The organism is Arthrobacter sp. Y3222053 (assembly GCF_059092805.1).
This window is the reverse complement of record NZ_JBNHIA010000007.1, coordinates 1-115,343: the sequence shown is the minus strand read 5'-3', so window position 1 is coordinate 115,343 and position 115,343 is coordinate 1. Positions and strand designations below refer to the sequence as shown.

Below are 115,343 nucleotides of genomic sequence, written 5' to 3'. Positions count from 1 at the left end.
ACGGTTCCGCGTGGATGCCGCGGGTGGTCCCTGCCGTCTCGTTGAAGGAAATGTTGTTCTGCACCGGGCCGAAATCCGGCAGGCCGGCGTCGAGCATCTTGTCCCGCTGCCAGTTCTCCTTGAACCAGCCCCGATTGTCGCCGTGCACCGGAAGGTCAAACAGCAGCAGTCCCGGGATCGGCGTGGTGCGCACGGTCAGCGGCTTGGCGAACTCCATGCCTTACTGTCCCTGCTCCCGGTACTTGGCCTCGGTGGCGGCCTTGCGGGGCCGCCACCAGGACTCGTTCTCCCGGTACCAGTCGATAGTCGCCTCCAGGCCCTGCTCGAAGTCCGGGAAGCCCGGCGCCCAGCCCAGCTCGGTGCGCAGCAGGGTGGAGTCAATGGCGTAGCGCAGGTCGTGCCCGGGCCGGTCGATCACTTGGTCGTAGGCGTCGGCGGGCTGGCCCATCAGCTTCAGGATCAGCTCGACGACGTCTTTGTTGTTCCGCTCGCCGTCGGCACCGATGAGGTAGGTCTGCCCGATCCGCCCGGCCTCAATGATCCGCAGCACCGCGGAGGAATGGTCATCGGCGTGGATCCAGTCCCGTACGTTGGCCCCGGCGCCGTAGAGCTTGGGCCGGACGCCGTCGAGCACGTTGGTGATCTGGCGCGGAATGAACTTTTCCACGTGCTGATAAGGCCCGTAATTGTTGGAGCAGTTGCTGAGCGTCGCGCGCAGGCCGAAGGAGCGCACCCAGGCGCGCACCAAAAGGTCCGAGCCGGCCTTCGTCGAAGAGTACGGGCTGGACGGGTTGTATGGCGTGGACTCAGTGAACCGCTCCGGATCGTCGAGTTCCAGGTCCCCGTACACCTCGTCGGTGGAGATGTGGTGGAATCGGGTGTCGTGCTTCCGGGCGGCCTCGATCAGCGTGTAGGTGCCGATGATGTTGGTGTCCAGGAACGGCCGCGGATCGTGCAGCGAGTTGTCGTTGTGGGACTCCGCGGCGAAGTGCACCACGACGTCGGCCGCAGCCACCAGCGGATCCACCACCGCGGCGTCGCAGATGTCCCCCTGCACGAAGGTCAGCCGGTCCTGCGGCAGCCCCGTCAGCGAGTCTAGGTTCCCTGCGTAGGTGAGCTTGTCGAGCACCGTGACGCGGGCTTCGGTGGTACGCACCAGGTAGCGGACGAAGTTCGAACCGATGAACCCGGCGCCACCGGTGACCAAGAAATTCTGCATGACACCAGCCTAACCCGGGCCGTCGGAACGTTCGGAAACCGTGTAATTGGGCTCGGATCCTGGGGCCCGGGAGCGGCGGCAGCAGCTGCCTTACAGTCCGTTCGGTCCATCCTGACACGCCGGTCCGTCGATTTGGTTGGAATTTCCCGGGCAGGGATACTTCTAGGCATGCGCGGCATCATCCTGGCCGGAGGAACCGGCTCCAGACTGCACCCAATCACCTTTGGCATCAGCAAGCAGCTGGTCCCGGTGTACGACAAGCCGATGATCTACTACCCTCTGTCCACGCTGATCCTGGCCGGGATCCGCGACATCCTGATCATCACCACGCCGCACGACCGGCCCCAGTTCGAGCGGCTGCTCGGCGACGGTTCCCAGTTCGGCATCAGCCTCAGCTATATGGAGCAGCCCTCCCCCGACGGGCTGGCCCAGGCTTTCGTGCTCGGTGCGGAGCACATCGGCAGTGACCGGGTGGCTCTGGTACTGGGCGACAACATCTTCTACGGCCAGAGCATGGGCACGCAGCTGCGCCGGTTCGCCGAAGTCGACGGCGGCGCGGTCTTCGGGTACTGGGTCTCGGACCCGCGGGCGTACGGCGTCGTCGAGTTTGACGCCGAGAACCGGGCGCTGTCGCTGGAGGAAAAGCCGGAGCATCCCAAGAGCAACTACGCCGTCCCGGGCCTCTACTTCTACGACAACGACGTCGTGGAGATCGCCCGGAACCTCAGGCCCTCCCCCCGCGGTGAGCTCGAGATCACCGACGTGAACCGGGTCTACCTGGAGCAGGGCCGCCTGCACGTGGAGATCCTGCGCCGCGGCAGCGCCTGGCTGGACACCGGTACCTTCGATTCGCTCAACGACGCCTCGAACTTCATCCGCACGGTCGAGAACCGCCAGGGCCTGAAAATCGGTTCGCCCGAGGAAGTGGCCTGGCGTGTCGGTTTCCTCTCCGACGACGAACTGCGTGAACGCGGCGAAAAGCTGGTCAAGAGCGGCTACGGCCAGTACCTCCTGAACCTGCTGGACCAGCGCCTGCCCATCCCCGCTGCCGACTAGGCCCGCGGCGCCGCGTAGACTTGCATGCGGCCGTTTCCCGGACGGCCCGTCCCGTCACACTGTCCCAGCGGAGGTCCCTTTTGTCCTGGTTATCCACGTTGCCGGTTATAGCTGCCACGGCCGGTATGGTCTTGGTGCCAGGACTCCTCGTGGCCCTGGGCCTGCGCTTTCGCGGGTTCGCGGCGCTCGCCCTCGCTCCGGCGTTTTCAGCGGCAATCGTCGGTTTCTTCGGTGTCCTGACCGGCACGGCCGGCATCTCCTGGAACCCGCTGACCTACGCTGTGTCCTCGGCGGTGACCATCCTCGCCGCGCTGCTGCTTACCTTCCTGCTGCGCCGCCGGAAGGCCGCATACGAGGCGGGGCAGCGTCCCGGTCCCGTCTGGCGTGAAGCGCTGGTACCCCTCGCTGCCGCGGCACTTGGCGGTGCCATGGTCCTTCGCCGGCTTTTCCAGCTGGTGGGCGCCCCCGATCACTTTGCCCAGAACTTCGACAACGTCTTCCACCTCAACGCCATCCGCTACGTCATGGAGACCGGGAACGCCTCGTCGCTGACGCTGGGCCTGCTCCAGGGCGAGGGCGACGGCGTCGTTTCGATCTATCCCGCGGTCTGGCACACCTTCGGCGCCATGACCGTCCAGCTCACGGGCGCGGACGTTCCCCTTGCCGAGAACGTCGTCAACATGGTCGGCGCCGCTGCTATCTGGCCGCTGGCCTGCGTCTTCCTGGCACGGACCATCTTCGGGAACAAGGCGGCTATCACCCTCGCGGCCGGTGTCCTCTCGGCAGTGCAGGTGGCCTTCCCGTACCTCATCCTGGTCTGGGGCCCGCTGTTCCCCAATGCCTTCTCCCTGAGCATGCTGCCGCTGGCGATCGCCGTCGTCGTCCGGCTCTGCCGCAACGCCCGCGACGCCGAGCAGGACGCGCCGCTCATGTGGTGGGCGGCGCTGCTGCTCACACTGGCGGGAATGTCCACGGCGCATATGGGGTCGGTCAACGCGCTGCTCTTCCTGGTGCTCCCCCTGCTGGCCACCGTCTGGTACCAGCGCCTGCGCGCACTGCGGCAGCGCCGCGTCCCGCGCGCCACGATGATCGGCTTTGGTGTCTTCACCGTGGCGGCGGCCGCTGCACTGGCCGCCTGCTGGATGCTGCTGCGGCCGGGCTTTTACGATTCGTGGGGGCCCACCGCCACCCCAGGCGCGGCGATCGGCGAGGCGCTGACCAACGCGCCCATGGGGACGCCCGTGAACTGGATCGTCACCATCCTCACGGTCACCGGCATCATCGCGGTCTTCCACCAACGCCGGCACCGCTGGGTGGCTGTTGCCTACGGCTTCTCCGTCTGGCTGTATGTCGTGGATGCCTCCGTGGAGCGGGGGTTCTGGCGGAACTTCCTGACCGGCACCTGGTACCAGGACACGTATCGGCTGGCCGCCCTGCTGCCGGTGCTGGCCACTGCCCTGGGCGCCTTCGGAGCCTGGGTGATTGCCAACTGGCTGTGGTGCCGCCTGACCGCCCTCACCCCCTCCCTGGCGCCCGGAACCACCGCCCGTACCGTCACCGCAACGGTGCTCCTGGCCGGCTCCACGCTGGGACTGGCCGGGGCGACCTACTTCGGGCCAGTTAAGGCGTATATCGCGTTTGCGATGCCGCTGTACAGCTTTGACGAGACCTCGCCACTGCTGACGCCCCAGGAGGTGGACCTAATTGAGCAGCTCGACGAATACGTGCCCGAGGGCGCCGTCATTGCCAATAACCCTTGGAACGGCAGCTCAATGGCCTACGCCCTGGGCGGGCATGATGTCCTGACACCGCACCTGTTCGCCTCCGCGGATCCGGAGCGGCTGCTGCTCTCCCAGGAGCTGAAGACCGGTGCCGCCACACCCGAGGTCTGTGCGGCCGCGGAGGAGAAGAATGTTGACTACATCCTCGACTTCGGGGACCGCTACCTGATGGAGAACCCCGGCAGCGGCGATTACCCGGGCGTCACCGACGTCGAGCCCGGGCCGGGGCTGGAGCTTGTCGCCAGCACCGGTCCAGACGCCAAACTCTACGAAGTGACCGGCTGCGACTGACCCTTCGGGCGGCCGGAGCGGCAGGTTGTTCGCTTCCGGCCACCGAAGGGAAATGGGAGGCAGTGCCCATGCGGGCACAGCCTCCCATTTTCCTGCGCGTTTCCGGTCGGAAGGTCTCCGCCGGATCGGGGAAACCCGGGGCGGCGAGTTGTACTGAGTCAGTAGGTTGTTGACACCGGTTGATGGGTGCTTTGCCTCCGAGGCTGCTGTGCGGGCGTGGGTGGTTGTAGAAGTCTAGCCATGGTTGCAGGGCGTCGGTTCGGGGCTAGCTGGTGATGAAGACCTGCCGGTAGGCCCAGCCTTCCTGCAGGGTGCGGTTGATGCGTTCGGCTTTGCCGTTCTGCCAGGGGTGGCGGGGCTTGATCAGCACGTGTTTCGCGTTCAGGGCGGTGAGCGCGGCCTGGAAATCCTTCGAGAGCCGGTAGGCGAAGGCGTTATCCGTCATGACCCGTTTGACCGGGGCGCCGTGGGCGGCCATGAACGCTGCGGCGCGGGTGAGGAACCCGGCGCATGTCGGTCCTTTCTCATCTGGGTGGATTTCAACGAACGCGAGCCGTAAGTGATCATCCACGGCCACGTGCACGTAGTCGAAACCGACCCGGTTGTGGCCGGTGGTGTGGTTGCGGGCGGACTGGCTCGGGTCCGCCCGCCACCCGACCCCGTCCGGGATACGGCCGAGTTTCTTCACGTCGATGTGGATCATGTCCCCGGGCGCTGCGTTCATAGCGGCGGTCCGTGGCCCGTGCGGCCCTGAGCCTGACCCCGGTCAACGGGTCCAGCTCCCACAGGTGCGCCATGCCGGCACGGGCAAGGATCCGGGACACTGTCCTGGCCTTGACTCCCGTGCGGGCAGCCAGATCGGCAGGGCCGGTGCGGTGCTCAATCCTGGCTTAAATGACCTCCCCCGTCTTCTCCGGGCTGGTCGCGTGCGGACAGTTCTCCGGACGCGAGGACCTATCCAGCAAACCCGCCGGACCCTCGTCCCGAAACCGGTTCACCCACTTGTAGGCCGTGGTGCGGGAGATACCCATTTCCTTGGCCACATGCGCCGCAGGACGACCGGAGGCAACGCGCTGGATCAGGATCATTCTTCCGGCCGGAGCCAGACGGGCATTACGGTGGGACATGAAGACCCCTTAGGCTCGGCTTGTTTTCGCAGACACCAACCTAAGAGGTCTCCACCTATTCATGTGCAAACAACGTCCTGACTCAGTACAGCTAGTTCCGCCCCCGCAGGTGGCCGACGACGTCGTCCACCGGCCCGTCCTGGATAACGCGTCCGTGCTCGAGCAGCACACCGCGCTCACAGATCTTGGAGACCAGGTCCAGGTCGTGGCTGACCACGACCAGCGTCTTGCCTTCCGCAGCCAGCTCCTTAATTTTGGCGATGCACTTGCGCTGAAACGGCTCATCGCCGACGGCAAGGATCTCGTCCACCAGGAACACCTCGGGATCAGTGTGGACGGCGACGGAGAACGCCAGCCGCAGGTACATGCCCGAGGAGTAGAACTTCACTTCCGTGTCGATGAATTGGCCGATCTCGGAGAACTCGACAATGGAGTCGAATTTCTCGTTGATTTCCTCCTCGCTCATGCCGAGGATGGCGCCGTTCAGGTACACGTTGTCCCGGCCGCTCAGGTCGTGGTGGAAGCCCGCCCCCACCTCGATCAGTCCCGCCACCCTGCCGCGGGTGCGGACCGTGCCCGAATCGGGGCGCATGACCCCGGAGATGTGCTTGAGAAGCGTCGACTTCCCGGAACCGTTCAGTCCCAGCAGCGCCACGGTCTCGCCCTCGTTAATATCCAGCGACACGGAGTCCAGCGCGTGGAACTTCTCGGACAGGTCGCCCTTGCGGCCCTTGATCAGCCAGACGAAGGCTTCCTTCATGGAGCGGGTATGGCGCAGCACGAACTGCTTGCTGACGTTGTTGACTTCAATGGCGACGGCCACGGTTCAGAGCTCCTGGGCGAAACGGCCTTCGAGGCGGCGGAATACGGTCTGGCCGAGGAGAAGGACCAGCGCGGATACCGCCAGACCCACCGGAAGCCAGAGACTGAGCAGATGGGGCGGTATGGCTTCGGCCCCGTCTGTGGTCGGCAACCAGAAGGCGTAGTGAAAGGTCTCCACTCCCACGGTGAGCGGGTTCAGCTGGTATGCCGCGAAGAACGTGTCGCCGAGCTGCTTGCGGACCATCGTCCACGAGTACAGGACCGGCGAGGCCCAGGTCGCGATCATCAGCAGCATGTCAACGAGGTTCTCCGCATCACGGAAGTACACGTTGACCGCTCCGAAGAGCAGCCCCAGTCCGGTGGCCAACATCGCCACGATGACGAATCCGCCCGCCGCGGCGGCAAGCTGCAGCGGGCTCGGCGACCAGCCGGTGAACAGGCAGGCGACCACGAGGATGAGGATCTGCGGCACGAAATGCACGCCCGAGACCCAGACCGAGGCGACCGGGAACAGCTGCCGGGGCAGGTAAATCTTCTTGATCAGTCCGCCGTTGACGACAATCGAGCGCGAGGCGTTGCTCAGTGCTTCAGTGAAGAAGTTGATCAGCACAATGCCCGAGAACAGGTAAATCGCGTAGTTCGGCAGCCCGTCAGGATTGCGGTCGCTCTTCTCCAGGCCCAGGAACACGCCCAGGGCAATGTAGAAGACGACGAACTGGACGCCGGGCTTGACGTAGGACCACAGCAGGCCGAGGACGGATCCGCGGTAGCGGACCTTGAGTTCCTTGGCGACCAGGAGCTTGAGGAGGTACCTGGAGCGAACAACGTCGCCCAGGCCCCTCCCCCGCCCCGGGATGGTCAATTCTCCGGTGGACAACCTACCGGCCCGCTTCCGAGTGCTTCTCGAAGGTCTTCTTCCAGGCTTCCATGGAGGTGATCTCCGGCAGGGCCGCCCGGTAGGTCTGGCTCAGTTCCTGCCAGTCCTTCAGGATCTGCGCGTTCAGGCGTGTGCCTTCCGCCAGCAGGGCCCGGAGTTTCTTCGGGTCCCGGCGGTACCACGAGGCAGCCGTCCCGTCGGCGTTGGTGACAACGGCGCTGTCGTACTGCGACATGTGCCACCACTTGTTGTCGATGTGCGCGACCTGCGCCTCGGGCCGCTCCACGCTTTCCGTGGACACCGGCTTCACAAGCTGGCGGGTGATCGTCTTGGCTGCCCACGGCACCAGGGTCAAGTAGGAGGGCGCCTTGAAGCCCTGCCCGTGCCGCGGCGGCTTCCGGATCCCCGGACGCGGGAAGGCCTCGGGATCGGTCTGGAACTGCGCCTCGGAGTATTCCCTGCGCATGGCCTGGATCTCCGGGAGGCGGTCCGGAAGGATGTCATGCAGCTGTCCCGGTCCCCGGAGCAGGTCCTGGAGCGCCATCACCCGGCCCTTGGCGGTGAAGTACTGCATGGAGATCAGGTGCTTCACGTCGATGAAGCTGCCCTCGCGCACGACCCGGCCGCCGTGGGGGTAGGGGCTGTGCAGCAGGGCCGTGATGATCCGGTTCCGGCTGTGGAAGTAGGCCTGCCAGTCCACGGCGTCGTCCTTGTCGGCCCAGGTGATGTGCCAGACGGCCGATCCGGGCAGCGACACGGTGTTGTAGCCGGCGGCCTTGGCGCGCAGGCCGTACTCGGCGTCGTCCCACTTGATGAAGACCGGCAGGGACAGGCCGATGTTGCGGATGACTTCGGTGGGGATCAGACACATCCACCAGCCGTTGTAGTCCACGTCCACACGGCGGTGCATCCAGGCCGTGGTCCGCAGGTTGGTGCGGGCCAGGTCGTGGCCGAGGACCTGTTCCTTGAAGGGCTGCGCTGGCTGGAAGCGGTACAGGTTGACCGTCTCACCGAAGGTATGGAGCACCGAGCGGTTGTACAAGTCGAACATGTGCGCGCCCACGATGGTGGGCTTGCGGCAGTGATCCGCGAAGGTGAGCATGCGGGTGATGCTCTCCGGCTCCATGACAATGTCGTCATCGAGCAGCAGCGCGTAGTCGCTGCCGTTCTCCACTGCCTCGTACATGCCGCGCGCGAAGCCACCCGAGCCACCGAGGTTGCCCTGGTTGATGACCCGCAGCTTGCCGCCTAGCCGGGCCGCGGCTTCCGCAAACCCTTCAGCCTCGGTGAGCTTCTGCGTGCCCTGGTCCACGATCAGCACCTCGCTGACGTGTTCCAACGCTTCGGGATTGTCCCCGAGGATGCGCAGGTTGTTCAGGCAGAATTCGTTCTTGTTGAGCGTGGTGATCTCCAGGGTCACCGTGCCCGGCTTCCGGCCTTCGCCGGCGGCCAGCCAGTCTGCCCGGAGCAACGCCATCGGCTCGCTGCCCGCGACGATGTCGAACCAGTACCAGCCGCCGTCGCCGAAAGGCTTCAGGGGCAGGTCGAAGGCCAGCTCCGCTTCACCCTGAACCCGCCGGGTCTCCACGTGCTGGAGAGCTCCGCGGGCGTTGGATTTGTACACGCTGACCGCACCGGCACCGCTGGTGGAGACGCTCAGGCGCACCGATTCGAGGTTGGTCCACCGGCGCCAATAGCTGGCCGGGAAGGCGTTGAAGTAGGTGCCCAGAGACAGGCGCTGTCCCGGGCGGGCGATGGTCGAACGCCGGGAGAGAAAGTCCTCCACATGGACTTCGGCGCCCGAGGACGCCGCGGCGACCGTGGCGCTGCCTTTCGCCGACTTGGGGGTGGAGCCGTCCATGGTGTTGAACTGCGCACCCATGGCCGCGCCCGTGTCCACGTACAGCAGCGCGGTGTCCATCTGGCTCTGGTCAGGGAAGATCACCCGCTGAAGGGTGTGCCAGCCCTCCGGGGCATCCTGCGCCTTAACGTCAGCGTTCAGCGTGCTCACGCGTCCACTCCTCCGCTCTGCAGCTTTGCCCCGCCGGTGAAGTGGGGCTTGATCTTGTTGTCGAACATGGACAGCGCTGAGCCAATGGCCATGTGCATGTCCAGGTACTTGTAGGTGCCCAGGCGGCCGCCGAACAGGACGGACTTCTCGCCCTTGGCCAGGTCCCGGTAGGCAAGCAGCTTGCGACGGTCCTCCGCGGTGTTCACCGGGTAGTAGGGCTCGTCGCCCTTCTCGGCGAAACGGGAGAACTCCCGCATGATGACCGTGGCGTCCTTGGTGTAATCCCGCTCCGGGTGGAAGTGGCGGAACTCGTGGATGCGCGTGTAGGGAACGTCCTCATCCGGGTAGTTCATCACCGCGCAACCCTGGAAGTCCTCCATCGGCAGGACCTCCTCATCGAGGTCGATGGTGCGCCAGGACAGGTCGCCTTCGGCGTAGTCGAAGTACCGGTCCACCGGTCCGGTGTAGATGACGGGCACCTGGCCCAGGACCTTGCTTCGGGAAAATTCGTGGCCCTCGTCGAAGAAGTCGGTCTTCAGGTGCACCTGGATGTTCGGGTGGTCCGCCATCCGTTCGATCCATGCCGTGTAGCCGTCCACCGGCAGGCCTTCGTACTTGTCGTTGAAGTACCGGTTGTCGTAGGTGTAGCGCACGGGCAGGCGGGAGATGATCTCGGCGGGCAGGTCCTTGGGATCGGTCTGCCACTGCTTGCCGGTGTAGTACTTGATGAAGGCCTCGTACAGGGGGCGGCCGATCAGCTGGATGCCCTTGTCATTGAGGTTCGCCGGATCCGTGCCGGCCAGCTCGCCTGCCTGCTCCTGGATCAGGGCGCGTGCCTCGGCCGGGCCCATGGAGGACCGGAAGAACTGGTTGATGGTGCCCAGGTTGATGGGCATGGGGTACACCTCGCCCTTGTGGGAGGTGTACACCTTGTGCACGTAGCTGGTGAAGTCGGTGAAGCGGTTGACGTACTCCCAGACCCGCTCGTTGGAGGTGTGGAACAGGTGCGCACCGTATCGGTGGACCTCGATTCCGGTCTGCGCCTCCTTCTCGCTGTAGGCGTTTCCGCCGATGTGATGCCGGCGGTCCAGGACGGCCACCTTGAGGTCCAGCTCCTTAGCGGCGCGCTCAGCGACGGTCAGGCCAAAGAAGCCCGATCCGACGACGACGAGGTCAACGTTCACATTTTCTCCTGTTAGTTCCATACTGCCGAATCCAGTACCTACCGACTGTCAAGGTTATCGGACATCCTCCGATGCCCCTGGTGCCTGCTTGCTACCAATGGATCTCATCCTTGAAGCGACGTTCAAACTCCGGGGTCATGGTCCGCACATACTCAGCAGTGAGGTGATCGTCGTCGAGATAGATAAGAACATTCCCGATCGCCGGAGGGCATCTTCCTCCCGGACAGAGGAGATCGCTCATGTCAACATAACCCATCTGAATGTCAGCAACCCCGGCAGGGGACGCAGCGACCAAAGTCTCCTGCTGTGTCTGTGTGCACTCAGGCGCATCTGGTCCAGCTTCGTACGCACAGACACTTGGCTCGAAGGTGAACCGTGGAGTATCACGCACACCTATCAGGTCGATACCGCTATCACGCAGTACGTCAGCCGTCCGAGCGAGGCCATCAACGACCACATCGCGAGGGTCGTCCGCAAAGGAGTAAGTGGCTACCGTGAATAGTGCGTCCGGGCTTAGCTCCAGGGCATAGGCGAGTGCCTCAGTGTTGAAACGGTTGCAGTCCTCACTCTGATGCGGATGCTCCTCGCCGCTGAAAGTGCATCCGGACAACAAAATGCTGATGACCCGATAGTTGTTGCGATCGGCCATGGCGTTAACTGCCGGCAGCCAGTGTTCGGCGTGCGAACTGCCGACGACCAATATAGTCCGGTCGTAGTCCCCTTCGGGCAGCGAAGAGCTGCATTGATCGGCCAGCAGAGCGTCTGCAGGCCCGTCGGCCAGTCCCTCGCAGGAAGGTGTCTTCATAGAAGCACCTCCCCAAGTAGCCTCTCCAGGAAGCGGCAACAGGGGCGCAGCTTCGTCTGCTACGTCCTCATATCCGGGCAGCAGGGCGGCGGCGCCGGGGTTGTTGCGGTCCGCCTCCGCGGCCAGCCGCTCCGCCTGCAGCCGCAGGCCCTCCTGCCACAGGGCGACCGGCCCGGTGACCAGCGCGACGCAGACGGCGATGACCAGGGCGGACCGGCGCCGGCTCGACTCGAGCCAGCGGCTGGCGCGGAGCGGGTTTTCCACGAGCTTGGTGGTCAGCCAGGCCAGCAGGAGGGACAGTGCGATGATGGCGCTGCCGCCGACCAGGCCCACCTCCGTCCGGCCGCGCCAGATGAGGTAGATCACGAGAATCGGCCAGTGCCACAGGTACAGCGCGTAGGAGATGTCGCCGAGCCGGATCAGGGGCTGCCAGGACAGCAGGCGGTCCGCTCCGAAGCGGCTGCCGGTCTGGCCGGCAGCGATGACGAGAGCGGCGGCCAGCAGGGGCCAGAGCGCCACGAAGCCGGGGAACGCGCCCTGCACATCGATCAGGAAGCCGCACGAGAGCATCGCTGCGAGGCCGAGCCACCCCGCCGCGATCCGCACGCTCCGCGGGAGCTTCAGGAACGGCAGGGCCAGGGCCAGCAGCGTGCCGAAAGCGAACTCCCAGAGCCGGGTGCGCGTATCAAAGTACGCGTAGGACTGGTTCGAATAGGTCTCCGCGACCGAGAAGGCCAGCGAAGCCACGAACACCGAGCCGAACAGCACCAGCACCACCCGCCGGAACGGTATGTGGCCGTATTTCGCCAGCAGCGCGGCCGCGGCGAAGAGCAGCGGCCACAGGATAAACACCTGGCCCTGGACCGACAGGGACCAGAAGTGCTGCAGGGGGCTCGCTGCGCTGTTGTCCGATGCGTAGTAGTCCACGCTGAGCTCGGCGAGGGCCCAGTTCTGGTAGTAGAGGAGGGACGACCAGGCCTGGCTGAGGATCTCGGTCCACCGGTAGCGCGGGACCACCAACGCGGTTGCGGCGAGAGTGCCCAGAAGGACCACGACGACGGCGGGCAGGAGCCGCTTGAACCGGTGCAGCCAGTGCCGCCCCAGTTCCAGGGGCCGCCCCGCCTCCACCTTGCGCATGAAGGACAGGCTGAGCAGGAAGGCCGAAATCAGCAGGAAGATGTCGACGCCGCCGGACACCCGGTTGAACCAGATGTGGTAGGTCACGACCATCAGGACCGCGAGGGCGCGCAGGCCCTGGACTTCCGGACGGAAGCGGGTGCCCGAGATGGCTCCTGCCGCGGATTCAGACTGCGGCAGGGCCTGCGTTTGTTGCTGTGACACGGAGACCTTTCGACGGGAACGCGTTCTTCCCCGTTTGAAGTCTACCTGCGGCCGGGCACCCGCCCTGATCCGGCCGGTGGCGTCCGATGTCCACAGGAGGCTCGGGCATCTGTTCCCCGGCACGGGCTGCACCTACCTTGTTCCTGACGGAAAGCGGGCCGCTGACGAGGAGGAGCATGGAAATCCACGCGACGCTGGTCTGCGCTCCCGGGTGGCCGCCCCGCCCTGACGGCGGCCCTCGGAGCCTGCCGGGTCCGCGGGACATCGTGATCAACGGCTCAGGTTCCGGAGCCGAGGTGGCCGCCGCCCTGGCACGGCGCTGGGGAAAGGGACGCTTCACCGTGGGCGGCCTCCCCCTCGAGGAGCTTCGGCCAGGGCGCCCGCCGCTGGTCTCCGGTTCGGTGATCGTCGGCTCCCCGTACCGGCACCGGACTGCGGAACCGGTACCGGTCCGCCGTTGGCCTGAGCTGCCCCCGCTGTTCCTGGTCGTCGAAGAGGGCCCGGCCGCCGGCGATCTGTGGCCGCTGGTGCGGGGACGCTACCGCATCGGTCGGGCGCCGTCGGGGTTCCGCCGGCTGACGGTGGCCGACCCGGCTGTGTCCCGTGAGCATGCGGAGCTGTCCGTGGCCACGGACAGCGTCCGGGTCAGCGCGCCCCGCTCCGCCGCCGGGCCCGTCGGTCCGCACGCCCGCCTGCTGGCCTCCGGAACCGCTCTTAATGCGGGTGATTCCGTGCTGCGGCTGCTGTCCTCCGCCGACCTTCCCGAACCGGCCGCTGCGGATGACGCCGAGACGCCCCTCACGGTTCCCTTCTCCGGCAACGGTGCCGGGCCCATGGTTCTGGTCGGAGCCACGCTGGCCCTGGCGGCGGGCGTCGTCCTGGCCTCGGTAACGGGCAGCTGGCTCTTTCTGGTGTTCAGCGCCCTTTCTGCTGTGACCGCGGTCGTGGGAATTGTCCACGGCCGGCTCAAGCGGAGGCGTACCCGACGCCTGCTGCAGGACGCGGCGGCCCGGGACCTGCGCCGCCGGCAGCAGGCCTGGCCCGGGCCGGGCGCCCTGGTGCTGCGCTGCCTCGCCGAAGCCGCCCGGGCCGAGCTGCCCGGGGGCCGTCCCCCACCCGGCGGAGCGCTCCGGCCCGACGCCGCCCGCCCGGCACCGGGCCTGCCGTCCCCCGGTCCGCGGGTGCGGATCGGCCGCGGCGCCCAGCCGGCGCGGGTTGCGCTGTCCCCTGCCCCGCCGGAGCCACCGGTACAGCTGGTCGCTGATGCCCCCGTCGTCCTGGACCTTGCTCCCGGCCGCGTGGGCGTCCGCGGTGCCCGAGGCGAAGTCACTGCGTTGCTGCGCAGCATCTTGCTCCAGCTGGCGGCCGGCCCCGTTCCGGCTGCGGTCACAGCGCTCGGCCTGCCTGCGGAGACGGCGACCTCGGCACGGTTCCTCCCGGGGGTCCGGCTGCCCCCGTCCCGTTCCGGAAGCAGCCCGGCAGCGTCGCGGGACACAGCCCCCGTCCCGGACACGACGGCACCCCAGGTGCTGATCCTGGGGCCGGAGTGCCCTCCCGACGCGGCAGGACTGCCCGGACCCGTGGCCGCGGACGCCTGCGTGCTGGATTGTCGGCCGGAGGTGCAGGGGGCCAGGGTCGAGCTGGGCGCTGACGGCGCGCGCTTCCGTGACGGCCGGCAGTGGCTGTCCCTGCGGGCCGACGGACTGGGGGCCACTGCCTTCGACCGGGCCTGCCGGGCCCTCGCCGCCCGCGGCAGCCGCGCCGGCGGCAGGGCCTCGGCCGCCCTGCCCGGGGCGGTGCCGCTCGGCAGCCTGTACCGTACGGACCAGGCGGCCCTCGAGGAGGCGTGGGCCGCACCGCCGGACGGCCTGCCCGTACGCCTGGGCGTAGGTGAACACGGGCCGGTGGACCTCGATCTGGTCCACGACGGCCCGCACCTGCTGGTGGCGGGAACCACCGGGGCCGGCAAGTCCGACCTGCTGCGCGCCCTCATCACAGGGCTGGCGGCACATTCCTCCCCCGCCCGGGTGAATTTCCTGCTCGTCGATTTCAAGGGCGGCGCGGGCCTGGCCCCGCTGGCTGGCCTGCCCCATACCGTCGGGTTCCTCACGAGCCTGGGGGTAGGCAACGCCACCCGTACCCTCGTCTCCCTCCAAGCGGAGCTGCGACGCCGCGAAGCCCTCTTTGCAGCGGCCGGCTGCCCTGACCTGCCTGCCTTCAACGCGGCCGGGCACGACCGCGAGCTGCCGCGGCTGGTCGTGGTAGTGGACGAGTTCCGCGTGCTCAGCGAGGAGGTCCCGGACGCCCTCGGCGAACTGATGCGGATCGCTTCCCTCGGCCGGTCCCTGGGGCTTCACCTGGTCCTGGCGACCCAGCGCCCCCAGGGCGCCGTCTCCGCGGAGATCAGGGCCAACGTCTCCGCCGCGGTCTGCCTGCGCGTCCAGTCCGAGGCGGAATCCCGGGATGTCCTCGGCACGCCGGCCGCGGCCGGCATACCGGCTTCGGCACCGGGGCGGGGGTACCTGCGGCGGGGGGCCTCCCCACCCGAGCTCTTCCAGGCGGGATGTTTCGCGCTGCCGCAGGACCCGCCGTCCTCCGTTGCGACCTTTGCGGAATACCTGGCCGGCAGCAGGCCGCCGGCGCCCCGGGACACGGCTCCCGCCGGTGACCAGCTGGTGGCGGCCGCGGCGTCGGCGGCGGCGGCGCTCTCCCTGCCACCTGCCCGCCGTCCGGTCGCCGATCCGCTTCCGGAGCGCTGTCCCGCCGTCGTGGCAGCTGAGCCGGGCCAGGTGGCCCTGGGCGTACTTGACCTTCCCCGCCTGCAGGCGAGGGCTGAACTGCGCTGGCGTCCGGGCGACGGACACGTGGCCATGCTCGGGCTGCCCGGCAGCGGAGCCGACGAGGCTCTGGCCGCGCTGCTGGCGGGGCACCTGCACGCGTTCCCGGGCCGGCCTGCCTACCTGCTGGACGGCGACGGGTCCCTCGCCTGGGCCGCGCAGGCGCCACAGGTGGGCGCCTGGGTACGCCCGGACGATCCGGCACGTGCGGTCCGGGTGCTGCACCGGCTGGCCGGGCTGGATGCCACGCTCCTGATTTCGGGCTGGGGCGCCTGGCTGTCCCCCCTGCGCGGACTGCGCGGGGCCGACGCGGAAGAGCTGCTGGCGGATCTTGCCCGCGGAACCCGCTCGGGTCAAACGGTCCTCGCCGTTGCCGGCGGCCGCGAGCTGCCCTCCTCACGTTTCTTCGGCTTCCTGCCGAACAGGTTCTTCCTACCCGCCGGCGCCGGGCCGGAGACCCTGCTGTCCTGGCCGCCCATGCCCGGAACCGACCCGCTTCCCGGGCGGGCCTACTGCCTGGGACCGGTGGTGCGGCGCGCACAGGCTCCACTGGCCGCCGGGTTTCCGGACCGTCCGGCCTCCGGGCCGGGCCGGGCGCGGCCGGGCACGGGACGGGATCCGGACGGCGCCGTGGCCCAGCTGGCCGTGACGGATGAAGATTCTCCGCTCCCTGCTCCCCCTCCGCTGCCGCAGAATTCGGCACGGCCGGCGCGCGTTGACCCGCTGCCCCGCAGGGTGGCGGCCACGTCCCTTCCGGACGCCGGCCGCGGGAGCGACGGGACCTTGTATGTGCCGGTGGGCGTCGCCGGCGACGAGCTGGAACCGGCGGTGGTCCGGCTGCGTGCCGGAGATGCCTTCCTGGTCCTGGGTCGCGCAGGCACCGGACGCAGCAGCCTGCTGGAGCACATGCGGGTCTCGGTCGGGCAGCTGTCCGGCTGCCACGTGGCGGATGCCGCGGAGCCGCTCACCGCAGCGGCGTCGGCAGCCGAGGCGGGGCGGGAGGTGCTGATCATTGCCGACGACGCCGACAGGCTTCCTCCCGCGCGCCTGCAGCAGGTGTCGGCGCTCCTCGCAGCGGGGGCACGGGTGGTCCTGTCCGCCGCGCCGGGACCGGGACTGCCCACACGGGTTCCGCCGGCCGCCGCCGTCCGGGCCCGGCCGCTGGGTGCGCTGCTGGCGGGAACCGGCGCGCTGGAGCAGGATCTCTTCGGGTTTCGCCCCGATGCCTCCCCGGAGCCCCGGCCCGGCCGGGGGTGGCTGATCACCCCCTCGGCCGCGGTGCAGGCGCAGTTCGCGCTGCCCGGCTCTCCGGTGCCATCCCGCCGGAGGGCGGACCGGGCCCGCATTGCCTGAAGCGGGACCGGCGCTAGGGCGCCTTGGTGTCCCCGCCGCGGCGGACCGTGTAGTTCAGCACGGGCGTGCTGAAAACGAGCAGCATCACTGCGGCTGCGGGCAGCAGCATCAGCAGCCCCGGCAGGAGCAGGCCGGCCTGGAGCACCGTGACCGCCAGGACCACCATGAACAGCTGCCAGGCCAGGGCGGCGGCGCGGGTCCAGCGGTAGCCGCGGAAGAAAAAGTGGCCTACGGCCAGCAGCCAGATACCGGCCGCCGTCAGCAGCACGGTGGTGAAAATGGCTCCGCCCATGGACAGCGGAGCACTGGTCAGCAGGTTGTGGATGTACCAGCCGGCGGCCGCGAGGAGGGCCAGCGCTTCAAGCACCAGCACCGCGCTGACGAACAGGACTGCGGCAGGCCGCCGCGCCGCGGGGGCTTCTTCGGGTCTTGACACATTCGCACACTACCGGAGATAGTCGGAATGCATCGACAGTCAGGAGGCTTACAAGTTGACCGCTGTGATGCATCCCTCATGCCCAGGGGCTGATTAACGCCTCATTACCTCTTGTTTGCGTTCTTGTTACGTGACAGTCTTGAAGAGGGGAAGGGGCCGCAACCGGCCCCTTTAATTTGCAGTTGCTCGTGAATGTTTTCACAAACACTAGGAGCCAACTTTTCAGAGGAGAAAGTGATACCCATGGATTGGCGGAGCCGTGCAGCATGCCTGGACAAGGATCCCGAGCTGTTCTTCCCCGTGGGCAACACCGGTCCGGCCCTTCTTCAGATTGAGGAAGCCAAGAGCGTCTGCCGCCGTTGCCCCGTGATCGACACCTGCCTGCAGTGGGCGATTGAAACCGGACAGGACGCCGGTGTCTGGGGCGGCATGAGCGAAGATGAGCGCCGCGCGCTGAAGCGTCGCGCAGCCCGCGCCCGGCGCGCGTCCTGATACGCACCACAGACCTGCGGGCCCCGGCCCGATAAAGCATCAACGGCACGGACCGCTGCGCGCAGCGGTCCGTGCCGTTGGCGTTTGCCCGTTGGCATTTGCGTGGGTCAGTGCCGCTGGCCGGTGGGATCGATGAGCATTTCAATCCGGACTTCGGTGCCGCCGCCGCGCCGGCCGAGCCACTCGATGGTGCCGTCCAGCTCGCTCTGCACCAGGGTCCGGACGATCTGCAGGCCCAGGCCCTCGCGCCGCGGCTCCGGCGGCAGCCCCGCACCGTCGTCGGAAATGGTGACGGTAAGCCGGTCCCGGCCGCTGCCGGCCTGGTCACGGTGCGCACTCAGCCTCACCGTCCCGTTCCGCCGTCCGGCAAGTCCGTGTTCGACGGCGTTGGTCACCAGTTCGTTGATGACCAGCGCCAGCGGAGTCGCCAGCTCGCTGGGGAGGTTGCCGAAGCTGCCTTCGCGCTCGGTCCGCACCTCCTGGCCCGGCGAAGCCACTTCGGCCGCCAGCCGGAACTGCCGGTCGATGAGTTCGTCGAAGTCCACGTTCTGGGTCAGCCCCTGCGAGAGGGTTTCATGGACCAGGGCGATGGTCGAGACCCGCCGCATGGCCTGGGCCAGGCCCTGCCGGCCCTCCTCGCTCTCCATCCGCCGCGACTGCATGCGAAGCAGCGCCGCAACCGTCTGCAGGTTGTTCTTCACCCGATGGTGGATCTCCCGGATGGTGGCATCCTTGGACACCAGTTCCATCTCCCGCCGACGCAGCTCGGAGACATCCCGGCACAGCACCAGCGCGCCGAACCGCTCCTTCTCGTTGCGCAGCGGGATGGCCCGCAGGGACAGGCTGACGCCGCGCGACTCGATCTCGGTGCGCCAGGGCATCCGGCCGGTCACCACCAAGGGCAGCGTCTCGTCCACCATGCGGCGGTCCTTGAGCAGGGCCGTGGTGATTTCGGCAAGCGGCCGGCCCTCCAGAGATTCGACCTCACCGAGCCGGCGGAAGGCCGAGACGCCGTTAGGGCTGGCGTACTGGACCACACCGTCGACGTCGAGCCGGATCAGCCCGTCGCCCACCCGCGGCGCGCCGCGGCGCGAGCCGGTGGGGGTGGCGAAGTCCGGCCACAGCCCGAGCGTGCCCATCCGCAGCAGGTCGTAGGCACACTGCCGGTAGGTCAGCTCCAGCCGGGACGGCATGCGCGAACTGGACAGGTCCATGTGGGAGGTGACGACGGCGAGCGTCCGTCCGTTCCGGACGAACGGCACCGCCTCCACCCGCATGGCCGTGTCGGCGGTCCAGCTGGTCTCGCTGGAGCGCTCGATGGTCTGGCTGCGCCAGGCCTTGTCCACCAGCGGCTGCAGGTCCGACCGGATCCGCTCGCCCACGAAGTCGCTGTGGAACACCGTGTGCGAGGTCGACGGCCGGGCATGGGCCAGCGCCACGTAGCTGCCGTCCGGCAGCGGGAACCACAGGGCCAGGTCCGCGAACGCCAGGTCTGCGACCAGCTGCCAGTCCCCGACCAGCAGGTGCAGCCACTCGGCGTCTCCGGGACCGAAGTCCGCGTGGTCCTTGATCGGATCGGTAAAGATCGCCACCGGCTACCGCCGCACGATCGAGCGCAGCAGGCGAAGGGCCACCGACAGGGAGGCCATGTCGTCGCGTTCGAGGCTGTTGACCTCTTCGAACATCCGGATGGCCCGCTGCAGCCGGTCGGCGTTGCGCTCCTCCCACGCCGCGAGCCGTTCGCCCGGGTCAGTGAACCCGCCGTCCCGGCTGGCCTCGAGCGCCGCCACGGTGATGTCCGCGACGGTGGAGTACAGATCGTCGCGCAGCGCCGCCCGGGCCAAGGCCTGCCACCGGTCGCCCCGGGGCAGCTTGGTGATGCGCTCCAGCAGGTCGTCGACGCCGTAGCGGTCGTACACGGCGTAGTAGAGGGCGGCAAGCTCCCCCACCGGCGCATCGACCTGTCGACTCGCGAGGGCGATGTCCAGCAGGCTGAAGCTCTCGAACTGCTCCGCCCAGTACCGGGCCAGCCCCTCTGGCAGGTCCCATTCCCCGGCCTGCTTGCGGGCCTGCTGCACCCGCTCCAGGTCATGCCCGTGCAGGTAGTCCGCCAGGTTGGCGCGCAGCGGATCGATGAGCGGCTTGAAAGCCTGGATGTCCTCGGTGATCGAGGTGCCCCGGCTGACGTGGTTCACGAACCAGCGGACCGAACGGTCCAGCAGCCGGCGCATGTCCAGGTGGATGCGGGACCAGGTTTCGGTGGGGAAACCCGGCGGGAGGGCGGCCAGCGCATCGAGCACTTCGTCGAGTTCGTAGATCTCCCGCAGCGCCACGAAGGCCCGGGCGATCACCGATTCCTCGGCGGAGGTCTCCTCCATGACCCGGAAGGCGAAGGTGATGCCGCCGATGTTGATCATGTCGTTGGCCACCATGGTGGCGATGATTTCCCGGCGCAGCGGATGCGTATCGAGCTGGTCGCCGAAGCGTTCCACCAGCTGCCGCGGGAAGTACCGGCGCAGCGCTGACGTGAACCACGGATCGTCGGCGAGGTCCGAGGCGGTCAGAGCCCGGGTCAGCTCGATCTTGGCGTAGGCCGCCAGCACGGCCAGCTCCGGGGAGGTCAGGCCCTGGCCGCGTGAGAGCCGCTCCTGCAGCTCCTCGTCGGTGGGCAGCGCCTCCAGGCTGCGGTCGAGGTCCGCCTTCTCCTCGAGCCAGGCCATCAGCCGGCCCAGGCTGGGCGCCCACTCCACCACGCGCTGGCGGTCGTTGAGCAGCAGCATGTTCTGGTCGATGTTGTCCTGCAGGACCAGGCGGGCCACTTCGTCGGTCATCGAGTGCAGGAACCCGGCGCGTTCGGCGGGATCAAGCCGTCCGGCAGCGACCATGCGGTCCACGAAGATCTTGATGTTGACCTCATGGTCGGAGCAGTCCACACCGGCGGAGTTGTCGATGGCGTCGGTGTTGAGGATGACGCCGGCCTGCGCGGCTTCAATGCGCCCGCGCTGGGTCATGCCCAGGTTTCCGCCCTCACCGACCACCTTGACCCGCAGGTCTCGTCCGTCCACGCGGATCGCGTCGTTGGCCTTGTCTCCGACGTCGGCATGGGACTCGGTGGAGGCCTTGACGTAGGTGCCGATGCCGCCGTTGTAGAGCAGGTCGGCGTCGGCGGTCAGGATCGCCCGGAGCATTTCCGGCGGGCTGAGCCGGGTGGTGCCCTCGGGCAGGCCCAGGGCGCGGCGCACCTGCGGGGAGACCGGGATGCTCTTGGCGGTGCGCGGGTACACGCCTCCGCCCTCGCTGATCAGGGACGAGTCGTAGTCGGCCCAGGATGAACGGGGCAGCTCGAACAGCCGGCGTCGTTCAGCGTAGGAGGCCGCGGCGTCGGGATCCGGGTCCAGGAAGATGTGCCGGTGGTCGAACGCCGCGAGCAGGCGGATGTGTTCGGAGAGCAGCATGCCGTTGCCGAACACGTCGCCGCTCATGTCGCCCACGCCGACGACGGTGAAGTCCTCGGCCTGGGTGTCGACGCCGAGTTCGCTGAAGTGCTTCTTCACCGATTCCCAGGCGCCGCGGGCGGTGATGCCCATGGCCTTGTGGTCGTAGCCGACCGAGCCGCCGGAGGCGAAGGCGTCACCGAGCCAGAAGCCGTACTCGGCTGCCAGCCCGTTGGCGATGTCGGAGAACGACGCCGTGCCCTTGTCCGCGGCGACCACCAGGTAGCTGTCGTCGCCGTCGCGCCGGACAACCCGGTCCGGCACCACGACTGCCTCGCCGCCGTCGTCCGTCACGACCAGGTTGTCGGTGATGTCGAGCAGGCCGCGGATGAAGGTGCGGTAGCTGGCCTTGCCCTCCTCCATCCAGGCTGCACGGTCCTCCGCCGGGTCCGGCAGCGCCTTGGCGTAGAAACCGCCCTTGGCGCCGGTCGGGACGATCACGGCGTTCTTCACCGTCTGCGCCTTCACCAGGCCCAGGATCTCGGTGCGGAAGTCCTCCCTGCGGTCCGACCAGCGCAGGCCCCCGCGGGCGACTTCGCCGAACCGCAGGTGCACGCCCTCGACCCGCGGGGAGTAGACCCAGATCTCGTACTTGGGCCGGGGGAAGGGCGCGGCGTCGATCGCGGTGGTATTGAGCTTGAAAGAGACGTAATCGCGGTCCTGGTAGAAGTTGGTGCGCAGGGTCGCCTCGATCAGGTTCCGGAACGTGCGCAGCACCCGGTCGGCGTCGAGGGTGGGCACCTGTTCCAGGGCGGCGTCCAGCTCGGCGCGGACCCGTTCCACATGTTCGGGGCGGTCGGCCTCGGCGAGGTCGGGATTGAAGTGCGCATCGAACAGGGCCACCAGGCCGCGGGCGACGTCCGGATTGGCCAGCAGTGTGTCGGCGGTGAAGCCGTAGGAGTTGGTGGCGCCCATCTGGCGCATGTACTTGGCGTAGCTGCGCAGGATCACCACCTGCCGCCACGGCATGCCCACCCGCAGGATGAGCCGGTCAAACGAGTCCGACTCGCTGCGGCCCTGCAGCCCGGCCGCGAAGGCCTCGGCCAGCAGGCTGCCGGTGGCCCGCGGATCGATGCCGGCAGGATAGGCCAGGCCCAGATCGGAGAGGAAGAAACGGGTGCCGTCCGCCCGCTCGATCTCAAAGGGCCGCTCGTCCAGCACCTCCAGTCCCAGGTGCTCCAGGAACGGCAGGATCCTGGTCAGCGACCGCGGCTCCAGCAGATACAGCTTGACGCGGGCATCGGCGCCGGGCGCGCCGTCCTCACCGGGCTCGGGCACGTAGACGGACAGTTCCGGCCCGTCGCCGGCCGCACGGGCCTCCAGCCGGCCCAGGTCCTCCAGCGCGTCCTCGACCGTGTACGCCACCCGGTAGCTCATCGGGAAGGCTTCGGCCCACTGGGCGGCGAGCCGTGCGGCCTCCTGGGGTTCATGGTGGGCCGCCAGCACCTCCTCGATGCCTTCGGCCCACGAACGGGCGGCGACCACCAGGCGGCGCTCCAGCGCCGCGGCGTCGACCTGCGGAACTTCGGAGCCGCGGGGCAGCCGGATCCGGAAGAACAGCCGGGCAAGCGCGGATTCGGTCAGCCGCGCCTCGAATTCGATCGCCTCGGCGTTGAAGGTGGACTTCAGCTCGTCCTGGATGCGCAGCCGGACGCCGGTGTTGTAGCGGTCCCGCGGCAGGAACACCAGGGCCGACATGAACCGTCCGTAGACGTCGGGGCGCAGGAACAGCCGGGTGCGGCGGCGTTCCTGCAGGCGCAGGATGCCGCGGGCCGTTTCCAGCAGCGTGTCGACGTCGATCTGGAACAGCTCGTCACGCGGATAGGTCTCCAGGATGGAGAGCATGTCCTTGCCCGAGTGGGAATCCGCCGGGAAGCCGCAGCGGGCCATGACGGCACGGACCTTGTCCCGCACGATCGGCACGTTGCGCACCGAGCCGGTGTAGGCGCCGGTGGCGAAGAGGCCGATGAAGCGGCGCTCGCCGTTGACGTTGCCCTGGGCGTCGAAGCGCTTGATGCCGATGTAGTCGAGGTAGGCGGCTCGGTGGACGGTGGACCGGGAGTTGGCCTTGGTGATGACCAGGGCGCGGCGCTCGCGGGCCTTGGCCCGGCCCGCTTCGGTCAGTTCCTGGACCCGCTTGTCCGACTGCGCCCGCCGCAGCAGGCCCAGCCCGGTCCCGGACGCCGGCCGCAGGGCGTCCTGTCCGTCAATGTCGACCAGGTCGTATTCGCGGTAACCGAGGAAGGTGAAATTGCCGTTGTCGAGCCAGGCCAGCAGTTCCTGCGCCTGCTGCAGGTCCTCGATGCCGTGGGGATCCGCGACGGTCTTCAGGGACGCCGCCACCTCGTGGACCTTGGCACGCATGGCGCTCCAGTCCCCCACGGCGGCCCGGACGTCGTTCAGCACCTTCTGCAGTCCGTCCAGGAGTTCGGCGCGGGCGTCGTCGCTGAGCTGGGCCACCTCGACGGCGATCCAGGACTCGATCCGCGCGGCCTCGCCGACGCCTCCGAGCAGGCCGGCGATGTTCGGCAGGGCAGCGGTGTCCCCGCTCGAGACGGCGGTGGCCGCCGGAACCCGGCGGACGGCTTCGAGGCGTCCGCTCTCCCGGTCCCGCGAGGTCAGGAAGGTGGGATGGACCACCAGCTGGATGGCGGCGTTGCGCCGGACCAGCTCCGCGGTGACCGAATCCACCAGGAAAGGCATGTCGTCGGTGACGATCATGACGATGCTGGCCCCGCCCTGGTCCCAGATGTCCACGCAGGCGGTTGCCTCGGGACGGACTGCGGCCAGCTCGCGGTGGCGAAGTGCTCTTTCCTCCAGCGCCCTGGGCGGATAACCCTCGGCGTCTTCGCGGGCAAGATGCTCGTAGTAATGCCCGATGAATTCGTTCCCTGATGCGTCCGAACTGGTGAGATCCGTGGTGTGGGACCCAGTCGACATGTAAACAGCCTCCGCGATTGTCTTTCGTCCGGCCCGCTCCGTTGCGGACCGCTCCCACAGAGCCTAGCCCGCCGTGATCAAAACTTCACTTTGCCGCCGAACGCCGTCGGAACCGGCTGCGCGATCCGGCGGCGGCGCCCGCCAGCGACGCCACCGCAGTGCGCAGCTGCGAGCTTGGGGCAGCTTCAAGCAGCGTAGACCCGGCGAGCAGCGCGGCGTCGGCGGCGGCCTGATCCCAGGGCAGGAAAGCGTGGATGTTCCCGGGCGCGAAGCGTTCCCACGTCCGGCGGAGCTGGGCTTCGGGCGAGCGCCCGACGGCGGCGGCCCGGACCTTGTTCAGGACGATGAGCGGCGCCGCGGTGGGCACGGCCTCGGCAAGGTCCTCCAGTCCGCGCACCAGCCGGGGCACCCCGACGGAGTCCGCCGCGCCGACGGCAATGACCCTGTCGGCCAGTTCCAGGACCCGCAGCGTCGCGCCGTTGCGGCGGGGGGCCATCATGTCGAAGCTGGCCTCTTCGTCGGCCTCAAGGGAGAACCCGACGTCGACGACCACTTCGTCCACCATGCTCCGGGCCCTGGCCAGCAGCGCGGCCAGGGCCGCCGGGCGCACCTCGGTCCAGCGGTCGGCGCGCGGTATTCCGGTGAGCACGAGCAGCCGCCCGGTCCGTCCAAGGACCACCTCCGCGGCGATGCGCTGCAGCGCCTCGGCGTCGAGCATCCCCTGGTCGGCAAGCCGGCAGCCCTGGGCGGTTCCCGCCGCTTCGTCCAGCAGGCCCAGATGCACCGCGATGCTGCCGCCGTAGGTGTCGGCGTCAATCAGCAGCACCCGCGCGCCTGCCGCGGCCGCTTCCGCAGCGAGGTTCACGGCCACGGTGGTCCGGCCCGGCGCCCCGGCCGGCCCCCACACCGCCGTCGTCCTGGCCGGGCGCTGCTCCGGTTCGTCGGCCGCCGCCGCCGGCGCCTGCGGTCCCGAGCCGGGCCCGCCGAAGGCCGCCGCCGGGTCGGACAGCGAGCGCCCGGGGTGGGCAACGGTCTCGCTGACCGCCGCCTGTACCGCAGCGGCGAGCGCGGCGGCACCTGCGGCAGCGGAAACATGCCGCACCCCGAGGGCGTCAAGCCGCCGCTGGGCCGCCGGCGTGTCGGCCAGAACCACGAGCGCGACGCCGGACGCAGCCACCCGCTCGGCAAGGGCCGCGGTCAGGTCGGCCCCGTCGTCGGTGATCACGGCGGCCCGGGCCAGGCCCGCCTGGCAGGCGGCGATCAGCTCGGGAAGTTCCTCGCAGTGGCGGATCAGCGACAGCGATCCGTCCAGGCGTACCAGGTCGGCGACGGGCGCGGCCGCTCCGCCGCCGGCGGTGAGGACGGGGATGCTCATCAGCTGCCTGCGGGGTTCATGACGACGGTCAGCCTGGCCTGGTTCGCCATGGCCCCCAGCAGCCGGGCCATGCGGCTGTCCTCCACAAGCACGAGGAGGCGGGTCTCTCCGCCGGCGCCCAGCATGCCGGCGTCCGCTTCGGTTTCGAAGACCTCCGCCGCGACGAGCAGCTGCTCCGGCGCCAGGTAACCGTTGCGCCCATCCGGCGCCGATGCCCAGACATCCACCCGCGAGCCCGGTCCGAGGCCGGCCGGAAGGGGGTCGGTAACGGTCAGCCCCACCGGCTTGCGGTCCAGTGCCTGCGCTTTTCCGAGCGAGGCCCGGGACACCAGTTCGCCTTCGCGCAGCAGCACGCCGGCCACCGCGTCCTGAGGCACCCCCTCGGTGACGGGTAGGTAGTGCTGCTGGAGGTCGCCCAGCCGCACCGGGACGGCACGGAGGTCCTCTGCCCGTACCGGGCTTCCCGCCGGCAGGTCCGATCCCGCCGCATAGACCTCCACGGTGTTGTCGGCGGCCTCCACCAGGGCGGTCACCCCTGCGACGCTCGCGCAGACCAGCAGCAGCCCCAGCAGCAGCCTCGGGTCCTTCCACGAGGGCTTCTGCAGCCTGGACGTTCCGGCCGCGGGCGCTGCTGTCTGCACACTCATGGTTCCCCCTGTTTCCCTCCTGCGTGGTCCGCACCCGGCGCCGGCCGGTGCGGCCTGCGAGACACGCCCGGGGCGCTGGACCCCACGACGGGGTCATTGTGCGGCACGGCGGCCGGGATGGAAACGGTAGAAACACCTGCATCGTTTTCTGTGGATAACGCCCGACGGCGGACCGGGGGTGCCAGACTGGGTCTGCGAAGCGGACCCTGGCGGCCGCGGCCCTTCGGGCCCCCGGCGCCCGGCCGGAGGCATGCCCGGGCCGCAAAGGGAAAGGCACCATGGTGGCGGAAAAGCGGTTTCTCACACTCGCCGATGTCGGCGAGATCCTGAATATCTCGTCCTCCCAGACCTATGCCCTCGTCCGGTCCGGAGAGCTGCCCGCCATCCAAATCGGCGGCAGGGGCCAGTGGCGGGTGGAATCGAGCAAGCTGGAGGAGTTCATAGAGCAGGCATACCGCCGTTCCGGCGCTCCGGTCCGGGAGGCCGCCGGCCAAGATGCCTGACCGGGCGGCGGCTTAGCGCGCCCGGACCGCCGCCACGGCGGCCATGCGGACCACCAGTCCGCTCCGGCGCCCGTCGCCTCCGGCGGTGGACAGTTCGAAGAAGTCCCCGCCGACCCGTTCGAGCCGGCCGCGAAGAACCTGGCCTGCATCCGCCGCACCGTCGAGGTGGACGGCGACCTCGGCCCGCTCCCGGGACAAGCCCCGCAGGGCGGAGCCCAGGCCGAGCTCCGCGCGGCGGGCTCCACCGCTCAGCGCGTATCGGTCCAGGCCGCCGATCCAGCCCACGCACGCAAGACTGATCAGGGCCTGCCCCGCCTCCTCCTCCAGCAGGATCCAGCCGCGGCCGATGTGCCGCAGGACCCCTGAGAAACCGACGCCGGCGGCCCGGACGTCCAGGGTCCTGCCCAGCTGGCCGCCAAGCCGCCCGACGAGGTTGAGGTCAGCGTATTCATTGCGGGTCCGCTCAGCTGCCTCCGCTTCGATGCCCGCCTGCCCGGCAGCCGCCAGCTGTGATTCCAGGTCCGCAAACAAGGCACTCCAGCGCATCGGGCAAGGCTATCTTCCACATACCCGGCCCACCACCCTAGACGGACCCGGCCTGCCCCTGTAGACACCCACCAAAGCACATCAAACGACATCAAACGGCAACACACGCACCGTATGGAACTGCCCACCCCGGGTTCGGCCACGAACCGGCTCGGATCACTGACCAGAGGAGCGTCATGGGACGGCACACTCCCCCGCCCGGCCCGGGCATCCGCCCCGCGGACCCGGCGCTCGCCGCAGCCCTCGCCGCCCTGGGCACGCTGCTCTTCCTGGCCGGCCGGTTCCTTGCCCCTGCCGCCGGTGCGGCGCTGCGGAGCGGCTCTCCGGGCTCACTGGAGGCCCTGGCAGGCACCGCGGCCGCCGCCGTGGGACTGGGCCTGCTGACCTGGCTGGCTGCGGGCTTCGCGCTCGGGCTCCTGGGCGCCCTTCTGATGCGCGCCGGCCGGACCGCGGGTGCCTACACAGCATCCCGGTTCAGCCCCGCCTTCCTGCGCCGGCTGGCCGCCGGCGTCGTCGGCGTACAGCTGCTTGCCGGGGCGGCCCCTTCGGCTGCCCTGCCTGCGCCCGCGGTCTCCTCGGCCGCTGCGCCGGCAACCGCGGGCCTCGACCGCCGGGACGGGCAAGGCCCCGACGAGGCGAGCGTCAACCCTGTGCAGGAGCCGCCCACTCTGCTGTGGCAGCCCGGCCGCCCGGTCGACTCGCCGGGCCTGCTGGCCCGTCCCGGGTCCGGCACCGGCGAAACCGGCGAGACCGGCACGGTGGCGGTCCGGTCCGGGGACAGTCTGTGGACCCTCGCGGCGGATCAGCTGGGGCCGCTGGCCACCGACGTCGAAATCGCCCGCCAGTGGCCCCGCTGGTACGACCTCAACCGGCATGTCATCGGGCCGGACCCGGACCTGCTGCTGCCGGGCCAGCTGCTCACCGTTCCACCGCCGGACCCCGGGCCCTGAGGAACGGACTGCAGACCTGCTTCGCCGCTCCGGCCCCACTCCACGGGTGCCGGCCGCGCATCTTCGACCGCAACCGACCGGCAGCTGACCAAGCCGCAGCGCCCCCAGGAAAGGACCGGGAATCCCATGGCCATCGTCATCACCCTTCCCCAGCCCGGAGACAGGCAGCAACTGGCCCAGGCCAGCGGTGCTCCCCGCCCCCTGCCTCCGGCGCTCTCCGAGGCGGTACCGGCGGGTGCGGCGGCCCTGCCTCCCCTGCAGCTGCTGCCGCCGTATCCCGCGCCGGCGCCTGCGCCGGAACCCCCGGTCCCCGGCGGGGACGGCGCCGCCGGAAACGGGAACTGGAGGAGCGACCCGGACGACGACGAACGCGTATCCGTCATCGCCCGCAGCGTCGCACAGGCAGCCCTGGAAGTGCTCGCCGGCACCCGCCCGCTCCAGCAGATGGCGCGCTGGCTGGGCCCCGAAAACTACGAGCGGATGCAGCTGCGCACCTCCATGACGCTGCGGCGCCGCGCTGCGGAGGACCGCCGACGCGCGGCTGCCGGAACCGGGGACCGGGCCCGGCGCGGGGTCTGCATCCGATCGTTCCGGATCTGCCCCGTCGCTGAAGGCAAGTATGAGGCCTGCGTGGTCGCGTTCGAACAGTCCGGAGGCACTGCAGGACCTGCAGGCCGAACGGAAGCCAGAGGCCGCGCCATCGCCCTGAGGATCGAGCTGCGGCGCGGCCTCTGGAAGGTCACGGAACTGGAGATCGGCTGAAGCGCTACTTCCGGCGCTTGGATTTCCGGCCGGCTGCCCCGGGCTTGCCGCTGCGCCGGCCGGGCGCAGCCGGGGCCGTCCCTTCGGCAGGAGCCTGCCGCTCCACCCGGGTCTGCACGCCGCCCTGGCTGTCTGGGGCGGTGAACTGCAGGCTGGCGGGCCGTGCGGGTTCCTCCAGGCCGGCGGCCTTGATGGTCGGGGCGCCGACGATGCCGCGGGCGTCCTTGACACCGTCCAGCGACGGCGCCGGTTCGGCCACCTGTACCTCGACGTTGAAGAGCGTGGTGATGGTCTCCTCGCGGATGGCCTCCATCATGGCCTGGAACATCACGAAGCCCTCCCGCTGGTATTCGACCAGCGGATCGCGCTGGGCCATCGCCCGCAGGCCGATGCCCTCCTTGAGGTAGTCCATCTCGTAGAGGTGTTCCTGCCACTTGCGCCCGATGACGGACAGCACGACCCGGCGTTCGAGTTCGCGCATCGTCGCGGCGCCGAGAGTGTCCTCGCGGTTCTGGTAGGCCAGCCGCGCATCGGACAGCAGCTCCTCCTTCAGGAACTCGCGTGTCAGGCTGGAGATGCCGCCGGCCTCTTCGATGATCTCGTCGGCCTCCAGGCCCACCGGGTAGATGCTCCGCAGGTTCTTCCAGAGCAGTTCGAAGTCCCAGTCGTCCGCGTGGCCCTCGGCGGTGGCGGCGTCGATCACGGAGGTGATCACGTCTTCGAGGAAGAAGCCGATCTTCTCCTGCAGGTCGTCGCCCTCCAGGATGCGGCGGCGGTCACCGTAGATGGCCTCGCGCTGGCGGTTGAGGACGTCGTCGTACTTCAGCACGTTCTTGCGCTGCTCGGCGTTGCGGGACTCCACCTGGCCCTGGGCGTTCTGGATCGCCTTCGAGACCATCTTGGATTCCAGCGCCACGTCGTCGGGCATGGAGGAGCTGTTCATGATCCGCTCGGCCGCACCGGAGTTGAACAGGCGCATCAGGTCGTCCGTCAGCGAGAGGTAGAACCGGGACTCGCCGGGATCGCCCTGGCGGCCGGAACGGCCGCGCAGCTGGTTGTCGATCCGGCGGGACTCATGGCGCTCGGTGCCCAGCACGTACAGGCCGCCGAGCTCGATGACCTCCTGCTGCTCGGCGGCGACCGCCTGGCGGGCCTTCTCCAGCGCCTCGGGCCACGCCGCCTCATAGGACTCCGGATCCTGCGCCGGGTCCAGGCCGCGCCGCTCCAGCTCGGCCACCGCGTTGAACTCGGCGTTGCCGCCGAGCATGATGTCGGTGCCGCGGCCGGCCATGTTGGTGGCCACGGTGACCGCGCCCCTGCGGCCGGCCTGCGCGACGATGGCGGCCTCACGGGCATGGTTCTTCGCGTTGAGGACCTCGTGGCGGATGCCGGCCTTGGCCAGCTGCTTGGAGAGGTATTCGCTCTTCTCGACGCTGGTCGTGCCCACCAGCACCGGCTGCCCCGCCGCGTGCCGTTCGGCGATGTCCTTGACCACGGCGTCGAACTTGGCGACTTCGTTCTTGTAGATCAGGTCCGGCTGGTCGATACGCGCCATCGGCCGGTTGGTCGGAATGGGCACCACGCCGAGCTTGTAGGTGCCCATGAACTCGGCGGCCTCGGTTTCGGCGGTGCCGGTCATGCCGGCGAGCTTTTCGTAGAGCCGGAAGTAGTTCTGCAGCGTGACCGTCGCCAGTGTCTGGTTCTCGGCCTTGATCTGCACCCCTTCCTTGGCTTCGATCGCCTGGTGCATGCCTTCGTTGTACCGCCGGCCGGCCAGGATGCGGCCGGTGTGTTCGTCGACGATCATGACTTCGCCGTTGAGCACGACGTAGTCCTTGTCCCGCTTGAACAGTTCCTTGGCCTTGATCGCGTTGTTCAGGAACCCGATCAGCGGAGTGTTCGAGGACTCGTACAGGTTGCTGATGCCGAGGTAGTCCTCGACCTTTTCGATGCCCGGCTCCAGCACGCCCACGGTGCGCTTCTTCTCGTCGACCTCGTAGTCACGGTCGCGTTCGAGGCGCTGGACCACCTTGGAGAACTCGGTGTACCACCGGTTGACGTCTCCGCCCGCGGCTCCGGAGATGATCAGCGGGGTACGGGCCTCGTCGATCAGGATGGAGTCGACCTCGTCGACGATCGCGAAGTTGTGCCCGCGCTGAACCAGCTCCTTGGCGCTCCAGGCCATGTTGTCGCGCAGGTAGTCAAAGCCGAACTCGTTGTTCGTGCCGTAGGTGATGTCGGCGGCGTACTGCTCGCGCCGGACGGCCGGATCCTGGTTCGAGAGGATGCAGCCGCAGCTCATGCCCAGGAAGCGGTAGACACGCCCCATCAGGTCGGACTGGTACTCGGCCAGGTAGTCGTTGACGGTCACCACATGCACGCCCTTGCCGGTCAGGGCGTTCAGGTAGGCGGGGGCGGTGGCGACCAGGGTCTTGCCTTCACCTGTCTTCATCTCGGCGATGTTGCCCAGGTGCAGGGCTGCGCCGCCCATGAGCTGGACGTCGAAGTGCCGCAGGCCGAGGGTGCGGGAGGCGGCCTCACGGACGGCGGCGAACGCTTCAGGCAGCAGGTCGTCGAGCGACTCACCCTCCTGGTACCGGGCGCGCAGGCGGTCGGTCTCGCCGCGCAGCTCCTCGTCGCTCATTGCCTTGAACTCGTCCTCGAGCAGGTTGATCGCGTCGGCGTAGTTGCGCAGGGTCTTCAGTGTCTTCTTGTCGCCGGTGCGAAGAACTCGTTCGAGTAGTGATGCCACCTGATCTGCTCCCAATGTCTTGTTGCCCGTGCTGGCGAACCCCAGTCTACGTGAGGGACGCACAGCGGCCCGCCGGTGTTCCCGAGGTCGTTTTATTCCCGGTCAACTGCCAGCTTGAGGGGGTCGGCGAGGTTTCCCGCCGGTCTTACCATAACCCCCGCCAGGCCCAGCCAGTCCGCCATCCGGGCCAGTTCCCCGGCCAGCTCGACGGCGGTGCCGGCCGGGGCGTCCGGCTCGGCGTGGGCGGCCTGCACCAGCAGCACACCGGCGGCCCGGTCGGCCTTAAGGTCCACGCGGGCCGCGAACTGTTCGCCGAGCAGGAACGGCAGCACGTAGTAGCCGTAGCGGCGTGCCGCGGGCGGGGTGTAGACCTCCAGGCGGTAGCGGAAGCCGAACAGCGCTTCGAGCCGCCTGCGTTCGAACACCATGGAGTCGAAGGGACTGAGCAGGGCCTGCCCGACGGCGCGGCGGGGCCGGGGCGAGCCCGGATGCAGGAAGACCGTGTCCGCCCATCCCGGCACCCGGACCTTCTCGAGTTCTCCGCTGCGGACGAGCCGCTCGGCGGCGGCGGCCGTGTCCCGGACCGGGAGCCGGAAGTAATCGGCCAGGCCCGTGGCGGTGGCAACGCCGAGCGCCTCGGCGGCGTGGGCGGTGAGCCGCTGCAGGGCCTCGGCGGGGTCGGCCTCGGCGTGGGCAGCCTCGCCCAGGGGGTGCACGGCCGCGGTCGGAGCGTACAGCCGTTCGAACTGGAGGGTGCGGCCTGCCGCACCCAGCTGCCCGGAGGCAAACAAGTCCTCCAGCACGCGTTTGACGAGGTTCCAGTTCCAGCCCCACCCGGCGGGCTCCGACGTCGGGCCGTATCCCAGTTCGGCGCTGACCTGCCGGGAGGTCAGGGGCGGGCCCGATTCGAGCAGCGCCGTGATCTTGCCGGCGACCTCCTCGACCAGTCCCGGATCGAGCCGGGCGGCGGTGGGCCAGGTCCGCCGCTGCCAGGCGCGCAGGTCCGCGAAGAGGTCGGGCCGGACGTAGCTGGCTTCATGCGCCCAGTACTCGACCATGCGCCGCGGCCCATGGGAGGCCATCCGGTCCAGGATCGAGGTGTCGTACGGGCCCAGCCGGGAGAACAGGGGCAGGTAGTGGCTGCGGGCCAGCACGTTCATGGAGTCGATCTGCAGCAGCCGAAGCTGCTCAAAGGTACGGCCCGCCCGCCCGGCGGTAACCGGGCGGGCGGGCCGCTGCCGCGCCAGTCCCTGTGCTCCGAGGGCTATCCTGCGGGCCTGCCGGAGGTTCAGGGCTGGAATCATTGGACCATCGTAGTGCCGGCGTCGCTGCCGGCGCCGGATCAGCCCTCAGCGGCGGGAGCGGTCACCTGCTCCCGGTAGCCGCGCATCTCCTCCTTCAGCTCCTCGACGCCCTCGGCGCACTTGGAATCAAGGGTGATGACGCCGTAGGTCCAGCCGCGGCGGCGGTAGACCACCGACGGTGCACCGGTGGCGGAATCGACGAAGAGGTAGAAGTCGTGGCCGACCAGCTCCATGTTGTCCACGGCGTCGTCAAGGCTCATGGGGGCACCCGGGAAGACCTTGCGGCGGATGAGGACGGGGCAGTCGCCGGCGGCCGACTCGGTGTCACCTTCCGGCTGGGCGGCCTCCGCCTCCTCGGATGAGCGGGCCGCGGTCTCGTACAGCGGGGCAGTGGTGTCCGCTGCTTCAAGGGAAGCGGTGGCGGCGTACACGGGTACCGGCGTCTGCCGGCCGTAGTGGACCTTCCGCCGGTCGGCGGCGCGGCGGAGGCGTTCCATCAGCTTGCCGTAGGCAATGTCGAAGGCCGCGAACTTGTCCGCAGAGTGCGCTTCGGCGCGGACCACCGGGCCGCGCCCGATGACGGTGAGCTCGACGGTGAGGGCCCTGTCGGCCTCGCGGGCGTTGGGATCCTTGGTCACCCGCGCATCAACGCGCTGGACCTTGTCCCCGAGCTGCTCCACTTTTCCGATTTTCTCTTCGGCGTACTCGCGGAACCGCTCCGATACGGCAACATTGCGGCCGCTGATCATGAATTCCATGGTGCCCTCCAATGGTTTCGGTGACACAACAACGGCCGCTGCCAGTTTCCTACGCGGCCGCTGCCGCAGGATGGCTCCTCTGCTTGAAGCCCTCCATACCCAACACGTTAGTTGAGATTCGCCCGTTATTCACGTTCCCGGGAAACCACCCTCCGCCGTAGGCGCAGGGGCCGGTTCCGGGCCACCCGCCGCCCCTGCCGCCGCCAGCACCACGGCCGCGCGGACGTCGACACCGGCTGCCCGCAGCGCCCGGACCGCTTCGGCCACGGTGGCTCCCGTTGTCAGGACATCGTCAACGACGAGGGCGCAGCCGCCGGCGGGCACGGCTCCGGGCGGTACCGACATGCGGCCGTGCAGGTTGCGGCGGCGGGCGGCTGCGCCCAGCCGCTTCTGGGACTGCAGGCCCGAACCCCGGGACATCTTCAGCACCGGCGCATAGCGGCAGCCGGCGGGCAGGCGCCGCTGCCGGGCCAGGCCGCGCAGCAGCCGGTCCAGCGGAAGGAACCCGCGCCTGCGGTACGAGCCCGGGGCAGGCGGCACCGGCACCAGCAGCAGAGGCCCCGGCGGGTGCGCGCCGGCCGCATCCGGCCCCCGGTCCCGTCCGCCGAACGTGTCGGAGGCCTGGTGCAGCGCGCCTGCCAGGGCCGCGGCCAGCACCGGACCGAGCGCCGTCAGGCCCCGCTGCTTGTAACCGAGCAGGACGGCGGCCAGCAGCCCGGCGTAGCGGCCGGCCGCCAGCACCGGCAGGACCCCGCCCTCACCCGGCCGGTCCGGGAGGGACGCCGCTGAGCCCTCGGCGCGGAACGGCCGCGCGGTGACGCGCCGCAGCCGGGCCCGGCACGGCGGGCAGAGCGGACCCTCCGGGCCGGCGCAGCCGACGCAGGGTGAGGGCAGCAGCACCGCCAGCAGCTCGCCGGCCGCCTGCGCGGCGTTTCTTCCAGCGGGTGTCAGCGCCAGCGCATCGAGGCGCTTGGGGATGCTCCGGGCGTCGGGTCCGGCGGGACCGCGGGAGTGCTCACGCATGGGCCCAGCTTTGCTGCCGGCCGGACGTGGCGACAGGGAACGCCGGGTGGCTGTGGATGGCTAGCCGGAGAACGAGGGGTCGTACACCAGTGTGGTGGAGGCCCATCCGGCCGGCGGTTCCACCATGGTGCACATGCCGACGGTGCCCTCGCCGCCGTCGTCGGACCGGCACGCCGGATCCGAGGCCACCACGAAAAGCTGGTTGATCCCGTTGCCGACGCTGAAACCGCTGATTCCGGTCAGCGTGCTGAGCCCGTCCTCGCCTTCCTCCTGCCGCCATCCGGTGCTCAGGACCAGCGGCGTGGAGCGGGCTCCGGTGTCGTTGAGCGCGACGTAGGTGTCCTCGCCCGCCCACTTGGCGGCCGTGACCGGGTCGTCGCTGCGCAGCAGCACCGGTTCGGTGAGCGCGGAGGGCACGCCCTCGGAGGAGCGGACGACGCCGGCCAGGTAGATCCGGGTCGTCTCGCCGGTGCGGGTGACCAGCAGGGCCCGGGCGCCCTCGCGTGAGATGCGCAGAGACGTCACGGTCTGCCCGGCCAGCCAGTCCGCGGTGATCCGGGTGCTGCCTGCTCCGTCGGTGGGGGCGGCCAGCACCTCCGATCCGCCGGGCACGGTGCCGGCGGTCCAGGCCCAGCCATGGGGGTCGATGCCGGGCGCCGTGAACGACTCGCCGCGTCCGGCCTCGCGGACGGGCTGGTTCGGGGCTCCCACCAGCAGGGTGGAGCGGGCGCCGTCGAGGAACGCGAAGGCATCCAGGCCGCGCGAGACGGCCGGATCCTGCGGCCCGAAGCCGGCGGCGGAGAAGCCCTCGATCGAGCGCGGCTGTTCGTTTTCGTAGAACACCACTTCCCCGTCCAGCACGGCCACCTGCGTGGCCGGAACGGTCTGGCCGTCTTCGGGCTGGATCAGCTGGGAGCTTTCGCTGCCGAGGTCCACCGGCCGCTGGTTGGCCGTCATCTCCACCGAGTTGATGTTGTTCAGCTTCAGGTTCCGCTGCAGCTGCATCGCCATCTGCTGTCGGTTCAGGTCGGTCGCGTTTTCCAGCACATCCGCGCTGAGGTCCACGGTCGCCACCCCGTTGGCCTGCGGGACGGCGTCGCGGGCCAGGGTGGTGCCGGACGGGAAAGCGCTGGTGACGGCGCCCTGCAGGTACGGCGCCGGGCCCTTGAGCAGGGCCTTGACGATGGCGGTGGCCATGCCGGAGCGCTGGACGAACCAGCGGGTGTCCGGCACCCAGTACTCATAGGTGCTGCTGTAGAAGTACAGGTTGTGGGAGGTGAAGATGAGGTTGAAGTTCACCTGGCTGAGCATGATCCCGTTCGGCACGTCCGCGATGCGCCAGCCGTCTCCGGTGTCGGTCACGCGCACGGTGAAGCTCTCGATGTGGCCCGGTTCGGCCGCCGTACGGATGCCGTCGGCGTCGATGCTGAAGGCCAGGCCCATCCGCACCTGGTAGGTGTTCTCCTCCGGCAGCGGCATGATCTGCGGCTGGTCTCCCCCGTAGACCAGCACCCGGTCCGTCGCGGACCAGCTGTCCGACAGATTCCCGGCCAGGTACTCGCGCGCGACGCTGTAGTCCTCGCTGGTCCCGGCCCCGGCGTTGATGAAGCCCTCGATGATGTCCTGCGGGCTGGCCCCGTCCTCCGGGCCGGCCGGGGTGATGCGCACCCCTTCGCTGCCGTTGCCTCCGCCGGCCCCCACGGTCTGGGTGCCCACGGGGCCGACGGTCGGTATCGAGGAACAGCTCTGGACGAACAGCAGCAGGGGCACCAGCAGCACCAGCAGCAGGCGGCCGCGCGGACGGCGTGCAGGGCTCATGACGGTTCCTCCTCGTCGCGGACCGGACCGCCGGCCAGCAGCTGGCGGTGCCCGGCCCGCAGACTGTCATACGGGGACAGGGGCACGGGCGAGGTTTCGAAGGTGCCGCCCTCGCGCCGGGGCAGGGTCAACCGGAAGCAGGATCCTTCGCCGGGCCGGCCCCAGGCCTGCAGCCAGCCGCCGTGCAGGCGGGCGTCCTCCAGTGCGATGGACAGACCCAGGCCGCTGCCGCCGGTGGTGCGGGCCCGGGCCGGGTCGGCACGCCAGAACCGGTCGAAGACGTGTCCGGCATCCTCTTCGCTCATGCCGATGCCGTGATCGCGCACGGCCACGGCCACGGCGTCGGCGTTGGCGCCGATGGCGATGTTGATCGGCCGGCCTTCCCCGTGCTCGGCGGCGTTCACCACCAGATTGCGGATGATGCGTTCGATGCGGCGCGGGTCGGCGTCCACCACGCAGCGTTCCTCTCGGGTCACCACCGACACCTCCGAGCCGGCCTTGAGCAGCAGGGGCTCGGTGGCCTCGATGACGTCCCGCACCACGCCCACGATGTCGGTGGGCTCCATGTCGGGGGCGGCGGCGCCGGCGTCGAACCGGGAGATTTCCAGCAGGTCGGCCAGCAGCGCCTGGAAGCGCTCGACCTGGTTGTACAGCAGCTCGGCGGACCGCCGGCTGATCGGATCGAAATCGGCGCGGGCGTCGTAGAGGACCTCGGCGGCCATCCGTACGGTGGTCAGCGGGGTGCGCAGCTCATGGGAGACGTCGGAGACGAAGACCTGCTGCATGCGGGAGAGCTGCGCGAGCTGGGTGATCTGGTCCTGCAGCGTGGCCGCCATGTGGTTGAACGAGGCCGCGAGGCGGGCCACCTCGTTCTCCCCCCGCACGTCCATGCGTTCCTGCAGCTCGCCGGCGGCGAGCTTTTCCGAGACGACGGCGGCATCACTGACCGCGCCGACGCCGGCCTTGGTCACGATCCAGGCGATGGTCCCGATGATCACCAGCAGCAGCCCGCCGGCGATCCACAGGATGCCGTGGATGCCGTCCAGGGTGTCCTGCATTGAGGACAGGTCGTAGATCAGGTACAGGGCGTACTCCGACCGGTCCGGCGGGAGCGTCACCTTGGTGCCGAACGCCAGGCCGGGCCCGCCGCTGGGCAGTTCCAGGGCCGACCAGTACACGCGGTCGGCATCGCTGACGGCGTCGGAGGCGTCGACCGCGTCCGCGAGGGCCACGGGGATCTGGCTGGCGGTGAAGTTCAGGCCCTGCGGCGAGACGTACGGATCCCGGTGCAGCGGCTGGAGCAGGTAGCTGCGGGGCTCATCAATACCTTCGCCTTCGAGCAGCGACCGGGTGTCGGAGACCAGCCGGTCGGTCTCCTCCCGATCGGTCGCCGTGGTGGTCCGGAAGACCTCCTTGACCTTCATGAGGTCGGTTGAGGACTCCGCAAGGTACTGATCGAAGCGTTCCTCATAGAGGGCGCCGGCGATCTGGTGCGAGAGGAACGCTCCGACCCCGCCGCAGGCGAGGGCCACCAACAGCAGCGTGGAGGTGACGGTCTTGAACAGCAGCGAGCGCCGCCAGCGGTTGGCCACGCGCTGGAGCAGGTGCCGCTGCAGGAACCGGCCGCCGCGGCGGACCCGGTCCAGCATCGCCGCGTGCAGGGCGCGTGCCCGGGACGGCGGAGCAGCGGTGGCCTCCAACTAGCTTTGGCCGGCCTTGTAGCCGACGCCGCGGACGGTCAGCACGACCTCCGGGGCCTCCGGGTCACGTTCAATCTTCGAGCGCAGGCGCTGCACGTGCACGTTCACGAGCCTGGTGTCCGCGGCGTGGCGGTATCCCCAGACCTGTTCCAGGAGCATCTCGCGGGTGAAGACCTGCCAGGGCTTGCGGGCGAGGGCGACCAGCAGGTCGAATTCCAGCGGGGTCAGCGCCACCGACTGCCCGGCCCGGGAGACCGCATGGCCGGCGACGTCGATCTCCACGTCTCCGATCCTCAGGGTTTCCGGGGAGCGCTGGTCCACGGGGCGCAGCCGGGCCCGGACCCGGGCCACCAGTTCGGCGGGCTTGAACGGCTTGGGCACGTAGTCGTCGGCACCGGATTCGAGGCCGCGCACGACGTCGGCGGTGTCGGACTTCGCGGTCAGCATCACGATGGGTACGTCGGACTCGCCGCGGATGCGCCGGCACACCTCGATGCCGTCGATGCCGGGCAGCATCAGGTCCAGCAGGACCAGGTCGGGCCGGGAGCTGCGGAATATCTCCAGCGCCCTGGAGCCGTCCGCGCAGAAAATGGGGTCGAAGCCGTCGTTCCGCAGGACGATGCCGATCATCTCGGCCAGCGCCTCGTCATCGTCCACGACCAGAATGCGTGCCTTCATTGCTCCCTGTTCCGTTGGTCTGCCCTCCCGCACCGCGGCGGAAGCGCCCGCGTCCGGACTCGCGGGCAGCTGGACCCGGACCCGGGCGGGCCATGTCATCCCTATCATCCTAAGGGAAGGTTGCCCTCCGCCCGGTTTGGGGGGTGCCGCGTCGGCGGCAGGAACTATAGTCGGTTCAGGACCAACACGGCGTTTCTTGGGGGACAGATGGGTCAGGACAATCACAACGGCGGGGAGGAACCGCAGCGGAGCGGACCGGCGGACCCGCAACAGCCGACGGAGCCGCATCAGCCCGTGCCCCCGCGGCAGGGGCCGCCCCGGGACACTCCCCCGCCCGGCGCTCCCTGGCACCAGCAGCCTGCGCAGCAGGGTTCCCCGCAGTGGCAGCCCCCGCAGCAGCACTCCTCCGGCTCCGGTCCGTCAGCGCCGTGGGCTCCGCCGCCGGCGTGGGGTGCCCCGCCGTCAGGTGCCGTCCCGCCGCAGTGGGGCCAGCCGCCGTCGGGCGCCGTCCCGCCGCAGTGGAACCAGCCGCCGGGAGCCGTCCCGCCGGTGTGGGGCGCTCCCCCTCCCGGGCCGATGCCGCAGCCCTGGGGCCAGGCGATGCCCGCGTACGTCCCCCCGCCGCGTCCCGGGATCATTCCGCTGCGGCCGCTTGGCCTCGGCGAAATGCTGGACGGCGCCTTCCAGGCCTGCCGCCGCAACCCGGGGGCCACGTTCGGATCCGCCGTCATCATCATGGCCGTGGTCTCCCTGCTGTCCTGGGTAGTCACCAGCGCCACCTATGACTTCGATGTCCTGCTCAATCCCGCGCCCAGCGATGAGCAGGTCTTCTCGTCCCTCGGCGGCTACCTGGGCGGCAGCCTCCTGATCAGTCTGGTCACCGCCGCAGGCATCTTCCTGCTCCAGGGGCTGCTGGTGCTGGTGGTGGCCCGGGCAACGCTGGACCGGCGCACGGCGTTCGCCCAGCTGTGGCGCCTTGGTGCCCCCCGGCTGCCCCGCCTCCTTCTGCTCCTGCTGCTGTGGTGCGGGGCGGGGGCGGCGGCGACGCTGCTGGTCGGCGGCCTGACGGCGTTGAGCGTTCCCGCGCTGGGCTGGGGCGCGGTGCTCGTCGGAATGGTGCTGGCCGCGGGTGCCGGGGTCGCCGCGCTCTGGGCCGGCACCAAGCTCTGCCTGGCTCCGGCCGTTCTGGTACTGGAGGACGGCGGCGTCCTGGCCTCGCTGCGCCGCTCCTGGCGGCTGACCGCCGCCAACTGGTGGCGTACGTTCGGCATCCTGCTGTTGACCTCCCTCATTGCCGGCGTCATCACGTCGGTGGTGGCGACGCCGGTCAGCCTGCTGGCGGGGCTGCTGGCCGGTTCGGTGGCCGGTGATGACCCCTCCGCCTATCTGAACCTGGTGCTGCCGGCCACCCTCCTGGTCACGAATGTCTTCGCCGCTGTCGCCTACGCCTTCCAGTCCTCGGTCACCTCCCTCCTCTACGTGGACCTGAGGATCCGCCGCGAGGGCTTCGACGTGGCGCTGCTCCGCGAGCAGGAAAACCCCCGGCCGGATCCCGATGCCGTGCCGGGTGCGGGCCCGGTGTCCGCCGGCCCCGGTCCCGGTCCCCGTCCGCAGCCGCCGTCGGCGCCATGGAGCTGACCGGGGCATTCCTCCGCGGGGTGCCGGTGCTTCCCGATGAGGAAGAGGCCCGGCGCTGGATCGAGGAGGAGCTGTCCCGACCGGTGTACGAGGAGGCCGAGCCGGGCCTGACCGAGCGCGCCCTTGCGGCGCTCGCCGAATGGCTGGACACGGTGCTGGCCGGGCTGGGGGCTGCCGACCCGGTCACCGGGGTGCTGGTCCTCGCGGGCATCGCAGCGGTGGTCCTCCTGCTGGTGGTCCTGGTGATCCGGCCCCGGCTGAACGCCTCGCCCGCCGGAACCCGCCCGGTCTTCGACGACGAGGCGCCGTCGACCGCGGTGGACCACCGCCGCCTGGCCCGTGAAGCGGCCGGCCGCAGCGACTGGAATGAGGCGCTGACGCAGCTCCTGCGCGCGGTGATCCGCTCCGCCGAGGAACGGGTGGTCCTGGAGCCCGTGCCCGGGCAGACGGCCACCGAAGCGGCCTCCCGGCTCTGCGCGGCCTACCCCGCGGACGCCGCCGGCATCAGATGGCTGGCCGAGCGCTTCAACGAGGTCAGGTACGGAGCCGGCGCTGCGACGGCGGCGGATGCCGCCCGGGCGGAGGACCTGGACGCCCGGCTCCTGGCGGCTGCGCCCGCCGCTGCACCCGCGGCCGGCCCGTCTCCGGCGGTTCCGCGATGACCGAGCTGCAGACCGGCGTCTCCCGCCCGGCCGGGGCCGAAGGCTCCACGAAGGCGACCCGTCGGCGCGGACGGCTGCTTTGGACCGCGCTCGGGCTCCTGCTGGTCATCGTGGCCGTCATCGGCTCGCTCGGCCGAAGCGGCAGCAGCGGGGAACCGCTGGGGCCCGGCAACCCGTCGCCGGAGGGGGCGATGGCTGTGGCCGAGGTGCTCGGTTCCCGCGGCGTCGACGTCCGCGTTCCTGCCGGCTACGAGCAGGCCCTGGATGCCTTGGGCCCGGACACGACGCTTCTGCTGCATGATCCCAACGGGTGGATCGACGCCGAGCGGCTGCAGGCGCTGGCCGAGCGCAGCAGCCGGGTGGTGCTGCTGCGCCCCGACCTTGCCCAGCTCTCGGCTGCCGCCCCGCAGATCAGCGCAGCGGGGCTGGTGCCGGAAAGCCTTGCCACCGGGGACGGCGACGGACCTCAGGAGCTGCGCGCCGACTGCCCGGCCGCCGATCCGTCCGCCGCCCGGAGCATTGACGCCGGCGGGCAGCTCTACCGCGGACCCGTGACCTGTTTCCCGGTGCCGGACGGTCCGGCCGACGCCGGCAGCTACGCCGCCACCGCCGACGGCACCGCCGTGGTGCTGGGCAACCCCGATCTGTTGGCCAACAGCACGGTTGCCTCACGCGGCAACGCCGCCCTGGTGCTGCGGACCCTCGGCTCGGAGCCGACCCTCGTCTGGTTCTCCCCCACGCCCGCCGACGTCCTCCCCGCGGAGGACGCCGCTCAGGCCCCGCCCCTGCCGGACTGGGTCGGACCGGTCGCGGTCTGGCTGCTCATCGTTGCCGCCTTCGCCGCCTTCGCCGCCGGACGCCGGCTGGGACCGCTGGCCGTTGAACCGCTCCCGGTGCTGGTGCGCTCCTCCGAAACCGCCGAAGGCCGGGCCCGCCTGTACCAGGACGGCCGCGCCGCCGACCGCGCCGCCCAGGTGCTGCGCTCCGGCACCAAGGTGCGGCTGGCCCGGTTCCTGCGCCTGCACCCGACCACCGGTCCGCAACAGCTGGCCGCCGCCGTCGCCACCGCCGCGAACCGCCCGGTCCACGAGGTGCAGCAGCTGCTTTACGGGCCCCTGCCGGCCGGCGACGCCGACCTGGTCCGCTGGGCACAGTCCATCCAACACCTAGAGGAAGAGGTCCTCGGATCATGAACCAGCCGCATCAGTCCTGGCCTGCCCGGCAGCCCGGCGGCCCGCCGCCCGCTGCGCCGCCCGGCGCAGGCTGGTCCGCCGGGTCGGCGCCGCAGCCTGCGGCGGCTGCCCCCGCCCAGACTGCCCCGGCAGCCGCCCCGCCCACGGAGGCGCCGCAGGACCAGGCTCCCGTCCAGTCCCCCGCCGACCCGATCCGGCAGGCCCTGATGCAGGTGCGGGCCGAGGTGGCCAAGGCCGTGGTGGGCCAGGACGCCGCCGTGACGGGACTGATCATCGCGCTGCTCGCGCGGGGGCACGTCCTGCTGGAAGGTGTGCCGGGCGTCGCCAAGACGCTGCTGGTCCGCAGCCTCTCCGCGGCCCTGTCCCTGGACACCCGCCGGGTGCAGTTCACCCCTGACCTGATGCCCGGCGATGTCACCGGTTCCCTGATTTACGACGGCCGCACCTCGGAGTTCAGCTTCCGCGAGGGCCCGGTCTTCACCAACATCCTGCTGGCGGACGAAATCAACCGCACCCCGCCCAAGACGCAGGCCTCGCTCCTCGAAGCCATGGAGGAGCGCCAGGTCACGGTGGACGGGGTGTCCCGCCCGCTGCCGGAGCCCTTCATCGTCGCGGCGACGCAGAACCCGGTCGAGTACGAGGGCACCTATCCGCTGCCGGAGGCCCAGCTGGACCGGTTCCTGCTCAAGCTCACCCTCGACCTGCCCCCGCGCGAGGACGAAATCGAAGTGATCCGCCGGCACAGCCTCGGCTTCGACCCGCGGGACCTGGGCGCGGCCGGCGTGCGCGCGGTGGCCTCCGCCGACGATCTGGCCCGCGCGCGGGAGGCCGTGGCCGGCGTCGGCGTCGCGCCTGAGGTGCTGGGCTACATCGTGGACCTGGCCCGGGCTACCCGTACCGCCCCCTCCTTCCAGCTGGGCGTCTCCCCCCGCGGCGCCACCGCCCTGCTGAACACCGCCCGGGCCTGGGCCTGGCTGTCCGGGCGCGGCTTCGTCACTCCCGACGACGTGAAGGCGCTGACCCTGCCCACCCTGCGCCACCGGGTGGCGCTCAGTCCCGAAGCACAGATGGACGGCGTACGGGCGGACGACGTGCTGGCCGGGATCCTGGCCACCGTGCCCGTGCCGAGGTAAACGGTGGCGGTATCCGCGCGTTTCGTCCTCCTTGCCGCCGCCGGGACGCCGGCCGTGTTCCTGTGGCCGAGGGCTGTGACCATCTGGCTCTGGGTGCTGTTCCTGGCCGCAGCGGCGGCCCTGGACCTGCTGCTGGCCGTCTCCCCCCGTGTGCTGGCGGTCACCCGGGACCCGCTGGACCGGGTTCGCCTGGGCGGGCAGGCCCGCGCCGGGCTGGTGGTCCGCAACCCGACGGCGCGGACCCTGCACGCAGTGCTCCGGGACGGCTGGCAGCCCTCCGCCGGCGCCCGCAATCCCGTGCACCGGCTCACGGTGCCCGCCGCGGAGGCCCGCCGGGCGGCCACGCTGCTGGTGCCGGAGCGGCGCGGTGACCTGCACGCCGCGACGGTCACCGTGCGCAGCTTCGGTCCGCTGGGCCTGGCCGCGCGGCAGCGGGCCCTGCCGGTTCCGGGCCTGCTGCGGGTGCTGCCCCCGTTTGCCTCCCGCCGCCACCTGCCCAGCCGGCTTCGCCGGCTGCGGGAGCTGGACGGCAACGCCACGGTGCAGCTGCGCGGCGCCGGCACCGAGTTCGACTCGCTGCGCGACTATGTGCGGGGCGACGACGTGCGCTCCATTGACTGGCGGGCGACGGCGCGGCGCCGCGACACCGTGGTGCGCACCTGGCGTCCCGAGCGGGACCGCCGGGTGGTGATCGTGCTGGACACCTCCCGCACCGCCGCCGCCCGGATCCAGGACGAGCCGCGGCTGGACACCGGCATCGAAGCTGCGCTGCTGCTGGGCGCACTCGCCGGCGGTGCGGGAGACCGGGTGGACCTGCTGGCCTTTGACCGGCGCACCCGGGCCCGGGTGGATTCCGCGGCGAAGGGCAACCTGCTGAACCGGATGGTCGAGGCGCTGGCCCCCGTGGAGCCGGAACTGATCGAGGCGGACTTCTCGCTGCTGCCCTCCGCCGTGCACGGGATCTCACCGCGGCGCGCCCTGGTGGTGCTGTTGACCACCCTGGACTCCGGTGCGGTGGAGGACGGCCTGCTGCCGTTCCTGCCACAGCTGCTGGAGCGTCATCTGGTGGTGGTGGCTTCGGTGCGCGATCCTGAACTGGACGCGATGCGCGCCCGCCGGGGCACGGCCGCCGAGGCCTACCGGGCCGCCGCCGCGGAACGAGCCCTGCTGGACCGGGCCTCGGTCACCGCCCAGCTGCGGTCCATGGGTGTGGAGGTGGTCGATGAGACCCCGCAGGAGCTCCCGCCGAAACTCGCCGACATGTACATCCAGCTCAAGGCCGCCGGCAGGCTGTAGCCGCGGCCGCGGTGCGGGGTGGCAGGAGAGGAGCCCGCGTGACCGGCATCTACCGTCAGGTCCTCGGTGCCGCCTTCGACCGGCTGCAGCCGGAGCTTCGTGACTACTTCTCGCTGCCCGTCGGCGGCGTCGGCAGGGGGAACGGTATGTTCACACAGGCGGGCTGCCCGCGGCCGGCCCTGCGGCCGCTCATGCGCGCGGTGCCCCTGCGCGGAGCCTTCTTCGGGGACTACGGCGAGCAGGTGCCGTTCAGCATCGAGAACCGCGCGCACCACGACGCCGCCGGCCGCCCAGCCCTGACTGCGGTGCGGACCTTCCGGTTTCCCACGGCCGCGCGCATCTTCGAGGACACCACCACCCTCGTGGCGCCGGGCCGGCTGCAGGATGCGCTGGGGACCGGGCGCCGCCTGGTCACCGGACTTGCCCTGTCGCCGGGGGCGGACGGGTCGCTGGTGATGGATTCCTTCGACGCGGCCCTGATGCTCGGGCAGGCCCGGGTGCCGCTGCCGGGACCCGTGGGAGCGTCGGCGCGCGTCGTCCAGTGGTGGGACACGGAGTCCGGCCGGTTCCGGATCAGCGCCGAGGTCCGCCAGCGGCAGCTGGGCACCGTCTTCGTCTACGACGGCGCGTTCGACTACGCGGTGGGCTGAGCCGCGGGCACTCAGGCGTCGGCGGCGACCTGTTCGAGGGCTGACGCCGCCTGGGTCAGCCGGGCCAGCACGGCCCGGGCGACGGCCGGCGGGGCCGCGGCGAGCTCCGCGGCCGGTACCGGGGCCAGCGCCGGCAGCTGCCGCAGCGGCAGGCCGACGTCCCGCCAGGGCCGGAGCACGGAGTCCACCAGGGCGGTCACCTGCCGGACCTGCGTGCCCGGGGCAGGAAGCGGAACCAGCCCGAGTTCGATCCGCCGCCCCTCCTCCACGGTCCGGGCAACGGTCTCCCAGTCCCGCGCCTTGAGCCCGGCGGCGGGAAGCCCGACGCCGTCGTACCCGGCGGCCAACGCCAGGTCGGCGGTGGACGCCGCGGCGCGGTCCGCGGGACGGCCGACACCGGGCAGCACCAGCACGGTGCGCGCCCCCGCCTCGGCGGCGGCATCGCGGATGAGCTGCCAGGTGCGGCGGGCCTCGGCGTCCGGCACTGCGCGGAGCGTGCGGTAGCCGCTGGCGGTGGGAATGCGTCCGCGAAGCACCCGTTCGGCGTCAGGTTCCTCCACGGCCAGGACCAGTCGGGCGCCGGGCACCGCTTCGGCGGCACGGTGCAGGTATGCACCCAGGCCGGCGGCCAGTGACTCGGCCAGTTCCCGACGGGCGCCGGCGTCGACGAGGGCCCGCTCGCCGTTGTGCAGGTGCAGGCCGGCCGCCAGGCTCAACGGCCCGACCAGGGACAGCCGCAGCCCGGTGGACGGCCGCTCTTCCTCTCCGGCCAGGTCCGCGAGCGTGTTCAGGTCGCGGGACAGCAGCGCCTGGGCGCGGGCCAGATCGCGGCCGGGCCGGTCGACCAAGCGCCACCCGTGCGGCTGCAGGTCCACGGGAAGGTCCACCAGCAGGGAGGCCGTGCGGCCCACCGCGTCCGCTCCGATCCCGCGGTCCGGCAGCTGGGGCAGGAACGGCAGGTGCGGCTCGCCCAGTTCCCCCCGGCTGATCCGGATCGCCTCGGCGACGTCCGTCCCGGGCCAGCCGGGCCCCGCGGTCGCGGCGACCGTGGTGGGCGCAGGTTCAGGAACTGCAGGGTCAGCTGTCGGCGCGGCCATTTCCGTTTCCGTTCCGGGTCTCCGAGATCGCCTGGTGGTGCCGGATGACCTCGCTGATGATGAAGTTGAGGAACTTTTCCGCGAAGGCCGGGTCCAGATGGGCGTCCGCCGCCAGCCTGCGGAGCCGGGCGATCTGCGCGGCTTCCCGGCCGGGATCGCCCGGGGGCAGCCGGTGCTCGGCCTTGAGGTGGCCCACCCGCTGGGTGGCCTTGAAGCGCTCGGCCAGCAGATACACCAGGGTGGCATCGATGTTGTCGATGCTGCCGCGCATGGCGAGCAGTTCCGCCATGACTTCGTCGGGGACATGGCCGGTCAGCGAACTGGCAGCCGGGTCGAACTCATCCTCGGGTGTATCAGTCATTGTTCCAGTCTAGGGTTTGGTCTCCGGCGCCGCGGACCAGGTTACGGCCCGCGGGTGCCGGCCGGGGCTTGCGGTTGCCGCTGCGGCAAGGTGAACAATGGCGGGCATGAGCGAAAACTTCGACGCCTTCTCTGTCAGTCCGGTTCCTCCGCCCGGCCCCGGAGCCACGGCTCCGGAGATCTACCGCGGCATCTACGGCATGCCCATGTTTGTCACCCTGCCCACCGCCGATCTGGCCGCGTCCGTCGATTTCTGGACCCGCGGCCTGGGGTTCATCGACCTGTTCACCATTCCTGGACAGCTCACCCACGTGCGCCGCTGGGCCTTCCAGGATGCCCTCCTGGTGCCGGGCGTACCTGCGGCCGAGGCGCCCGCCGCCACCGTGAGCTACGCCTGCGTGCTGGATGAGATCGAGGCCGTCGCGGCGGCCTGCAGCGAGCTGGTTCCCGGCTGCACCGCCGGCCCCCGGCCCACCGCCTGGAACACCGTGGACCTGGAGATCCGGACGCCGGAGAACGCCCGGGTCGTCTTCACCGCCGGCCGGGCCCTGGAGCCGGGCAGCGGGCAGGCCAGGTGGCTGCAGGAGGCAGGCTTCGACGTCCCGGGCTGACCGCACGACAGAGCGTTGAGGGACGCCCTGCAGCAGTGGTGTGGCAGAGTATGGGCCATCCACGCGGGAGGCGCCGGACGGCGCCGGGTCCCGCTCGGCGGAAGGAGCACGGCATGGGAAGCGGCGCCAATCCCCTGATCCCCTCGCTGTGGGAGGTGCTGGTCGGCGGCGTCGGGTTCCTGATCATGGCCCTGCTGATCTGGGCGGTGATCGCCCTGGCGTACAGCCGGCTCGTGAGCGGTCCTGAACGGCTGGGCCTGCTTGCCGTCTGCCTCCTGCTTCCGGTGATCGGGCCCGCCGCGACGCTGCTGCTCCTGCAGCGGCTCAAGCGCCATCCGCCAGCTGCGCACATGACGCGTCGTTGATCGGCCGCCGTCGAGCCGGGCCCCATGACCTCAGGATCCGCGGCAGGTGGGAGTCACTGTTCTCCGCGCCTGCCGGGCCGGGGACGCCCGGGTCAGGAAACGGCCGCGGGGTCCCACTCGAGCGAGCGGGCCGAGTCGATGGTCGCCTGCCCGAGCACCCGGGTGCCCTGGTAGAGCACCATGGTCTGGCCCGGCGCGACGCCGCGCATCGGTTCGGTCAGCCGCACCACCAGCTCCGCCGGTGCCTCCGGATCCGTGGACGGCTCCATCCAGGCCACGGCGGCCTCCGGATCCCCGTGCGCGCGGACCTGGACCATGCAGTCGAACCGTTCGCCGGCGTCGACGGCGGGAATCGGAAGGCCGGCCCAGGAGACCTTGATGCCGCGCATCTGGTCGATGTTCAGCAGCTGCTCGGGACCGACCACCACCTTGTTCTCCTTGGGCCGGATCTCCAGCACGAAGCGGGGCTTGCCGTCAGCGGCCGGGCGGCCGAGCTTCAGGCCGCGGCGCTGGCCGACGGTGAAGGCGTTCGCGCCGGGGTGGGTGCCCAGCTTCTCGCCGTCGGGCCCCACGATCTCGCCCTCGCTCATCTCGATGCGTTCCTCGAGCCAGCCGCGCGTGTCACCGTCGGGAATGAAGCAGATGTCGTGGGAGTCGGGCTTGTTCGCCACCGACAGGCCGCGCCGCTCGGCTTCGGCACGGACCTCGGCCTTGGAGGGGGTCTCGGCCAGCGGGAACATGGCGTGCCGCAGCTGCTCATGGGTGAGCACACCGAGCACGTAGGACTGGTCCTTGGCCCAGTCCGCGGCGCGGTGCAGCTCGGGGTTGCCGTCGGCGTCGGTGATGACCTTGGCGTAGTGGCCGGTGCACACGGCGTCGAACCCCAGGGCGAGGGCCTTTTCCAGCAGGGCGGCGAACTTGATCCGCTCATTGCAGCGCATGCAGGGGTTGGGGGTGCGCCCCGCCGCGTATTCGGCCACGAAGTCGTCCACGACGTCTTCCTTGAACCGTTCGGAGAAGTCCCAGACGTAGTAGGGGATGCCCAGGATGTCGCAGGCGCGCCAGGCGTCCCTGGAGTCCTCGATGGTGCAGCAGCCGCGGCTGCCGGTGCGCAGGGTTCCCGGCATGCGGGAGAGCGCCAGGTGCACCCCGACGACGTCGTGCCCGGCGTCGACCGCCCGGGCGGCGGCGACGGCGGAGTCCACCCCGCCGCTCATTGCTGCCAATACCTTCATGCCGTAAAACCTGTCCCTGCCGTTTGGATGCTGCTTGCATGGCCGGAAAGTCCGGCCTTCTTCGCCCGCCCGTGCGCTTCGGGCAGGGCGGCCACCAGTGCGTCAACGTCGCCCGGCCCGGATGTATGCCCGAGGCTGAACCGCTGCGCGCCGCGGGCCTCGGTTTCGCTCAGCCCCATGGCCAGCAGGACGTGCGACGGGCGCGGCACGCCGGCCGTGCAGGCCGAACCGGTGGAGGATTCAATGCCGGCGGCGTCGAGCAGGAAGAGCAGCGAGTCGCCCTCGCAGCCGGGGAAGGTGAAGTGGGCGTTGCCGGGCAGCCTGGTACCGGCGCCGTCGGCGTCCCGCGGGCCCCGCAGCACGGCGTCCGGCGCGGCGCGTTCGACGCCGGCGATCAGCGCGTCGCGGAGCGCCCGCAGCCGGGCCCCTTCCTCGGGCAGGCGCGCGACGGCCTCCCGGGCCGCGGCGGCGAACGCGGCGGTGCCCGGAGTGTCCAGGGTGCCGGAGCGGATGTCGCGCTCCTGACCGCCGCCGTGCAGCACCGGGGTGAGCTTCACGGCGCGGCCGACCACGAGCGCCCCGATGCCCACCGGCGCGCCGATCTTGTGGCCGCTGACCGCCATGGTCGCCAGCCCGGAGCCGCGGAAGGAAACGGGCACGGCGCCGAACGCCTGCACGGCGTCCGAGTGCATCGGCACGCCGTACCCGGCGGCGATCCCGGCGAGGGCGGCGATGTCCTGGACGGTGCCCACCTCGTTGTTGGCCCACATCGCCGTGAGCAGCGCCGTGCTGTCGGCGTGCTCGGCCAGCTCCCGGCGGACGGCCTCGAGATCGACGAATCCCTCGCCGTCCACGGGAAGCCAGACGACCTCGGCGCCTTCGTGCTTCTGCAGCCACTCGACCGTGTCCAGGACGGCGTGGTGCTCGATTCCAGCGCACAGGATCCGGGTGCGCCACGGGTCCTCGGCCCGCCGGGCCCAGTAGAGGCCCTTGACCGCGAGGTTGTCCGCCTCGGTGCCGCCGGAGGTGAAGATGACCTCGGACGGGTGGCAGTCCAGTGCGGCGGCGAGGATCTCACGGGACTCCTCCACCACCATCCGGGCACGCCGGCCGGAGCCGTGCAGCGAGGACGGATTGCCGCTGCGGCTCAGTTCGTGGGTGAGGGCGGCGAGGGCCGAGGCCGAGATCGGCGTGGTCGCCGCGTGGTCAAGGTACACGGGCACCCGATAATTCTAGCCGCAGTCCATGGCCGCCTGTCCCCCCGGGCCGCCGCTACAATTGACCCAGCTTTTACGGCGGGCCGATGCCGCAGGCTTCCACCGGCCCGGACAGCCCGCCTTCTGGAAAGGACCCGCGTGAGCCCGTCAGGCAGGACCCACTACGACGTCCTCGGGCTGGCCCCCACCGCCACCGCCGCCGAGATCAAGGCTGCCTGGCGCCGCGCTGCCCGTGATTTCCACCCGGACCGGGGCGGCAGCGACGCCCGCTTCCACCAGGCCGCCGAGGCGTACGAGGTGCTCTCCGATCCGGGGCGGCGCGCCGAGTACGACCGCCGGCTGGGCCGCGGGGCGGGAGACGAACCTCACCCGGCCCGGGCCGCCGGCACGGCAGCGCACCCGGGCGCCGGCCCCGTCGCCTCGCCGGCTGAAGTGTTGAACCGGCCGCCGCAGTTCAGCCCGGATTTCTCGCCCTCGCAGCCTCCGGTCCTGCCGCTGACGCTGGCGGGCCGGCAGGTGCACGGAGAACCCCGCCGGCCGGGCGTGCTGCAGCGGATGGGCGCCGCCGGATCCAGGTGGGAGGCCGAGCAGCGCACGGTCGCCCTGCTGGAGCAGGTCCTGCTGCCGGACTACCCGTCCGCCCGGCTGATCAGCGGCCTCCGGATCCCGGACACCGGGCCCCGCGGAGGCACGTTGGAGATCGGCCACGTGGTGATCGGCGGATACCGGATGGCGGTGATCGACTCCGCCCTGGCCTCCTCCCGGCACTACCGGTGGGACGGCCGCCAGCTGCGCAGCACCGGTCGGAGCCCGGGCCTGCAGCATCTGCCCGAGGCGGTGCGGACCCTGCAGGCGCGGTTTGGCGAGTTCAACGTCGCGGGCTGGCTGGTGCTCCACGATCCGCGGGGCAACCCCTTTGAACCGGTGATCGACTATCCCCCGCAGGCCGCCGGAACCCCGAGGTCCGCTCCCGCCGATGTACGTCCGGTCAATGCCGGTACCCTGGGCCGGGCCCTGCGACGCTTCTTCAGCGACGGCCCGCAGCCCGCCGTCGTCCGCCTGCCGGTCCTGGGCGCACTGATCGAGGCTGCGGACCGCTGACCCAAACCGCCGCTGGCATAGGATGGAGGAGTGTTCCGCATCCTCTTCCACACGCCTGAAATTCCGGGCAACACCGGCAACGCGATCCGCCTGGCCGCCATCACCGGCGCCGAGCTGCACCTGGTGGAGCCGCTGGGCTTCGACCTGAGCGACGCCAAGCTCCGCCGCGCCGGCCTCGACTACCATGACCTGGCCGTCCTGCACGTGCACCCGGACCTCGAGACGGCGTGGAAGGCGCTGGAACCCGAACGCGTCTACGCCTTCACCACCGACGGCGAGGCCTCCTACACCGACATCGCCTATCAGCCCGGCGACGTGCTGATGTTCGGCCGGGAATCGGTCGGCCTCCCGGAGGAGGTCAAGCACGATCCGCACATCACGGCGCGGGTACGCCTGCCCATGCTGCCCTCGCTGCGCTCGTTGAACCTCGCCAATTCCGCCTCGATCGCCGTCTACGAAGCCTGGCGCCAGCACGGCTTCCCCGGCGCCAAGCTCTAAGGAGCGTCCATGCCCCTGCCCCCCACCGGATCAGCCTTCCGCGAAGACGCGGAACACTTCGAACGGCTGGCCCCCTCGCTGTGGAATCCCGTCGGCAACGCCCTCGTCGCGGCGGCGGAGGTGGGCCTGGGCGACAGGGTGCTCGACGTCGGCTGCGGCACCGGTGCAGCGACGATTCCGGCGGCACAGACCGCCGGCCCGGACGGATACGTGGACGGCCTGGACCGCTCCGACGCCATGCTTGAGGCAGCCGGAGCCAAGGCGCAGACCCTGAACCTGGACACGGTCCGGCTGCACGCGGCCGACCCGATGCAGTGGGAGCCCGCCGAACCGTACGACGTGGTGCTCGCGGCCTACACGGTGTACGGGCTGGCTGACCTCGATGCGGGAGCCGCCCGCCTGGTCGCGATGCTGCGGGCGGGCGGAACGCTCGCGCTGAGCACCTGGGCCGACGGCGCCCTGATTCCCTTCGGACCGCTCCTGGCCGAGGCCTGCGCCGCCGAGGGCGCCGATCCGGGCCCTGCCGGGGAGCTGGCCGAGCGGATCGCCAGGCTGAACACCCCGGATCGGCTGCGGGACTGGCTCACAGACCTGGGCCTGGAACAGGTTCAGGTGCAGTCCGTTCCGGCTACCGTCCAGCTGACCCCCGAGCTGGCCTGGTCCCTGGTGCTGGGCTCGGACCTGCGGAGGCTGCTGCCGGCGGATCCGGCCGCCGTGGAGCGGGTGCGTACCCGGCTGCTGGGTGAGCTGGGCGCGGAGTTCGCGTTCAACGCCGACAGCCTGCTCGCCGTCGGACGCCGCCCGGCCTGACCGGTGCGGATCGCACCGGGCTGCTCAGCTGCGACGGCGTGGTCCCCGCCCGGGTAGGGACGGGGTCAGAACCCGGCGATGGTGTCCGGGGTGTTGACGCCCACGGCGTGGAAGACCTCCGCGCTGCGGCCGGGCGGAAGCCCGTGGCGGGCGGCGTTGTCCTGCAGGAACCCGCGCACCGAAGCCTCCATGTGCGCCAGGTCCGGATGCTGGCTGGCGTGCAGGCGGATGGCCGCCAGCTTCCGCTCCACCGTGTCCGTGACGTCGACCGCACGGTTTTCCCGCTCCCGCGGCGCGCCGTAGAACCACAGCCACGGCACTTTCCAGGCCGCCAGGCCCGCCTCCGCCAGCTCCGGGTAGGCGAAGGGGTTCTCCGCCGCCGGATACACGGCACGGGTCACGATCTCGCCGCAGGCCAGATGGTCCGGATGCGAGGCCTGGATGCGGTCCCAGTTGCGCTCTGGATGCATGGAGAGCACGACGTCGGGGCGCACCTCGCGGATCAGCGCCACGGCCTGTGAAATGACCCGGTGGCTGGGCTCCAGGTAGCCGTCCCTTTCGCCGAGGAACCGGACATCATGCACGCCGACCAGCTCGGCGGCGGCACGCTGCTCGGCGCTGCGCAGGTCCGGCACCGCGTCACGGTCTCCCGGCTCGAACCCGCCGGCGTCGCCGGCGGTCATCACGCAGTACGTCACCTGCGCGCCGGCTACGGCCCAGGCGGCCACCGTGCCGGCGGCGCCGAAGTCGACGTCGTCGGGGTGGGCCGCGAAGGCCAGCACCCGCCGCGGCACCGCGGCCGGGCCGGTCATGAGCGGCGCTTCCGGATCTCCTCGGCGGCCTGGGGCAGCACCTTGAACAGGTCACCGACCACGCCGAAGTCGGCGATCTCGAAGACCGGGGCGTCGGCGTCCTTGTTGACCGCCACGATCACCTTGGAGGTCTGCATGCCGGCCTTTTGCTGGATGGCCCCGGAGATGCCGGCGGAGATGTACAGCTGCGGGGAAACCGTCTTGCCGGTCTGCCCCACCTGGGCGGAGTGTTCGATCCAGCCTGCATCGGTGGCGGCGCGGGAGGCACCCACCGCTCCCCCGAGCAGATCGGCGAGTTCCTCCAGCGGGCCGAAGTCGCCGTCGACGCCGCGGCCTCCGGCCACGATCACGCGGGCTTCGGCGAGGTCGGGGCGGCCGGTGGAGATCCGGCCCGAGCGCTCTGTGACCCGGGCCGCGGCCGGCACCGGCTGCGGCTCGACGCTGCGCCGGGCTGCGGGAGCCCCGTCGGCGGGCTCGGCCGGTTCGGCGCTGTTGGCCTTGACGGTGATGATCGGCACCCCGGAGCGCACCCGGCAGGTGGAGGTGTAGGCGCCGGCCAGGACCGACTTCGTGACGGAGAGGTCCGGGGCCACGGCCACGGCGTCGGTGACGACGCCGGAACCGAGCCGGACAGCAGCGCGGGCGGCGATCTCGCGGTCTTCGAAGGAGTTGCCCAGCAGCACCGCGCCCGGCTGCGCCGCCTCCACGGCCGCGGCGAGGAAGGCGGCCTTGGCGGCGACCAGGACGTCGGGCAGCTCGGCGGCGGGCTCGAGCACCTCGGCCACGCCCAGCCGTCCCAGCGCCCCGGCGGCCTCGTCGGAGACGGGGTGGGGGCAGGCGACCACCGGCTCACCCAGGGTGCCGGCGATGGCCAGCAGCTCCCGCGCGGCGCGTGTCGGCTCAGCGGAGGAAACATCGACAAAGACCAGGACGGACGCCATGGACTCTCCTATTCGGTGCGGTGCGGTGCCTGCGCCGCTGCTGCGGCAGGCCCGGCGGGAAGGGCTAGAGAAGCTTCTGGGCGGCCAGGAAGTCGACCAGCTGCACGCCGGCATCGCCGGTGTCGCTGATGACGGTGCCCTGTCCGCGCGGCGGACGCGGGGCCGCCGCGGCGACCTCGGTCCAGGAACCTGCGGCGCCGACCTGCTCCGGGGCAAGCCCGATGTCGGCCAGGGACAGGACGGTCACCGGCTTCTTCTTCGCCGCCATGATGCCCTTGAAGTTGGGGTACCGGGGGTCGTTGGCCTGGTCGGTGACTGAGACGAGCGCCGGCAGCGGCGCCTCAAGGCGTTCGGAGAAGGAGTCGCCGTCGCGGCGGACCCGCACGACGTCGCCGTCCAGCTCCAGCTCGGCGGCGAAGGTCAGCTGGGCGACGCCCAGCCGTTCGGCGAGCTGGGCCGGCACCAGGGAGGTTTCACCGTCGGTGGAGGACATGCCGGTGATGATGAGGTCGGGCTCGCCCAGGTGCCTGATCGCTGCGGCGAGCGCCAGGGAGGTCGCCGCGGCGTCGGACCCGGCCAGGGCCTCGTCCGTGAGGTGCACGCCGGCGTAGGCGCCGATCTGCAGGGCCTTGCGCACGGCGTTGGCCGCCGGGGCGGGGCCCATGGCCAGCGCGGTGACCCGGTTTCCCGCGGCCTCTCCGCCGCGTGCCTCGGCCAGCTGCAGGGCTGCCTCGATCGCGTATTCGTCCAGCTCGGAAAGGATGCTCTCGGACCGGTCCAGGGTATGGCCGGGCCCGGTCAGGTGGCGGTCGAACTGTGCGTCGGGGACGTGCTTGACCAAGACGACAATGTTCAGCGGGGTGGTGGCTGGCTGCTGCATCCCGGCCTTTCCTTCTCAGCGGTTCCCGGCCGGGGTGTCCGGCGGGCGGCCCGACCGGCGGCGGACCCGGGTTTAAGCTAATCACACGTGAGCCGCCCCTGCCCGCCGGTTCCGGCGGGCAGGGGCGGCTTGGCGCGGGCGCGGGCCCTACTGGTCCGCGGAGTCTCCGAGGGTGACCTCGGCAGTCTGCGGCTGCCCGTCCCGGGTGAAGTCGATGCTCACCTTGGCCCCGGCCGGCTGCATGCGCACGGCCGCAGTGAGGGCCTGCGCGTCGGTGACCGGAATGCCGTCGACGGCGGTGACCACGTCGCCGGGACGCAGCCCCGCCCGGGCCCCCGGGGAGTCCGGCACGGTCTCGGCGACCTCCGCGCCCACGGTGAACGAGGACGTGTCGCTCGCCGTCGCCGGCTGCACCGTCACTCCCAGGAATCCGTGGCTGGCGGAGCCGGTCTCGATGATTTCCTCGGCGACCCGCTGGGCGTAGCTGATCGGAATCGAGAAGCCGACGCCGATGTTGCCGCCCTCCTCGCTGGCGGAGCTGCTGGACGCCGAGGCGATGGCCACGTTGACGCCGATGATCTGCCCGGAAGTGTTGACCAGGGCCCCGCCGGAGTTGCCGTGGTTGATCGCGGCGTCGGTCTGGATCACGTTGAGGAAAATGGAGCTTGACGCGGTGCTCTGGTTCTCGCTGGAGCCGTCCGGCGGAGCGAACCGGAACCAGTTCTCGTCGTCGGGTGCCTGCTCGGAGGTGTCCGTGCCGTCCTCGGGGGCGGCCGAGGACTGAACGCTGATGGTGCGGTCCAGGGTGGAGACGATCCCGTCGGTCACGGTCCCGGCGAGGCCCAGCGGCGAACCGATGGCGATCACCCGGTCCCCGACATTGAGGTCATCGGAGCTGCCCAGCTCGGCGGCGGTCAGCCCGTCGGCGTCGACCTTGACGACCGCCAGGTCCGAGAGCGGGTCGGTGCCGACCACGGTGGCCTGGAAGACCCGCCCGTCGTTGAGCTGGACGGAAACAGAGGGGTCCGCGGCCGTCCCGCCGAGGGTCACCACGTGGGTGTTGGTCAGGATGTGCCCGTCGGTATCCAGGATGATGCCGGAACCGGTGCCGCTGGCGCCGCCGGCGGAGACGTCGAGGGTGACGACGCTGGGCGAGGCCTTGACGGCGGCGGCGGTGACCGCGTTGACGCTGTCTTCGTTGTTCACGATGACCGACCGTTCCTGGCCGGTGGTGCCTGCGGTGACGTCACCGTTGTCCAGCACCGCGTCGGCTCCCACGGCCACTGCGCCGCCGAGCAGGCCGGCGATCAGCATCGCCGAGACGAGGGTTCCGGTGCCGTGCCGGCGTCGGCCGGCAGCTGCCGGAGCTGCTCCGGGGGCCTGGCCAAAACCGCCGTAGGGTGCCGGCCCGTCACCGGAGCCGCCCGGGTTCGGGCTGCCGGCACCGGAGGCGTACGGGTCCGCCGGGCCGGTGCCGTAGGAGCCGGTCCCGTTGTAGGCGGTGCCGTACGGAGTGCCAGCATACGGCGCGGCCCCGTAGCCGCGGGCCGTATCCTGCGGCGCGGCGTGGGATCCGCCGGACTCCGCGTTCTCCGCAGGCTGGACGCCGGTGTCCGCCGCCGGTCCGTTGGCGGAAGCGCCGCCCGACGGCGGGGCCGGCGGACGCGGAGGCAGCGGGCGCTGCGGTCCTTCGGTACCCCCGAAATGCTCAGACATGTGTGGTCGTCCTTTCTGAGGTCGGAGCGCCCGTAGGGCGCCTCCTCACTATCGCAGGGGTTCCTGTGTCTCCATTCTATGAACGCTGGACATCTGCTGGGAACCGGCAGGGAGCCTCCTTGGCGCTGGGAGGAAAGGAGGCGGTGCCCGGGGTGGTCCCAGGGGTCCGGACCGCCGGCGTCGGTGCACGTCATCCGGGCAACGCCCAGTTTTCCGTGGTGGACTGGCCTCAGGGCCGGACCATAGAATCGGGGCACAGGGCCCGCAGCGGCGCATCGGCTCCGCTGCCGCTGCACCCGGATCGGCCGGACGTGGAACATACGGAACCAGGGGTTGGATAGATGCGGTTGAGGACCACGCGGCTGACAGCCGTGCTGATGTTGAGCGCGGCGGCGGTGTGGCCCGCAGCCGCCGCCCATGCCGAGCCTCCGGTGACGATTCCGCCCGGACAGTACGTGGTTGATGACAGCGGCGTGCTCGGCGGCGACGCCTCCCGGGTGGCCGACGCGATCGACGAGGTCCGGTCCGAGAGCGGGTACACGCTCTACGTCGTGTACGTCGATTCCTTCACTTCGCCCTCCGACGCCGAGGCGTGGGCACAGGACGTCGTCACCGCCAAGAACATGGGCCCCCGGGAGGCCCTGGTCGCAGTCGCCACGGAGCAGCGCAACCTCCAGGTCGCCGTCCGCGACGACAGCCGCATCGACGATGCCCGCCAGGAGGCGGTCTACAACGCCGCCGTCGAGCCCCTCATGGGCAACAGCGACCCCTCATCGGCCGACTGGGCCGAGTCCGCAGTGAACGCCGCCGAAGCCCTGGGCTCGGGCCGGAGCGCAGGCAGCGGCAACAACTCAACCGGAGGATCTTCCATGGTGCCGCTGCTCGTGCTGTTCACCGCCGTCGTCCTGGGCGGAGTTGCCGCCTTCATGTTCATCCGCCGGGGCAGGGGCGGGCAGCGGCAGGTTGCCCGCGGCCCGCAGCCCCGCGGACAGGTGCAGGCCCCGGACCCCCTCGACAGCGTCAGCATCCCGGACCTGCGCAAGCGGGCCGGAAGCCTCCTGATCGCCGCCGACGACGCAATCAAGTCCAGCGAGCAGGAACTGGCCTTCGCCGAGGTTCAGTACGGTTCCGACGCCGTGCGCACGTTCAAGGACGACCTGGCCGCAGCGCAGCAGCACATGGCGGAGAGCTTCAAGCTTCAGCAGCAGCTCGATGACCACATCCCCGACACCGAGGAGCAGCAGCGGACCTGGCTTAAGGACATCATCCGCCGCTGCGAGCAGGTCAACGAATCGCTGCAGGCCCACAAGGCCGATTTCGATTCGCTGCGCGAACTCGAACGCACGGCACCGCAGGCCCTCGACGCCGCCCGCGCCTCGGCCGCCGAAGCCCAACGGCGCCTGGACCGTGCTTCCGAGTCCCTGGCCCAGCTGCGTTCGCGCTACTCGGACAGCGCGCTGGCCCAGATCAGCGACAACACCGACCAGGCCGCCCAGCGGCTGGAGTTCGTGGGCGAAGCCGCCGCGCAGGCCGAGGAAAAGCTGGCCGCCTCCGATTCCTCCGCCGCCGTCGTCGCTGTCCGGGCCGCCGAGGAAAGCGTGCACCAGGCCAACCTGCTGCTGGATGCCATCGAGCGGACCGGGCGGGACCTCGATGCCGCCCGGGACGAGCTGCGCACCGCCATCGCCGATGCCCGGCAGGACCTTGCCCAGGCCCGGGCGCTGCGGGACCGCGGGGGCCAGCCGGCGCTCGCCGGTCCGATCGCCGCAGTCGAGGCCGCCCTGCAGACCGTCGAGGAGGATTCGGCGGACGGCCGGATCGATCCGGTGTCCCTGCTGCGCCGCGTGGAGCAGGCCAACGGCCAGCTCGACTCGGCCCTCGCCGGCATCCGGGACCGCCAGGACCAGGAACGGCGGGCACGTGAGGCCCTCTCCCACGCCCTGATGTCCGCCCAGGCGCAGATCTCCGGCACCAGCGACTACATCCGCGCACGGCGCGGCGGGGTGGGCAGCGAGGCCCGCACCCGGCTGGCCGAGGCCGAGCGCCACCTGCAGCAGGCCGTGGCCCTGCAGTCCTCCGACCCGGTCTCCGCACTGTCCTACGCCCAGCAGGCCGACGTGATGGCGGCCCAGGCCGCCGAGATGGCGCAGCAGGACGTCGACGGCTTCGGCGGCTACGGCGGCGGGGGCTTCGGCGGCGGGTTCGGCGGCCGCGGCGGGGGCAGCGGCCTCGGCGGCGCCATCCTCGGCGGCATCCTCATCGACTCCATCCTGCGCGGCGGAGGCGGCGGCTGGGGCGGCGGAGGTTTCGGCGGCTTCGGCGACGGAGGCGGCGGAGGGGACTTCGGCGGCTTCGGCGGCAACTTCTAGCCGGCCCGGCCGGCGGCTCATTCCCACAGTTTTCGACCCACAACGAGGCACAGTGAAAGGCAGAAACGATGGTTAAGCAGTCGATTTTCGGGCGGATTACCCAGTTGGCGAAGGCGAACATCAACGCCCTCCTCGACTCTGCGGAGGATCCGCAGAAGATGCTGGACCAGATGGTCCGTGACTACAGCAACAACATTGCCGAGGCCGAGAGCGCGGTCGCCCAGACCATCGGCAACCTGCGCATGCTGCAGGATGACCACAACGAGGACCTGCAGAACGCCCGCAACTGGGGCAACAAGGCCCTCGCCGCCTCCCGGAAGGCCGACGAGTACCGTGCTGCCGGCAACACGGCCGACGCCGAGAAGTTCGACAACCTGGCCAAGGTTGCGATCCAGCGCCAGATGGCCGCTGAGAACGAGGCACGCGGCGCCGAGCCCACGATCGCTTCCCAGGAGGAGATCGTTGAGCGGCTCAAGACCGGCCTGGACCAGATGAAGGGCAAGCTGAACGAGCTGACCAGCAAGCGCAACGAGCTGATCGCCCGCTCCCGCAACGCTGCGGCGCAGAACCAGATGCACGACGCAATGAAGAGCATCAACATGATGGATCCCACCTCGGAGGTCGGCCGCTTCGAGGAGAAGATCCGCCGTGAAGAGGCCCGGGTCCGCGGTGCCAACGAGCTGGCCGCCTCCAGCCTGGATGCCCAGTTCGAGTCCCTGGAGGATCTCGGCGAGCAGAGCGAGGTCGAGGCCCGGCTGGCTGCCCTGAAGTCCGGCGGCTCGAACCAGAATGCCATCGGCCAGGGCTGACGCCCGGCGTCTGCGGCAGCACTGTTGAGGTGCTGCCGCAGACAGTGAAAGGCCCCGTCCGGCTGATGCCGGACGGGGCCTTTCTCTTGGTTGCGGGGGCAAGATTTGAACTTGCGACCTCTGGGTTATGAGCCCAGCGAGCTACCGAACTGCTCCACCCCGCGGCGCTTGAATTACCTTAGCCGCCGCGGGGTGAAGCCGCAAATCGGTCCTAGCCCTCGTCCGGGTCGCCGCCGGTGTCGGTGCCGCCGTCACCGGTCTCCGGCGCGGTGGCGCCGTCGGCGCCGTCGATCCGGTCCTGTGCCTCGGTGGCCCTGCGGATGGCGTCCTGCAGCCTGGTCTGGGCTTCGCCGTAGGCGGCGAAGTCGCCCTCGGACAGGGCCGCCTGGCCCTCCTGCAGAGCCGCGCCGGCGTCGGACAGGGCCCGGGACAGCTCCTCCTGGTCGGTGCCGGTGCCGCCGCCGGGCGTGGTGCCCGCTTCGGTGCCGGCCTCGCCGGCGTTCTCGGAATCACCGGTCACGGCCCCGGAGTCGCCGCCGAAAACCTGGTTCAACGCCTCGTCCAGGGTGGGCGCGAAGCCGACCCGCTCGCCGAAGTTCACCAGCACGCGCTGCAGCGTCGGGTAGGACGCATCGCCGGAGGACTGGACGTAGACCGGCTGCACGTACAGCATGCCGCCGCCCACGGGGAGGCTGAGCAGGTTGCCGTTGATGACCTCGGAGGCGCCCTGGCGGAGCAGGTTCAAGGCGTTCGAGACCGTCGGATCCGAGTTGAACCGGTTCTGGGCCTGGCCCGGGCCGGGCACCGCGGTGTCGGTCGGCAGCGAGAGCAGCCGCAGCGCACCGTAGTTCTCGGCCTTTTCACCGTCGGCGCCGGTACCGGCATCGCCGTCCGCGGACAGGAAGCCGTAGAGGACGTTGCGGGCTTCGCTGTTCTCGGCGACGAACGGGATGAAGGTCGAGGTGAGCGAGAAGGTGGTCTCCTCCTGGCCCGGCATCTGCAGGGACAGGTAGTACGGGGGCTGCTTCTCGTTGGCGCTCGGCTGGGTCGGATCCAGCGGCACCGACCACGCGTCGTCGTTGCGGTAGAACGAGTCGGCGTCGGTCACGTGGTAGCGGCCGAGCAGCTCGCGCTGGACCTTGAACTGGTCCTCCGGGTAGCGCACGTGGTCGATCAGGTCCGCGGACATTTCGCTGTACGGCTTCAGGCTGGACGGGAAGACCTTCTGCCAGGCCTTCAGCAGCGGGTCGGTGTCGTCCCAGGCGTACAGGGTGACGGTGCCGTCGTAGGCGTCGACGGTCGCCTTGACCGCGTTGCGGATGTAGTTGACCTGCTCCGGCGGCAGGGCCATCTGGCCCGGGGTCAGCGAGTCGGTGGTGGCCGACTGCAGTTCCTGCTTCGCGGAGTACGGGAAGTACTCGCTGGTGGTGTAGGCGTCGACCATCCACACCACCCGTTCGTCCACGACGGCCGGGTAGGCGTTGGAATCGACGGTCAGGTACGGGGCGACCTTCTCCACGCGTTCGCGCGGGTCGCGGTCGTACAGGATCTGCGATTCCTCGTTGATGCTCTCGGCCAGCAGCAGCTCCGTGGACTGGAACTTGATGGCGTAGGCAAGCCGGTTGAACAGGTTGCCCACGCTGGGCCCGCCGTCGCCGGTGTAGGTGTAGAGGGTCTCCTCCTCGGAGTTGCCGGTCTGCGGCCGGTCGATCTCCACCGGATCGGTGCCCTCGGGGGCGCCGACGACCGAGTAGTCCGGGGACTGCTCACCGAAGTAGATGCGGGGCTCGTAGTTGCCCAGCACGCCGCTGGAGGGAATGCCGGACTCCATGAAGCTCGGCTTGCCGTCGGGCTGCACCGTCGAGCCCCGGGCCGCGACGACGCCGTAGCCGTGGGTGTAGTTCACGTGCTCGTTGACCCAGCCGGAGGGCACGCCGCCCATGTTCAGTTCACGCACCGCGATGACGGTGTCCTGCACGTCGCCGTCAACATTGTAGCGATCCACGCTCAGGGTGTCGGAGAACTGGTAGTACTGGCGGAACTGCTGCAGCTGGCGGAAGGTGTCGGAGACGACGTTCGGGTCCAGCAGGCGCACGTTCTCGGTGGTGCCGACGTCGTCGGCCAGCGCGCCGCTGGCCGCCTCGGTGGTGGCGTTGTACGGAATGACCTCCGTGTCGTCCAGCCCGTAGGCCACCCGGGTGAGGTCGATGTTGCGCTGGATGTACTGCCGCTCCAGGGCCAGCTCGGACGGACGGACCTGGTACTGCTGGATCAGCCACGGGTAGACGCCGCCCGCCACGATGGCCGTGATGATGAGCATGGCGGTACCGATGATGGGCAGGCGCCAGCGGCCGATGAAGGCGGAGAGGATGAACAGCACGGCCACGATCAGGGCGGCGATCGCCAGGATGGTGCGGGTGGGAATCACCGCTTCTACGTCGGTGTACATCGCGCCGGTCCAGTTGCCCGAGGTGTCCTGCAGCGTCGCGTAGCGGTCCAGCCAGTAGTTGGCGGCCTGCAGCACCAGGAACGACGCCGCGATCACGGCGATGTGGATGCGCGCCGGGCGGCTGACGAAGATGCCCTTTTCCTCCAGGCGGATGCCGCCGTAGAGGTAGTGGGTCAGCAGGCCGGCGATGCCGCTGATCACGACCACGCTGAGCAGGAAGCCGACGAGGAAGCCCAGGAACGGCAGCGTGTTCAGGTAGAAGCTGTAGTCCATGTTGAACTGCGGGTCGGTCTCGCCGAACTCCACCCGGTGGATGAACAGCAGCACCTGCTGCCACATGTTCATGGCCGCGGCGCCGGCGAAGCCGCCGACCACCACGGGAATGCCGATCATCAGGATCCGGCGGATTGGCTCAAGCTGCGCCTGGTAGCGGCTCAGGCTCTCCTGCAGCGAGCTGTCCGGGGCGTAGACCGGCCGGGAGCGGTAGGCAACCCGGATGCTCGTGTACACCGCGGCCGCCATGATCAGGAACGCCGCCAGGAACAGGGCGATCCGGGTCAGGTTCTCCGTGACGAAGACTTCCAGGAAGCCTATCTGGTTGTACCAAAGGACATCGGTATAGATCTGGGTGAAGTAGACGAAGCCAACAACCAGCACTGCCACCGCGATGAGGGTGGGGATCAGCGGGCTGCGCCGCCGTCCGCTGGGCGGGGAGCTGGTTCCTGGTCGGGAAAATGGGCCGTTTGGTCCGGAAGTCACTGTTACCTCATCGTTCGGTGCGTCGGCTCGCGGCGCCGGCAGCAGACGGCGGGCACAGGATCCCCGGACCGCCGGAAGGCAGCCGGGAAAGCCTTAATATGCCGGCCGGTACATGGGGCCGTTAATGCCATTCTGCCCTGTTTGCTGCCTGCGGGGCCACTTCCCCGGCCGGACCCCTCCCCGCGGCTGCACGGGGGCGCCGATCCGGGAGGGCGTCGGGGACGGTGCGGCGCCGTCGGGCGGGCCGAAAAGGCGGTCCTGCAGGCCGTGCCGGAGGCACCTGCGGCGCCTCCGGGAACTCAGGAATCGGTGCAGCGCGGCAGGGTGTCCGGGCTGCCGCCGGCGCCCAGCGTGCGTACGGCGTCCAGGGCGCCGGCGAGGTCCTCCACCTTCACCACTTCAAGGCCGTCGGGGACACCCCCTTCGAGGACCTCCCCGCAGTTGCCGGCGGGGGCCAGGAAGTACTCCGCACCGGCGTCGGCGGCTCCGGTCAGTTTCTGGCGTATTCCGCCGATCGGCCCAACCGTGCCGCTGGAGTCGATCGTTCCCGTCCCTGCAAAGTGCCGCCCGCCGGTCAGGTCCTCCTCGTCGAGGCGGTCGATGATGCCCAGGGCGAACATGAGGCCGGCGGAGGGACCGCCGACGCTTTCCAGGGCGATGGACACCTCGAACGGGAAATCGAAGCTGGTGCTCAGGAAGACCCCGAGCTGGTAGTTGCCGTTCTCGCCTTCGGTGGGCACCACCTCCACGTCCGTCTCGGAGCCGGAGCGCCGCACGGTGATCCCGGCTGCCTCTCCCCCTCCGGCGTTGAGCACCTCGCGGAGGTTCCCGAGCCCGTCCACTTCCTCACCGTCGACGGTGAGGAGGATGTCCCCTTCGCGGAGCCGGCCTTCGGCGGCCGACTCCGGAACGATGCCGGCGACCGCCAGCTCCTCCGTGAAATCAATGCCCAGCTCGCGCAGGGCAGCGGCGACGGCGGCCTCCTGCGAGGACGTCATGGCGGCCGCATTTTCCTCGTCCACTTCCTCGGCGGTGGTGCCGGGGGGATAGACCAGGTCGAGGGGCAGCACCGTCGATTCCGGATCGAGCCAGGAACCGACCGCGTCAAGGGACCCGACGCCGTTCGGCGCACCGGTGACGTACACGGTGGTCAGGTCCAGCCGGCCGCTGACGGGATACGTGCGTTCTCCCTCGATGCTGATGAGGGACTGTCCGTCGACCTCGCCGATGGTATTGAAGGTCGGGCCCGGAGACTCCACCACGTACGGAGCCGGGAGCAGCAGGCCGGCCAGAGCCAGCCCGCCGGCCAGCAGGCCGGACACCAGCAGCGTACGGCGGCGCGGACCTTCGAACCGGGCCGGGCGCCGGGAGGGCAGGGTGTCGGGAGTGCTCAAGGATCCAGCTTTCGTTTCCGGCGGAGGCCGGAAAGGCCTCGAACTGACTGCACTAGGCTACGCCAGGAGGCTGCCGCAGCCTGCACCGCCGCGGCCTTTGCCCTCAGCGAACGGGCGGTGCGGGACGGGACAGCGTCCGGCCCTGCCGGTAACGTGGAAAAACACGGCTCCCGATTGCCGGGGCCGGCACTGATCAACGACTGAACCGGTGGTATCCATGAGCTCCAATCCATCCGACTCCGGGGACACCCCCCGCGATCCGTTCTCCGAGATGCTCGCAAAACTGTTCGGCGGGCAGGGCGGCGCCGGCATGGATCCGCAGGAGCTGGCGCGCGCAGCCGGGCTGCCCAACGATCCCAACGCCCTGGCCATGATCTTCCAGCAGGTCCAGGCCATGTTCAGTGCCTCCTCCGAGGGCCCGGTGAACTGGAAGCTGGCCCATGACACCGCCCGCCAGGCCGCCGCTGCCCAAGGCGATCCCACGGTGGGCGCAGCGCAGAAGCGCGAGGTCGAGGAGGCCCTGCACCTGGCCGGGCTCTGGCTGGACCAGGCCACCGAGTTCGGCGCCACCTCCGCCGTGCCCCGGGCCTGGTCGCGGGCGGAATGGGTCGAAGCGACCATGGGATCCTGGCGCAGGCTCTCCGAGCCGGTGGCGGTCTCCATCTCGCAGGCGCTGTCGGATGCGATCAGCACGCAGATGCCTGAGGAAATGAAGTCCATGCTCGGGGGCGCGACGTCGATGCTCGCGAACATGGGCGGGGCGATGTTCGGCATGCAGCTGGGCCAGGCGGTCGGCGCCCTGTCCCGCGAGGTGCTCAGCTCCACGGACATCGGCCTGCCCCTGGCCGAGAACACCGTGGCGCTGCTGCCGGCCAACGTCGCAGGATTCGGCGAGGGCCTGGACGTGCCCGCCGCCGAGATCCGGCTCTTCCTGGCCGTGCGCGAGACTGCCCACGCCCGCCTGTTCGCCCACGCCCCGTGGCTGGCCTCGCACCTGTTCGGTTCGATCGAGAATTACGCCCGCGGCATCCACATCGACATGTCCAAGATCGAAGGCATGGCCCGCGACATCGACCCGTCCAACCCGGAGGCCCTGCAGGAGGCGCTCTCGGGCGGAGTCTTCCAGCCCGAGCGGACTCCGGCGCAGGAGACCGCCCTGCAGAACCTGGAGACCACGCTGGCCCTTGTCGAGGGCTGGGTGGACGAAGTCACCGCGGCCGCCACCGCCAACCTCCCCTCGTCGGCCGCGCTGCGGGAAATGATCCGCCGCCGCCGTGCTTCCGGCGGTCCCGCAGAGCACACGTTCGCCTCGCTGGTCGGCCTGGAGCTGCGGCCCCGCCGGCTGCGGGACGCTGCAGCGCTCTGGGCCCACATCCGCGAGGAGCGCGGCATCGAAGGCCGGGACGAGATCTGGCAGCACCCGGACCTGATGCCGACGGCTGCCGACCTCGACGATCCACTCGGCTACGGCAAGCGCCGCGAACTGCTGGAGGCCAGCGGCAGCGAGCTCGATGACGCCCTGGCCAAGCTGCTCGCCGGCGGATACGACGAGGCACCCCAGGCTGATGCCGATGCAGATACAGATGCCGATGCCGATGTGCAGGCTGACGGCGCGGCTCAGGCGGGGCAGACCGGACAGGACGCCGGCACCGACGGCGCCGCTTCCGACGACGACGGCCCGGCTGATCCGCACGGCCGGGGGGCAGACGGAGACGGCCCCCGCGCCTGACCTTCCACGACACGACAGCTGAAAGGTGCCCGCCCGGACTGCCCGGGCGGGCACCTTTCACGTCAGCCCCGGGCGCGGCGTCAGCCCCCAGGCGCGGCGTCGGCCTCGGGGCCTGCGACGTCGTCCTCCTCCATGCCTCCGCTGAGGCCGCGGGCGCTGGCGAACGCCGCGCCCGCCAGGTACGCCTTGGCGGTTTCGGTCTGCGGATAGCCCTCAAGCAGCTTCCAGAACCGGGGGCCGTGCGAGGCCTCGATCAGGTGCGCCAGTTCGTGCAGCAGGACGTAGTCCACCACCCAGGCCGGCATGCCCTGCAGCTTGCTGGACAGCCGGATGGTGCCCCGCCCCGGTGTGGCAGAGCCCCAGCGGGAGTTCTGGTTGTCCACCCATTTCACGCTCGACGGCTTCGCCCGGCCGCCCAAGTACGCCGTCGAGAGCCGGGACGCGTGCTCGGCCAGCAGCCGGTCGGCGCCCCCGGGGTCGGGCTGGCCGGGCGCGGCGCGGTTTTCCAGCCTGGCGACCATCTTCTCCACCCACTCGCGTTCCTGCGCGCGGGTGAAGTGACCGGGGATGGAGACGATCGCGGCTCCGTCGCGGAAGACTGCGCTGACGGTCCGCCTCCGCCGGGCTGAACGGCGGACTTCGATGGGTACGCCGCCCGGGGTCACGGAGGGGATCTCGGTCTGCGCGGGGGCACTGCGGGAAGCCATGGTTTTAACCCTAGGCGCTGCGGCCGGTTCTCCGGCCACCCTGTGGACAGGAGCACCCTGTGGACAGGAGCACCCTGTGGACAGCCCCCGGCCGAACCCGGCCGGCTGGCAGCATGGGTCCGCAGCCGTGCGCACGGCACGACGGCAGAGGAGGAGCCATGCGTATCGATCCCCGCTTGACCGTCGCGGATCCGGGGCCCGGGTCACGGCGTTACGGAGCCGAGCCGGACTGCCTTCTGCTGCAGGGCCTGCTGCCCGGCGACCAGGCCTTCCTGGCGCAGCTGGAGGCAGGGGTTCCGGACGGATCAGAGCAGGCGGCCGGGGCGGCGGCGGGGCTGGACCCGGAGCGGTGCGCCGGGCTGCTGCGGGCCCTTGCCGGCTTCCTCGTTCCCGTGGCGCGGGTGCCGGCGCTGCGGTCCGAGCGGCTGGCCGCGGAAGGACAGCGGCCGGCGTCCGCGGGACGTGACGGCCTCGTCCTGGGCCGCCGGGCGGATGCGGTGGTTCATGTCCAGGGGCTGGGCCGGGCCGGAGCCCTCACGGTCCGCCTGCTGGCCGGCGCCGGAGTGGGGACTCTCCTGCTGGAGGACCCGGCGCGGGTGGCGTCGGCCGACGTCGGCGGGGCCTACGCCCTGACGGATGTGGGGCTGCCGCGGACCCAGGCTGCGCTCCGGCTGGCCGCACGCACCGATCCGACGCTGCGGGTGCTGCCGCTGCCGGCCGGGCTTCCGCCGGCACACCTGGACCTGCAGCTGTCCGCGGGGCGGCTTCCGGAGGCCTGGACCGGGCCGCACCCGCTGCTCTGCCTGTGGCCCGGCAGCGAGGGGTGGAACGTGGGCCCCCTGCTGGTTCCCGGACGGACACCGTGCCTGGACTGCCTGCGCCTGGCGCACCCGGATCTGTTTGCCGGGGGGCCGCCCGGGGCGGAGGACACCGCGGGGTCCGGAGCGGCCGCGGGACTGGCCGTCCTGCAGGTCCTGGCGTTCATCGAGGCCAGGGTGCGCCCGGCGGCGTGGTCGGCGGTGCTGCGCGTGCGCTCAGCGGACGGATGGGTCGGCCGCCTGCCGCTGGAGCAGCATCCGGACTGCCTGTGCCGGCTGCAGCGCCGCGGCGCCGCCTGAGCCGTTCCGCACCGCACCAGCCGTTGCACGCAGGCTCACTCACACCGGACCAGCCGTGCCGTGCCGCCTCGGCCGCTGGGGCACAGGCCCCTAGTTGTCGGCCAGGATGCGCAGCACGGCTTCGCCGTACCGTTCCAGCTTGGCCGGGCCGACGCCGGGCAGCGTGCCCAGCCGGGTCAGGTTCTCCGGACGGTCCTCGGCGATGGCCTCGAGGGTGGCGTCGGTGAAGACCACGAAGGCCGGCACCCCGGCGTCTGCCGCTTCGGTGCGCCGCCATTCACGCAGGGCCTCAAAGGTCGCTTCGTCGTAGCCGGGCGGGCAGTTGCCGCACCGGCCCGTCTTGCGCTCGGCCCCTGTGGTCAGCAGCGACCCGCAGGAGCGGCAGCGCACGGGTCCGCTGGAGCGCCGCCGTTTGGTTCCGGCCGCCGGGCTGCCGGAGCCACCCCGCCGGACCGGCGCCGAGTCCGGGCGCAGCCCGTCCAGGAACCGGGAGGGGCGGCGGCTGGCCCGCCCGCCCGGGGTGCGCGACGTGGACCAGGACAGGGCCAGGTGCTCGCGGGCCCGGGTGATCCCGACGTAGAGCAGCCGGCGCTCCTCATCCACCGCCTCCTGGGTGTCGGCGAAGGAGATGGGCATGAGGCCCTCGCTGAGCCCGACCAGAAACACGGCGTCCCATTCCAGGCCCTTGGCGGAGTGCAGCGAGGCAAGGGTCACCCCCTGCACGGTTGGCGCATGCTGCGCGGCCGCGCGTTCCTCCAGCTCGGCAACGAAGTCCTGCAGGGTGAACAGGGAGTCGGGGTCGGCCGTGCGCGCGGCATGCAGTTCATCGGCCAGGGCCACCAGCGCGGCCAGCGACTCCCATTTCTCCCTGACGGCGCCGCTCGCCGTCGGCGCCTGTTCGCTGTAGCCAAGCGAGGTGAGGATGTCCCGTACGGTCTCGGGCACCGGCTGGTTACCCACGGAGCGGGCAGCGGCGCGCAGCTGCAGCACGGCGTCGCGCACCTCGCGGCGGGCGAAGAAGCGTTCCCCGCCGCGCAGCTGGTACCCGATGCCCGCCGAAGCGAGCGCCTGCTCATAGGCCTGGGACTGGCCGTTGGTGCGGAAGAGGATGGCGATCTGTGCCGGTTCAACGCCCTGGGCGATCAGTTCCCTGATCCGGCCGGCAACCTGCGCGGCCTCCGCCTCGTCGTCGGAGCACTCGGTGAAGGTCGGCTCCGGGCCGGCGGGCCGCTGGGCCACCAGCTCCAGCGGCGTCGGCCAGTGCGGCGCGTTGCGCATCCGCTGCCCCTCGGCGGTGCGGGCGGCAAGGATCCGGTTCGCCAGGTTCACCACCTGCGGGGTGGAGCGGTAGTCGCGCACCAGCTTGACAACGTTCGCGTCGGGGAACCGGCGGGTGAACTCCAGCAGGTGCCTGGAAGTGGCGCCGGTGAACGAATAGATGGTCTGGCTCGCGTCACCCACCACGCACAGCTCGCTGCGTTCGCCCAGCCAGAGGTCCAGCAGGCGCTGCTGCAGCGGGGACACGTCCTGGTACTCGTCCACCACGAAGTGCCGGTACTGGTCCCGCACCGTGGCGGCCACCCGCGGATCCTCCTGCAGGATGCCCACGGTGATCAGCAGGACGTCTTCGAAGTCGATCACGTTGCGGTCCACCTTCACGTCCTCATACGACTGGAAGATGCGCGCGACGGCGGTGTGGTCGAAGCCCGCGGGGGCCTCCCGGCCCGCTGCGGCACGGACGTAGCTGTCCGGGGTCATCATGGAGACCTTGGCCCACTCGATCTCAGCCGCCACGTCGCGGATCGCGGCCCGGTCGGTGGACAGCCGCAGCCGGCGGGCGGCTTCGGCGATCAGCTGCGCCTTGTGGTCCAGCAGGGCCGGCAGCGGCCCGCCGACGGCCTGGGGCCAGAAGTACTGCAGCTGCTTGAGCGCGGCGGCGTGGAAGGTGCGGGCCTGGACGCCGCCGGCGCCGAGGTCGCGCAGCCGGCTGCGCATCTCCGCCGCGGCGCGCGCCGTGAAGGTCACGGCCAGCACCCGCTGCGGGGTGTACAGGCCGGTGTGCACGCCGTAGGCCATGCGGTGGGTGATGGCGCGGGTCTTGCCGGTGCCGGCGCCGGCCAGCACGCACAGCGGTCCGGTGAGGGTGGTTGCCACCTCGCGCTGCTCATCGTCGAGCCCGGCCAGGATCCGTTCTTCGAGTGTCGTTGTGCTCATGCGGCGCCGGGTGCCTCCGGTTCGCTGATGGGGCCCCCGTACCAGCGTTCGATCAGGTTGCGGGCAATGGAGATGCGGCCCGGGATGCTGATCTCTCCGGCCGCGACGGCTGCGGTGAGTTCCGCCCGGGTGAACCAGCGCAGGTCCTCGATCTCCACGCCGTCGGCGCGCGCTGCCCCGGGGTTGACGGCGCGGGCGGTGAAGCCGAGCATCAGCGAGCAGGGGAAGGGCCAGGGCTGGGAACCCAGGTAGCGCGGATCGGCCACCGTGATGCCCGATTCCTCCTCCACTTCCCGCAGCACGGCCGCTTCCAGCGACTCCCCGGGTTCCACGAATCCGGCCAGGGTGGAGTACCGCGGCCCGGGCCATGCCGCGGCGGAGCCGAGCAGGATCCGGTCGTCGTCGTCGATGATGGAAACGATGATGGCCGGATCGGTCCGGGGAAAGTGCTGGCTGTTGTCCGCCGGGCAGCGCCGCACCCAGCCGCCCTGCTCGGGGACGGTGGGCTTCCCGCAGCGCGGGCAGTGGGTGTGGACCGCGTGCCAGTTGGCGACGGCGGCAGCCTCCACGAGCAGCCCGCTGTCCAGTCCGCTGAGCCGGACCGCGGCGTCGCGCACCGAGGCCCACCGCACGCCGTCGCCCGCGAGCTCCTCGTCGGGCTCGCGCAGGCTCACCAGGACGACGTCGGTCCCGGCCGGCGCGCCGCCGGCCACCAGGGTGCGGCCGAGATAGACCGGTTCGGCTCCGAAGCCCTCCGGTCCGACCGCAGAGAGGACCAGGCCTTCTTCGCCCACCAGGGCCCTTCCGCCGGCCAGGTAGAGCACGCGGGTGGAGGAGGCCTGGAGAATGGCTTCAAAGAGGTCCGGCGCCACCCGACGGTCCGATCCGCGGTCCACGGCGGTGCGTGCCAGCGGCAGCAGGCCTAGGGGCGGGACGGCGGCTACCGGGGCGGGGCTGGTCATGCCTCTACCGTAGTCTCCCCCTCCCCCAACACTGTAGTTCGGGCTGCGGCTGTGAGTTCTCGATCACGCTTGCGGCGACTCGCCGGGCCGGAAACGGTAACTCGCACCACATCTGGCCCTACGGTTGAAGATGTGAAACGGACCCCCATGGAATTGGCAGCAATGGCCAGCGCCGCTGTTCCCGGCCTGGCTCCGACCGGCGTTGCCGGCTCCCCGGACGACGCCGCGGACTTCGACGCCGCCGTGATCGTCGACGCCTCCGGCCGGCGCTGGCGGGTGCGCTGCCCCAGGCATGTGGAGGCCAGCATGCGCCTGGAGACCGAGCTGCTGGTCCTGCGCGCATTCGTCCCGGCCGTGCGGGCCGAGCTGCCGTTCACCGTTCCCTACGTCGCCGGCACGGTCCGCCGCGGCGACCTGTGCACCTGCGTCTACTCGCACCTGTCCGGGACCGCCCGCGAGATCGATGACCTGGCTGCCGCCGGCGACGCCGTGGCCGCCGACATCGGCAAGGCCATCGCCGCGATCCACACCCTGCCCCAGTCGATCGTCCACAACGCCGACCTGCCCAGCTACACGGCCAACGAGTTCCGGCAGCGCCGCCTGAACGAGCTGGACGCCGCCGCAGGCACCGGAAAGATTCCACCGGTGCTGCTGCGCCGCTGGGAGCATGCCCTGGAGGACGTCACGCTGTGGCGGTTCAGCCCCGTGGTGGTCCACGGAGACCTGCATGAGGACAACCTGCTCGTGGCCAACGGCCGGGTCTCCGCCGTCACCGGCTGGACGGACCTGCGGGTGGGCGATCCCGCGGACGACTTCGCCTGGCTGATTGCCGCCGCCGACCAGACTTTCACCGCCAAGGTGCACACGGCGTACATGCAGGCCCGCGGCGACGTCGCCGATCCGCACCTGATCCGCCGCGCGGCACTGTCCGCCGAATTCGCCCTGGCCCAGTGGATGGTCCGCGGCCTTGCCGTCGGCAGCGCCGAAATGGTGGCCGAGGCGACGGACATGCTCGCCACGCTGGAAGCCGATGTGCGCGCGCAGGAGGCCCAGCAGGCCAGGACCCGTTCCGCTTCCGGCTGGCGTCCCGCCACCGGCCAGCAGCGCGTCGTCGAGCCTGCCGCGGGGACGGAGCCGGCACGGGCCCCGAAGGTGACTGTGTCTCCCATCGGACCCGCCGATGCCGCCTGCGCGGCGGCGTCCGGTACTGCGGCGGCCGGTACGGCGGCGCCCTCGACCGCGGCCGACGGCGCCGCTCCCGCAGCCGGGGTGACCGGCAGCGACGGTGCGGCCGCTCCGGCCGGTGACGGTACGGCGGCTCCGGCCGGCGACGCCGATCAGGCCGCCGGACAGCCCGGTGCCGCCCGCCCGGAAGGGCCCAGCTCGGAGGAACACCCCGCAGGCCCCGGGTCCGGGTCAAGGGCCAACTCAGCGAAGGTCTCCGCGGAGCCCATCGTTATCCAGTCCGCGAAGCCCGGCCATGACGGCAATGACGTCGAACGAGCCGATGCCGCCGCTGTTCCTGCCGCCGACGGGGACAACGGCGCGGAGAACGGCTCGGAGAACACCGCCGCCGTCGCGAACACCGATGCCGGGCCCGGCGACGGCGACGCGGTGGTCATCGCCCTGCCGACGAGGCCCCGGAACGACGCAGACGACACCGCAGCCGAGGTTGACGCCACGCCTGGCTCCGCGGACGCGGCCGGCCGCCCGCAGCGTCGCTGAGGCCGGCCCGCGCGGGAGCGCCGCCGTTCCCTCCGCCGCGTTGGCCGGCCGCTTTGCGCGCCCGCCGGGCACGCCGATGCCCCGTCAACGTCACGCAGACCGACCGTTCCACCCGCCCGCTGATTCCCGCGTAGTGCCGTAACCCCCGCTGCCCAACAGCAGCGCACCCACCGCAGCACCGGAGCCCTGCCACACTGCAAGGCCCCGAAGCCCCCGCTGCTGGGGCTCCTGTCGAAACGCTCCTCTCTGTCTTGCCTTTCCTTCGGCTTCCTCTTGCCTTTCCTTCACCTCCGTGGTTACTTAGTTAAGTAACGAACCACCGCACCGACGAACCTAGGTGCAGACGAGAGGAGCCGGCCCTTGATCGATGACAGCAGGCCGATCTTCCAGCAGGTGGCGGAGCGGATCGAGGGGGACATTTTGGACGGAGTGCTGCAGGAGGAGGGCCAGGTCCCCTCCACCAATGAGTTCGCCGCGTTCTACCGCATCAATCCCGCCACAGCCGCCAAGGGCGTGAACCTCCTGGTGGACGAGGGCCTTCTCTACAAGCGCCGGGGCATCGGCATGTTCGTTGCCCCGGGCGCCCGCGCCGCGGTGCTGGAAAAGCGCCGTGAGCAGTTCTACCGCCAGTATGTACAGCCCCTCGCCGTCGAGGCCCGCAAGCTGGGCATCTCCCCCGGCGAGCTGGCCGACCTCATTCACCGCAGTGCCGCTGAACACGAAGGGACCCCGGCACCATGAACGTCATAGAAACCCGCAACCTCACCCGCCGCTACCGGGACCAGACGGCCCTGGACAACGTCAGCCTGGACGTCCAGGCGAACCGCATCTACGGCCTGCTCGGCCGCAACGGGGCCGGCAAGACCACCCTGATGTCCATCCTCACCGCCCAGGGTTTCGCCAGCTCGGGCGAGGTCCGGGTCTTCGGCGAGCAACCGTTCGAAAACGAGCGGGTGCTCTCCCGGCTCTGCTTCGTCCGCGAGTCGCAGAAGTATCCCGACGACTTCACCATCCGCAACGCGCTCGACGCCGCCGCGCTGTTCTTTCCAAACTGGAGCGCCGAGCTGGCGGAGAAGCTGCTGGAGGACTTCCAGCTGCCCCGGCCGAAGAAGCACCGGATCAAGAAGCTCTCCCGCGGCCAGCTTTCCGCCGTCGGGGTCATCATCGGCCTGGCGTCCCGGGCCGAGCTGACGTTCTTCGACGAGCCCTACCTCGGTCTGGACGCAGTGGCCCGGCAGCTGTTCTACGACCGGCTGCTGACCGACTTCGCCGACCATCCGCGGACCATCATCCTGTCCTCGCACCTGATCGATGAAGTCGCCAACCTGCTCGAACACGTCATCGTCATCGACCGCGGACGGATCGTCATGGATGACGAGGTGGAAGCCATCACCGGGTCCGCCTTCGCCGTCGCCGGCAAGGCTGCCTCCGTCGAAGAGTTCGTGGCCGGCCGCCCGGTGCTGCACCGCGAGGGACTTGGGGCCCTGGCCTCGGTGACCGTCGATGCTCCGCTGGCCGGCGACGACAGGGAACGGGCCCGGGCCATGGGCCTGGAACTCGCTCCGGTATCGCTGCAGCAGCTGATCATCCGCCGCACCCTCAAAGCCAACGAATCCTTCGGCCACCCGGCCGACAGCAATCACAGCACCAACGATCTGGAGGTCCTGCGATGAACCGCGCACTCGCCGTCGCCCGGATGCAGATGCTCAACAAATGGCTCTACCTGGGCGTCCCCGGCATCATCCTTGTCAGCTCCACCCTGCTCGCCGTGGCCATCCTGGCCATCATTCCCACCGACGGCGACGGGATCCGGATGGCCTTCTCCGGCCAGGCGGTGATGTGGTACTTCCTCGCCGTCGGCGTCCAGGCACTGACCCTGACCTTCCCCTTCTCCCAGGCGATGAGCGTGAGCCGCCGATCGTTCTACGCAGGCACGCTGGGGCTCTTTGCGGCCATGTCGCTCGGCCTCGGCGTGCTCTACTGGCTGCTGGGCCTGGCGGAACAGGCCACGCACGGCTGGGGCGTCGAGGGCCACATCTTCGCCCTGCCCTGGATCGCTGAGGCGGCGTGGTACGCCCAGATCCTGCTCTACTTCGCCCTGTCGATGCTGCTGTTCATGTTCGGGTTCTGGTTCGCCACCGTGTACAAGCGCTGGCGCACGACCGGCCTGGTCCTCGCCCTGGTCGGGTTCGGCATCATCCTGCTCGGCGCCGTGGCCCTGGCCACCTACACCGAGTCGTGGCCGGACGTGGCGGCCTGGTTCGTCCGGCTGACCCCGCTGGCCTTGTCCGGCTGGCTGCTGCTCGCCGGGGCGGTGCTCGCCGTCGGCTCCTACGGCACCCTGCGCCGCGCAGTGCCCTGAGATCCGGGGCCGAACCCGGCCGCCTGACGAACGGATGCCGCCTTCCCTGCATCGGGAAGGCGGCATCCGGCGCTCCTACCGGCCGGAGCAGCTTCGCTGGGGAGCCCGACGGCGCGGTTCCGGCTTCAGCTGCCGGACGGCAGCTGAAGCCCGTCGGCGAGCGCCTCGAAGGAGTACACGAAGCCGCCCGATTCGCCGCTGACCGTCATCCAGGCCTGCCTGCCGCCCGGTTCGATCACCAGGTTCGTCGCCGAGGACAGCCCGTCCCCCGGTGCCTCAATCACGGTGAGCTGCTCGCCCAGCTCGTTGAAGACGAGCACCGCGGGTCGGTTGTGCAGCCCCAGGTAGAGGTTCCCGGCGGAATCCACGGCCGCGGAATCCACCTGCGCAGTTCCGGCGCTGACGTGAACGGCAGGGTGGGCGGTCGCGACGGCTGTCCCGTCCCCGTTCAGGGTGAACAGATCCACCCGGTTGCCCGTGTTGTGGGTGATCCACAGCTTGGATCCGTCCGGCGTGAACGCAATGCCGTTCGGTGCCGGCAGGTTCTCCGCCAGCACAGTGGCCTGCCCGGTTGCCCCGTCGATGCGCACCACCCGCCCCGAGGCCTCCCAGTAGGGATCGGAGAACCCCGCCGAGTCGGTGACGTAGAGGTTCCCGTGTGCATCGAAGGCGATGTCGTCCGGGCGCATGGCCGTGCCGTCCACCTCGCCGGAGAAGAACACCTCCGCCGGCCCGGACCCGTCCGCCGGCAGGCTGAGGATACGGCCGCCGGCGAAATCGGTCAGGTAGAGCCGGCCGTCCGCCGGACTGAACTGCGCCGAGGTCAGCGCGCTTGCCTCATCCGTGTACACCGTCCGGCTTTCCCCGGTCTCCCGGTCAACCCGCAGCAGCTTCGGCTCCCCGGCAGGAGCGGTGACGTCGGTGACGTACAGCCCGCCGTCCGGACCGAGTACCGGCCCCTCGAGCAGGGTCATCCCGGTTTCCGGATACACGTCGCTCACCGACGCCACGCGCTCGGCCGTGCGCACGTCCTGAACCGCGCCGGCGGCCTGGTCCGCTCCGCCGTCGTCGCCGGCAGCCGTGCAGCCGGCGAGCACCAGGGCCGCTACGGCGGCCCCCGCGATCAGCACGGCACGGCCGCGGAACCGGTGCCCGCCCGGGGCCGGGGCGCTTCGGACTCCGGCCGGGGGCCTCACCTCGACGCCCCTGCGCCGCTGGGCTCCGGCATGCCGCCGGAGGACTCGGCTCCGCCGAGTACGTCGGCCATGCCGGCTGCCCGCCATTCGCGCAGCAGCCGGTGGAAGGCCACCGGGCCGGGGCTGTACGAGGCACCGGCGATCGCCCGGGTGCCCTCGCCGTTGTAGTAGCCGGGGGTGCATTCGGCTTGGAAGGCGCGGTTGTCCGCTGCGGTCTCAAGCACGGTGGCGACCCACTCCTCCTGGGCCTCCACCGTCGGCTCCACGACCCGTGCGCCAGTCTCCTCCGCCCGGGCGATGACGGCGGCAATGTGCTCGGCCTGCTCCTGCAGGATGTGCACGAAGTTCACCGAGTTGGCATTCTGCAGCGCGCTGAGGTGGAACAGGTTCGGGAACCCGTTGGAGTAAAAGCCGTGCAGGGTCTTCGGGCCGCGGCTCCAGGCGTGCAGCAGAGCCTGGCCGTCCCGGCCGTACACGGGCAGCGAACCAGACATCACCCCGGAGATGCCGACGTCGAACCCGGTCGCGAAGATGACGCAGTCCACTTCGTACTCGGTGTCGCCGACGACGACGCCGCGCTCGGTCATCCGGGTGATGCCGCCGTGGTCCGCGGTGTCGACCAGGGTAACGTTGGGCCGGTTGAAGCTCTGCAGGTATTCGTCGCTGAAGCAGGGGCGCTTGCACATGTACCGGTACCAGGGCTTGAGCAGCTCGGCCGTGGCGGGATCCTCGACGACCTCATCGACCCGGGCCCTGATGCGGTTCATCACGGCGGCGTCGGCCAGTTCGTCCTGCAGCCGCCGCTCCTCGCCGCTGAGGCGGGTGTCCACGGCCCCGGAGAGGATCTGCCGCTGCAGGTCCGTGGTGGCGGTCCAGCCGTCCTGCACCAGGCTTTCCCCGACCGGTTCTCCGGCCAGGACGGCGAGGAAGTTCTCCATCCTTTCCCGCTGCCAGCCCGGCTTCAACGAGGCCGCCCAGGCGGGGTCCGTGGGCCGGTTGTCCCGCACGTCCACGGTGGAGGGCGTGCGCTGGAAAACGTAAAGGTGCTCGGCGTCGCGGGCCACATGGGGAATGACCTGGATGCCGGTGGCCCCGGTTCCCACGACGGCGACCTTCTTGTCGGCGAGGCCGGTGAGGCCGCCGTCGGCTGTTCCCCCCGTGTAGCCGTAGTCCCAGCGGCTGGTGTGGAAGGTGTGGCCCCGGTAGCCCTCGATGCCCGGAATGCCCGGCAGCTTGGGCTGGGTCAGGGTGCCCGAGGAGGAAATCACCCACCGCGCCCGGAACCGGTCGCCCCGGTCGGTGCTGACAATCCACTCCTCCTCCGCTTCATCCCAGGTCAGTTCCGTGGCCCGGGTCTGGAACAGCGCGTCCCGGTAGAGGCCGTAGTGTTCGGCAATGGCCACGGCATGGCGCCGGATTTCCTCACCGGGTGCGTACCGCTTGCTCGGCATGGTGCCGACTTCCTCCAGCAGCGGCATGTACACGTAGGACTCGATGTCGCAGTGGATTCCGGGGTAGCGGTTCCAATACCAGGTGCCGCCGACGTCGCCCGCCTCGTCCATCAGCCGGACTGAGTCGAAGCCGGCCTCCCGCAGCCGGGAGGCGGTGAGCAGCCCGCCGAAGCCGGCGCCGATCACGAGGGCTTCCACCCGGTCCGTCCGCGGTTCCCGTTCGCTCCGCGGCGTGTAGGGGTCCTTGGCGTAGTAACCGAACTCGCCGACGGCGGAGCGGTACTGTCCCAGCCCGTCGGGCCGGATCCGCCGTTCCCGCTCGTGGGCGTATTTGCGCCGGATCTCCTCGAGGTCGATGTCCGGGTGGGGGGTCTGCGCATTTTCCAGCCGCATCTTTGCCTTTCGTAGTGCCTGGCTTCCCCGCCGAAGGCGCCGGGTCAGCCCACAAAATTCAACAGCGTTGAATTATCGACCCTAGAACTATCATCGACTGGAGTCGAATCCCGTTGGGGGGATTTGGGTGATGAGGAGCTTTCGTGATGCAGGGGATCGACCGGAGCAGTGGGCGCGCAAGCGGCCCGGGGCGGCCCGTGCGGCTGTCCAAATCGGAGACCACCAAGGCCGCCATTCGGGCAGCCGCCGCCGCACTGTTCGGCGACCGCGGCTTTGCCCGGACCGGCGTGCGGGAGATTGCCGCGGCCGCAGGGGTGGACCCTGCATTGGTGAACCACCATTTCGGTTCCAAGGAAGCGCTCTTCCTGGAGGCGCTGAGCCCCTCGGAGGACAGCTTCAGGCTGTTGGAAGGGCCGGTTGAGGACCTGGGCTACCGGGTGGTCCGGGCGCTGCTCGAGAACGGCGGAGCCGGCCGCCGGGTGTTTTCGGCGCTGATCCGGGCGTCGGACAGCCCGGTGGTGCGGGCCCGGCTGGAGCAGGACATGAATGTGCAGTTCGTCGAACCCGTCCGCGGACGGCTGTCGGCCGGCGACGCCGACCTGCGGGCGCGGATTTTCGCATCTCAGCTCCAGGGACTGATGACCACACTGTGGATCATCCAGGACTCGGCCACCCTCGCCACGCCCCCGGAGCAGCTGGTCCTCCGCTACGGGCGGGCGCTCCAGGAGACCCTGACCGGCGGCGGAACGGCTGAGAGCCGGGCCGCCGGCAGCTGATCTCCTCGAGCCCGATTCCCGGCAGGGACACGTTCCCCCTGCCCCTGCCTGCTTCTGCCCCTGCCCCCTGCCCTGTTGAGGATCAGCCTGCGGCGGCGTCCAGGATGATGCGCTCGAGTTCCGCCTCTCCAAGCAGGTTGTGCGGACGGATCAGCTTATCGGCGGCCACAAAGTAGAACGCGGCCCGCACATCCTTCAGCGGCACCCCCTGCAGCCTGGACCAGGCCAGCCGGTAGACGGCCAGCTGGACCGCCCGGACCTCCAGCGCCCTGCCCGAGGGCGGCGCCCCGGTTTTCCAGTCGATCAGGTCCCAGGTGCCGTCGGCATCGCGGAAGACCGCATCGATCCGCCCGCGGACGACCACTGACTGCACCCGGGTTTCCACCGGGACCTCCACAAAGGCAGGTTCCCGCTGCGCCCAGGGCGAAGCCTGGAAGGTCTCGACCATCTGGTCCAGGTCGTAGGCCTCGTCCACGTACGCGTCGGCGGCGCCCGGATGCTCATCAATGTCGAGCATTCCCGCCCGGCCGAAGAACTCCTCGACCCAGGCGTGGAAGGCGGTGCCCTTACGGGCTGCGATGCCCGGCTCCCGGGGCACCGGCCGGCGCAGCTGCCGGGTCACGGCCTCCGGATCCTCGCGCAGGTCGACCAGCATGGAGGCCGAGATATGTTCGGGCAGCTGCACGGACACCACCGACTCCGGCGGCCGATGGCGGGCCAGGACAAGTTCGACCTCACGGCTCCAGCGGCCCGCTTCCGTGCCGGCCGCTCCGGACTCCGCCGGCGCCGCCTGCTCCTGTGCTGCGGCAAGGACGGCGGCGGCGGCCTGCTCCATCGGCGCCCGGCGCCCGCCCAGCGGGTCGATGGGCCAGACGGCGGTCTCGGGCCGGGTAGCGGCCGGGTTCGCGTCGCCTTCCTCTCCCACGGGAGTCCAGGACAGGACCCGGTAGCCGTCCTCGCCGTCAGCGGCCAGACCGTGCAGGGCCTCCAGGTAGTCGGACGGTCCGGTCGGTTTGGACCGTCCGCCGCCCCAGGCGCTGGCGGTGCAGATGAGCAGGTGCCGGGCGCGGGTGAAGGCAACGTACGCCAGCCGCCGTTCCTCCCGCTCGGCGTGCCCGCGCGCGTCGTCGGCGAACAGCTTTTCGCACTCCAGCCAGGTCTTCTGGTCCTCCTGCTCCCAGTCCCACTGGGGCAGGTCGGGGGCGTCGCCGCGCAGGTGCCACGGGATCGCCGCGTGCCCCGAGCTCCAGCGGGAGTCCTTGTCGCTGGGGAACTGGCCCTGGTTCAGGCCCGGCACGGCCACCACGTCCCACTCCAGGCCCTTGGAGGCATGCACGGTGAGCAGCTGGACGGTTTCCCGACTGGCTTCGAGCTGCGTGACCGGAAGGCCGTTTTCCTCTTCGTTGGCCGCCTCCAGCCAGGCGAGGAACGCCACCAGGTCCACCCGGTCCGCGGACGCGCTGAAGTTCGCGGCGGCGTCGGCAAACGCGTCGAGGTTCCGCCGGGCTTCATGGACGTTCACGCCGGGCTTGGCGGCCACTTCAATGTCGAGCAGGATCCGCCGTTCGACCTCGCCGATCAGCGTGGTGAGGTCCTCCCCCACGAAGGTGCGCAGGGCCCGCAGCTCGTCCCGGAGACGGGCCAGGCGCCGCAGCCCCTCCTCGGAGACCGAGCGGCCGGCGTTGGAGACCCACTCGGCCCGGGGCAGGGAGTCCACGGCCTCGACCAGGCTGCCGGCCTCGGCCATGTCCGCCTCCAGCACGTCCGCTTCGCCCGGCTCGTCGGGAACGTGGACGTCGGCGGCCTCACGGATGGTGGCGGCGCGTTCGCGCACCCGCACCAGGTGGCGTGACCAGTCGGCCAGGGCCATCAGGTCCGCCGGCCCGATCCGCCAGCGCGACCCGGCCAGGATACGCAGCATGGAGTCTGAGCGGCCGGGGTCGCCCAGCACGCGCAGCACCGCCAGCAGTTCGACCACCTCGGGGGTCGAGAGCAGCCCGCCCAGTCCCACCACCTGCACGGGCACGCCGCGTGCCTCAAGTTCCTTCTGGAAGGCGGTGAACTGGCGCCGGCTGCGGCAGAGCACGGCCACGGTCGGCATCTCTCCGGCGTCGAAACGGCCGCGGGTGCGCACCTGCGCGATCATGTCCGCGACCTCCTCGGCTTCGCCGGCAATCCGCGGGGCATCGGGGCCCTCGCCGTCGGCAAAGCTGCTCTCGCTGAGGTACCGGGCCAGCAATACTTCGCCCACCCCGGCACGCTCGTTCTTCGCCAGCGGGGGCACCGGCGGCAGCCGCTGCACGCGCAGCCACGGGGCCTTGGCGTTCAGCGGGGCAGCCACCGCATTGGCGGCGGCGAGGATGGAGGTGTCGTTACGCCAGGCCGTCGTCAGGGTAGCCACCGGAGCCAGCGACCGGTCGCCGTCGGGCGCCACCACCGGGAACTTTTCACGGAACGTGCCCAGCTGGCCGGCGGACGCGCCGCGGAACCCGTAGATGGACTGGTGCGGGTCGCCGACGGCGGTCACCGCCCGGCCGTCGCCGAAGAGCTGGGAGAAGAGCACCATCTGGGCATGCGAGGTGTCCTGGAACTCGTCCAGCAGCACCACCCGGTACTTGGCGCGCTCCATCTGCACGGCTTCCGGAATGCTGCCGGCGATCCGCGCGGCGAGCTCCACCAGGTCGCCGAAGTCCAGCTGCCGGCGGTCCGCCTTGGCCTGCTGGTAGGCCTCCACCAGTTCGGTGACGGTGATGCGGGTACGCAGCCGGTCCAGCATCTTCTTCACGGCCGCGGTGGGCGCCTTGGTCTTGCCGGACTGGTACGGCAGCGCCGACGCGCAGGAGAGGTGCTCCTGCAGCTGGGCGCGTACCTCCGCCGGGGAGACCAGGTGCTCGGAGCACTCCGAGGCCATCTGCAGTACGGCGCTGACCAGGGTGGACTTGGCCGCGATGAAGTGTTCGTACTCGCCCGCATAGGCCTCCACGACCTGGCTGGCCAGCTGCCATGACTGGGCGCCGCCGAGCATCACCGAGTCCCGCTCGACGCCGATGCGCAGCCCGTAATCGCCCACGATGCCGTTGGCGTAGGAGTGATAGGTGGAGACGGTCGGCTCCATCCGCGCCTCGGCGTCGGCAGACCCCGGGTCGATGCCGGCCTCGGCGTCCTGGTACCGGTACAGCAGCGCCAGCCGCTGTCGGATGCGGGTGGCCAGCTCCCCCGCCGCCTTGCGGGTAAAGGTCACGCCGAGGATCTGCTCGGGTTCGACCAGCCCGTTGGCTACCAGCCAGACCACGCGGTCCGCCATCGTCTTGGTCTTGCCGGACCCGGCGCCGGCGATGACCAGCAGCGGCTCCAGCGGCGCCTCGATCACCCGTACCTGTTCCGGGGTGGGATACAGGACCTTCTCCCCCGGGTCGGCCAGCAGCTCGGCCAGGCGGTGGGCGGAGTAGCGGATGCCTTCCCCGGTGCCGGAGCCGGCGACGTCGGCCAAGGAGACGCTCATTCGGTGACCTGCTTTCCTTCGGGGCAGAGCGGGCAGATTTCGGGCAGCCGGCAGCCGTGGCCGCCGTAGCCGCCACCGGCCTCGTGCCGGGTTTCGAACTCGGCGGCGGACATCAGGCCGGCAGCCTGCTCGATCATTTCCCGCGCCCAGCCGGCGTCGGGCGCCAGGGCCGGCTGCTCCTGCACGGCGACCTTGACGGCATCGGTGCCCAGCTGGACCAGGGCGGCGCCGCCGGGAGTCCCTGGTGCTCCGCCGGCGTCGTCGAGGGCACCTTCGCGGACGGCTTCCTGGTAGGCGGCGAGCTGGGGATGCTGCTCGAGGTCCTTCTTAGAAGGGGCGGTTTTGCCGGTCTTGAGGTCCACGATGTAGAGCCGGCCCTGGCTGTCGCGTTCGAGCCGGTCGATCTGCCCGCGCAGCAGGGCGGTCCGCTCGACGCCGTCCAGCAGCACCGGCAGGGCAACTTCGAAGTCCTTTTCGACGTCGACGAGGGAGCGGCCCTCCTGCCGCATCGAGATGACGTAGGTCGCCAGCTTCCGGACCATCCGTTCGGCTCGCTCCAGGTCCTTGCGGCCCTCCCAGTTGTCCTTCATGCCCAGCGAGGGCCAGCGGCGCTGCAGCTCCGCTGCGTACTCGCTGCCCGTGGCGTCGGGCATCTCCTGGGCCAGCTGGTGGACGAGCGTGCCCAGCGAGCGGGCGAAATCGGTCGCGGCCTCGCCGCCGGCGGCGGAGACGAACCAGCTCAGGGGGGACTTCAGCACCGCGTCCACCTTGGAGGGCGAGACCGGAATGACCGCCTCCGGCGGAATGACGGGGGCACGGGTGGACAGGTCGGCCAGCCCCCACCAGGAGTCCGGATGGGCCCCGGGGACCGGCCAGGGATGGTTCACCATGGTGCCAAGGTGGCTGAGTGCCTCGGCGGCGGCGCCGGGATCGGCATCCGGCTGCTGGGCCGCGGCGCGCAGCTCGGCGACCAGCGAGCGCAGCGTCAGCGGGCGGACCACCTCGGTCCGGGGCCGTTTCTTCGCCTGCGGCGGCAGCGGATCGACGAGGTCCAGGAACTGGGAGGGCTGCTCGTCCTCCGACTCCACCGCAGTGCAGATCAGCTCCTCGCCGGCACGGGAAATGGCGGTGGAGAAGCTGCGCAGCTCATCGTGCCGGATGGCGTGCATCAGGGACACCGGGCTGCGGTGCCTGCGGAAGTCGTCGCCGTGCTCGACGGCGGAGACCAGGTCCCCGCTGCCCAGCAGCTCGCCGCGCAGCCGCAGGTTGGGCCAGACCCCCTCCTGGATCCCGGCCACGATCACCACCGGCCACTGGCGCCCGGCGGCGCTGGCCGGTGTCAGCAGCTCGACGGCCTCGCGCCGCTGCGCCCTCGCGGCCAGCGTATCCATCGGCAGCTCGGAGCTGGTCAGGTAATCGAGGAACTGCGCGGGCGTGGAGCCGGGCAGCTGGTCGACGTACCGTTCGGCGGTCTGGAACAGGGCCATCATCGCGTCCAGGTCACGGTCGGCGCGCGACCCGTTGGCGCCGCCTTCCAAGGCCAGCTCCGCCCACCGCCGGGACAGGCCCGAGGTGGACCAGAGGGCCCAGAGCACGGTTTCGGCGGTGGCGCCGGGTTGTTCGGCGGCGCGCCGCCCGGCCTGCAGCATGGCTCCGATCCGCTGGGCGGAGCGGGCCTCCCAGGTCAGCCCGGCCAGGGCGAGGCCGCTGTCGGAGCCGGGCTCGAGCAGGGCCTCCACCAGCAGCGCGTCGCTGGCACGCCCGCCGCCGGCACGCCGCTCCTCGCGGCGCAGGGACTGGCGCAGCCGGCGCAGCTCCAGCGGGCTCGCTCCGCCGATCCGGCTGGTCAGCAGCGAGACGGCGGCCTCGGGCGTCAGGGCCTCGGGATCCAGGACGACGGCGAAGGCTTCCAGCAGGGGCCGCACGGCGGCTTCGTCGCGCACCGCCTTCTCGGCCACGGGGATGGTGGCTTCGATGCCCTGCGAGGCGAGGTAGCGCTGCAGCCGGGACAGCTGCCCGCCGGTGCGCACGATCACGGCGATGTCCGCCAGGGACCGGCCGTCCAGCAGCTGCGCCTGCAGGATGCGCTGGGCGATGTACCGCTGTTCGTGCATGGGCGAGTCCACGACATGCGCCGCGGCGCGGACTCGCCCGGCTGCGGACCGTTCCGGCTCCCCCGCTCCGTCAGTGCCCGCCGCCGCTCCCTCCGCTTCGGGAGCAGCGGTGTCATCCAGCAGCCGGTAGGAGGGCAGCTTGCCAGCGACGGCGATACGCGCGGCCGTGCGCTGCCAGGCCTTGGCCACCGTGCCTTTGAGCCGGTGCGAGGTGTGCAGCACCAGGGTCTGCGGGTCGGTGCCCAGGGTGTGGGAGAGCCGGCCGACCAGGTCGGGCCGGGCGCCGCGGAAGCCCTGCACCACGGTATCGGGGCAGGCGGTCAGCACGGCGTCGGAGGCAGCGCCGCCGCCTCCCCCCACCAGCTCGGCCAGCAGGGCGTGGATCGCAGGGTTGGCCTCCTGCAGATCATCGACCAGGATCAGCCGCAGCCGGGCCCGTTCGGCGGCCAGGAACTCCGGGTCCTGCTGCAGGATGTGCAGGGCGCTGGTGATGATGCCGGCCGGGTCGAAGGCCTCGGGCATGCGGATATCGAGCACGTCGCGGTATTCGGCATAAAGCGCCGCGGCGGCCGTCCAGTCCGGCCGCCCGTGGCGCTGTCCGTGCCCGGCCAGTTCCTCCGGGCTCATGCCGAGTTCGATCACCCGGTCGAAAAGCTGCCGGATCTCCTGCCGGAAGCCGCGGGTCGGCAGGGCCAGTTCCAGCGATTCGGGCCAGGGCAGCTGCGGTACGCCGTGCTGCCCGTGCCCCTCCAGCAGCTCCTTGATGATGACGTCCTGCTCGGCGCCGGACAGCAGGCGGGGCGGGCGCTGGATATGCGGCAGGCGTCCCTCGGCCTTGGCCCGGCGGATGAGGTCGAAGGCGTAGGAGGCCCAGGTGCGGGCCGGGGAGGTGCTCAGGGTCCCCTGCAGACGTGCGGAGAGCGCGTCGCGGAGGGCGGCCGCGGCGAGCCTGGACGGCGCCAGCAGCAGGACACCCGCCGGGTCCAGGCCGTCCCGCCCGATCCGGCGCACCGCGGTTTCCACGAGCACCGTGGACTTGCCCGTGCCGGGCGCGCCGAGGACCAGCACCGGGCCGCTGCCGGTGGGCAGCTCCGTCACGGCCGCCTGGTCGGGGCTCAGCTGCACGTCGACGGCGCGGGCGGTGTCCGGGGGAACCAGCCGAAGTTCAACGCTCATGCGGATACTCCATCACGGGGTACTGACATTTCCTTCATCACCGCGGGCCGCAGGCGCACTGCCGACGTCGGCCGTTCCGGTCTCCGGGTTCGGCCGGGACCCTGCCGCGCCGCCGCCGTCGCCGTTGGCGGCCTGCCGGGCGAGCCGGGCGATCCGGTCCCACGCCGCGTCGTCCGGTTGCCAGCGGGCGGCGGCCATCCGCACGCGGCAGTCCGCGGCGTCGTCCCCGCCGGGGTGCAGCGGCGTGTCCTCGGCGAGGTAGTGCTCCCTCGCCCTTTCTTCATGGCAGCGGGGCGGCTGTCCGGAGGCGCGGAGCACCCGCCACCACGGCACGGAGGACCCGTACCGTGACATCACGGCGCCGATCTGGCGGGGGCCGCCGACGCCGAGCAGGTCCGCGAGGTCTCCGTAGGCGAGGACCCGTCCCGGCGGTATCAGGCGGGCCAGGGCCAGCACCGCCTCCACGTACTCCGTCCGCATGCTTCCAGCCTAGCCGCGCCGGAATCACGGATTGTCGGTGCGGGCCGGTAGCTTGGGGAATCATGAACACCAGCTGGCACACCCTTCCCCGAGCCGCCTTCGATCTGGAAACGACCGGGCGGGATCCGCAGACCGCGCGGATCGTCACCGCGTCGGTGGTCCTGGTCAATGCCCGGAACGAAGTGCTGCAGCAGCACGAATGGCTGGCCGCCCCGGACGTGGAGATTCCCGCCGAGGCCACCGCCATCCACGGGATCAGCACCGAGTTCGCCCGGGCCGAGGGGCAGGCACCCGGAGCCGTGGCGGCAGAACTGGCCGCTGTGCTCTCCGGGCTGTTCGAGGCCGGAATCCCCGTCCTGGCGTTCAACGCCTGCTATGACTTCACCGTGCTGGACCGCGAATGCGTCCGGCACGGGCTGCAGGCGCCCGAGCCCATGCCGGTGATCGACCCCTACGTCATGGACAAGCAGGCGGACCGCTACCGCCGCGGCAAGCGCACGCTGACCGCGTTGTGCGCACATTACGGGGTGGAGCTGGAACACGCGCACACTTCCGCTGCTGACGTCATGGCGACCCTGGGGGTCGCCGCCGTGCTCGCTGAGCGGTTCGAGGAACTGCGCCTGCCGGCCCCGGAGCTGCACCGCGCGCAGGTGGCCTGGTGCGCCGGGCAGGCGGAAAGCTTCCAGGAGTACCTGCGCCGCCGGGATCCGGAGGCCGTAGTGGACGGCAGCTGGCCGCTGCGTTCCGCCCCGCAGCCTGCCTGAACCGCTCCGGCCTGCCGCAGCAGAGCTACCCGAAAAAACCTGAAAAAAACCTGAAAGCGACGTTCAGCAAGCCTCGGTATGCTCCCAACTGCCGGTATTACCGACCTTTTTGGAGAGTGCAGAACCTCAATGGGCCGATCGACCAAGACAACCGGGTCGTCAAGCGACCCGGGCCATAGTCCCAGTTTTCCCGACCCCCCGACCCCGCTCCGAGCCGCCCGGCCCGGACGCCCCCTGAACCGGAAGGGGGTGCGGGCCTGATGCTCGAAGCGGTCCTGCTCCTCCTTCTCGGCATCCTTGTCATCCTGGCCATCATCGCCGCCAACGGTTATTTCGTGGCCCAGGAGTTCGCGTACATGTCCGTGGACCGCGCGCGCCTGGCCGCCCGCGCCGAGGCGGGCGACACCGCGGCGCAGCGGGCGCTGAAAGTCACCCGCCGCACCTCGTTCATGCTTTCCGGCGCCCAGCTGGGCATCACCGTCACCGGCCTGCTGGTCGGATACGTGGCCGAGCCGCTCGTGGGCCAGTCCCTCGGCGTGCTCCTCGGCGGCGTGGGCGTTCCCGCTGCGGTGGGTATTTCCGTGGGCACCGTCCTGGCGCTGGTGCTGGCCACGGTCATCCAGATGATCTTCGGCGAGCTCTATCCGAAGAACCTGGCCATCGCCAACCCGGAGCCGCTCGCCGTCGGGCTCGCCCGCTCCACCACCATCTACCTGACCGTGTTCGGGTGGCTGATCACCGTCTTCGACCACGCCGCGAACGCCCTGCTCCGGCTGTTCCGGATTGAGCCGGTACACGACGTCGATACCACGGCCAACGCCAAGGACCTGGAGCGCATCGTGGCCGACTCCCGTGAAAGCGGAGACCTGCCCGAGGAACTGTCCGTGCTCATCGACCGGGTGCTGGACTTTCCGCAGCGGGACGTGGAGCACGCGATGATTCCGCGCAGCCGGGTGGGGACGGTTACGCCGTCGACCACCATCGGCGAGGTCCGGGCCCTGATGGCCGCCGCGCATACCCGCTACCCGGTGGTGTCCCCCACCGAGGAGCCGCTGGGCGTCGTCCAGCTGGCGGACCTGCTCGAAAGCGGGGAGCCCGACGATGCCCCGGTCTCCGCCATCATGCGTCCGCCGCTGGTGGTCCCCGATGTGATGACCCTGCCCGACGCCCTGGCGAGGCTGGTCCGGTCCCGAAACCAGCTGGCCTGCGTCATCGATGAGTACGGCGGGTTCGCCGGCGTCCTCACCCTGGAGGACCTGGCTGAGGAACTGGTCGGCGAGCTGACCGATGAGCACGACGACGTCCCCCCTCCCACGATCGAGGCCGAGGGCCCCCGGTCGTGGCGCATGGGTGGGGAGGTCCACGTCGACGAGGTGGAGCGGGAAATCGCCCACGCCCTGCCGACGGGTGACTACGAGACGATTTCCGGCCTGGTGATCACCGCGCATGGATCGCTGCCGGCCGCCGGCGACACCGTGGTGGTGCCGCTGCCCGACGATCCCCGCGAACTTGCACTGGATCACCAGATCAGCCGCTCGCTGCATATCGAGGTCCTGGAACTGGCCCGTCACGTTCCGAGCGAGCTGCGGGTGCGGCTGATCGAGGACGATCCGGCGGAGTCGGACGGATCGACGGAGCGCAGCAGCCTTGAGAAGGCACCGGAGGAGACCCGATGAGCAACCCGTGGATCGTCACTGCCGTCACGACGGCGCTGATCGCGCTCAGCGCCTTCTTCGTCATCATTGAGTTCGCCCTGCTCGGCGCCCGCAGCCACCGGCTCGAAGCCGAGGCCTCCACCAAGCGCTCGGCCCGGGCCGCGCTGAAGGGCGTCAACGAGCTGACCCTGATGCTCGCCGGGGCGCAGCTGGGCATCACCGCCTGCACCTTCGCCCTCGGCGCCGTGACCAAGCCGGCGGTGGACGCCTGGCTCGGCCCGGTATTCCTCGCCTGGGGGCTGCCGGAGCAGGTGGCCGGCGGGGCCGCCTTTGGGCTGTCGCTGCTGTTCGTCACCTTCCTGCACCTGGTCGTCGGCGAAATGGCGCCGAAGTCCTGGGCCATCGCCTTCCCGGAGACTTCGGCCAAGCTCATCGGAGTGCCCTCGCGGGTGTTCATCTGGCTGGTGCGGCCGCTGCTGAGCTGGGTCAACGCGATCGCCAACCGCCTGGTTGCGGCCAGCGGCGTCACGCCGGTGGAACGGGCCGCCGTCGGCGGGCAGGACGCCGACACGATCCGCCACCTGGTGGAGCACTCCGCTTCTGTGGGCGCCCTGGATGCGTCGTACCGGCGCCAGCTCTCCGGCGTGCTGGAGCTGGAAAAACTCACCGTCAGGTCGCTGATCCCGGAAGGCTCCGTGCCCACCGCGGTACCCGGGGAGGCCACCGTCGCGGACGTGCAGGACGCCGCACGGGCCTCGCGCCACATGCGGATCCTCGTCAGCGACAGTGCCGGCGGTGCACCCGGGGTGGTCCACGTGCGCGACACCCTCCTGGAGCCGGCGGACCGCCCGGTCCGTGACATCTGCCGCCCCGCGTTCATCCTGGAGGCCGATACCCCGGTCTACGAGGCACTGGCCCGGATCCGCACCGCCAGCGAGCAGCTGGCCGCCGTCCTGGACGAGGGCAGGTTCATCGGCGTCATCACCCTGGCGGACGTGCTGCGCCGCGTCCTGCCGTCGGACTCCGAGGCGGGCCTCGGTTCGCCCGCTCCGGCCGGTTCCTGACGCACCGGCGGGCCAGGCAGCTCCGCCGGGCACTGGCGGCACGGGAGGACGTTCCTCCCGTGCCGCCAGTGCCTTTTCCACGCCCGCCGCGTTACACCACAGGATCCCTCCATACAAGCCTGTTACGCCGGATTCCGCTGGTCCGGGCGGTGCGTGCGATACTGAACCGAGTGTTCGGCGCTGATGGCGCCCCAGGCGCGCGCGAGTCCGCGCGTCTCGTGTCACGCGATTGGCAGACACCCTCTGAACGGCCGGCGCCGCGCGCCTTTTCGGCCGCATTAGTGCTGCGGCAACACGTAGACCCTGAGGACCCCATGATCACAGTTACAGACCTGCGCAAGGTCTACCGGCAAGGCGCCCGCGACGTCGTCGCCCTGGACGGCGTCAGCCTGTCGGTGCCCAAGGGCTCCATCCACGGCATCATCGGCCATTCCGGGGCCGGCAAGTCCACCCTGGTGCGCTGCCTCACCCTGCTGGACCGGCCGACGTCGGGCTCCGTGTCCATCGACGGTCGGGACCTGACCGCCGTCCGAGAGGCCGAGGTCCGCACCGCGCGGCGGCGCATCGGCATGGTTTTCCAGCACGCCAACCTGATGGATTCCCGCACCACCGCGGCCAACGTGGCCCACCCGCTGGAGCTCGCCGGCTGGAAAAAGGCGCAGATCCAGGCCCGGGTCGCCGAACTGCTGCGCCTGGTGGGCCTGGAGGACTTCGCCGGCGCGTACTCGGCCCAGCTATCCGGCGGCCAGCGCCAGCGCGTGGGCATAGCCCGTGCCCTTGCGGCGGACCCCGACGTGCTGCTCTGCGACGAACCCACCTCGGCCCTGGATCCCCGGACCACCGATGACATCCTGGACCTGATTTCGGACCTGACCCGCCGGCTGCAGCTGACCGTCCTGATCATCACCCACGAGATGAACGTGGTGAAGCGGATCTGCGATTCGGTATCACTGCTGGAGGGCGGCCGCGTCGTTGAGCACGGCGCACTGCACGAAGTCGCAGCCAACCCCGGCGGCACCCTGGCCAAGGCGCTGGTGCCGCTGCCGCCCACTCCGGTGGACGGCGGCGGACCGGTCCTGGAGCTGCTGCTGGCCGGAGACAGCGCCGGCGAACCGGTGCTCTCCGGCCTGACCCGCCGCTTCGACACCGATGTGAACGTCCTCGCCGGGAGCATCGAGACCCTGGCCGGACGGAGGTTCGGGCGGATGCGGATCCAGCTGGACGGACATACCGACATTGACACCGTCGTCGACTACCTGGGCAGCCAGGGCGTGGCCGTGGAGGTGGCCGCATGAGCTTCTTCGAGGAACTGGCCGCCAACCGCGGCGTCACCGAAGCCCTGCCGACAGCCGTCCTGGAGACGCTGCAGATGGTCGGCCTGTCCGGGCTCGCCACGCTGCTCATCGGCCTGCCGCTGGGCGTCTTCCTGCACACCAGCGCGCCGGGCGGGCTGCGGCCGCTGCGTATCACCAACCGGATCGTGTCCGACATCATCGTGAACATCACCCGGTCGGTGCCGTTCGCCATCCTCATGGTGACGCTGATTCCGCTGGCCCGGTTCATCACCGGCACCTCCATCGGCCCGGTGGCGGCGTCGGTGTCCCTGAGCATCGCCACCATTCCGTTCTTCGCGCGGCTGGTGGAAACCTCGCTGCGCGATGTCGCCGGCGGCAAGATCGACGCCGCGCTGGTCATGGGTTCCACCAAGATGCAGGTGGTCCGCAAGGTCCTGCTCCCCGAGGCCATGCCCGGCCTGGTCGCCGCACTGACCACCACGCTGGTGACCCTGGTCGGCTACTCCGCGATGGCCGGCATCATCGGCGGCGGCGGACTGGGCCGGCTGGCCTACAACTACGGCGTGCAGCGCTTCGACAGCACCGTGATGATCGTGACCATCGTCGTCATCGTCGCCATCGTGCAGATCATCCAGCTCCTCGGCGACTTCGCCGCCCGCCGCGTGGACCATCGGTCCGCCGCCGGCAGCCGGCGACGGCGCCGCCCCCTGACCGCTCCGGCCGAGCCGGCCTCCGTCGTCGTCCCCACCGCGGACGCCGCTGAGGGCAGCGCCCGGCGGGACAACGCCCGGGTCTGACCAAGATTTCCGGCCCGCCGCCGGAGGCCCGCGGCCTCCGGCGGCGGGCCGGCCTGCAGCCAGTAGCCGCTAGCTGCACATCATCCGCGTCCCGTCCGGACCCGGATCGCCTGAAAGGAACGCATCCGATGCGTAAGACATTCACCTTCGCCGCTGCTGCGGCGGCCACGGCTTTGGCGCTGACGGCTTGCGGAGGCTCTTCGGCCTCCTCCAGCGCCGTGGAAAGCCTGGATCCTGCCAACCCGGCGACGCTGACCGTGGGCGCCAGCCCCCAGCCGCACGCCCGCATCCTGGAGTTCGTGGACGAGAACCTGGCGGCCGACGCCGGCCTCGACCTGGAGATCAAGGAGTTCGACGACTACACGACGCCGAACATCGCCCTCGAGGACGGCTCCATCGATGCCAACTACTTCCAGCACCTGCCCTACCTGGAGGCGCAGATGCAGGACCAGGGCTACACGTTCGAACACGGTGAGGGCGTGCACATCGAGCCCTACGCCGCCTTCTCGGACAAGCACGACGACATTTCCAAGATCGGCGACGGCGCCCGCGTGGCGATCACCAACGATCCCTCCAACCAGGCCCGCGCGCTGATGCTCCTCGAGGAGGCAGGCCTGCTGCAGGACGTCTCCGACGACGCGTCGGTGCTGGACCTGACCGACGAGCAGAACCCGAAGAACCTGGAGTTCGTGGAGAACCAGGCCGAGCTGCTGGTCAATGACCTTTCGGACCCGACGGTGGACCTGGCCATCATCAACGGCAACTACATCCTGCAGGCCGGCCTCAAGACTGAGGACGCGCTGATGGTGGAGTCGGTCGACGGGAACCCCTACGCCAACTTCCTGGTCTGGAACGAGGGCGGGGCGGATGCCCGCGTGGAGAAGCTCGAGGAGCTGCTGCACTCCGACGAGGTCCGCACCTTCATCCAGGAGCAGTGGCCCAACGGTGACGTGAGCCCGGCCTTCTAGGAGGCCACGACGCACGGCAGGGCCAGCCTGGCAAAAGAGCCCGCCTTCCCCGAGGGGAAGGCGGGCTCTTTCCTGCTTTGCCGGCTAGGGCTGGGCCGCCGCGGCGGCCTTCGCGGCCGCGGGCAGGGCCGCGTAGATGCGTTCCATCGCGGCGTCGTCGTGCGCTGCGGAGAGGAACCAGGCCTCGAAGACCGACGGCGGCAGGTAGACGCCGGCGTCGAGCATGGCGTGGAAGAACGGCTTGTAGCGGAAGGCCTCCTGGGCCTGGGCCTGCTCGTAGTTGTGCACGCCCGTGGCGGAGGTGCCGAAGGCGATGCTGAACAGGTTCCCGGCGCGCTGGATGGTGTGGTCCACGCCCGCCTTGTCCAGTTCAGCCGACACCGCGGCCGACAGTTCCGCGGAGCGGACGTCGACGTGCGCGTACACCTCATCGGTGGCGGCGGTCAGGGTGGCGACGCCGGCGGCCATGGCGATCGGGTTTCCGGACAGGGTGCCGGCCTGGTAGACGGGGCCGAGCGGAGCCAGGTAGTCCATGACCTCGGCCCGGCCCCCCAGGGCCGCGACCGGCATGCCGCCGCCGATGACCTTGCCGAAGGTGAACAGGTCCGGCGTCCAGCCCTCGTGCGCGCCGGTGAGGCCCCAGTGACCGGCAGGGCCGGTGCGGAAGCCGGTGAGGACCTCGTCAAGGATCAGCAGTGCGCCGTGCGCGGTGGTGATCCTCGACAGCGCGGCGTTGAAGCCCTCGGCCGGAGCCACCACGCCCATGTTGGCCGGCGCGGCCTCGGTGATGACGGCGGCGATCCGCTCGCCGTGCTCGGCGAACGCGGCCTCGACGGCGGCGACGTCGTTGTACGGCAGCACCAGCGTCTCGGCCGCGGCCGCCTCGGTGACGCCGGCCGATCCGGGCAGCGCGAGGGTGGCCAGGCCGGAACCGGCGGAGGCCAGCAGGGCGTCGAGGTGGCCGTGGTAGCAGCCTGCGAACTTGATGATCAGGTTGCGGCCGGTGAAGCCGCGGGCCAGGCGGACCGCGGTCATGGTCGCCTCGGTGCCGGTGGAGACCATGCGCAGGCGCTCGACGCCGGGCACCCGGTCCATCACGAGCCGGGCCAGCTGCGCCTCGGCCGGGGTGGACGCGCCGAAGGACAGGCCGCGGTCCACCGCCTCGTGCACGGCGGCCAGCACGGCCGGGTGCGAGTGGCCCAGCAGCGCTGGACCCCAGGAGCAGACCAGGTCCACATACTCACGGCCGTCGGCATCGGTGATGTACGGGCCCTGCGCGGAGACCATGAAGCGCGGGGTCCCGCCGACCGAGCCGAAGGCGCGGACCGGGGAGTTCACGCCGCCGGGCATCAGGGCCCGGGCCGACTCGAACAGTTCTTCGGAGGTGCTCATTTACTTGCTTTCCTTCAGCCAGGTTGCCAGCTCAGTGGCCCAGTAGGTCAGAATCATGTTCGCGCCGGCGCGCTTGATGCCCAGCACCGACTCCTCGATGGCGCGGCGGCGGTCGATCCAGCCGTTCGCGGCGGCGGCCTCGATCATCGCGTACTCGCCGGAGATCTGGTAGGCGCCCACCGGCACCGGGGACATCGCGGCGACGTCGGACAGGACGTCCAGGTAGCTCATGGCCGGCTTGACCATGACCATGTCGGCGCCCTCCTCGAGGTCCAGCTCGACCTCCAGGATCGCCTCGCGGCGGTTCGCGGCGTCCATCTGGTAGGTGCGCCGGTCGCCCTTGAGCTGGGAGTCGACGGCCTCGCGGAACGGGCCGTAGAACGCGGAGGCGTACTTGGCCGCGTAGGCGAACAGCGAGACATCCTGGAAGCCGGCCTCGTCCAGGGCCTGGCGGATGACGGCGATCTGCCCGTCCATCATGCCGGACGGGCCGAGCACGTGCGCGCCGGCCCGGGCCTGCTCGACGGCCATCCGGCCGTAGATCTCCAGGGTGGTGTCGTTGTCGACGACGCCGTTGTCGTCCAGCACGCCGCAGTGCCCGTGGTCGGTGAACTCGTCCAGGCAGACGTCGCTCATCACCACGAGGTCGTCGCCGACCTCCTCGCGGACGGCGGCGATGCCGCGGTTAAGGATGCCGTTCGGGTCGGTGCCGGCGCTGCCGACGGCGTCGCGTTCGGCGGGAATGCCGAAGAGCATGATGCCGCCCACGCCCAGTTCGGCGGCCTCGGCCGCGGCCCGCTTCAGGGAGTCCATGGTGTGCTGGACGACGCCGGGCATCGAGGTGAGCGGGTTGGGCTCGGCGAGGCCCTCACGGACAAACGCGGGCAGGATCAGCTCGGCCGGGTCCAGCCGGTACTCTGCGGTCAGCCGGCGCATGGCGGGGGTGGTGCGCAGCCGGCGGGGACGGTGCTGGGGGAAGCTCATGAAAGCGGTTTCTGCCTTCCGGTATCGGGGGAACTGGTGGATGGTGCGGGTGGCGCGTCCTTGGACATAGCGGCGGAGAGGGCCTCGGCTATTCCCGCGGGAGTCGGTTCCGCCGCCACGGCGTCGGCGGGCCGGCCCAGGGCGGCGAGCTCGCCGGCCGTGCTGTCTCCGATGGCCGCCAGCAGCAGGTCCGGGGGCAGCGGGGCGCAGCGGGCCAGGAAGCGGCGGGCGGTGCTGGGCGAGCTGAGCACGACGGCGCGGGCACGTCCGTCGGCGGGTTCGGCCGCCAGCTGCTCCGGGGCGTCCAGCGGTGCGGGCGGGGCAGCGGCGGATTCCTCCAGGGCCTCCTCCCCCGCCGGCCAGTCCACGGTGTCATACGCGCTGACCCGGTCCACGGTGCAGCCTCGGGCCAGCAGGCCCTCATACAGGGCCGGGCGGGCGATCGAGGACTGTGGCAGCAGCACCGCGGCGCCGTCTGCGGGCCATTCCGCCAGCAGCCCGACGGCGGACTGCAGGCGGGGCACCAGATGCACCGCCACGCCGCGGGCAGCCAGCGCGGCGCGGGTCCCCTCGCCGACGGCGGCCACGCGGGCCGCTCCGACAACGGCGGGCAGGCCTGCGCCGCGGACGGCCGGAACGCGCTCCAGGGCCAGCACGGTGGTGACGCTGGTGAAGACGACCCAGGCGTATCCGCCGCGCGCCAGGCGGTCGACGGCGGCGTGGAGGGCCGCGCGGTCCGCCACCGGCCGGAACCCGATCAGCGGCATCAGCCGCACCTCGGCGCCGGCGGCCTCGAGGGCGGTGACGGCTGCAGCGGCCCGGTCGGGGCTCCGGCCCAGCCAGACCCGGAGCCCGGCCAGCGGCAGGGCTCCGGGTCCGGAGCCGGAGCCGGTGCGGGGATCCGGTCCGGGCATGTCAGCGCCTCCGCGCCGGCTTCAAGCCGGCAGGTCCGTCAGCTCGGCGGCGCCGGCGGCCAGCAGGTCTTCAGCCAACCGGACGCCCAGGGCGCGGGCGCCGTCCTCATCGATGCGGGCCGTGGAGGCATGGCGGCGCATCACCCGGGAGCCGTCGTCGCTGCAGACCACGGCCTCCAGGGTCAGGCCGTGGTCGCCCAGCTGCGCGAGCGCCCCGATGGGGGCGGTGCAGCCGGCCTCGAGCCGGTTCAGCAGGGACCGTTCGGCGGTGACGGCGAGGCGGGTGGCCTCGTCGTCGTAGCTGGCCAGGGCCCGGCTGAGCCGGCCTTCGGCGGCGTCGGCCTCACGGCTCTCCACGGCCAGGGCGCCCTGCCCGGGCGCCGGGAGCATGACGGCGGGGTCGATGTACTCGGTGACGACGCCGAGCCGGCCGAGCCGGGCCAGGCCCGCCGCCGCCAGGATGACGGCGTCCAGGTCGCCCGGGCCGCCGTCGACCAGCCCGCGGACCCGGCCCAGGCGGGTGTCCACGTTTCCACGGATGTCCACCACCTCCAGGTCGGGCCGGGCGGCGCGCAGCTGGGCGGCGCGGCGCGGCGAGCCCGTGCCGACCCTGGCTCCGGCCGGCAGCTGGGCCAGCTTCAGTCCGTCCCGGGCGCACAGCACGTCGCGGACATCCACGCGCGGCGGCACCGCGGCCACGGTGAGCCCGTCGGCGTCGGCGGTGGGCAGGTCCTTGAGGGAATGGACGGCGACGTCGCAGTCGCCGCGCAGCAGGGCGTCGCGCAGGGCGGCCACGAACACGCCGGTGCCGCCGATCTGGGACAGCGCGGCCCGGTTCACGTCACCCTCGGTGCGGACCCGCACCAGCTCCACGTCGAAGCCGCCGAGGTCGGCGAGGGCTTCAGCCACGGTGGTGGTCTGCGTGACCGCCAGGGCGCTGCCGCGGGTGCCGACCAGCACGGGCGAATGTGCCACTAGCCTGCTCCCACGGTGGAGTCCTTGCCGGCGATGGTCGGCTTTTCGCCGCGCCGGTTCACGCAGCAGCCCGCCGGGCAGACGTCGTACCAGGGGCCCAGCTTGGTGACGGCCGGGCGGTCGGCGATGTTGTTCGCCTCGGTGCGTTCGCAGATCAGGTCCACGAGCCCGGTGACGAACGTGTCGTGGATGCCTGGGGTGGGCGTGCGGTCCGCGGCCAGGCCCAGCTCCGCGCAGGTGGCCAGGGCCTCGGTGTCGAGGTCCCAGATCACCTCCATGTGGTCGCTGATGAAGCCCAGCGGCACGATGACGGTGCCCTTGATGCCGCGGCCGGGCAGCTCCGCCAGGGCGTCGTTGATGTCCGGTTCCAGCCACGGGATGTGCGGGGCGCCGGAGCGGGACTGGTAGACCAGCTGCCAGGGCAGGTCCTTCGCCTCGGGAACGCGGTCCATGATGGCCTGGGCGTTGGCCAGGTGCTGCGCGACGTAGGCGCTGCCACCCTCGAAGTCGACGCCGCGGGGGCCGGACGCCTCGGCGTCACCGGTGGGAATGGAGTGGGTCGCGAAGAGCACCTCGATCGGAGCGTCCGCCTCGCCCCGCGCGGCCAGCTGTTCGCGGACCTTGCGCAGGCTCTCGCCCAGGCCCTCGACGAACGGCTCCACGAAGCCGGGGTGGTCGAAGTACTGGCGCACCTTGTCCAGTTCCAGCTTGCCGTCCAGGCCGGTCTCCATCAGGGCCATGCCCAGGTCCTCGCGGTACTGGCGGCAGCTGGAGTAGGAGGAGTAGACGCTGGTGGTCAGGGTCAGGATCCGGCGGTGGCCGGCGTCGTAGGCCTCCTGCAGCACGTCCTTGATGTACGGTGCCCAGTTGCGGTTGCCCCAGAGGACCGGAAGGTCGATGCCGCGGCGCTCCAGTTCCGCCTCGAGGGCGGCCTTGAGCGCGCGGTTCTGGGCGTTGATCGGGCTGATGCCGCCGTTGGCGCGGTAGTGGGTGGCCACTTCCTCAAGGCGCTCGTCGGGGATGCCGCGCCCGTGGGTGACGTTGCGGAGGAACGGGATGACGTCCTCCTGCCCCTCGGGACCGCCGAAGGAGGCCAGCAGGACGGCGTCGTACGGCTTCGGGGACATTCGGCCGTCGGCCTTGGCCGCTTCCAGGATGGCCTGGGATTCGGAATCACGTGTCATTTCAGCACCTCGGCAACTTCGGCCGCCGCGATGCGCCGGCCGGTGTAGAAGGGAATTTCCTCGCGGACGTGGTTGCGGGCCTCGGTGGTGCGCAGGTGGCGCATCAGGTCCACCAGGTCCACCAGCTCGGGAGCCTCCAGGGCCAGGATCCATTCCCAGTCCCCCAGGGCGAAGGAGGCGACGGTGTTGGAGAGCACCTGCGGGAAGTCGCGGCCCAGCAGCCCGTGGTCGCGGAGCATCTTGCCGCGCTCTTCGGCGGGAAGGATGTACCACTCGTAGGAGCGGACGAAGGGGTAGACGCACAGCCAGTCGCTGGCGGGCACGCCGCGGCTGAAGGCGGGGCTGTGGCTCTTGGCGAACTCGGCCTGGCGGTGCACGCCCATGGCGGACCAGGCGATTTCGGTGCCGCTGAACAGGGTGCTGCGGCGGATCCGGCGGATGGCCTCCTGCAGGGCCTCCGGGCGGGGGCCGTGGACCCACACCATGACATCGGCGTCGGACCGCATTGCGGAGACGTCGTACATGCCGCGCAGGGTAACCTGCCCGGTTTCGAGTTCGGCCGCCAGGGCCTCGAACTCGGCGACCGCTCCCTCGGATGCGGGGGCGGGAACCGCCGACCGTTTGAAGACGGTCCACAGGGTGTAGAAGAGTTCCTCTTCCGCGGTCTCGGGGGTGCTCTGGCCCAGGGTCTCACTCATATCTAACAGTCTGCCGTTTCGTCGGGTTGAAAGTCGAAATACAGGTTTTCTACGTCCCGTAGAAGCTACTCGTCATCATATCGTGCCAGGCTGCCCCAGCAGCCCGGCGGCCCGGCGGCGGGTATCGGCGGTCACCGCGGCCAGGCCGGTGCCGGCCAGCCAGGCGCCCACCACCTCAAGGCCGGCAACCGCGCCGACGGCCTCGCGCACCGCCGCCACGCGGGCCTTGTGGCCGACGGCGGCCGAGGGCAGCGCACCGGTCCAGCGCACCACGTCCCAGCCCACCACGTCGTCGGCTCCGAGCGGTACCTGCAGCAGCGCGGACGCATCGGCCAGGGCCTGGGTGAACAGCTCGTCGTCCGGCAGGAAGGCGGCACGGTCCGCGGAGCCGGCCAGGTCGTCGGGTCCCAGCGCCCGCCCGTAGGACAGGCGCAGCACGTGGGTGCCGGGTCCTGCCTCGTCGGCCAGCCACTGCCATTTGGCGGTGGCGTGCGTGAGGGCCTTGGCGGCGACCTGCTCCACCTCACGGGCGACCAGCATCCCGGTGCCGCGGGGCGCGGCGTCGAGCGCGGGCTGGTCGAGGACCAGGGTCACCAGGGCGACGCCGGGCCCGGGGGCCGGGCGCGCGTCGTCGGGCAGGTCGGGCAGTCCCGGCAGCGGAGCCAGGAGGTCGACGGCGGTCGGCCCGTCGGTGGCGAGCACCACGGCGTCCGCGCTCCAGCGGCGTCCTTCCGCTCCCACCTCCCATGCCTGCTCCGTGCGGGCCAGGGAGTCGACTCGGACGCCGGTCTCCAGCACGGCCCCGGCGGAGCGCAGCTGTTCCTCCAGCGCCCGGCTCAGCCGGCCCATTCCCCCGCGCAGGGACGCGACGGTGGACCCGGCGGGAGCTGCGCTGCGCAGCGACGCTGCGGCTGCGGCCAGGGAGCCCTCCCGGGCGAGGGCCTCGCGCAGCCCCGGCGCCACGGAGTCGACGTCGAGGACGTCGGGGTCTGCGGAGTAGACGCCGGAGACCACCGGGGACACCAGCCGGCGCAGCACCTGCTCACCCATCCGGGTGCGCACCAGCTCGCCCAGGCTCATGCCCGGCCTGCGGGCGGCGGCGCCGGCGGGCAGCACCCGGTCCAGCGCGGCGCGGGCGGCGCCGGCCCGGCCGATGGCGCGGACGATCTCGGGGGCGGACGGGTCGGCCGGGATGCCGACGATGCCGCCGGCGGGCATCGGCTGTGCGGCGGCGGCCAGGTCCTCGCCGGGCAGCTGGAGCCAGGCTCCCGCCGCCGCCGGCTGGACGATGTCCGCCGCGAGGCCGAGCTCCTCCAGCAGCGCGGCGACGGCCGGAGAACGGGTGGCGAAGGACTCCGCCCCGCTGTCCAGGTCGAGCCCGGCCACCCGGTGCGTGCCCACGCTTCCGCCGAAGCGGGTTCCCGCTTCCAGCACCGTGACGGCCATGCCGCCCAGGGCGAGTTCCCGGGCCGCCAGCAGGCCGGAGATGCCTCCGCCGACCACGACTGCGCGTCGGCGTCCGGCGGGATCAGCGCCTCCGGGGGCCGCGGTTCCGGCGGCGTCCGGCGCCCCGGCGTCCCGGCCCGGGCGCAGCGACCGTGGCGCCATTTACGGCTCCACCGAGTGGATGAGCTCCACCACGCGGGTGAGCACCTCCGGGTCTGTTTCCGGCGGAACGCCGTGGCCCAGGTTCACCACGTGGCCCGGGGCGGACTCCCCCGCCGCCAGGACCGCCCGGACATGAGCCTCCAGGACCTCCCAGGGGGCGCTGAGCAGTGCGGGGTCGATGTTGCCCTGCAGCGCCACCGAATGGCCGAGCCGCCGGTCCGCTTCATCGAGCGGCAGCCGGTAGTCGACGCCCACGACGTCGACGCCGACGTCGCGCATGGCCGGCAGCAGTTCGGAGGTTCCGGTGCCGAAGTGCACCAGCGGCGCGCCGAGCCCGCGCACGTGGTCCAGGGCGCGGGTCGAGGCCGGGGCCGCGTAGGCGCGGTAGTCCGCCTCGGAAAGGGACCCGGCCCAGGAGTCGAAGAGCTGCGCGGCGCTGGCGCCGGCCTCGACCTGGGCGCGCAGGAACCGTCCGGAGGCGTCGGCGGCCCATTCGGTGAGGGCGGCCCAGGCCTCGGGGTCGGCGTGCATCATGGTCCGTGGGCCGAGGTGGTCGCGCGAGGGGCGCCCTTCGACCATGTAGGCGGCAAGGGTGAAGGGAGCGCCGGCGAAGCCGATCAGCGGGGTGCTGCCGAGTTCGTCGACGGTCAGACGCACGGCCTCCCGGATCGGTTCGAGCGCGGCGTCGTCCAGCTCGGGCAGCGCCTGCACATCGGCGAGCGTGCGCACCGGAGTGCCGAGCACCGGCCCGACGCCGGGCACGATGTCGACGTCGACACCGGCCAGGCGGAGCGGAATGACGATGTCGGAGAAGAAGATGCCGGCGTCGACGTCGTGCCTCCGCACCGGCTGCAGGGTGATCTCGGCGGCCAGCTTGGGATCCAGGCAGGAATCCAGCATGGAGATGCCTTCACGGACCCGCCGGTACTCCGGCAGCGAGCGCCCGGCCTGGCGCATGAACCAGACGGGCCGGCGCGACGGGCGCCCGCCGCGGTAGGCGGTGATCAGGGGCGAATCGGCGGTACGGCCATCCATGAGCGGATGAGTGGCGCTAAGAGTCATACTCCGATTCTCTCCAAATTTCACGCCGATGGATAACCGGCCCGGTCCCGGTCCCGTGTGACGCTGGGCGCACCGACGCCGCGCCCCACGGGACCGGCCCCCGGTCAGTCGGTGTGCGCGGCCATGTCCTGCACGGCGCGGTAGGCGAAGACCATCGCTGAAGCCAGCGGAATGCCCGGGCCGGGATAGGCCCGGCCCGAGAACGAGGCACTGGTGTTGCCCACCGCGTAGAGGCCCGGGATGGGTCCCCCGGCCGCCGTCAGGACCCGCGCATCAGCGTCGGTGCGCAGCCCGCCCTTGGTCCCCAGATCGCTGAGAACCAACCGGGCGGCGAAATAGGGCGGCTCCTCCAGGGCCACCAGGGCGGGATTGGGTCCGTGGGCGGGATCGGCGAAGAACAGGTCGTAGGGGTCCTCGCCGCGGTGGAAGTCCTCGTCGACGCCGGTGCCGGCGAATCCGTTGAACCTTGCAACGGTGTCCTGGAGCGCCGGCGCCGGCAGCCCGGTCCGCTCCGCGAGCTCCTCCAGCGTGTCCGCCTGCAGCCAGGTTCCCGCCGCCAGGTGCTCGTGGGGCTCCGTGTTGTCCGGCCGCATGATCGCCGGCAGCTGGCCACCGAAGCGCGAATCGAAGATTACCCAGGACGGGATCCGGTCCTCGGGCGCTGCGGCCATTACCCGGCCCATCCGGTCGTAGGGCAGCGACTCGTTGGCGAAGCGCCGCCCCGCGGCGTCCACGATGATCCCGCCGCGGAAGCCCAGCGTGAAGGCCGTCCCGCCGCCCGGCTGCGCCGCGCCCGGGCACCACCAGGCCTCGTCCAGCAGGTCGGTGGCCGCGCCGGCCCGTTCGGCGGCGCGGATGGCGGTGCCGACGTTCGCCCCGGCAGGCGCCATGGTCCACTCCGCGGATCCCGGCGTTCCATGCTCCGCGCGCATGTCGGCATTGGCTTCGAAGCCTCCCGCTCCGAGGAGCACCCCGTGCCGGGCCCGGATCCGCTGCGTGCCCTCCCCGGTGTCGACGAGCACGCCCGTCACGGCGCCGCCCTCGGTCAACAGATCGGTCATGGCCGTGCGGGTCCGTACCGTGCCCCGGCCCGTACGGGTGAGGGCCAGCAGCAGGCGGCCGATCAGGGCCTGTCCCGCCGTCAGCGGGCCCTCCGGGTGAGGCCGTCCGTAGCGGTCGCTCTCGACGCGCGGACGCACCAGGTCGGCGAGCGCGCCAATCTCGCCCCGCGGCAGGTCCACGGGCATCATCGACCGGCCGAGCTCCCGGCGTCCGGGGCCGGGGAAGTAGTCCGGAAACGCGGTCCAGTAAAACTCCATCGCCGGGTCCGCCTCGAGGGCCTTCACGAGCTCCGGTGCAGTCGACAGGAACGCCTCGCGCCGGTGGGCCTGCTCCGATCCCAGGACCGAGACCAGATAGGCCTCCGCGTCCTCCCGCGAGTCCTGGACTCCGGCCCGCTCCTGCACCTGGCTCCCCGGCAGCCAGCACGAGGCGCCGGAGTAGGCCGAGGCGCCACCCAGTAGGTCCGTCTTCTCGACCACGAGGGTCGTCAGCCCGCGGGCAGCGGCGGTGAAGGCGCCGGCCATGGCCCCGGCACCGGACCCGACCACCACCACGTCATAGCTGCTGTCCCAAACCTGTCCGCCCATCGTGTCCTGTCCGCCCATTGCGCTTCCTCCCCTGCTCCGCTGCCGGCCTTCCGCCGCTGACGCGCCCACCCAAGCAGAGCCGGCCGGACCCCCGGTGCGCCCGTCCCACCCAGCAGGATCCGGACCCGGCCGGCCGCGGCCGGTCGGGTTCCGGGGCGGGTCCCGGCCATTGGGACTGGCCGTACCGCGGCCTGCCCGGCCCGCCTACATTTCAGGCTCAGGACGTTCCAGTCCGCATAGGCGCACCTGAAGGGACGATTACATGGCCATTGTTGAGCCGGAGCAGGAAGAAATCAGGAAGATCGAGAACAACGGGCTGCCGGCCCGGTTCGCCCGGGGCTGGCACTGCCTGGGCCTTTCCGAAAAGTTCAAGGACGGCAAGCCGCACACGGTCAAGGCGTTTGGCCAGAAGCTGGTGGTCTTCACCGGCCAGGACGGCGTGATCAACGTCCTTGATGCCTACTGCCGGCACATGGGCGCCGACCTGTCGACCGGCACCGTCAAGGGCAATGAAATCGCCTGCCCCTTCCATGACTGGCGCTGGGGCGGCGACGGCCGCTGCAAGGACATCCCGTACGCCCGCCGGGTTCCGCTGCGGGCGCGCACCAGCACCTGGCCGACCCTGGAGCAGGACGGACTGCTGTTCGTCTGGAATGATCCGGAGGGCAACCCTCCGCCGGAGAACGTCACGATCCCGAAGATCCGGGGCGCGATGACCGACGGGTGGACCAAGTGGTTCTGGAACGAGATTGTCGTCGACACCTCCACCAGGGAAGTCGTCGACAACGTGGTCGACATGGCCCACTTCTTCTACGTTCACGGCAACTTCCCCACGTACTTCAAGAACGTTTTTGAGGGGCACGTCGCAACCCAGTACTTCGACGGCGACATCCGGGAGGACATGGCCCCGGAGAGCGTCGACCCGAATGCCCCGAAGATGCTGAAGACCATCTCCGAGGCGTCCTACTACGGACCGTCCTTCATGATCGACGAGCTGAAGTACGTCTACGACCGCTTCGAAATGGACACCATCTTCATCAACTGCCACTACCCCATTGATGAGAACTCGCTGGTGCTGATGTCGGGCATCATCGTCGAGAAGAGCCCGGACCTCGAGGAGGACGCCGAGCAGATCGCCGCCGACCAGGCCAAGTGGGTGCTGCGCGGCTTCGCCCAGGACGTGGAGATCTGGAAGAGCAAGACCCGCATCGACAACCCGCTGCTTTGCGAGGAGGACGGGCCGGTCTACCAGCTCCGCCGGTGGTACGAGCAGTTCTTTGTCGACGTCGCCGACGTCCAGCCCGAGATGACCGACCGCTTCGAATACGAGCTGGACACCGAGCGGCCGATGGAAAGCTGGCACAAGGAGGTCGCCCATCAGCTGGCCCTCCGGAAGGCGGCCGCCGAGCAGGCGGCAGCGCAGGCGGCGGAGCAGCCCGCGGAGCAGCTGGTCTGATGGCAGCGGCAACAACCGACACCAGGCTCATCGACAACCCTATGCAGCCGCTGGCGTGCCGGGAGTGCATCGCCGTCGTGCAGGTCCGCAAGTCCAGCTGGCAGCAGACCAGCATCCAGTGGGACGCCGAGGCGCTGAAGGCCTGCCGCGAGCGGCCCGGCTTCTGCTCCGGCGGGGAGCCTGCCGAACGCTTCGCCGGCTGCGAGACGCTGGCCGCCAGCATCAGGCAGGCCTCGACCGAGGGGCGGCTTCCGGTCATCCACCGGGATGAGCCGGAGCAGTAGTTCCCTTACCTCTATATAAGGGGGTGGAAGGACCGGAACCGCACCGGTGCTTCCACCCCCCTTCTCTCTGCCTTACCCGCCTCTGTGCCTGCTGCACAGCTGAAAGGCGCGGACCCCGGGGTCCGCGCCTTTCATATGCTCTGCCGACAGAGGGAGCCTGCCTGGGCCTGCCCCGCCTGGAGTGGGCCGGCCCGGCGGTTCCTAGGCCTCGTAGGTGATCCGGACCCTGTCACTGACCGGCACGGCCTGGCAGGCCAGGATGAAGCCGTCGCGGATGTCGGCCGCGTCCAGCACCTCGTTCCGCTCCATCCGCACCTCACCCTCCAGGACCAGGCAGGTGCAGGCGCTGCAGGCGCCTTCGCGGCAGGAGTACGGCGCCTCAAGCCCGGAGCCCAGCAGGACGTCCAGCAGCTTGGCTCCCTGCGGCCAGTTCACGGTGCGCTGCTCTCCGTCGAGGTCCACCTCCACCACCGAGCTGCCCGGCCCGGCCTCGGGAACCACCGTTTCCACGGGAGCGAAAGGATCGGCGGCCAGGGACACAAAACGCTCGATGTGGATCCGCTCCGGTGGCATGCCCAGGGCCTGCAGGGACCGCTCCACGCAGTCCATGAAGGGCCCGGGCCCGCAGATGAACACCTCCCGGTCCCGGTAGGGGGCGGCCAGCGCGCTGATGGCGTCCTGGTCGGGAATGCCCTGCACTGTTTCCAGCCAGTGGACGACGGTCAACCGGCCCGGATAGGCACGGCCCAGGGCAATGAGTTCCTCGCGGAAGATCACCGACGATTCGTCCCGGTTCGCGTAGACCATGGTGACCGAGCCGGTCCCGGCGGCGAGCGCGGACTTGAGGATGGACATCACCGGGGTGACTCCGCTGCCGCCGGCGAACAGCAGGAAGTCGGTCTCCAGCGAGTGCGGGGTGAAGGTGCCCGCGGGCCGCAGCACGTCCAGGACGTGCCCCTCCACCACGTTGTCGCAGATCCAGTTGGAGCCGTAGCCGTCCCGGGTGCGCTTGATCGTGACCTTGAGCTTTTCGTCCTGCAGGGGCGAGCTGCACAGCGAATAGCAGCGTGCGGCGCCGCCCGGACGGTCGCTGGGGATGCGGATGGTGAGGAACTGGCCCGGCTTGTAGCTGAAGCTGTCCTCCCGCCCGCCTGCGGGTTCGAGCACCAGGGTGTGGGCGTCCGCCGTCTCGCGGATCACCTCGACCACCCGGGCCTGCAGGGGCGCGGCGGCGGCGCTCACAGCGCAGCCTCCGGGCGGCGCAGGAAGGCCAGGACGGTGCTTTCGAAAGCGTCCTTCTGCTCGATCATCGCCCAATGGCCGCATCTCGGGAAAACATGCAGTTCCACGTCGGGAATGGTCCGCAGCGGCACCAGGGCCCCGTCCAGCGGGGTCACGCGGTCATCGCGTCCCCACAGGAGCAGGGTTCGGGCGCGGATCCTGTGCAGCTGCGCCCAGGCCGGCTGCGCCTCCGGGGCGGCGGCCGCGGCCGCCGTGGCGGCCATGGCCTCACGGCTGTACATCCTTCGGGCGCTTTCCAGCGTCAGGGGTTCCGTTGCCTGCTCCCAGCGCTCATTGATCAGCTCCCCGGTGACCAGGTCCTGGTCGAAGACCATCGACCGCAGCCACTGCACCAGCCGCTCGCGGGTGGGGTCCTCGGTGAACTCCACCAGCAGGTTGATGCCCTCGGCCGGGAAGGGGCTGAAGATTCCCAGCCCCATGCCGCCCAGGGTCACCAGCCGGCGCACCCGCTCCGGATGGGCGATGGCGAACTGCGTGGCGACCATCCCGCCCATGGAATTGCCGATGATGTCCACCCGGTCCAGGCCAAGGCTGTCGAGCAGGTCGGTCACGGCACGGCCGGCGGCCTGCATGGGGTGCACGTCCACGGGGTCGCTGACGCCGAAACCGGGGAACTCCAGCACGAAGCACTCGAAATGCTCGGCGAAGGCCGGCAGGACCGCCCCGAAATTCCGCAGGCCCGTCACGCCGGGGCCGGAGCCGTGCAGGAACAGCAGCGGCGGACCTTCTCCGACCTGGTGCCAGCGAAGCGTCCCCTGCGCGGTCTGCAGCTCGTGCAGAGCAGGTTTGGCGTCGCCGGAGGCTGTGGGGCTGCCTGGTTCAAGGCCAAGATCGGTGGTCATTTCCTGGGCTCCTCGTGGTACGCGTTTCTCTGTCTACGCGGAACCCTAATTGCCGCGGCAGCGGGGGCGTCCGGCGGGTCCCGATCACCGGGATGCAGCGCCGTCGCACGCGCCGGCCACCCGGTCCCGGTGAACGGGACCCCCGGCACCCGCCGTCGGGAAGCCGCCTAGATTTTCCCCAGCGGCCGAGCCGAGGCCCCGAATGAGGAAGCGAGAAGCGATCAATGACTATCACTGCAGGTTCCGACGTGCTCTCCGAGCGCGCTGAAGAGCTTCGCTCCTACGGCCAGGTCAATGAAGACCTCGGCAAGCTCAACGACGCCACTGTCGACATCCTGCGCGGCTCCGGCGTCATGAAGCTGCTGGCGCCGGTGGAATACGGCGGAACGCGCGCCCACCCCGTGGAGTTCGCGGAGACGGTCATGAAGATCGCCTCCCTGGACGGAGCCGCCGGCTGGGTGGCCGGCGTCGTGGGCGTGCACCCCTGGGAGCTGGAGCTGATGCCGCCGAAGCTGCAGGAGGAAATCTGGGGCGCCGACGAGGACACCTGGATCTCCTCCCCCTACGCACCGATGGGCGTCGCGACCCCTGTCGAGGGCGGTTACCGGTTCAGCGGGCACTGGCAGTTCTCCTCCGGCACCGACCACGCCCAGTGGGTCATCCTGGGCGCTTTCCTCGGCGATGCCGAGGGCAAGCCCGTGACACCCTTCCGTTCCCTGCACGTGGTCGTGCCCCGCGCCGACTACACGATCGTCGAGGACTCGTGGGACGTGGTCGGGCTGCGCGGCACCGGCAGCAAGGACATCATCATCAAGGACGTCTTCGTGCCGGACTACCGGGTGGTCGATCAGACGGACCTCTTCGAGGGCCGGGTGGCCCGCGAGGCCGGCAAGGATGAGCCGATCCACCGCATGCCCTTTTATTGCCTGTTTCCCCTCGGGCTGACCTCCGCGGTCATCGGCATCGCCGAAGGCGCCCTCGATGCCTACCTGAACTACCAGCGCGACCGTATCCAGATCAACGGCTTCAAGGGCGCCGAGGACCCGTACAACATGTACGTGGTCAGCGAAGCGGCCGGCGAAATCCGGGCCTCCCGCGCCGCCCTGCTCGACAACATCAGCCGTATCTACGACACCGTCGCCTCGGGGCGCGAGGTCAGCCTTGAGCAGCGCGCCGTCGGCCGCCGGACCCAGATCCAGGCCGCCTGGCGGGCGACCGCCGCCGTCGACACCATCCTGTCCCGCTCCGGCGGGAACGGGCTGCGGATGAACAACCCGGTGCAGCGGTTCTGGCGCGACGCCCATATGGGCCTGGCCCATGCCATCCACGTACCGGGCCCCACCTACCACGCGGCCATCATGACCCAGCTGGGCATTGATCCCCCGGCCAACCTGGCCGCGGCCGTCTAGCTCCCAACTCCTGCGATCCCCTACAGCAAAGCGAGGAAACCATGACACATCTCCGCGGACTGGGCTACCTGAAGGTCCAGACCCAGCACATTGCCCGCTGGCGGGAACTCACCGTCGAGGGCCTCGGCTTCGCCGAAACGGTGGGCCCGAACCCTGACGGCCTGTACCTGCGGATGGACGAACGGGAAGCGCGGCTGATCGTGCTGCCGGGCGACTCCGACCGGGTCCTGGCCGTCGGCTGGGAGGTCCGTGACCAGTTCGCGCTGGCCGCGGTGGCCAAGGACGTCGAGGCCGCCGGCATCGCCGTCACCTGGCTCGATGAGGAGGCCAACGACGAGCGCGGCCTCGAGCAGGTCATTTCCTTCACCGATCCCGGGGGCACTCCCGTTGAGGTTTTCTTCGGGCCGCGGCTGGACCACAGCCCCCTGAAGACCGGATACGCCCAGAAGTTCGTCACCGGCGCCCAGGGCATGGGGCACGTCGTGCTGCCCACCACCCTGATGGAGGAGACCTCGTCCTTCTATACCGACGTGCTCGGCTTCCTGCCGCGCGGTGCCGTGCGCCTGGGCCCGCAGCGCCCCGCCGTGCGGTTCCGGTTCTTCGGCATCAACCAGCGCCACCACAGCCTGGCCATCGGCCCGGCCCCGCACGGCGAAGAGCCGGGCCTGGTCCACCTGATGGTTGAGGTCGAGGAGCTGGACACGGTCGGCCAGGCCCTGGACAAGGTCCGGAGCATGGGCTTCAACATCACCGCCTCGCTGGGCCGGCACACCAACGACAAGATGGTCTCCTTCTACGTCCGGGCTCCGGGCGGCTGGGACATCGAGTTCGGGACGCAGGGCATGCTGGTGGATGAGTCCTACTACACCGCCGAGGAGATCACGGCGGAGAGCTACTGGGGCCATGACCACACCGGAGCCGAGCCGCTTGCGGCCTTCGTGCCGCGGGAGGCAGCAGCCGTCCCGGCCGGCTGACCGGACAGCACGGAAGGAGGGGGTGCAGCCCGCGGGCTGCACCCCCTCCTTATGTATGTGCCGGACGAGTCTTGCCGTAGCTGCAGGCCTACCCTGCCGAGGGCACCAGGGCGGGCGCGTTGTCCCGCGGATTCAGGGCGGCGGAAACCTGCCGGGCTGCGCCCAGGACCAGCGGTGCCAGCCGTTCCAGTGGATCCGTGGCCCGCCCCACCAGGGAAATGCTCGCCACCGGACCCCCGCGGCCCCGGATCGCCGCCGCGACGCAGCCGATGCCGTCGAAGCTTTCCCCGCTCTCATAGGCGATGCCGCCCCGCTGCCGGATGCGGTTCAGCTCGGCGTAAAGCCCGCTGATGTCTCCGATGGTCCGGCCTGTCACGGCGGGCAGCCCGCTGGAGAACAGTGCGTCCACCTTTTCCGGGTTCAGCCAGGCCAGGATGGCCTTGCCCAGGGCCGTGGCATGCGCAGGCGCGCTTCCGCCGACCCGCGAGGGAATAGTCACGGCGGAGGGGCCGCCGATCTTGTCCAGGTAATGGACGTTGGAACCGTCGAGCACGCCCAGGTGCACGACCATGCCGGTGCGCACCTGCAGGCTGTGCAGGACGGGGGCCGCTTCAGCTCGGATCTGGCTGTTGCCGTTGTCCAGCCCGGTGTAGCGCAACGAACGCCAGCCCATGCAGTAGCCGTCCGGGGTGTGCTCCAGCCAGCCCAGCTGGACCAGCTGGTCCAGGATCCGGTGCGTGGTGGAGCGGGGAAGGTGCGCCCTGGCCGCAATCTCATCCAGCATCAGGGCCACCGACCGGGGCTGGAACGCCTCCATGATCAGGGTCATGCGGGCGACCATTGACGGCGGCGGCCCGCCTGCCGGCGCCAGGGAACGGACGGCGGGGGCGGTGACGGCGCTCATCGGCACCATCCGTTGGGATCGATTCCGGTACGCGACAGCGGCGGAAAGGAGATATTCACCGTTGAACCTCCAGGTACTTCTTGCGACTTCAGCAGGGGTACGCGGCATGTGATCTGTGCCACGCTGGGCTTCACTGTACACATCGCTACAGCGCTGCACCAGAGGCATGCACCGGGCCACATCCCGCTCTGCGGGACTGCCGACCCGGGCCGCTTCCGGCCGGGACATACTGAAGCCTCAAATCGGGAGGATCCATGACAGCAACCGCCGAGAGGGCGCCGGCCGGCGCCCCCGATATCCCACAGCTCGCCGAACGGCTGCGCCGCGCCGAGCGTGACGGCATGCCCATCGAGCCCATCCGGGCGGAGCTGGCCGCCGGCGGCATCGCCGCCGCATACCAGGTGCAGCGGGTGAACGAAGACGCGTGGATCGCCGAAGGACGGCGCGTCCTCGGGCGGAAAATCGGCCTGACCTCCAAGGCCGTGCAGGCGCAGATGGGTGTGGACCAGCCGGACTTCGGGGTCCTGTTCGCCGACATGTGCCTGAGCGACGGCGACACCATGGCCGCCGGGGACGTGCTGCAGCCGCGGATTGAGGCGGAGGTGGCCCTGGTCCTGAAGAAGGACCTGCCGCGGGCGGACACCACGCTCCCCGAGCTGATGGCGGCGGTGGACTGCCTGCTGCCGGCCATCGAGATCGTCGGTTCCCGGATCCGCAACTGGGACATTTCGATCCTGGACACCATCGCCGACAACGCGTCCTGCGGGCGCATCGTCACGGGCACCCGCCCGGTCCTGCCCTCGGCCGTGGACCTGGCGTCGGCCGGCATGGTCGTCGAGGTTGACGGCCGGGTCGCGTCGGTCGGCTCCGGGGCGGCCTGCCTGGGCCACCCCTACCGCGCGGGGCTGTGGCTGGTCAGGCGCATGGCGGAGCTGGAAAGGCCCCTGCGCGCCGGCGAAATCCTGATGACCGGGGCCCTCGGCCCCATGGTCGACTTCCGGCCCGGCTCGAGCGCAGCCGCGACCATCCAGGGGCTCGGCCAGGTTCGTATCAATCTAGAGGAGAAGTAGTGGAAACGGATGCACGCTGGCCGGTGGCCATTATCGGCCCGGGCAACATCGGGACAGACCTGATGATCAAGGTCCTGCGCGGATCCGGCCGCCTGGAAATGGGCGCCATGGTGGGCATAGAGCCGGATTCCGAAGGGCTTCGGCGTGCCGCCGGGATGGGCATTGCCACCACCGCCGAGGGCGTGCAGGGGCTGCTCGCGCTGCCGAACTTCAAGGACATCAAGGTCGTCTTCGACGCGACCAGCGCCTCGGCGCACCTGGCCAACTGGGAACTGCTCAAGGACACCGGCGTCCGGGTCCTGGACCTGACGCCGGCCGCCGTGGGCCCGTACTGCATTCCGGTGGTCAACCTGGAGGACCACCTCGAGGAGCGGAACCTGAACATGGTCACCTGCGGCGGCCAGGCCACGGTTCCCATGGTCGCGGCCGTGTCCCAGGTGGCTCCCGTCCGGTACGCGGAGATCGTCTCCTCCGTGTCCTCCCGGTCGGCGGGACCCGGCACGCGGGCCAACATCGACGAGTTCACTGAAACCACGTCGGAGGCCCTGGTCCATGTGGGCGGTGCCGCCGAGGGCAAGGCCATCATCATCATGAACCCGGCGGAACCGCCCATGCTGATGCGCAACACCGTCTATGCGCTGGTGGAGGGAACGCCGGACCACTCGGCCATCGAGGCGTCCATCCTGGCGATGGCCGCGAAGGTGCAGCAGTACGTCCCCGGCTACAAGCTCAAGCAGGCCGTCCAGTTCGAGACCTTCGGCGCAGCGAATCCGCTGCACATGCCCGGCTCCGGCAGCTTCAGCGGCACCCGCGTGACCGTGATGCTGGAGGTCACCGGCGCCGCGCACTACCTCCCCGCCTACGCGGGAAACCTGGACATCATGACCTCCGCCGCCATGGCCACGGCCGAGCGGTGGGCCGAAGAGGCCGGGGTCCCCGACTTTTCCGCCGCACCGGCGATGCAGGAGGCATAAGCGTGGACAAGCTCTACATCTCGGACGTCACCCTGCGGGACGGCATGCACGCCATCCGGCACCAGTACACCGTCGACCAGGCCGTGCAGATCGCCACGGCGCTCGACGCCGCCGGCGTCGCCTCGATCGAGGTGGCCCACGGCGACGGCATCAACGGCTCCTCCTGTGTCTACGGTTTCGGTGCGCACACCGACCTCGAGTGGATTTCCGCCGTCGCCGGTGCCGTCAAGCAGGCGCGGGTCGCCACCCTGGCGCTGCCCGGCATCGCCACCATTTCCCACCTGAAGGACGCCCACAGCGCCGGAGCCTCGGTGGTGCGTGTGGCCACGCACTGCACGGAGGCGGACGTCTCCGCCCAGCACATCGCCGCGGCCCGGGAACTGGGCATGGACACGGTGGGCTTCCTGATGATGTCGCATATGAATCCGCCGGCCGAGCTGGCGCAGCAGGCGAAGCTGATGGAGTCCTACGGCGCGACCTGCGTGTACGTGGTCGACTCGGGCGGAGCGCTGACCATGCCCGGGGTCGCCGAGCGGATCGACGCGTTCCGGCAGGTCCTGGACCCCGAAACCCAGATCGGCATCCACGCCCACGAGAACCTCTCGCTCAGCGTCGCGAACTCGATCACCGCCGTCGAGCACGGCGCCGTGCGGGTGGACGCGTCGCTGGCCGGCATGGGTGCCGGCGCAGGCAATGCTCCCCTGGAGGCCTTCATCGCCGCCGCCGACAAGTTCGGCTTCGAGCACGGGTGCAGCCTGCCGGCCCTGATGGACGCGGCGGACGACCTGGTCCGGCCCCTGCAGGACCGCCCGGTCCGCGTGGACCGCGAGACCCTCTCGCTGGGCTACGCGGGGGTCTATTCGAGCTTCCTGCGCCACGCGGAGAAGGCCAGCAGCCGCTACGGCGTCCCCACCACCGACATCCTCATGGAACTCGGCAAACGGCGGATGGTCGGCGGCCAGGAGGACATGATCGTCGACGTGGCGCTGGACCTGGCCGCCCGGCGCTGAGCGCACCGAAAATGCAGGCGAAAGGAAACGCAATGACCGCAGTCAGCGCCGAGGGGCTCACCGCAGGCAGCAGCGACCCGATGGTGTTCCGCAACGTGCTCGGGCACTTCCCCACCGGGGTGGTCCTGATCACCGGCATCGCCGACGACGGCGCGCCCGTCGGGATGATCGTCGGCTCCTTCACCTCCGTGTCCCTGGATCCTCCCCTGGTGGCCTTCCTGCCCACGGTCGCCTCCCGGACCTTCGCCAAGCTGCGGACGGCGCGCTCCTTCTGCGTCAACGTCCTCGCCGCGGACCAGGAGGATGTCTGCCGACGGTTCGCCGGCCGGGAGGAGGACAAATTCGCCGGGGTGTCCTGGCGGCCCTCCCCGTCGGGCGCGCCGGTGCTCGAGGACAGCGTTGCCTTCATCGACTGCACCTTCGAGTCGATCAACGACGCGGGCGACCATCACATCGTCATCGGTGCGGTACACGAGTTGCAGGTCTGCCGTCCCGTGGCTCCCCTGCTGTTCTTCCAGGGCGGCTACGGCCGGTTCGCTCCGATGTCACTCAGCGCGCCGTTCGACGCCGACCTGATCTCGGGCGTGCGGCTGGCCGAGCGCAGCCGCACCGAGATGGACCGGCTGGCCGGGGAGCTGGGGGTGGAGTGCAGCGCGATGGCGATGATCGGCGACCAGATGGCCGTGATCGTGGCCGCCGCCGGTGCCGGAGCCGAAGCCCGGATCGGCGAGCGGATTCCCCTGATGCCGCCCATGGGCGAGCTGTGCCTGGCGTGGGAGGAGCCGGAGGCCATCGAGCGGTGGCTGGCCCGGGCCATGCCGAGCGACGAATGCACGCCCGGGGAGTACCGGGACCGCCTGGCCGCGGTCCGTGCCCGCGGCTGGTCGATGACCATGCGCGGCGGCTACCCGGACGAGGAGGTGTACGAGGCGCTGCGCGAGTATTCCTCAGGCTGCTACACGCCCGCCCAGGAGCGGCGCATCCGGGAGATCATTTCCCGCACCTCGAGCAGCTACGCACCGGTGTCCCTGGAGGACGGGCGGAGCTACGACGCGGACTCGATCCTCGCGCCGGTGCGTGACGCGGACGGGAAGGTGCGGCTCGTGCTGCGTATCTCGGACCTTCCGGCCGGGGTTCCGGCGGACCGGGTGCGGCAGTGGGCCGACCGCCTCCTGCAGGCCGCCGCGGCGGTCGAGCAGCTCACGGGCAGCGGATCACAGCCGACCTAGGTGTAACTCTTACGGTCGTTGTGAACGCGTTCTATGGGTGAGCGTCCCTCGATCCCGGTATGGGGTCGGTGATAATTGTAGTGATGGAGCCAGGCATC

General features: G+C 70.6%; 90 protein-coding genes, 1 tRNA gene and 2 pseudogenes (1 of these 93 running past the window's edge). 41 read left to right on the top strand and 52 right to left on the bottom strand.

Annotated elements, in window-relative coordinates; translation table 11 throughout:
- Both AC5RUW_RS15450 and rfbB read right to left on the bottom strand, forming a co-directional pair.
- Positions 1-217, bottom strand: the 5' end (the start) of a protein-coding gene (locus AC5RUW_RS15450; RefSeq protein WP_494161501.1) for a sugar nucleotide-binding protein. 1,208 nt of this gene lie to the left of the window's left edge; only the first 217 of its 1,425 coding nucleotides appear in the window; it begins with the start codon at positions 215-217; the stop codon falls past the left edge of the window.
- 3 nt (positions 218-220) lie between these two features.
- Entirely contained in the window at positions 221-1,219 is a 999-nt protein-coding gene (gene rfbB, locus AC5RUW_RS15445; RefSeq protein ID WP_494161500.1) for a dTDP-glucose 4,6-dehydratase, read from the bottom strand.
- A 168-nt stretch (positions 1,220-1,387) separates the two neighbouring features.
- Here rfbB and rfbA point away from each other — a divergent pair, with 168 nt between their 5' ends.
- Positions 1,388-2,275, top strand: a complete 888-nt coding sequence (rfbA, locus tag AC5RUW_RS15440) for a glucose-1-phosphate thymidylyltransferase RfbA (protein ID WP_494161499.1) — start codon at positions 1,388-1,390, stop codon at positions 2,273-2,275.
- A gap of 125 nt (positions 2,276-2,400) precedes the next feature.
- On the top strand, positions 2,401-4,347 hold the full coding sequence (locus AC5RUW_RS15435; RefSeq protein WP_494161498.1) for a DUF6541 family protein: 1,947 nt from the start codon (positions 2,401-2,403) through the stop codon (positions 4,345-4,347).
- A 169-nt stretch (positions 4,348-4,516) separates the two neighbouring features.
- On the opposite strand, the pseudogene AC5RUW_RS15430 reads toward AC5RUW_RS15435, so the two are convergent.
- The 6 genes and pseudogenes from AC5RUW_RS15430 to AC5RUW_RS15405 all read right to left on the bottom strand — a co-directional run.
- A pseudogene (locus tag AC5RUW_RS15430) lies at positions 4,517-5,474 on the bottom strand (IS481 family transposase); the annotation flags it as partial.
- A 91-nt stretch (positions 5,475-5,565) separates the two neighbouring features.
- Positions 5,566-6,297 (bottom strand): ABC transporter ATP-binding protein, encoded by a 732-nt coding sequence (locus AC5RUW_RS15425; protein WP_494161497.1) that lies wholly within the window; start codon positions 6,295-6,297, stop codon positions 5,566-5,568.
- 3 nt (positions 6,298-6,300) lie between these two features.
- On the bottom strand, positions 6,301-7,173 hold the full coding sequence (locus AC5RUW_RS15420) for an ABC transporter permease (RefSeq protein WP_494161496.1): 873 nt from the start codon (positions 7,171-7,173) through the stop codon (positions 6,301-6,303).
- Position 7,174: 1 nt separating this feature from the next.
- Positions 7,175-9,184 carry a glycosyltransferase gene (locus AC5RUW_RS15415; protein ID WP_494161495.1) on the bottom strand — a complete coding sequence of 670 codons (2,010 nt, stop codon included), beginning with the start codon at positions 9,182-9,184 and terminating at the stop codon, positions 7,175-7,177.
- A complete protein-coding gene (glf, locus tag AC5RUW_RS15410) occupies positions 9,181-10,368 on the bottom strand; it encodes a UDP-galactopyranose mutase (protein ID WP_494161494.1) in 1,188 nt (395 codons plus the stop codon). Before glf ends, AC5RUW_RS15415 begins: the two co-directional genes overlap by 4 nt.
- Positions 10,369-10,459: 91 nt before the next feature.
- Complete coding sequence (locus AC5RUW_RS15405) at positions 10,460-12,514, bottom strand: SGNH hydrolase domain-containing protein (RefSeq protein WP_494161493.1); 2,055 nt, start codon at positions 12,512-12,514, stop codon at positions 10,460-10,462.
- A 176-nt stretch (positions 12,515-12,690) separates the two neighbouring features.
- Here AC5RUW_RS15405 and AC5RUW_RS15400 point away from each other — a divergent pair, with 176 nt between their 5' ends.
- On the top strand, positions 12,691-16,704 hold the full coding sequence (locus tag AC5RUW_RS15400; protein WP_494161492.1) for an FtsK/SpoIIIE domain-containing protein: 4,014 nt from the start codon (positions 12,691-12,693) through the stop codon (positions 16,702-16,704).
- 13 nt (positions 16,705-16,717) lie between these two features.
- Here AC5RUW_RS15400 and AC5RUW_RS15395 read toward each other — a convergent pair whose 3' ends face one another.
- Complete coding sequence (locus AC5RUW_RS15395) at positions 16,718-17,140, bottom strand: hypothetical protein (RefSeq protein WP_494161491.1); 423 nt, start codon at positions 17,138-17,140, stop codon at positions 16,718-16,720.
- A gap of 243 nt (positions 17,141-17,383) precedes the next feature.
- Here AC5RUW_RS15395 and AC5RUW_RS15390 point away from each other — a divergent pair, with 243 nt between their 5' ends.
- Positions 17,384-17,632, top strand: coding sequence for a WhiB family transcriptional regulator (locus AC5RUW_RS15390; protein ID WP_055239553.1), 249 nt, complete (start codon positions 17,384-17,386; stop codon positions 17,630-17,632).
- A 107-nt stretch (positions 17,633-17,739) separates the two neighbouring features.
- Here the strand turns inward: AC5RUW_RS15390 and AC5RUW_RS15385 are convergent, their stop codons facing one another.
- From AC5RUW_RS15385 to AC5RUW_RS15370, 4 genes are all read right to left on the bottom strand, one after another.
- A complete protein-coding gene (locus AC5RUW_RS15385) occupies positions 17,740-19,224 on the bottom strand; it encodes a sensor histidine kinase (protein WP_494161490.1) in 1,485 nt (494 codons plus the stop codon).
- A 3-nt stretch (positions 19,225-19,227) separates the two neighbouring features.
- Positions 19,228-24,066: an NAD-glutamate dehydrogenase gene (locus tag AC5RUW_RS15380; protein WP_494161489.1), complete on the bottom strand. Its 4,839-nt coding sequence runs from the start codon at positions 24,064-24,066 to the stop codon at positions 19,228-19,230.
- An 85-nt stretch (positions 24,067-24,151) separates the two neighbouring features.
- On the bottom strand, positions 24,152-25,441 hold the full coding sequence (locus tag AC5RUW_RS15375) for a nucleotide-binding protein (protein ID WP_494161488.1): 1,290 nt from the start codon (positions 25,439-25,441) through the stop codon (positions 24,152-24,154).
- Positions 25,441-26,088 (bottom strand): CpaB family protein, encoded by a 648-nt coding sequence (locus AC5RUW_RS15370; RefSeq protein WP_494161487.1) that lies wholly within the window; start codon positions 26,086-26,088, stop codon positions 25,441-25,443. The genes AC5RUW_RS15375 and AC5RUW_RS15370 overlap by 1 nt, the downstream gene beginning before the upstream one ends.
- 278 nt (positions 26,089-26,366) lie before the next feature.
- On the opposite strand from AC5RUW_RS15370, the gene AC5RUW_RS15365 reads away from it, so the two are divergent.
- Positions 26,367-26,591, top strand: coding sequence for a helix-turn-helix domain-containing protein (locus tag AC5RUW_RS15365; protein WP_494161486.1), 225 nt, complete (start codon positions 26,367-26,369; stop codon positions 26,589-26,591).
- 12 nt (positions 26,592-26,603) lie between these two features.
- Here the strand turns inward: AC5RUW_RS15365 and AC5RUW_RS15360 are convergent, their stop codons facing one another.
- A complete protein-coding gene (locus tag AC5RUW_RS15360) occupies positions 26,604-27,137 on the bottom strand; it encodes a hypothetical protein (protein ID WP_494161485.1) in 534 nt (177 codons plus the stop codon).
- 176 nt (positions 27,138-27,313) lie between these two features.
- Between AC5RUW_RS15360 and AC5RUW_RS15355 the strand changes: the two genes are divergently transcribed.
- Positions 27,314-28,087, top strand: a complete 774-nt coding sequence (locus AC5RUW_RS15355) for a LysM peptidoglycan-binding domain-containing protein (RefSeq protein ID WP_494161484.1) — start codon at positions 27,314-27,316, stop codon at positions 28,085-28,087.
- A 126-nt stretch (positions 28,088-28,213) separates the two neighbouring features.
- Entirely contained in the window at positions 28,214-28,849 is a 636-nt protein-coding gene (locus tag AC5RUW_RS15350) for an Rv3235 family protein (protein WP_494161483.1), read from the top strand.
- A 4-nt stretch (positions 28,850-28,853) separates the two neighbouring features.
- On the opposite strand, the gene secA is transcribed toward AC5RUW_RS15350, so the two are convergent.
- From secA to mtrA, 7 genes are all read right to left on the bottom strand, one after another.
- Positions 28,854-31,601 (bottom strand): preprotein translocase subunit SecA, encoded by a 2,748-nt coding sequence (gene secA, locus AC5RUW_RS15345; RefSeq protein WP_494161482.1) that lies wholly within the window; start codon positions 31,599-31,601, stop codon positions 28,854-28,856.
- Between the two features lie 92 nt (positions 31,602-31,693).
- Positions 31,694-32,905, bottom strand: a complete 1,212-nt coding sequence (locus AC5RUW_RS15340) for a winged helix-turn-helix domain-containing protein (protein WP_494161481.1) — start codon at positions 32,903-32,905, stop codon at positions 31,694-31,696.
- A gap of 38 nt (positions 32,906-32,943) precedes the next feature.
- Positions 32,944-33,663: a ribosome hibernation-promoting factor, HPF/YfiA family gene (gene hpf / locus AC5RUW_RS15335; protein WP_494161480.1), complete on the bottom strand. Its 720-nt coding sequence runs from the start codon at positions 33,661-33,663 to the stop codon at positions 32,944-32,946.
- 129 nt (positions 33,664-33,792) lie between these two features.
- On the bottom strand, positions 33,793-34,686 hold the full coding sequence (locus tag AC5RUW_RS15330) for a ComF family protein (RefSeq protein ID WP_494161479.1): 894 nt from the start codon (positions 34,684-34,686) through the stop codon (positions 33,793-33,795).
- A gap of 60 nt (positions 34,687-34,746) precedes the next feature.
- Positions 34,747-36,504, bottom strand: coding sequence for an LpqB family beta-propeller domain-containing protein (locus AC5RUW_RS15325; protein WP_494161478.1), 1,758 nt, complete (start codon positions 36,502-36,504; stop codon positions 34,747-34,749).
- Complete coding sequence (gene mtrB, locus AC5RUW_RS15320) at positions 36,501-38,204, bottom strand: MtrAB system histidine kinase MtrB (RefSeq protein ID WP_494161477.1); 1,704 nt, start codon at positions 38,202-38,204, stop codon at positions 36,501-36,503. Before mtrB ends, AC5RUW_RS15325 begins: the two co-directional genes overlap by 4 nt.
- Positions 38,205-38,882, bottom strand: a complete 678-nt coding sequence (mtrA, locus tag AC5RUW_RS15315; RefSeq protein WP_494005416.1) for an MtrAB system response regulator MtrA — start codon at positions 38,880-38,882, stop codon at positions 38,205-38,207.
- A gap of 600 nt (positions 38,883-39,482) precedes the next feature.
- Here mtrA and AC5RUW_RS15310 point away from each other — a divergent pair.
- Genes AC5RUW_RS15310 through AC5RUW_RS15285 form a run of 6 tightly spaced genes read left to right on the top strand, consistent with a single transcriptional unit; the run spans position 39,483 to position 45,454 of the window.
- Positions 39,483-40,520, top strand: coding sequence for a DUF7847 domain-containing protein (locus AC5RUW_RS15310; RefSeq protein WP_494161476.1), 1,038 nt, complete (start codon positions 39,483-39,485; stop codon positions 40,518-40,520).
- Complete coding sequence (locus AC5RUW_RS15305; protein WP_494161475.1) at positions 40,511-41,182, top strand: DUF4129 domain-containing protein; 672 nt, start codon at positions 40,511-40,513, stop codon at positions 41,180-41,182. The genes AC5RUW_RS15310 and AC5RUW_RS15305 overlap by 10 nt, the downstream gene beginning before the upstream one ends.
- On the top strand, positions 41,179-42,375 hold the full coding sequence (locus AC5RUW_RS15300) for a DUF4350 domain-containing protein (RefSeq protein WP_494161474.1): 1,197 nt from the start codon (positions 41,179-41,181) through the stop codon (positions 42,373-42,375). The genes AC5RUW_RS15305 and AC5RUW_RS15300 overlap by 4 nt, the downstream gene beginning before the upstream one ends.
- Positions 42,372-43,508: an AAA family ATPase gene (locus tag AC5RUW_RS15295; RefSeq protein ID WP_494161473.1), complete on the top strand. Its 1,137-nt coding sequence runs from the start codon at positions 42,372-42,374 to the stop codon at positions 43,506-43,508. Before AC5RUW_RS15300 ends, AC5RUW_RS15295 begins: the two co-directional genes overlap by 4 nt.
- A 3-nt stretch (positions 43,509-43,511) precedes the next feature.
- Positions 43,512-44,804 (top strand): DUF58 domain-containing protein, encoded by a 1,293-nt coding sequence (locus tag AC5RUW_RS15290; RefSeq protein ID WP_494161472.1) that lies wholly within the window; start codon positions 43,512-43,514, stop codon positions 44,802-44,804.
- A 38-nt stretch (positions 44,805-44,842) separates the two neighbouring features.
- Complete coding sequence (locus AC5RUW_RS15285) at positions 44,843-45,454, top strand: DUF4166 domain-containing protein (RefSeq protein ID WP_494161471.1); 612 nt, start codon at positions 44,843-44,845, stop codon at positions 45,452-45,454.
- A gap of 11 nt (positions 45,455-45,465) precedes the next feature.
- On the opposite strand, the gene AC5RUW_RS15280 is transcribed toward AC5RUW_RS15285, so the two are convergent.
- Both AC5RUW_RS15280 and AC5RUW_RS15275 read right to left on the bottom strand, forming a co-directional pair.
- Complete coding sequence (locus AC5RUW_RS15280) at positions 45,466-46,551, bottom strand: uroporphyrinogen decarboxylase/cobalamine-independent methonine synthase family protein (protein WP_494161470.1); 1,086 nt, start codon at positions 46,549-46,551, stop codon at positions 45,466-45,468.
- Complete coding sequence (locus AC5RUW_RS15275) at positions 46,532-46,912, bottom strand: chorismate mutase (RefSeq protein ID WP_494005423.1); 381 nt, start codon at positions 46,910-46,912, stop codon at positions 46,532-46,534. The genes AC5RUW_RS15280 and AC5RUW_RS15275 overlap by 20 nt, the downstream gene beginning before the upstream one ends.
- Positions 46,913-47,018: 106 nt before the next feature.
- On the opposite strand from AC5RUW_RS15275, the gene AC5RUW_RS15270 reads away from it, so the two are divergent.
- Positions 47,019-47,522: a VOC family protein gene (locus AC5RUW_RS15270; protein WP_494161469.1), complete on the top strand. Its 504-nt coding sequence runs from the start codon at positions 47,019-47,021 to the stop codon at positions 47,520-47,522.
- A 113-nt stretch (positions 47,523-47,635) separates the two neighbouring features.
- The gene (locus AC5RUW_RS15265) at positions 47,636-47,887 is read left to right on the top strand and encodes a hypothetical protein (protein WP_494161468.1); all 252 of its coding nucleotides are present in this window, start codon (positions 47,636-47,638) and stop codon (positions 47,885-47,887) included.
- Positions 47,888-47,979: 92 nt separating this feature from the next.
- Here AC5RUW_RS15265 and mnmA read toward each other — a convergent pair whose 3' ends face one another.
- Both mnmA and AC5RUW_RS15255 read right to left on the bottom strand, forming a co-directional pair.
- Entirely contained in the window at positions 47,980-49,122 is a 1,143-nt protein-coding gene (gene mnmA, locus AC5RUW_RS15260) for a tRNA 2-thiouridine(34) synthase MnmA (protein ID WP_494161467.1), read from the bottom strand.
- Complete coding sequence (locus AC5RUW_RS15255) at positions 49,119-50,345, bottom strand: cysteine desulfurase family protein (protein ID WP_494161466.1); 1,227 nt, start codon at positions 50,343-50,345, stop codon at positions 49,119-49,121. The genes mnmA and AC5RUW_RS15255 overlap by 4 nt, the downstream gene beginning before the upstream one ends.
- A 132-nt stretch (positions 50,346-50,477) precedes the next feature.
- On the opposite strand from AC5RUW_RS15255, the gene AC5RUW_RS15250 reads away from it, so the two are divergent.
- Genes AC5RUW_RS15250 through AC5RUW_RS15240 form a run of 3 tightly spaced genes read left to right on the top strand, consistent with a single transcriptional unit; the run spans position 50,478 to position 52,748 of the window.
- Positions 50,478-51,440 (top strand): J domain-containing protein, encoded by a 963-nt coding sequence (locus AC5RUW_RS15250; protein WP_494161465.1) that lies wholly within the window; start codon positions 50,478-50,480, stop codon positions 51,438-51,440.
- A 30-nt stretch (positions 51,441-51,470) separates the two neighbouring features.
- Positions 51,471-51,938, top strand: coding sequence for a tRNA (cytidine(34)-2'-O)-methyltransferase (locus AC5RUW_RS15245; protein WP_494005429.1), 468 nt, complete (start codon positions 51,471-51,473; stop codon positions 51,936-51,938).
- Between the two features lie 9 nt (positions 51,939-51,947).
- Entirely contained in the window at positions 51,948-52,748 is an 801-nt protein-coding gene (locus AC5RUW_RS15240) for a class I SAM-dependent methyltransferase (protein ID WP_494161464.1), read from the top strand.
- 65 nt (positions 52,749-52,813) lie between these two features.
- Here the strand turns inward: AC5RUW_RS15240 and AC5RUW_RS15235 are convergent, their stop codons facing one another.
- The 4 genes from AC5RUW_RS15235 to AC5RUW_RS15220 form a co-directional block, all read right to left on the bottom strand.
- Positions 52,814-53,560, bottom strand: coding sequence for a PIG-L deacetylase family protein (locus AC5RUW_RS15235; protein WP_494161463.1), 747 nt, complete (start codon positions 53,558-53,560; stop codon positions 52,814-52,816).
- Positions 53,557-54,501: an electron transfer flavoprotein subunit alpha/FixB family protein gene (locus tag AC5RUW_RS15230; protein WP_494161462.1), complete on the bottom strand. Its 945-nt coding sequence runs from the start codon at positions 54,499-54,501 to the stop codon at positions 53,557-53,559. Before AC5RUW_RS15230 ends, AC5RUW_RS15235 begins: the two co-directional genes overlap by 4 nt.
- Before the next feature lie 64 nt (positions 54,502-54,565).
- Positions 54,566-55,381, bottom strand: coding sequence for an electron transfer flavoprotein subunit beta/FixA family protein (locus tag AC5RUW_RS15225; RefSeq protein WP_494161461.1), 816 nt, complete (start codon positions 55,379-55,381; stop codon positions 54,566-54,568).
- A 147-nt stretch (positions 55,382-55,528) separates the two neighbouring features.
- Positions 55,529-57,097, bottom strand: coding sequence for a S1C family serine protease (locus tag AC5RUW_RS15220; RefSeq protein WP_494161460.1), 1,569 nt, complete (start codon positions 57,095-57,097; stop codon positions 55,529-55,531).
- A gap of 341 nt (positions 57,098-57,438) precedes the next feature.
- Between AC5RUW_RS15220 and AC5RUW_RS15215 the strand changes: the two genes are divergently transcribed.
- Both AC5RUW_RS15215 and AC5RUW_RS15210 read left to right on the top strand, forming a co-directional pair.
- Entirely contained in the window at positions 57,439-59,466 is a 2,028-nt protein-coding gene (locus AC5RUW_RS15215; protein WP_494161459.1) for a TPM domain-containing protein, read from the top strand.
- A 68-nt stretch (positions 59,467-59,534) separates the two neighbouring features.
- Positions 59,535-60,275: a PspA/IM30 family protein gene (locus AC5RUW_RS15210; RefSeq protein ID WP_494005436.1), complete on the top strand. Its 741-nt coding sequence runs from the start codon at positions 59,535-59,537 to the stop codon at positions 60,273-60,275.
- 87 nt (positions 60,276-60,362) lie between these two features.
- Here the strand turns inward: AC5RUW_RS15210 and AC5RUW_RS15205 are convergent.
- The 3 genes from AC5RUW_RS15205 to AC5RUW_RS15195 form a co-directional block, all read right to left on the bottom strand.
- Positions 60,363-60,439: transfer RNA gene (locus AC5RUW_RS15205), tRNA-Met, on the bottom strand.
- A gap of 47 nt (positions 60,440-60,486) precedes the next feature.
- Positions 60,487-63,483: a UPF0182 family membrane protein gene (locus AC5RUW_RS15200; protein ID WP_494161458.1), complete on the bottom strand. Its 2,997-nt coding sequence runs from the start codon at positions 63,481-63,483 to the stop codon at positions 60,487-60,489.
- Positions 63,484-63,782: 299 nt separating this feature from the next.
- Entirely contained in the window at positions 63,783-64,877 is a 1,095-nt protein-coding gene (locus tag AC5RUW_RS15195; RefSeq protein ID WP_494161457.1) for a YlbL family protein, read from the bottom strand.
- Positions 64,878-65,094: 217 nt separating this feature from the next.
- Between AC5RUW_RS15195 and AC5RUW_RS15190 the strand changes: the two genes are divergently transcribed.
- Positions 65,095-66,606: a zinc-dependent metalloprotease gene (locus AC5RUW_RS15190; RefSeq protein WP_494161456.1), complete on the top strand. Its 1,512-nt coding sequence runs from the start codon at positions 65,095-65,097 to the stop codon at positions 66,604-66,606.
- Between the two features lie 80 nt (positions 66,607-66,686).
- Here the strand turns inward: AC5RUW_RS15190 and AC5RUW_RS15185 are convergent, their stop codons facing one another.
- A complete protein-coding gene (locus AC5RUW_RS15185) occupies positions 66,687-67,313 on the bottom strand; it encodes a M48 metallopeptidase family protein (protein WP_494161455.1) in 627 nt (208 codons plus the stop codon).
- 158 nt (positions 67,314-67,471) lie between these two features.
- On the opposite strand from AC5RUW_RS15185, the gene AC5RUW_RS15180 reads away from it, so the two are divergent.
- Positions 67,472-68,431, top strand: a complete 960-nt coding sequence (locus AC5RUW_RS15180; protein WP_494161454.1) for a ubiquitin-activating E1 family protein — start codon at positions 67,472-67,474, stop codon at positions 68,429-68,431.
- Between the two features lie 90 nt (positions 68,432-68,521).
- On the opposite strand, the gene AC5RUW_RS15175 is transcribed toward AC5RUW_RS15180, so the two are convergent.
- Together AC5RUW_RS15175 and nudC are read right to left on the bottom strand one after the other, a co-directional pair.
- On the bottom strand, positions 68,522-70,645 hold the full coding sequence (locus AC5RUW_RS15175) for an ATP-dependent DNA helicase UvrD2 (RefSeq protein ID WP_494161453.1): 2,124 nt from the start codon (positions 70,643-70,645) through the stop codon (positions 68,522-68,524).
- Entirely contained in the window at positions 70,642-71,607 is a 966-nt protein-coding gene (nudC, locus tag AC5RUW_RS15170; RefSeq protein ID WP_494161452.1) for an NAD(+) diphosphatase, read from the bottom strand. The genes AC5RUW_RS15175 and nudC overlap by 4 nt, the downstream gene beginning before the upstream one ends.
- A 147-nt stretch (positions 71,608-71,754) precedes the next feature.
- Here nudC and AC5RUW_RS15165 point away from each other — a divergent pair, with 147 nt between their 5' ends.
- The 4 genes from AC5RUW_RS15165 to AC5RUW_RS15150 all read left to right on the top strand — a co-directional run bounded on the left by AC5RUW_RS15165 (position 71,755) and on the right by AC5RUW_RS15150 (position 75,694).
- Complete coding sequence (locus AC5RUW_RS15165; RefSeq protein ID WP_494161451.1) at positions 71,755-73,332, top strand: phosphotransferase; 1,578 nt, start codon at positions 71,755-71,757, stop codon at positions 73,330-73,332.
- Between the two features lie 360 nt (positions 73,333-73,692).
- Complete coding sequence (locus AC5RUW_RS15160; protein ID WP_494161450.1) at positions 73,693-74,073, top strand: GntR family transcriptional regulator; 381 nt, start codon at positions 73,693-73,695, stop codon at positions 74,071-74,073.
- Positions 74,070-75,005, top strand: a complete 936-nt coding sequence (locus AC5RUW_RS15155) for an ABC transporter ATP-binding protein (protein WP_494161449.1) — start codon at positions 74,070-74,072, stop codon at positions 75,003-75,005. The genes AC5RUW_RS15160 and AC5RUW_RS15155 overlap by 4 nt, the downstream gene beginning before the upstream one ends.
- The gene (locus AC5RUW_RS15150) at positions 75,002-75,694 is read left to right on the top strand and encodes a hypothetical protein (RefSeq protein ID WP_494161448.1); all 693 of its coding nucleotides are present in this window, start codon (positions 75,002-75,004) and stop codon (positions 75,692-75,694) included. The genes AC5RUW_RS15155 and AC5RUW_RS15150 overlap by 4 nt, the downstream gene beginning before the upstream one ends.
- A 125-nt stretch (positions 75,695-75,819) precedes the next feature.
- Here AC5RUW_RS15150 and AC5RUW_RS15145 read toward each other — a convergent pair whose 3' ends face one another.
- Positions 75,820-76,824, bottom strand: coding sequence for an SMP-30/gluconolactonase/LRE family protein (locus tag AC5RUW_RS15145; RefSeq protein ID WP_494161447.1), 1,005 nt, complete (start codon positions 76,822-76,824; stop codon positions 75,820-75,822).
- A gap of 62 nt (positions 76,825-76,886) precedes the next feature.
- Positions 76,887-78,734, bottom strand: a complete 1,848-nt coding sequence (locus tag AC5RUW_RS15140) for a flavin-containing monooxygenase (RefSeq protein ID WP_494161446.1) — start codon at positions 78,732-78,734, stop codon at positions 76,887-76,889.
- A 197-nt stretch (positions 78,735-78,931) separates the two neighbouring features.
- On the opposite strand from AC5RUW_RS15140, the gene AC5RUW_RS15135 reads away from it, so the two are divergent.
- Positions 78,932-79,510, top strand: coding sequence for a TetR/AcrR family transcriptional regulator (locus AC5RUW_RS15135; protein WP_494161445.1), 579 nt, complete (start codon positions 78,932-78,934; stop codon positions 79,508-79,510).
- Positions 79,511-79,592: 82 nt separating this feature from the next.
- Here AC5RUW_RS15135 and AC5RUW_RS15130 read toward each other — a convergent pair whose 3' ends face one another.
- The 3 genes from AC5RUW_RS15130 to AC5RUW_RS15120 are packed head-to-tail and all read right to left on the bottom strand — an operon-like array spanning position 79,593 to position 86,782.
- Positions 79,593-83,012 (bottom strand): ATP-dependent helicase, encoded by a 3,420-nt coding sequence (locus AC5RUW_RS15130; protein WP_494161444.1) that lies wholly within the window; start codon positions 83,010-83,012, stop codon positions 79,593-79,595.
- The gene (locus AC5RUW_RS15125; protein ID WP_494161443.1) at positions 83,009-86,302 is read right to left on the bottom strand and encodes an ATP-dependent helicase; all 3,294 of its coding nucleotides are present in this window, start codon (positions 86,300-86,302) and stop codon (positions 83,009-83,011) included. The genes AC5RUW_RS15130 and AC5RUW_RS15125 overlap by 4 nt, the downstream gene beginning before the upstream one ends.
- Positions 86,303-86,314: 12 nt before the next feature.
- On the bottom strand, positions 86,315-86,782 hold the full coding sequence (locus tag AC5RUW_RS15120; protein WP_494161442.1) for an MGMT family protein: 468 nt from the start codon (positions 86,780-86,782) through the stop codon (positions 86,315-86,317).
- Between the two features lie 62 nt (positions 86,783-86,844).
- On the opposite strand from AC5RUW_RS15120, the gene AC5RUW_RS15115 reads away from it, so the two are divergent.
- The 6 genes and pseudogenes from AC5RUW_RS15115 (at position 86,845) to AC5RUW_RS15090 (ending at position 93,325) form a co-directional block, all read left to right on the top strand.
- The gene (locus AC5RUW_RS15115) at positions 86,845-87,546 is read left to right on the top strand and encodes a 3'-5' exonuclease (RefSeq protein WP_494161441.1); all 702 of its coding nucleotides are present in this window, start codon (positions 86,845-86,847) and stop codon (positions 87,544-87,546) included.
- A 260-nt stretch (positions 87,547-87,806) separates the two neighbouring features.
- The gene (locus AC5RUW_RS15110) at positions 87,807-89,222 is read left to right on the top strand and encodes a hemolysin family protein (RefSeq protein WP_494161440.1); all 1,416 of its coding nucleotides are present in this window, start codon (positions 87,807-87,809) and stop codon (positions 89,220-89,222) included.
- Entirely contained in the window at positions 89,219-90,265 is a 1,047-nt protein-coding gene (locus AC5RUW_RS15105) for a hemolysin family protein (protein ID WP_494161439.1), read from the top strand. The genes AC5RUW_RS15110 and AC5RUW_RS15105 overlap by 4 nt, the downstream gene beginning before the upstream one ends.
- Positions 90,266-90,579: 314 nt before the next feature.
- A complete protein-coding gene (locus AC5RUW_RS15100) occupies positions 90,580-91,560 on the top strand; it encodes a methionine ABC transporter ATP-binding protein (protein ID WP_494161438.1) in 981 nt (326 codons plus the stop codon).
- Positions 91,557-92,234, top strand: a pseudogene (locus AC5RUW_RS15095) (methionine ABC transporter permease); the annotation flags it as partial. The gene AC5RUW_RS15100 and the pseudogene AC5RUW_RS15095, both read left to right, overlap by 4 nt.
- A gap of 251 nt (positions 92,235-92,485) precedes the next feature.
- Complete coding sequence (locus AC5RUW_RS15090) at positions 92,486-93,325, top strand: MetQ/NlpA family ABC transporter substrate-binding protein (protein ID WP_494161437.1); 840 nt, start codon at positions 92,486-92,488, stop codon at positions 93,323-93,325.
- A gap of 84 nt (positions 93,326-93,409) precedes the next feature.
- On the opposite strand, the gene hemL is transcribed toward AC5RUW_RS15090, so the two are convergent.
- The 9 genes from hemL to AC5RUW_RS15045 form a co-directional block, all read right to left on the bottom strand.
- Positions 93,410-94,717, bottom strand: a complete 1,308-nt coding sequence (gene hemL / locus AC5RUW_RS15085) for a glutamate-1-semialdehyde 2,1-aminomutase (RefSeq protein WP_494161436.1) — start codon at positions 94,715-94,717, stop codon at positions 93,410-93,412.
- The gene (gene hemB, locus AC5RUW_RS15080) at positions 94,718-95,701 is read right to left on the bottom strand and encodes a porphobilinogen synthase (RefSeq protein WP_494161435.1); all 984 of its coding nucleotides are present in this window, start codon (positions 95,699-95,701) and stop codon (positions 94,718-94,720) included.
- Positions 95,698-96,615 carry a uroporphyrinogen-III synthase gene (locus tag AC5RUW_RS15075; RefSeq protein ID WP_494161434.1) on the bottom strand — a complete coding sequence of 306 codons (918 nt, stop codon included), beginning with the start codon at positions 96,613-96,615 and terminating at the stop codon, positions 95,698-95,700. The genes hemB and AC5RUW_RS15075 overlap by 4 nt, the downstream gene beginning before the upstream one ends.
- Positions 96,616-96,636: 21 nt before the next feature.
- Positions 96,637-97,590 (bottom strand): hydroxymethylbilane synthase, encoded by a 954-nt coding sequence (gene hemC, locus AC5RUW_RS15070; RefSeq protein WP_494161433.1) that lies wholly within the window; start codon positions 97,588-97,590, stop codon positions 96,637-96,639.
- The gene (locus AC5RUW_RS15065) at positions 97,590-98,774 is read right to left on the bottom strand and encodes a ferrochelatase (RefSeq protein ID WP_494161432.1); all 1,185 of its coding nucleotides are present in this window, start codon (positions 98,772-98,774) and stop codon (positions 97,590-97,592) included. Before AC5RUW_RS15065 ends, hemC begins: the two co-directional genes overlap by 1 nt.
- On the bottom strand, positions 98,771-99,472 hold the full coding sequence (hemQ, locus tag AC5RUW_RS15060) for a hydrogen peroxide-dependent heme synthase (protein ID WP_494161431.1): 702 nt from the start codon (positions 99,470-99,472) through the stop codon (positions 98,771-98,773). Before hemQ ends, AC5RUW_RS15065 begins: the two co-directional genes overlap by 4 nt.
- A 75-nt stretch (positions 99,473-99,547) precedes the next feature.
- A complete protein-coding gene (gene hemG / locus AC5RUW_RS15055) occupies positions 99,548-101,080 on the bottom strand; it encodes a protoporphyrinogen oxidase (protein WP_494161430.1) in 1,533 nt (510 codons plus the stop codon).
- Positions 101,081-102,142, bottom strand: coding sequence for a uroporphyrinogen decarboxylase (hemE, locus tag AC5RUW_RS15050; protein ID WP_494161429.1), 1,062 nt, complete (start codon positions 102,140-102,142; stop codon positions 101,081-101,083).
- Between the two features lie 104 nt (positions 102,143-102,246).
- Positions 102,247-103,809, bottom strand: coding sequence for an FAD-binding protein (locus AC5RUW_RS15045; RefSeq protein ID WP_494161428.1), 1,563 nt, complete (start codon positions 103,807-103,809; stop codon positions 102,247-102,249).
- A 244-nt stretch (positions 103,810-104,053) separates the two neighbouring features.
- Here AC5RUW_RS15045 and AC5RUW_RS15040 point away from each other — a divergent pair, with 244 nt between their 5' ends.
- Complete coding sequence (locus tag AC5RUW_RS15040; protein ID WP_494161427.1) at positions 104,054-105,247, top strand: 3-ketosteroid-9-alpha-monooxygenase, oxygenase component; 1,194 nt, start codon at positions 104,054-104,056, stop codon at positions 105,245-105,247.
- Positions 105,247-105,531: a hypothetical protein gene (locus tag AC5RUW_RS15035; RefSeq protein ID WP_494161426.1), complete on the top strand. Its 285-nt coding sequence runs from the start codon at positions 105,247-105,249 to the stop codon at positions 105,529-105,531. The genes AC5RUW_RS15040 and AC5RUW_RS15035 overlap by 1 nt, the downstream gene beginning before the upstream one ends.
- A gap of 201 nt (positions 105,532-105,732) precedes the next feature.
- On the opposite strand, the gene AC5RUW_RS15030 is transcribed toward AC5RUW_RS15035, so the two are convergent.
- Together AC5RUW_RS15030 and AC5RUW_RS15025 are read right to left on the bottom strand one after the other, a co-directional pair.
- A complete protein-coding gene (locus AC5RUW_RS15030; RefSeq protein ID WP_494161425.1) occupies positions 105,733-106,773 on the bottom strand; it encodes a 2Fe-2S iron-sulfur cluster-binding protein in 1,041 nt (346 codons plus the stop codon).
- Positions 106,770-107,675, bottom strand: coding sequence for an alpha/beta fold hydrolase (locus tag AC5RUW_RS15025; RefSeq protein ID WP_494161424.1), 906 nt, complete (start codon positions 107,673-107,675; stop codon positions 106,770-106,772). The genes AC5RUW_RS15030 and AC5RUW_RS15025 overlap by 4 nt, the downstream gene beginning before the upstream one ends.
- Before the next feature lie 224 nt (positions 107,676-107,899).
- Here AC5RUW_RS15025 and AC5RUW_RS15020 point away from each other — a divergent pair, with 224 nt between their 5' ends.
- Together AC5RUW_RS15020 and AC5RUW_RS15015 are read left to right on the top strand one after the other, a co-directional pair.
- Positions 107,900-109,084 carry an acyl-CoA dehydrogenase family protein gene (locus AC5RUW_RS15020; protein ID WP_494161423.1) on the top strand — a complete coding sequence of 395 codons (1,185 nt, stop codon included), beginning with the start codon at positions 107,900-107,902 and terminating at the stop codon, positions 109,082-109,084.
- A gap of 41 nt (positions 109,085-109,125) precedes the next feature.
- Complete coding sequence (locus AC5RUW_RS15015; RefSeq protein ID WP_494161422.1) at positions 109,126-110,058, top strand: VOC family protein; 933 nt, start codon at positions 109,126-109,128, stop codon at positions 110,056-110,058.
- 88 nt (positions 110,059-110,146) lie between these two features.
- Here AC5RUW_RS15015 and AC5RUW_RS15010 read toward each other — a convergent pair whose 3' ends face one another.
- Complete coding sequence (locus AC5RUW_RS15010) at positions 110,147-110,962, bottom strand: IclR family transcriptional regulator (protein WP_494161421.1); 816 nt, start codon at positions 110,960-110,962, stop codon at positions 110,147-110,149.
- A gap of 254 nt (positions 110,963-111,216) precedes the next feature.
- Between AC5RUW_RS15010 and AC5RUW_RS15005 the strand changes: the two genes are divergently transcribed.
- The 4 genes from AC5RUW_RS15005 to AC5RUW_RS14990 are packed head-to-tail and all read left to right on the top strand — an operon-like array spanning position 111,217 to position 115,245.
- Positions 111,217-112,032, top strand: coding sequence for a 2-keto-4-pentenoate hydratase (locus AC5RUW_RS15005; RefSeq protein ID WP_494161420.1), 816 nt, complete (start codon positions 111,217-111,219; stop codon positions 112,030-112,032).
- A complete protein-coding gene (locus tag AC5RUW_RS15000; RefSeq protein ID WP_494161419.1) occupies positions 112,032-113,006 on the top strand; it encodes an acetaldehyde dehydrogenase (acetylating) in 975 nt (324 codons plus the stop codon). Before AC5RUW_RS15005 ends, AC5RUW_RS15000 begins: the two co-directional genes overlap by 1 nt.
- 2 nt (positions 113,007-113,008) lie before the next feature.
- Positions 113,009-114,016 carry a 4-hydroxy-2-oxovalerate aldolase gene (dmpG, locus tag AC5RUW_RS14995; protein ID WP_494161418.1) on the top strand — a complete coding sequence of 336 codons (1,008 nt, stop codon included), beginning with the start codon at positions 113,009-113,011 and terminating at the stop codon, positions 114,014-114,016.
- 32 nt (positions 114,017-114,048) lie between these two features.
- Positions 114,049-115,245, top strand: a complete 1,197-nt coding sequence (locus AC5RUW_RS14990) for a flavin reductase (RefSeq protein WP_494161417.1) — start codon at positions 114,049-114,051, stop codon at positions 115,243-115,245.
- Positions 115,246-115,343: the final 98 nt, after the last annotated feature.

Coding starts and splice junctions, on each gene's coding strand:
- AC5RUW_RS15340 (WP_494161481.1), bottom strand. CDS start 32,905: ATGATTCCAGCCCTGAACCTCCGGCAGGCCCGCAGGATAGCCCTCGGA.
- AC5RUW_RS14990 (WP_494161417.1), top strand. CDS start 114,049: ATGACCGCAGTCAGCGCCGAGGGGCTCACCGCAGGCAGCAGCGACCCG.
- AC5RUW_RS15040 (WP_494161427.1), top strand. CDS start 104,054: ATGGCCATTGTTGAGCCGGAGCAGGAAGAAATCAGGAAGATCGAGAAC.
- hemQ (WP_494161431.1), bottom strand. CDS start 99,472: ATGAGTGAGACCCTGGGCCAGAGCACCCCCGAGACCGCGGAAGAGGAA.
- AC5RUW_RS15240 (WP_494161464.1), top strand. CDS start 51,948: ATGCCCCTGCCCCCCACCGGATCAGCCTTCCGCGAAGACGCGGAACAC.
- AC5RUW_RS15010 (WP_494161421.1), bottom strand. CDS start 110,962: ATGAGCGCCGTCACCGCCCCCGCCGTCCGTTCCCTGGCGCCGGCAGGC.
- mtrA (WP_494005416.1), bottom strand. CDS start 38,882: ATGAAGGCACGCATTCTGGTCGTGGACGATGACGAGGCGCTGGCCGAG.
- mnmA (WP_494161467.1), bottom strand. CDS start 49,122: ATGAAGGTATTGGCAGCAATGAGCGGCGGGGTGGACTCCGCCGTCGCC.
- AC5RUW_RS15105 (WP_494161439.1), top strand. CDS start 89,219: ATGAGCAACCCGTGGATCGTCACTGCCGTCACGACGGCGCTGATCGCG.
- AC5RUW_RS15215 (WP_494161459.1), top strand. CDS start 57,439: ATGCGGTTGAGGACCACGCGGCTGACAGCCGTGCTGATGTTGAGCGCG.
- AC5RUW_RS15045 (WP_494161428.1), bottom strand. CDS start 103,809: ATGGGCGGACAGGACACGATGGGCGGACAGGTTTGGGACAGCAGCTAT.
- AC5RUW_RS15175 (WP_494161453.1), bottom strand. CDS start 70,645: ATGAGCACAACGACACTCGAAGAACGGATCCTGGCCGGGCTCGACGAT.
- AC5RUW_RS15015 (WP_494161422.1), top strand. CDS start 109,126: ATGACACATCTCCGCGGACTGGGCTACCTGAAGGTCCAGACCCAGCAC.
- AC5RUW_RS15140 (WP_494161446.1), bottom strand. CDS start 78,734: ATGCGGCTGGAAAATGCGCAGACCCCCCACCCGGACATCGACCTCGAG.
- nudC (WP_494161452.1), bottom strand. CDS start 71,607: ATGACCAGCCCCGCCCCGGTAGCCGCCGTCCCGCCCCTAGGCCTGCTG.
- AC5RUW_RS15295 (WP_494161473.1), top strand. CDS start 42,372: ATGAACCAGCCGCATCAGTCCTGGCCTGCCCGGCAGCCCGGCGGCCCG.
- AC5RUW_RS15225 (WP_494161461.1), bottom strand. CDS start 55,381: ATGCAGCAGCCAGCCACCACCCCGCTGAACATTGTCGTCTTGGTCAAG.
- AC5RUW_RS15435 (WP_494161498.1), top strand. CDS start 2,401: ATGGTCTTGGTGCCAGGACTCCTCGTGGCCCTGGGCCTGCGCTTTCGC.
- AC5RUW_RS15355 (WP_494161484.1), top strand. CDS start 27,314: ATGGGACGGCACACTCCCCCGCCCGGCCCGGGCATCCGCCCCGCGGAC.
- AC5RUW_RS15115 (WP_494161441.1), top strand. CDS start 86,845: ATGAACACCAGCTGGCACACCCTTCCCCGAGCCGCCTTCGATCTGGAA.
- AC5RUW_RS15185 (WP_494161455.1), bottom strand. CDS start 67,313: ATGGCTTCCCGCAGTGCCCCCGCGCAGACCGAGATCCCCTCCGTGACC.
- AC5RUW_RS15270 (WP_494161469.1), top strand. CDS start 47,019: ATGAGCGAAAACTTCGACGCCTTCTCTGTCAGTCCGGTTCCTCCGCCC.
- AC5RUW_RS15005 (WP_494161420.1), top strand. CDS start 111,217: ATGACAGCAACCGCCGAGAGGGCGCCGGCCGGCGCCCCCGATATCCCA.
- hemL (WP_494161436.1), bottom strand. CDS start 94,717: ATGAGCACCTCCGAAGAACTGTTCGAGTCGGCCCGGGCCCTGATGCCC.
- AC5RUW_RS15180 (WP_494161454.1), top strand. CDS start 67,472: ATGCGTATCGATCCCCGCTTGACCGTCGCGGATCCGGGGCCCGGGTCA.
- AC5RUW_RS15125 (WP_494161443.1), bottom strand. CDS start 86,302: ATGAGCGTTGAACTTCGGCTGGTTCCCCCGGACACCGCCCGCGCCGTC.
- AC5RUW_RS15360 (WP_494161485.1), bottom strand. CDS start 27,137: ATGCGCTGGAGTGCCTTGTTTGCGGACCTGGAATCACAGCTGGCGGCT.
- AC5RUW_RS15220 (WP_494161460.1), bottom strand. CDS start 57,097: ATGTCTGAGCATTTCGGGGGTACCGAAGGACCGCAGCGCCCGCTGCCT.
- AC5RUW_RS15065 (WP_494161432.1), bottom strand. CDS start 98,774: ATGACACGTGATTCCGAATCCCAGGCCATCCTGGAAGCGGCCAAGGCC.
- AC5RUW_RS15155 (WP_494161449.1), top strand. CDS start 74,070: ATGAACGTCATAGAAACCCGCAACCTCACCCGCCGCTACCGGGACCAG.
- AC5RUW_RS15150 (WP_494161448.1), top strand. CDS start 75,002: ATGAACCGCGCACTCGCCGTCGCCCGGATGCAGATGCTCAACAAATGG.
- hpf (WP_494161480.1), bottom strand. CDS start 33,663: ATGGAATTCATGATCAGCGGCCGCAATGTTGCCGTATCGGAGCGGTTC.
- AC5RUW_RS15390 (WP_055239553.1), top strand. CDS start 17,384: ATGGATTGGCGGAGCCGTGCAGCATGCCTGGACAAGGATCCCGAGCTG.
- AC5RUW_RS15025 (WP_494161424.1), bottom strand. CDS start 107,675: ATGACCACCGATCTTGGCCTTGAACCAGGCAGCCCCACAGCCTCCGGC.
- AC5RUW_RS15330 (WP_494161479.1), bottom strand. CDS start 34,686: ATGCGTGAGCACTCCCGCGGTCCCGCCGGACCCGACGCCCGGAGCATC.
- AC5RUW_RS15165 (WP_494161451.1), top strand. CDS start 71,755: ATGGAATTGGCAGCAATGGCCAGCGCCGCTGTTCCCGGCCTGGCTCCG.
- AC5RUW_RS15380 (WP_494161489.1), bottom strand. CDS start 24,066: ATGTCGACTGGGTCCCACACCACGGATCTCACCAGTTCGGACGCATCA.
- AC5RUW_RS15400 (WP_494161492.1), top strand. CDS start 12,691: ATGGAAATCCACGCGACGCTGGTCTGCGCTCCCGGGTGGCCGCCCCGC.
- hemB (WP_494161435.1), bottom strand. CDS start 95,701: ATGAGCTTCCCCCAGCACCGTCCCCGCCGGCTGCGCACCACCCCCGCC.
- AC5RUW_RS15305 (WP_494161475.1), top strand. CDS start 40,511: ATGGAGCTGACCGGGGCATTCCTCCGCGGGGTGCCGGTGCTTCCCGAT.
- AC5RUW_RS15235 (WP_494161463.1), bottom strand. CDS start 53,560: ATGACCGGCCCGGCCGCGGTGCCGCGGCGGGTGCTGGCCTTCGCGGCC.
- AC5RUW_RS15110 (WP_494161440.1), top strand. CDS start 87,807: ATGCTCGAAGCGGTCCTGCTCCTCCTTCTCGGCATCCTTGTCATCCTG.
- AC5RUW_RS15325 (WP_494161478.1), bottom strand. CDS start 36,504: ATGAGCCCTGCACGCCGTCCGCGCGGCCGCCTGCTGCTGGTGCTGCTG.
- AC5RUW_RS15120 (WP_494161442.1), bottom strand. CDS start 86,782: ATGCGGACGGAGTACGTGGAGGCGGTGCTGGCCCTGGCCCGCCTGATA.
- rfbA (WP_494161499.1), top strand. CDS start 1,388: ATGCGCGGCATCATCCTGGCCGGAGGAACCGGCTCCAGACTGCACCCA.
- AC5RUW_RS15075 (WP_494161434.1), bottom strand. CDS start 96,615: ATGCCCGGACCGGATCCCCGCACCGGCTCCGGCTCCGGACCCGGAGCC.
- AC5RUW_RS15350 (WP_494161483.1), top strand. CDS start 28,214: ATGGCCATCGTCATCACCCTTCCCCAGCCCGGAGACAGGCAGCAACTG.
- AC5RUW_RS15210 (WP_494005436.1), top strand. CDS start 59,535: ATGGTTAAGCAGTCGATTTTCGGGCGGATTACCCAGTTGGCGAAGGCG.
- AC5RUW_RS15310 (WP_494161476.1), top strand. CDS start 39,483: ATGCCCGCGTACGTCCCCCCGCCGCGTCCCGGGATCATTCCGCTGCGG.
- rfbB (WP_494161500.1), bottom strand. CDS start 1,219: ATGCAGAATTTCTTGGTCACCGGTGGCGCCGGGTTCATCGGTTCGAAC.
- AC5RUW_RS15230 (WP_494161462.1), bottom strand. CDS start 54,501: ATGGCGTCCGTCCTGGTCTTTGTCGATGTTTCCTCCGCTGAGCCGACA.
- AC5RUW_RS15280 (WP_494161470.1), bottom strand. CDS start 46,551: ATGGCCGCGCCGACAGCTGACCCTGCAGTTCCTGAACCTGCGCCCACC.
- AC5RUW_RS15370 (WP_494161487.1), bottom strand. CDS start 26,088: ATGAGTGTGCAGACAGCAGCGCCCGCGGCCGGAACGTCCAGGCTGCAG.
- AC5RUW_RS15035 (WP_494161426.1), top strand. CDS start 105,247: ATGGCAGCGGCAACAACCGACACCAGGCTCATCGACAACCCTATGCAG.
- AC5RUW_RS15190 (WP_494161456.1), top strand. CDS start 65,095: ATGAGCTCCAATCCATCCGACTCCGGGGACACCCCCCGCGATCCGTTC.
- AC5RUW_RS15100 (WP_494161438.1), top strand. CDS start 90,580: ATGATCACAGTTACAGACCTGCGCAAGGTCTACCGGCAAGGCGCCCGC.
- AC5RUW_RS15090 (WP_494161437.1), top strand. CDS start 92,486: ATGCGTAAGACATTCACCTTCGCCGCTGCTGCGGCGGCCACGGCTTTG.
- hemE (WP_494161429.1), bottom strand. CDS start 102,142: ATGACTCTTAGCGCCACTCATCCGCTCATGGATGGCCGTACCGCCGAT.
- AC5RUW_RS15300 (WP_494161474.1), top strand. CDS start 41,179: ATGACCGAGCTGCAGACCGGCGTCTCCCGCCCGGCCGGGGCCGAAGGC.
- AC5RUW_RS15130 (WP_494161444.1), bottom strand. CDS start 83,012: ATGAGCGTCTCCTTGGCCGACGTCGCCGGCTCCGGCACCGGGGAAGGC.
- hemG (WP_494161430.1), bottom strand. CDS start 101,080: ATGGCGCCACGGTCGCTGCGCCCGGGCCGGGACGCCGGGGCGCCGGAC.
- AC5RUW_RS15020 (WP_494161423.1), top strand. CDS start 107,900: ATGACTATCACTGCAGGTTCCGACGTGCTCTCCGAGCGCGCTGAAGAG.
- AC5RUW_RS15375 (WP_494161488.1), bottom strand. CDS start 25,441: ATGAGCATCCCCGTCCTCACCGCCGGCGGCGGAGCGGCCGCGCCCGTC.
- AC5RUW_RS15265 (WP_494161468.1), top strand. CDS start 47,636: ATGGGAAGCGGCGCCAATCCCCTGATCCCCTCGCTGTGGGAGGTGCTG.
- AC5RUW_RS15365 (WP_494161486.1), top strand. CDS start 26,367: ATGGTGGCGGAAAAGCGGTTTCTCACACTCGCCGATGTCGGCGAGATC.
- AC5RUW_RS15275 (WP_494005423.1), bottom strand. CDS start 46,912: ATGACTGATACACCCGAGGATGAGTTCGACCCGGCTGCCAGTTCGCTG.